The sequence below is a fragment of the Arthrobacter psychrolactophilus genome, assembly GCF_003219795.1.
Taxonomy (GTDB): Bacteria; Actinomycetota; Actinomycetes; order Actinomycetales; family Micrococcaceae; genus Specibacter; species Specibacter psychrolactophilus.
The window spans coordinates 397,665-501,579 of record NZ_QJVC01000001.1; the positions used below are offsets into that span (position 1 = coordinate 397,665).

Consider the following 103,915-nt stretch of genomic DNA (forward strand, 5'->3'; position numbering starts at 1 on the left):
CCGCACGGTGGGCATTGGAGCCGCGGTGGCGCGAGCCCTCGCCGCTGATGGCTGGAACATCGTGCTGAATTATTGGCAGGCCTATGACGCGCGCATGCCCTGGGGCGAGCAGCCGCAGGACATTGGCACGTTGACCGCCGAGCTCGAGGCGGCCGGAGCCACGGTCTGGTCCCTGCCGGCAGATTTGGCGGACCCGGACGCCGTCGAGCGTTTGATGGCCGAGATCGCGACGCAGGCCGGGCCCCTCACGGGCATGGTGCTCTCACATTGTGAGTCGGTCGATTCCGGAGTCCTGGACACCTCCCTGGAAAGTTTCGAGCGCCACTTCGCCGTCAACACGCGCGCCAACTGGCAGTTGATTGCCGCCTTCGCCCGGCAAAAGACGGACGACGGCGGAGCTATCGTCGCGCTGACCAGTGACCACACAGCCTTCAACGTTCCGTACGGGGCGTCGAAGGGTGCGCTGGACCGCATCGTGATTGCCGCGGCACGGGAGCTGGGCGGGCAGGGCATCAGCGCCAATGTCCTCAACCCGGGCCCCGTCGACACCGGCTGGATGGATGCGGATACCCGGGCGTCCCTCACGGCGCTGCAACCGGGCGGGCGGCTCGGCACCCCGGCCGATGTGGCCCCGACCGTCGCCTTCCTGCTTTCCCCGGGCGGGCGCTGGGTCAGCGGCCAGCTCATCAAGGCAGACGGTGGCTTCTCAGCATAAATGGATCAGGCACTGTAAGAATGAACTATGACAGCACGCCAGACACGGCTCACCCCCGACTCATCGTCAACTCCTCACGGGAAGTTGCACGGTAAACGAGTCGTCGCCGGCTTTGTGTTGGCCGTGGTGCTGCCCATCGTGGTGCAGTTGTTCACGGGCCATCTGAGCCTGCAAAACACCATGGTGGTGCAACTCGCGGTCACCGTGGCCGTGGCGCTTCTGGGCGGACTGTGGCCAGCGGTGCTTGCGGCCCTGTGGGCAACCTTGATTTTGAACTTTTACTCGGCCGCACCGGTTGGCACGCTCCACATCCACGACCCCGAGAACCTCGTGACCCTCATCGTGTTCGTGCTCGTGGCGGTTGCCGTAGCGCTCGCCGTGGATCAATCCGCACGGCGTTCACAGGAGGCCATCAGGGCTGGGGCCGAGGCAGCCACACTGAGCGAATTGGCCCGTGGCATCATTGCCTCCGAGGACACCGTGCAGGTGTTCCTGAAACAGGTGCGGGAGCATTTTGGGATGAGCTCCGTGGTGCTCTTTCGCAAGGGTACGGAGCGGTGGTTCGCGGAAGCCTCGGTGGGTGTAAATCCGCCGAAAACCCCCGAAGAGGCCGACGCCCGTGAAGAGATTTCCCGGCAACTCGTGCTGGGACTGTCAGGTCGGGAGCTCTCCTCCCGTGAACGACGTTTGCTCAACGCCTTCGGGGCCCATCTGCTGGCGCTGGAACAACGCGTGGCATTGAATCAGACGCAGCGCGAGAACCGGCAGCTGAGCCAGGACAACAAGATGCGCACCTCCATCTTGCGCGCCGTCTCTCACGACCTCCGCACACCCCTGGCCGGGATCAAGCTCGCCGTTAGCAGCCTGCGGCAAAGCGAGGTGACATTTAGCCCCGAGGACGAGGCCGAGCTCCTGGCCACGATCGAGCACTACTCGGACAAGATGGAGGCGCTCGTGGGCAATCTGCTGGATATGTCCCGGCTCAGCGCCCAGATGGTCCTGCCGGTTGTGGGCCCGGTGTCATGGCAGGAAATTCTGCCCGCCGCCCTGCACGGGGTGCCCGAGGAACGGGTGCGCCGCGAGGTGCCGCCCAATATGCCGGCCATCGAGGCCGATTCTGGTCTCCTGGAACGCGTCATCGCCAACATCGTCGAAAACGCCGTGAAGTACGCGCCAGATTCGGAGATTCTCGTGGTGGGTTCCGTGGGCGGCACGGTCAGCGGACACCCGGCCAGCGAGCTGCGGATCGTGGATCACGGCAAGGGAGTCCCGGCCGCTGAGGTCATGGCCATGTTCCGGCCCTTCCAAAGGCTCGACGACGTCTCCTACGGCCCCCAGGGCGGCAGCGGCGTGGGCCTGGGGTTGGCTGTGGCGAAAGGATTTACCGAGATCATGGGCGGGGTGTTGGAAGCAGAAAAAACACCCGGCGGCGGGCTCACCATGATTATCCGGATGCCACTGTCCACGGGAGTCATGAGGACCCTGTCATGACCACCGTCCTCGTTGTTGACGACGAACCGCAGATCCTGCGCGCCCTCCACATCAATTTGCACGCGCACGGCTACACCGTGGTGCCGGCGCCCAACGGGGCCACAGCGTTAGCCGCCGCTCAGGAACAGGCGATCGACGTCGTCGTTCTTGACCTGGGACTGCCGGATATGGACGGCCTGGAGGTCATTGCGGGGCTGCGGGGCTGGACCGAGGTGCCGATCATTGTGCTCTCGGCGCGGCATGGCTCGCACGACAAGGTGGAGGCGCTCGACGCGGGAGCCGATGACTATGTGACCAAGCCGTTTGGGCTCGATGAGTTGCTCGCGAGGCTGCGGGCGGCGACGCGCAGGGCCGGGCCATTGACGGCCGAACCGCGCGTGGAGACGGCCGAATTCACGGTGGATCTGGCCAATAAACAAGTGTTTCGTGGGGGTGCCGCGGTCCGGATGACGCCCATTGAATGGAACGTTCTGGAGCTGCTGGTGCGCAATCCCGGGAGGCTCGTGAGCCAGCAGCAACTCCTCACGGAAGTGTGGGGGCCGGCTTATGCCAAGGAGAACCATTACCTGCGCGTGTACATGGCGCAGCTGCGGCGCAAACTCGAACGCGACCCCGCCGCGCCCGTGCACCTGCTCACGGAGGCGGGCATGGGATATCGCTTCGCACCCTGAGCGCGCTGAAAAAGGTTGACGGAAATAGGTGGCAGAATTGCTGGGCGCCACCTCTTACCCAATCTTTTGCAAGGAATTCATGAAGACCTCAGCACCACCCGTCGGCAGGGCTCGCACCTTTGCCTTGGTATCCCTGTTCTTGGCATCGTTCATGGAACTGCTCGACGCCACGATCGTCAATGTTGCCCTGCCCGATATTGAACGTGCTTTAGGCGCCCAGAACGCCGAATTGCAGTGGATGGTGGCATCCTACACCTTGGCGCTGGCGATTGGCCTCATCACCGGATCCCGCCTGGGCGATATTTATGGGCGCAAGAAGATCTTCATCATCGGCCTGATCGTATTCACTGTGGCCTCCGTTTTGTGCGGTGCCGCGACGAACCCGGAGATGCTCATCGCCTCCCGCGCGCTGCAGGGCTTCGCCTCGGCGGCCATGATTCCGCAGGTGCTTTCCAGCCTGCAGGTCATGTATAAGCCTTCTGAGCGGGCCGGCGCCATGGCCGGATTCTCCGCCCTGGCCGGTGTTGCCGCCGTGTCGGGTCCCATCCTGGGCGCCGTGCTGACCAACGCCGACCTCTTCGGCTGGGGCTGGCGCACCATCTTCTTCGTCAACATCCCCGTAGGCCTGTTCGCCGTCATCTGCGCCATCAAGTTTGTACCCGAATCCAAGGCTCCCGTCCGTCACAAACTGGACCTGTCCGGCGTCGTCATTCTTGCCGTGGGCATGCTGGCCATCCTCTACCCGCTCACGATGGGCCGTGAGGAAGGCTGGCCGCTCTGGACCTACCTGTCCATGCTGTTTGGTCTGCTGGTGCTGGGCGGTTTCGTCATGCTGCAGCGCCGCGAGGAAAAGAGCGGTGGCGAGCCGCTCGTGGCCGTGTCGCTGTTCAAGAGCCGCCCGTTCGCCGCCGGTATTGTCATGATGTTCTTGTTCTTCATCCCCATGAACGGCTTCTTCCTGATCCAGACCCTGTTCCTGCAGATCGGCCTGGAGTACCCCATCCTCAAGGCCGGACTGACCATGGTGCCCTTCTCGCTCATGGTGCCGATTCTGGCCGGGCTATCCGCCGCAATCCTCGCGAAGAAGATCGGCCGCGTGGTGCTGCAGCTGGGCCCGCTCGTCATCGCTGTGGGCTTCATCGTGCTGATCTTCACGGTTCATTCCGTGGGCGGCGCCGTCACCCCGTGGCACCTGCTGGCCGGTCTGGCCCTCAGCGGCGCCGGCTTCGGCATGGTCGTGGCACCCGTGGGCATCTTCGTGCTCTCCGAGGTCCCCACCAAGTTCGCCGGCAGCGCGTCCGGCCTGTTCAACACCACGAGCCAGCTGGCCGGTGCGCTGGGTGTTGCCATCATCGGCACCATCTACTTCAACTCGCTCGAGGCCAGTACGGGCACGAGCCAGGCCGCGGTCTTCATCGACGGCTTCACCTTCACGATGTGGATCATGGCCGGCGGCATGGTGCTGGCCTCGATCGCCGCGACCTTCCTGCCTCGTTGGGCCTCCGAAAACGATCCCGCCCAGGATTCCGCCCTGATCGAGCTCTAAAAAGTACGACGGCGGGTCCCCGGCTCCGGGGGTTTGTTCGGTTCTGCGTAAAGTTCGCCGTGAACTTGCCGCACAACACTGTTGTGCGGCAAGTTCAACGCCAACTCAACGCAGAACAGTGCACGGCGACGCGATTCTCACCCGCTTCGGCCGTGCTTTAGGGTTTAAACATGACTTTCTCGCTTCCACCGGCCGGATCCCTGCTTGCCATTTGTCGTGTTCACCAGCTGATCACGACCAAAACGGGCTCTGGTGTCACAGCGATCGACAAACGTGCCGTGGAGGGACCGGTCAATCTGCGAAAATTTGGTGTCTTTGGCGATGTTCAGGCCGACTCCGAACATCACGGCGGCCCCGATCAGGCCATCTACGCCTATTCGCAGGAAGACGCCGACTATTGGAGCGCGGAACTAGGGCGCCCCATCGAGGCCGGTTTGTTTGGAGAAAACCTGCGGACGCAAGGAGTCGAGACCACGCACGCCGTGATTGGCACGCGATGGCGCATTGGCAAGGCACTGCTTGAGGTGACCTCGCCGCGTGTTCCGTGCGCAACCTTTGGCGAACGTATGGGGGAGCCGCAGTGGGTCAAGCGATTCACCCAGGCCGCCCGCGTGGGCACCTACCTGCGGGTTGTGGAACACGGCAAGGCTCAGGCGGGTGATGCCGTCGTAGTTGAGCATGTTCCCGAGCATGGAATCACGGTGGGTAAGTTCTTCGCCAACGCCACTGTCGAGGACGTTCATACGCTGCGGGCGCTGCACGATTCGGGAGAGCTGACGCTCGGGAATCACTACTGGCCGTACTTCCGCAGGATCCTAGCCAACGCCTCATAAACGGCTATGTGCCGAACCTCACGGGCTGCCATCGACTTTCTCTATATCGCAGCGGTAAGGTATGGCCTACAATTTAAATATCCCCCACTCCGGTATCTCCTTTTATTTTCTGCCCAATTTTTGAGGCAGGAGCCTGAAGTGTTTGGGGCCCGCGGAAATTGCGCGGGCAAGTAGCGTTCATAGGGGATTGCCGGCAAAGAAACGCCATGTGGTGTTGGTTGTTTACAACATCGCCGGCCGTATCTATTGATACGACAATGGCGCGAGATCCTGCCCGGGATGCCCGGTAGCGGCTGGATTTCTGTTATGCGGCAACCTCGCCGCCAGGCCCTATGAATGAGGACATTTTGACCATGCCCGAAAACTTGACAGATACTTCCGCGGAAACCGTAGAAGAAATCGAAACTACTTTCGCCGACTTGGGTATTGACGGCCGTGTGCTGTCTGCCCTGAGCGACGTTGGCTACGAAAAGCCCTCACCCATCCAGGCTGCAACCATTCCGTTGCTCCTCGAGGGCCGCGACGTTGTTGGCTTGGCCCAGACCGGAACCGGTAAGACGGCAGCATTCGCCGTTCCCGCCCTGTCCCGCATGGCCGAGCTGATGGACCTCAACGGTCCCACCAAGGACACGCAGATCCTGGTTCTGGCTCCGACTCGCGAGCTGGCCCTTCAGGTTGCTGAAGCGTTCACCTCCTACGCCAAGTACATGGACAACTTCTCCGTACTCCCCGTTTACGGTGGATCGGCTTACGGCCCGCAGCTGGCCGGCCTGCGCCGCGGTGCACAGGTTGTTGTCGGTACCCCCGGCCGCGTTATCGATCACCTCTCCAAGGGCTCCTTGGACCTCTCCAACCTCCAGTACCTGGTCTTGGATGAGGCCGATGAGATGCTGCGTATGGGCTTTGCCGAAGACGTAGAGCAGATCCTCGCTCAGACCCCGAAGGAGAAGCAGGTTGCCCTGTTCTCCGCCACGATGCCGGGCCAGATCCGCCGCATCTCCAAGCAGTACCTGAACAACCCGGCCGAGGTCACGGTTAAGTCCAAGACCACCACCGGTGCCAACACCCGCCAGCGTTACTTGCAGGTCATGGGCCCGCACAAGCTGGATGCTTTGACCCGCGTGCTTGAAGTTGAAGAGTTCGAAGGCGTCATCGCGTTCGTTCGCACCAAGATGGCTACCGAAGACCTCGCCGACAAGCTGAAGTCACGTGGCTTCCAGGCTGCCGCCATCAACGGTGACATCCCGCAGCAGCAGCGTGAGCGCACCGTCGAGGCATTGCGCGACGGCAAGATCGACATCCTGGTTGCCACCGACGTTGCCGCTCGTGGCCTTGACGTTGAGCGCATCACGCACGTCATCAACTACGACATCCCGCATGACACCGAGTCCTACGTGCACCGTATTGGCCGTACGGGCCGCGCCGGCCGCTCGGGTGACGCAATCCTGTTCATGACTCCTCGCGAGAAGTACTTGCTTCGTGCCATCGAGAAGGCCACGCGCCAGCCCGTTGAGCAGATGCACCTGCCGTCCGCAGAAACCATTAACTCCCTGCGTTTGGGTAAGTTCGCTGAGAAGATCACCGAAACCCTCGCCAGCAAGGATGTTGCTAAGTTCCGCGACCTGATCGCGTCCTACGAGCAGGAACACGATGTTCCCGCATCGGAGATCGCAGCAGCCTTGGCCGTTATGGCCCAGGGTGGACAGCCGTTGCTCGTCAACGACCTGCCGGCAGCTCCGGAATACCAGAAGAAGGATCGCTCCAAGGATGGCTTCGGCTCACGTGGCCCGACCCGCACCCTGACCGAGGGCAACGCCACCTACCGTATCTCGGTAGGCCGTCGCCAGCGCGTTATGCCCGGTTCCATCGTTGGCGCCATTGCCAACGAAGGTGGCCTGTCCTCCTCGCAGATCGGCGGAATCGACATCCGCTCGGATCACACCTTGGTGGAGCTGCCTGCTGACCTGAGCAAGGACCAGTGGAAGGCACTGAGCCGCACCCGCATCAGCGGCGAGCTCATCAACCTGGAACTCGACAAGGGCCGTCGTCCGGCCGGCGGCGGCGGAACAGGTGCCCCGTACAAGGCCCGCGAAGACCGTGGTGACCGTGGCCAGGGTGGATTCAAGAAGAAGTTCGACGGCGACCGCGGCGGCTTCCGCGGTGGCGACCGCGACCGTGGTGCAGACCGTGGCGAGCGCGGCTTCTCCAGCGATCGCGGCCAGAGCCACACGGGTCACGGTGGTGGCGACCGCCGCCCCCGTCACGAAGGTGGACAGAACTTTAACAGCAAGGGCAAGTGGTAAACACCACGCCCTAAGGCACTAGAAGGCCGGTCATCCGTAAGGATGGCCGGCCTTTTTGGCGTTTAAAACCAAGAAGAAAACCGCCCTCAAGTCGGCATGTGACGCACTTCATGAAAATGACTCTTTCGGGCCAAAGTTCCTTGAATTTTAGGGCTTTTTGCTCGTGGAATGAACGTTTTATGACGAGTGAAAAGCCGCAAAATGGCCACCTGATGGCTTTATTGGGAACCGTCGATTTCACATCTTGCCAAAGCGCTGGTAAAGTATTTTCTCGTTGCCCCCCTAGCTCAGTGGTAGAGCGCGTTCTTGGTAAGAACGAGGTCACCGGATCGATTCCGGTGGGGGGCTCGGAAATGAGAAGGCTCGTGTCAAGACGGTTTTGGCCGGGACACGGGCCAGTCTCATTTATGGCGGCATAGCTCAGTTGGTTAGAGCGCACGACTCATAATCGTGAGGTCCCGAGATCGAGTCTCGGTGCCGCTACCGCAAGAAGAAGCCCGTAATTCCTGGTGACAGGGATTGCGGGTTTTTTTGTTGTGCGCCGCGTCCTCCCAGCTCCCGCCGAGTCTCGTCGCGTAGGCTGCGATTAATCACCTGCAAGGCCAACGCAAAGGATTGACTATGACTAGAGTTCTCATCATTGGTGGACACGGGAAGATCGCGCTGTTGCTGGCGCCGCTCTTGAAGGAAGCCGGCATGGAGGTCACCTCCGTGATCCGTCACGCGCACCAGGCCGAGGCGGTAGCCGCCGCGGGGGCACGTGCTGTGGTGCACGACGTCGAACATGCCTCGGTGGCCGAACTGGCCGAGCTGTTCACGGGACAGGACGCCATCATTTGGTCTGCAGGTGCCGGCGGGGGAGACCCGGAGCGGACGTATGCGGTCGATCGTGATGCGGCGATCGCCTCCATGGACGCGGCCGTAGCAGCTGGCGTGCCGCGTTACATCATGGTCTCCTACCTTGGAGCCCGCCTGGACCACGGTGTGCCGCCTGAGAACAGCTTCTTTGCCTATGCGGAGGCTAAAGCGGCGGCGGACGCCCACCTGCGAGGCATCACGGACCTGGCGTGGACCATTTTGGCTCCGGGCGCACTCACGCTCGGGGAGGCGACGGGCCTGATCGATCCCACACCGGCGCTGGAGCGTGACCCCGCTGATCCAGGCAAAACCTCGCGGGCGAATGTGGCGCTCGTGGCGGCCGCGGTCGTGGACCATCCCAAGACCATCATGCGCACGATTGCCTTCAGCGACGGTGCGCTGTCGATCGGGCAGGTGCTTAGCCCGTAAAATCAGTCAGGTGGAACAGCTCGTATTAGTAATCGGACTCTTATTCGCCACCGTTCTTGCAGTTGGGTTGGGGGACAAACTCCGACTGCCATATCCCGTGCTCATGCTCATCATGGCAGGGGCGCTGACCTTCATTCCCGGCTTCCCGGATCTCCGCATCGATCCAGAGCTCATCCTGCCGATTTTCCTGCCGCCCTTGCTCTTTGCCACGGCGCAAAAGAGCTCCTGGTCGGTCTTTAGAATTCGCTGGCGCACCATCATCATGCTGGCCGTCGCGCTGGTGGTCGCCTCGACCGCTGTCGTGGCCGGCGCCGCCTGGCTCATGATCCCGGGCATCGGTATCCCGGCCGCGATTGCCTTGGGCGCCATGGCCGCCCCGCCGGACCCGGTAGCCGTGGAATCTGTCGCTAGCCGCGTTCATATGCCGCGCCGCCTCATCACGGTGCTCCAAAGCGAGGGGCTCTTTAATGACGCCGCCGCTATTGTCATCTTCCAGGCGGCCGTCGCCTCGGCCATGGATGGCGAACCGTTTGGTTTGGGTGTGGTGGGCAAGTTCGTGCTCAGCGCCATCATCGCCGTCGCCGTCGGTATGCTCATGGGTGTTGTGACGAGCCTGATCACCAAACTCATCGCCTCCTCGGTAGCCCGCAGCGCCGTAACCTTGGTGGTGCCTTTTGCGGCGTACATCTTGGCGGAAGAGGTCCACGCCTCGGGCGTCATCGCCGTTGTGGTGACGGCCCTGGAGATCAAGCGTCACGCCCGTGCCGAGGACGCCACCGAACGTATTACCCGCGCAGCCTTCTGGGACGTTGTGGAGCTTCTCGTGACAGGTCTGGCCTTTGGCCTGGTGGGTCTGGAAGTTCGCGAGGTCATCCGCGAGGAGGGCTCCGCCATTTGGGGGATGCTTCCCATGGCCATCGCGATTAGCGTCCTGGTCATTGTTATGCGGTTCCTCTGGTTCGCCATGATGGCCTTCCTCTCCCGCAAACAAGACGGCGATCTGCCGCCCACAAGCCTCAAGGACGTCATCATCCTGAGCTGGTGTGGCATGCGTGGCCTGGCAACCCTGGCTCTGGCACTGGCGCTTCCCACGGTGCTCCCCACCGGGGAGATGTTCCCGGGACGCCACGAGATCATCGTGGCCGCCTGCGCCGTGCTGTTGACCACGCTGGTGCTTCCGGGACTCACTCTCCCGTGGCTCATGCGATTCCTGAAGGCAACGGACGACGGCGTGGAGGAACGTCAGGCGGCCAAACTTATGGCCCTGCGTGCCCAAGACGCGGCAGTTGCGGCCCTGCGCGACAACGAGGTCATGAAGAATCTGCCGGCGGATAAGGTAGCCCTCGTCAAGGCCAGGATGCAGCGCCTTCAGGTAGAACTCTTGGACAGCAGTCTCCAAAACGAGAGCCAAGCCGAGCGCCGTCGTCGGGGCCGCGAACTGGCCATCGCGGTGCAGACCATTGCCCTCGACGCCGCACGCACCGAGGTCCTCGCGGCCCGGAACGAACCCGGTACGGATCCCGAGATCGCCGACAGGGTGCTGCGCCAGCTGGATCTTCGCACCATGATCATGCCGGACTAACGGCAGCGAATGCGGCAATGCCCTCCCACCGTCAAGAACGGTGGGAGGGCATTGCCGCATTCGGGGTACTTATGGATCAGGCGGAGAGCGCCAGAGTTGCCGCGGGGAGGATTGGCTCCGGCCGGGCCAGACCGTAGTGCTCACGCAAGGTGTGGCCGGTGTATTCGGTGCGGAACAAGCCGCGCTCCTGCAACAGTGGGACCACCTTGTCGATGAAGTCATCTAGTCCGCCCGGGAATGTCGGAGGCATGATGTTGAAACCATCGGCCGCTCCCGTCGTGAACCACAGCTCGATCTCATCGGCCACCTGAGCAGGGGTGCCGATAAAGGTGAAGTGGCCGCGTGCTCCCGCCAGCTTCCTAGTCAGTTCACGGATCGTCAGTGACTCTTTCCGCGCCACATCAACAATCAACTTCTTGCGACTTTGCGTGCCATCCGTGCCTTCGGGAAGTTCCGGAAGCTGCGCATCCAGGGGGTAAGCCGAGAGATCAAAGTCCAGCTGCTGGGAGAGTTGCTGCACCCCGTACTCGGGGTTGGCGAGGGAATTGAGGTAATCGTACTTTTCTTGAGCTTCTTCCTGACTGTCCCCGATGTAGGCGCTGATGCCGGGCAGGATCAGCAGCGCGTCACTGGACCGGCCAAAGGCGCCCAGCCGCCCCTTGAGGTCGGCATAGAACTCCCGCGCAGACTCAACGCTCAGATGCGCCGTAAACACCGCTTCGGCGTGCCGGGCGGCAAACTCCTTGCCGGCCTCGCTGGAACCCGCCTGAACTAGCAAGGGGTGGCCCTGAAGGGGGCGGGGGAGGTTGAGCGGGCCCCGAACCTGAAAGTGCTTACCCTCGTGGTCGATCGGGTGGATCTTGTCCGGATCGCTATAGCGGCCCGTTTCCTGGTTGGCGACAACGGCGTCGTCATCCCAACTGTCCCAGAGTTCCTTGGCTGTCTCGAGGAATTCATGAGCCCGTTCGTACCGTGCCGCGTGAGCCGGGCGGTCGGCCAGATTGAAGTTCTTCGCCTCTCCCTGCCCCGCCGAGGTGACAATGTTCCAGCCCGCGCGTCCCTTGCTGATCCGGTCCACGGACGCTAGGGCCCGGGCCAGCGAGTACGGCTGGTTGTAGCTCGTGGAGGCCGTGGCGATGAGCCCGATCCGCTCGGTTGCCGTCGCGAGCGCCGAGAGCAAGGTGAGGGGTTCAAAGGAGCTGTAGGCGTTGAATTGAATATTGCTGGAGATCGCCAGGCCGTCGGCTAGGAATAAGGAATCGAGCTTGCCGCGTTCGGCCGTTGTGGCGATCTTGAGATAGTGCTCGAGGCTGAGCTCGGCGCGCGGATCGACATCCTTGTGGCGCCACGAGGCCTCGTGGTGACCTGTGCCGTGGATGAAGGCGTTCAGATGGAGTTGTCGCTGTGTCATGGCTAGTTCACCGGCGCAATCACGGAGTAGGAGGTGGAATCGCCCTGCACGGACTGGCTGGGCTGGCCGGTGATGTTCACCGGTACCTCACCGGCAATCGTGACTCGGTTCAGGGTTCGCGGGGAGCCGTCGTAGTTGTCCGGGGCGTAGTGCTGGGTGATGCGGTTGTCGAACAGCACCACCTGGTTGGGTTCCCAATCCACCCGCACGATGTTCTCGGGCCGGGTCACATAGGCCTGCAGCAGCCGGATAATGTCCTTGGATTCGGTGTTGGACAGGCCAACGATGCGCAGCCGTTGGGCGAAGCCGCCAATGAACAATCCACGTTCCCCCGTCAGCGGGTGGACCCGAACGACGGGATGGACGGATTCAAAGATCTGACGTGTGAACTCGGCACGACGTTCAGCGGCGTTAGTGTGCTCCAGATTCTTCGGCACGGAGTAGTCGTAGTCGTTCGTGTGGACGGCCCACAAGGTGTCGGCAAACGCCCGGAGCTCCTCCGGAAGGTCTTGATACGCCGCGGCGGTGGAGGCAATCAACGTTTCCCCGCCGTAGGGCGGCAGCGTGATGCTGCGCAGCGTGGATGCTTGCGGGGGATTGTGCACGAAGGTGACATCTGTGTGCCACGTGTTGGCCGAGCCGTTTTCGCTGTCCACGGGGAGGACATTCGCCGCGCCGTCCACTGAGGCCACCGTTGGGTGGGCCGCGGTCAGCGGGCCGAAGTGGCTGGCAAAGCGAACCTGATCCTCGTCCGTGCCGATGTTGGCTTCCCGGAAGACGAGGGCCTTGTGGGCGTTCAGTGCCGAGCGGATGGCCGCCACGCGGGCCTCACTGAGCGGGCCGCTCAAGTCCAAACCGCGGATTTCGGCTCCGATCCGGCTGCCTAACTTGGTGAACGTCAGGGTTTCGGTGGCGATGGGGGTAACTGTAATGACTGACATGACTGATTCCTTAAAGTTTGTGTCGAGGGCGTTAGGTGTTGATGGAGGTGCGCCACCGGGAAAAGTGACGTTCGGCGGTGACGAGCAGGACGTTCACGAGCAGTCCCAGGAGCGACACCGTGAGGATGCCTGCATACATTTGCGGGATAAGGAAGCTGTTCTGGGCGTTCGTGATGAGATAACCCAGCCCGGCCTTGGCACCCACCATTTCGGCTGCGATGAGCACCAGGATGGCGGAGGTTCCGGCCATCCGAATGCCGGTAAATATGGTCGGAACGGCGGAGGGCAGGATGACCTTGCGGAACAGTGCCGGACTGCGCAGACCCAACGACCGGGCCGCACGCACCAGCAAGGGATCCACGGTGCGCACCCCGGCGATCGTGTTGAGCAGGACGGGGAAGAAAGCCGCGAAGGCCACGATCGTGATCTTGGATTCCTCCCCGATCCCCAGTAGCAGCGTGAAAACCGGGAGTAACGCCAGCGCCGCCGTATTGCGGAACAACTCCAACAAGGGGTTCAGGAAGGAATGCAGCGGCCCATACCAGGCAATGACCAGGCCCAGAGAAATTCCAAGCACGACGGCGATGCTGAAGCCAGCTGCCGAGCGCGTCAGGCTCGCGGCAATATGGCTTTGTAACGCTCCCGTGGCGATGAGATCGGTTCCGGCGATCAAGACCTCGTGGAGGGGAGGGAGGAAGACTCGGGTGGATTCGCTTGCCAGATACCTTGGCCCAAATTCCCACAGGGCCAGGAACAACAAGATTGCCGCCGACTTCCACAGCAAGGTGGCGGCCGTGGTGAGGGACCCGCGCAAGGCGAGTCGCGCCGTCGAACGTTTCTTGTGAAGAGGCGGTGGGAGGGGAAGGTCTCGACGCGGCGGTGTGATGGGCGGCGCGGCGGGTCGTGGTGTGGTCAGGGTGCTCATCAGGCGGCGCTCCTTTGAGCCAAGAGGGGATGGTTGGCGGGGACCTCGTCGGGGGCACTCCCATCGGGGAGAACTTTGCGGTGTCCGGCATTTTGGGCGGCCTGGACCTCGTCGTGGAGCAGGGACCAGACCTTGTGGCGGTGTTCTACGAAGCGGGTGGTGGAGCGGATGTCACTTTCGCCCTCACGCTCGCCCAAGTCGATGTCGACGATGGCCTTGAGCCGGCCGGGGCGCGAACTGAGCACCGCGACACGTTGGCCCAAATACACGGCCTCGTCGATGCCGTGCGTGATGAAGACGACGGTTTTCCCCGTCTCCCTCCAGATCCGCAGCAGCTCATCCTGCAGCTGCTCGCGGGTCTGGGCGTCGAGCGCGGCAAACGGTTCGTCCATCAAGAGGATGTCGGGCTCGTAGGCGAGGCTGCGGGCAATCGCCACGCGCTGCTTCATGCCGCCCGAGAGCTCATGCGGATACCGCTCGGAAAAACCACTCAGGCCTACCAAATCCAGAAATTCGCCGGCTTTCGCCGCACGTTGGCGCCGGTTGAGCCCCGTGCCTTCTAGCCCGATGGAGACATTCCTTGCGGCCGTGCGCCACGGAAACAACGCGTATTGCTGGAAGACGACGGCACGGTCCTGACCCGGGCCGGTCACTTCGTGGCCGTCCACGAGCACCTGGCCCGAGGTCGGCTTAGCCAAGCCGGCCAGCAGATCCAGCAGCGTGGTCTTGCCCGAGCCGCTGGGGCCAACGATGGTCAGGAATTCACCTGGCCGGACATCGAGGTTGAAGTCGTCGAGGACGAGGAGTGAGTTAGGTGCTCCCTTGCTCGCCCGGACGGAGAATTCCTGCCCGACGTGGCGGAGGCTGATTTTCGCGGTCATGATTATCCCTTCGCTGCCGGGGTCCTGGTGCTGGCCAGATCGTTGAAGTCGTTGGTGTAGTACTTGCTGGGGGTCAGCTCACCGGTGATGAGTCCGGCGTCCTTGAGGTAATCGGCCCAGAGCGTGAAGTGCGCATCCTCGATGATTCCCTTGTTGGGGACGCCGACGCTCTTCCAGTACTGCAGAGTCTCGGTGCTTTCCTTGCGGCCCCGGGACTGGATGATCTTCGTGAACCGGGCAATGACGTCTGCTCGAGGTGTGGTGGTTTCCCATTCGATGGCCTTGGCGACGCCCGTCGTGAACGTCCGCACCGTGGTGGGGTTGGCCTTGATGAAGTCGTCGCGGAACACGTATTGGCCGCCCGGGAAAGAGCCAAAGAACTCCACATCCGTGAACAGCGAGCGGAGCCCGCCGGTGGCCAGCGCCCGGTCTTGCAACACCGAGCCGAGGGATCCGGCATCGACCTGTCCACGGCGGATAGCTTGCTCGGTGTCGTTGGGTGGCAGGACCACGAGCTGTACCTGTTTAATCTCAGCTTCGCTCAGCCCGTTGTGCAACAGATAGGTGTGGATCACGGCCTCGGATTGGCCGCCAAGGGTGTTCACGCCAATCTTCTTGCCGATGAGGTCCTTGGCGGTGCGGATGGGGCTGTCCTCGGGGACGTAGAAACCGGTGAAGGTCTTCGTGTCGGAACCGTAGTAGTTCACGACGCCGGTGATCTTGGCTCCGGCATCGGCCAGCTTGACCACGGCTCCTGTGAAGGCGCCGCCAAAGTCCGTTTGCGCTGTTGCTGCGGATTGAATGTCCTGCGGGCCGCTGATGGTGTTGCCGACCCATTCCAGGGTCAGTCCATCGAGGTATCCCAGGTCTGCGGCGAGTTCGGGTAAGGTGACGGAATTTGCCGAGCCTTGGTACTTCAGGGTCGTGACTTCCTCGCCGGCACCGCTGGCCGTTGCAGGACCGCCGCACGCCGAAACCGTCATCGAGAGGATGATGGCGGTCGCAGCGGTGACAAGTGGGAGGAAGCGTTTCATGAGGTCCAGTCCTATGGTTGGCCCTGCCCTCACTCGAGGTATCAGGGGGTTTCGTTGTGGTGCTGAGAACGATGTAAACGGACTTTTGCAACGGCGGCAATCATGTCCGACGTGCTGGGCAACGCTGAGAAATCTGGGGCAAGAAGGGGCAATGCCGCGTCATATTTCGTGTGTGTCGGGGCATGAACTGGCATGACAAAAGCCTTGACGCGAGCCACGCTCAGTGGTCTAGACCAGTACCCGTTTTTCTGGTGTATTCCGCCAGTAAAACTTGTGTCCAGTTGTGGCAGGCCACAAGGAATCTTGGTCTCAGCCCGTATACGGTAGAGATATGTCTAGCTCCGTTGGCGATGAAGCCGCTTCCGCACCTGTCCGCACTCGCAACATTCCTGCAGAAATTGCCCGCTCGTGGCTCCTGGTTCCGGCGACTCGTCCCGAAATGTTTGACGACGCCGCTAACTCCCGTGCCGACGCCGTCGTCCTCGATATCGAAGATGCCGTTGACCCTAAGAAAAAGGATGCGGCCCGCGCCGACGTCATCAACTGGCTCAGCAATGGTGGCCAGGCCTGGGTCCGCATCAATGACGTCCACTCGGACTTCTGGGCTGACGACGTAGCTGGACTGCGTAACGTCCCGGGTCTGCTCGGTGTCATGCTGGCCAAGACCGAAAACGCCGAGCAGGTCAAGGAGACCTACCACCGTCTGGATGGTAAGTCCCGCGTCCTCGCCCTGGTCGAGTCTGCCGTTGGTATTGAAGAAGCCAACAACATCGCCCGCGCCGAGGGTGCCTTCCGCCTGGCCTTCGGCTCCGGCGATTTTCGCCGCGACACCGGCATGTCGGCCGACCGCGAGGCCATGGCCTACCCCCGCGCCAAGCTCGTCGTGGCCAGCCGCGTTGGCAATCTGCCCGGCCCCATCGATGGCCCCACGGTGGGCACCAACCATCCGATCCTGCGCGAGCAGTCAGCCATCACGGTCTCGATGGGTATGACCGGAAAGCTGTGCCTGGCCACGGATCAGACCACCATCATCAACGAGGTCATCAGCCCCACACCGTCCGACGTTGCCTGGGCTACCGACTTCATGAATGACTTCAACGCCCGCGGCGGTGTCATCCGCGACGGTTCCGACCTGCCCCGTCTGGGCCGCGCCGAGAAGATCATGAAGCTGGCTATCGCCTATGGCGTCCAGCCCTCTGCCTAACAGCTAAGGTGATCGAGACTATCGATACCGCACTGGTCCGGGGGATCTCTTGGGGTTCCGCCGGGCCAGTGCTGTCTCTTCAAACGGACGACGGCGCTGCGCGGCTACCTTTGGCGGCGGGGCAGTGGCTCAGGTTTGAGGTACTTTCCGGTGGTGGCATCCCGGTACGGTTCTGCCTTGGATTTACTCGGCTCAAGGAATCGGGGGAGCACGAGCATTTCCCCTGTCCCTCGGCTCAGCCTGCCGAGCGCGGCTTCCACTGTGGTGCCTGCTTCGCCAAAGACCAACTGCGCCTCATGCACGACTTTCACCGCAGCGGACAAGGTTCGGTGGGGTTGAAAGCCTATTTGGCGCAGCAGCACTGGCTGTACATCGCCACCTTTGCCGACGGCACCACCAAGGTCGGCACGGCATCCGAGCGCAGCAAGTGGAGCCGCCTAGCGGATCAAGGCGCGCTCGTGGCGCGTTATGTGGCCCGGGCCCAGGACGGCGCCGTGGTCCGCCATTTGGAAGATGCCGTCTCGAGCAATCTGCCACCTACCCAATTTGTGCGTGGGGCAGCGAAATTTGCCGCACTCCTACAGCCCCGGCCACCCCTGCACCTGGAACAGACGAATAAGGCGATGGCCGACGTCGTGCGGGAATTTGTGTCAGGGATGAGCCTCGAGGGTTTCGAACCGGTCAATGAGCAATGGGAACGCAGCGCGATCGCGGAGGCCGTGGTTCAGCCCAGCCGCCGCACGGCCTATCCGCTGGCGCTGGATTCCGGCACCCACGGGATTCGGCTGGACGCCATGCTGGGGCCGGTCGCGCTGGTGGGCCTAGATGATATCGAGGGCGCATTCCTTGTGGATCTTGGCGGGCTCAAGGGGCGAAAAGTCCGCTTCGGCGAGTTCTCCACTGAGGTGCCGGCGCTGCAGGAATCGCTCTTCTAGCGCCCTCGTCTCCCTCCCCCAACGCCGCACCAGCAAAGTGCGGCTTTTTTCAAACGCGGCATCACTTTATGGCGCGTTACCCACCGCGTTCGACGCCGGGCCCAACCGGGAACGTCTCCCGGTACACTGAAGATGTGATTAATGACTTCTGGGAAACCGCTCCGCCGGCCTACAAATACGCAGTTTTTGGTGGCATGGGGCTGACCTTCATCGGCATCGTCATCATTATTATTGGCGCCGTCACGGCCACAGCGTCCATGACCTATGTCGCCCTGCCGTTTATCGGCGTCGGGCTTCTGACGCATATGGCCTCGCTAGGCCTGCGCGGCCACAATATCCGCAAGGAACTCAAGGCCGCCGAAAAGCGCGCAGCCGAGCGCGACGCCAAGAAATAACGCCGCGCCCGCTGACCCAATAAGGGGACCGGTATTAGTGCTCCACCGGTTCCGGGTTAGCCACTGCGCCACGCAGCGCCCACAGGCACATCATGGCCGCGCCCAGCATGAGCACAACGCTGACCATGGCCACCGTGCCCGAACCGGAGTCAAAGGCGTGCTTGGCTGACTCGAGGAGTGCAGCGCTCTGCTCGGGCGGAAGTGTGGCCGCCGCCTCGATGGCACCGCCTAGGGTCTGCGAGGCGGATTCGCCCAGAGCACCCGAGGCGCCCGCCGGAATCACCACATTCATGCGGTACGACGCCGCCAAAACGCTGCCCAGAATGGCGGTACCCAGAACCGAACCCACCTCGTACGCCGTCTCGGAAATGGCAGACGCCGCGCCAGCCTTGGCCGGGGGAGCGGCCGCCAGAATCAGGTCGTTGGAGATGGTCTCGGCCATGCCAACCCCGGCGCCGAGGACAGCGAAGGCAATGATGATGCCCAAGACGGAGCCGTCAGTGTTCTGCCACACGATCAAGAATGCCGTGGCATTGAGCAACAAGCCTCCGGCCACTAGATATGCCGGCTTGATACGGCCCGCGAGGCTCGCAACGAGGAGCCCCGAGATGATCGTGATGACCAACCCCGGTACTAATACGTAGGCGGCGTGCGTGGGGGACAGTCCCACCACGAGCTGCAGATGCTGGGTCACGAAGTACAAGAAACCCACGAGCGCGAAGATGCTCAACAGATTGGCGCTGACGCTGCCGCTGAAGACGGGGTTCTTGAAGAGCGAGACATCCATCATGGGATTCGTGCGGCGCTGCTGGCGGCGCACAAAGACCACGCCGAGGCCCACGCCGACAACGATCAGGGCCAGGTTGATGACGGAGAGGCCCGACTGAGCGATTTCCTTGATACCGAAGATGGCCGGAATCATGGCGCCAAAGGAGAGCGCAATGCTCCAGAGATCGATCTTGCCCGGATTGGGGTCCTTGGACTCGGGGACAAAGATGGGGGCCAGAATCAGGAACGGCACCAGGACAGGAACCGACATCAGGAAGACCGCGCCCCACCAGAAGTGCTCCAGGATGAAGCCACCCACGATGGGGCCCAGGGCGGCACCGCCGGAGAAGCCCGCGGCCCACACGGCAATCGCGGTCCGTCGCTGTGCCGGATGGAGGAACAAGTTGCGAATCAGGGACAGGGTGGAGGGCATCAGCATGGAGCCAAAGAGACCCAGCAATGCGCGGCAGGCAATGAGCGTCTCGGCATTGGGTGCAAAAGCAGCAAAGACGGACACCACGGCGAAGCCGGTGCTACCGATCAACAGCATCTTGCGGCGACCAAAGCGATCGGCCATGCTGCCCATCGGCACCAAGAGCGCCGCCAAAACGAGCGGATAAACATCAATCATCCACAGCAGTTCCGAGGCAGACGGCGCAAGCGCCAGTGAGATCGACGGGATTGCGAAGCTGAGCACCGTGTTATCGACGGAGACCAGCAAAACCGGCAGCATCAAAACGACCAGGGCAATCCACGTGCGGATTCCTGCTCGTTGTGGGGTGAGGGCCGGAGAAGTGGGGAGAGTTGTTGACGCCATGACCCTAGCCTATACCGTCCAGCCGGTACAGTAAACCGTCTGGACGGTGCACTCCATCACCTCTTGTACTCTGGAGGTATGACTTCTCAGACATCCACGCGCGATCGGATCCTTGGCGCATATGAGGACCTGCTCATTGAGGACGGCCCCCGGGCCGCGACCTTGGATGCTGTTGCGGCGGCGGCTGGCGTTTCAAAAGGCGGTCTGCTCTACCACTTCAAGAGCAAGGAAGCCTTGACGGAGGGCCTGCTCGTGAAACTGCGCGGACACGCCGAACTAGATTTTGCCGCCATGGCCGCAGACCCCGAGGGTTGCGCGAGCTACTACGTGCGTACCAGCGTCTTTGGCGACACGCCTTTTGACCGCTCCATCGTGGCCGCCCACCGCCTCATCCAAAGCGATGACGATGTGGTGCGCCACGTGTTCTCGGAGATTCACTCGCGGTGGTTTGAGCTGATTCAACGCGATATTGCCGATCCCGCCGTGGCCCGCGCCGTCATGTTGCTCGGCGATGGGCTGTACTTCAACGCCACACTTTTCGGTTTCCCGACCGGCGGGACAAACGCCACGAACCCGCAAGAAAAGGTCGATGTCGCATCCCTTCTGGAAGTTGTCGCGAGAATGAAGTCCGGGACTCGGTCTTAGTATGCGCGCGGCCCGGTCCGGGCTATAGGCTTGAAGGTATGAGTATTAATCCCGAACTGCAGGGGCGCAGCTACCAGTTAAACGATGTTTACAGTGTGGGCCGAGAGTCCATCCGTGACTTCGCCCGCGCCGTCAAGGCCAGCCATCTTGCACATTTTGATGTTGCCGCGGCTCAGGCTCTGGGTCACGCCGATCTGATTGCCCCGCCCACGTATGCCATCATCGTGGCTCAGCGTGCCGATGCGCTGCTGATCAACGATCCCGAATCCGGCATCGATTTCTCCCGCGTGGTGCATGCCGAGCAGCGCTTCACACACCACAAGGCCATCGTGGCTGGCGATGAGCTCGTTGCAGAACTGCACGTGGACACTGTCCGCGGCATGGGCGGCGGGGCCATGATCACCACTCGCGCCGAAATTTCAACGGTCGACGGCGTTGCTGTCGCCACCACCGTCTCGGCCATCCTGGTCCGCGGGGAGGGACAGTAATGAACATTGCAGAACTAGCCGTGGGTACCGAAATCGGAACACGCACCATAGAGATCTCCCGCGCGGACCTCATCAAGTACGCCGGGGCCTCGGGAGACTTCAACCCCATACACTGGAATGAACGCTTTGCCCGCGAGGTGGAACTGCCCGGCGTGATTGCCCACGGCATGTTCACCATGGGTGCGGCCGTGCAGTTGGTGACCGACTGGATTGGTGACCCGTCCGCCGTCGTGTCTTATGGCACGCGCTTCACCAAGCCCGTTCCCGTTGCCGACCTCGAGGGTGAGCCGGGCGCCGTCGTCACTGTTGTTGGCGTTGTTGGCGCCCTGGATTCCGACGCCGGGACCGCACGGATTGATTTGACCGTCACCTTGGACGGCCAGAAAGTTTTGGTCAAGGCGCAAGCCACGGTACGCGTGACGTGAATCGAGTCAACGCCTGGCGCAATGGAGTAGTCACCGCGTATGCCGGATCCGGCTTGGTCTTTGCGACCTGGGTTTCCCGTATCCCGGCGATTCGCGATGATCTTGACCTGACCCCCGGTCAGGTCGGGCTCATGCTGCTGTGCATGTCATTGGGATCATTTATCTCGGTGGCGGCGTCAGGGTTGATTGTGTTGCGGCTTGGTTCCAAGCTGACAACGCGGATAGCGAGTGTGGTCCAAGCCCTTGGCGTCATCGTCATGGGGCTGGGCGCCACGGTGTTTTCCGACGCCATCGTGGTGGGTGCCGGGCTGGTCCTTGTGGGGCTGGGCACCGGCTGCTGGAACACCTCATCCAATATTGAGGGCGCCGCGGTGGAACGAGCCTTGGGCCGGCACATCATGCCCCGGCTGCATGGCGCCTTTAGTATTGGCACCGTGGTGGGTGCCGGCGTTGGGGCGCTGGCCGCAGCGGTGCACCTGCCGGTTGCGATTCACCTCTCGGTGGTTGCGATTGCCGTTAGCACCGCCGTCTTCATCGGGGCAGGTCACTACCAGGCGGACAAGCTCGGCTCCAATGGGCTCATGGTGGATGTTATCGAGGCCAGTGCGGTTCCGGGCACGGGCCCCATTCCTGTCGTCGCCCAGAACGGCGACCACGGCCAGGGTGCCAGGACTAATGCCGCCCTGCTTGAGGCGGAACGAGCAGCCAAGGCCGCCAAGCGGGACGGTAAAGCGAAAATTTCTGCGGCCTGGCGTGATCCACGCACGCTCATGCTCGGCGCTCTGGTGCTGGGCTTGGGCCTGGCTGAGGGTGCCGCCGGCGACTGGGTGGCTCTGGCCATGGTGGATGGGCATGATTCCACGGCGGCCCTGGGCGCCTTGGGCTACGGCATTTTTGTGTCCGCCATGACGATTGGGCGCTTCGCCGGCACGGTGGTCCTGGACAAGTTCGGCCGCGTCATTGTGCTCCGGGTGGGCGCCTCGCTGGCCGTGATTGGCTTGGCCCTCTTTGTCTTCGCTCCCACAGCCGAGATTGCCATGGCCTCCTTGATCTTCTGGGGCCTGGGCTCGGCCCTGGGCTTCCCCGTCGCCATGTCGGCGGCCTCCGACGACCCCGAGCACGCCGCGGCTCGTGTCTCCGTGGTCTCCACCGTTGGATACGGCGCCTTCCTCGGTGGCCCGCCACTCCTGGGTCTACTGGCCGAGCATGTTGGGGTGCTGCATTCACTTCTGGCCGTGCTGATCATGCTCGTGATTGCCTTCTTCCTCACCCCGGTTGTGCGCAGGCCCGCGTATCTGGACAGCGATGAGCACGCCCTCAAGGGATAGTCTGGACTGGTGAATGAGCAAAAATTCCTTAGTTCCCTGACAACCCTCGCCGTGGGCGGGCCTGCCCGGAAATTTATTGTGGCCACCACCGAGGCCGAGATCATCGCCGCCGTGCGTGAGGCCGATGCCGCGGGGGAGCCCCTGCTGATCCTTGGCGGCGGCTCGAATTTGATCGTGGCCGACGCGGGATTTGCCGGCACTGTGGTGCAGATTGCCACGCAGGGCTATACGGCGCCCTCGCAAGATAGCTGCGGCGGCGCCTCCGTGGTGGTGCAGGCCGGTCACAACTGGGACGATTTTGTTCACCAAACCGTGTTGCACGCCTGGAGCGGCATCGAGGCGCTCTCGGGTATCCCGGGCAGTGCCGGAGCCACCCCCGTGCAAAATGTTGGCGCCTACGGCTGCGAGGTCTCGCAAACCATCGCCTCCGTGCGCACCTGGGATCGCGAGCACAACGCCATCCGCAGCTTCACAAATTCCGAACTGAAATTTGGCTACCGGGAATCCATCCTCAAGGCCACCACCGTCAACGGTTCACCCCGCTACGTGGTCCTCACGGTGGAATTCCAGCTCTTGTTGGGCCGGATGAGCGCCCCTGTGAAGTACGCCGAGTTGGCCCGACGCCTCGAGGTTGAGCCGGGCCAGCGTGCCAATTCCCTAGAACTGCGCCGCACGGTCTTGGCGCTGCGGGCCTCCAAGGGCATGGTCTTGGACCCCGAAGACCGCGACACCTTCTCCACCGGTTCCTTCTTCACCAACCCGATCGTGACCACCGAGATAGCCGCCGCGCTGCCCGCGGAGGCGCCACGGTACCCGGCCGGAGAGCTGGTCAAGCTCAGCGCGGCCTGGCTCATCGAGCAGGCCGGATTCTCCAAGGGCTTCGGCCTCGCCGGAGAGCTGCAGCACGAGAAGGACGACGCCGGGACCCCGCCTCGGGCGTCCCTGTCCACGAAGCACACCCTCGCCATCACGAACCGTGGCGGGGCTAGCGCCGAAGACGTCTTGACGGTGGCGCGGGAGGTGCGGGACGGCGTCGAACGTGTCTTTGGGATCACGCTGGAACCCGAGCCGGTGCTGGTGGGCTGCGCTCTCTAGGCGTCGACCCCGTACCTGAGTAGGGGGTCAAGACGGCTCCCGGGTGTGATGTGTGCGGCACGCTCCGAACGTAACGTTATGGGTAGATTCAGACTTTTTCGTTACGTGATGATTGGGCATCCGTGAGGCACCAAGAGGAGCACAATGTCATCCGCAACGCTTGATTCCACAGAGCTATTAGACGAGACACCGGCCGAGAAGGTTGCGCGGAAACGTCCGGCTCGTGATCGCCATGTCACGGACTTTATTGCGCTCACCGAGCAGGTTCGTGCCGCGGGGTATATGGAGCGCGACATCAAATGGTACGTGCTGCGGATTATCCGTCAGAGTATCGGCTACCTCGCTGTGCTGGCGTTGTTCCTGACGCTGGGGCAGAGCTGGTGGCAGATGGTCACGGCCGTGCTGTTCGCCTTCATGTGCACGCAGACCGCGTTTATCTCGCACGACGCCGCGCACCGTCAGGTCTTTGCCTCGGCGAAGAAGAACGCCTGGCTGGCCCGCATCTCGGGAAACTTGTTCGTTGGCCTGAGCTACGGCTGGTGGATGAACAAGCACGGCAAGCACCACCTGAACCCGAACAAGATCGGGGTGGATGGCGACATCGATCCCGGCGCGCTCGTGTTTGACCCCGAGAATGCTGCCAAGCGCACCGGTTTTGCAAAGTGGTTCGCCCGCCGTCAGGGTGCCTTCTTCTTCCCACTGCTCACCCTCGCCGCGCTGGATCTGCACATTGCAGCCGTGAAGCGCGTGCTGGATCGCAAGCAGATTGTGCCGGAACGTACGGCCGAGATCGCCTTGCTCGTTGTCCGTCTGGTGCTCCTCCCCGCCTTCACCGTGTGGTTCCTCGGATGGGGCATCGGCCTGACCTTCGTGGCCGTGCAGATCATGGGCCTTGGCCTGTACATGGGTTGCGCGTTCGCCCCGAACCACAAGGGCATGCCCTTGGTGCCCAAGGACGTCAAGATTGACTTCATGCGCCGCCAGACCCTCATGAGCCGCAACATTTCCGGTGGCTGGTGGGTAGATGTTGGTATGGGCGGCTTGAACTACCAGATCGAACATCACTTGTTCCCGACCATGTCCTCCAAGAACCTGAAGGCCGTCCAGCCCATGGTGCGTCAGTACTGCGCGGAGCGGAACATCCGGTACACGGAGACCACGCTGGGCCAGTCGTACATGATCGTCATGCGCTACCTGAACCGCGTGGGCCTGGGCCAGCGCGACCCGTTCGAGTGCCCCATCACGGCCAACATGCGCACGGCCCGCTAGCCTCCCGCCCACCCAACGCGGCATCACTTTCCGGCTCTTTTTGCCAAACGCTGCACCACTTCACGGCGTGGGGTTAGATTTGGGACATGACACATCGCGTTGCCCCGCTGACCTTGGCCAAGCTCCGGCTCGCCGCACAGCTCATCCTTCCAACGTCCACCAGCCCCACACGCGGGCCGGTGGACGTTGTGCGTTGGTTGACGGCGCTGCAGAGTCAGGACCTGCCCGGCGCGTTATGGGCCATTGGCCTGCGCTCGCCCGGCATTGGGCGCAGTGAGGTGGTGGCCGCGTTTAACAGTGGTGAGCTTGTGCGCTCCTGCCCGTTGCGCGGCACCCTGCATGTCACGGCTGCCGAAGACCTGGGCTGGATCCTGTCGCTGACGGCTGGGCGCATGCAAGCGTCTCAGGCTAGCCGCCACAAGCAGCTGGAGATTTCCGCGGCCGACATCGATCTGGTGCGCGACCTTACCCTCGATCTCCTGGAGCAATTGGGTGGCCGGGCTACGCGAGAAGACTTCTTCGCCGCATGTGAGCAGGCAGGCCAAGGCACCAAGGCCCAGCGCGGCTATCACCTGTTGTTCCTGCTGTGTCTGGAGGGAACCCTTGTGCAGGGGCCAATGAATGGCGCCAGCACGGGCACGACCCAGTTCTACGTCAGCTCAAAGGACTGGATCAAGGCACCGCGCATCCTCGGCAAGGAAGAAGCGCTCGGGGAACTGGCTCTGCGCTACTTTCGAAGCCATGGTCCTGCCACGATCAAGGACTTTCAATGGTGGGCCAAGCTGACGCTCAAGGACATCAAGCTTGGCTTGGACCGGGCGCAGGGCAGCCTCGAGTCATATGAGAGCGACGGTGAACGTTATTGGTTAGCCCCGGAGACTGCCGAGCTCCTCGGCGGCCCGGTGTCCGGCGACCGCTCGGTGCTGTTGCTGCCCGGATTTGATGAATATGTGCTCGGCTATACAGATCGCAGCGCCGCACTGGCCCCGGACTATGCGCCCAGGATCGTGCCGGGAAACAACGGCATGTTCAAGGCGACCGTCGTGGCGGGCGGCAGGGTGGTGGGCACTTGGCGCAAGGCCCAAGGTGCGGCGGAGCGGGAAAGGCAACTGGCCGACGTCGTACTTCCGGAGTTTTTTGAGGAGCTGAGCCCCAATCAGCACAAGGCGCTGGAGGTCTCGGCGAGGAAATACGCCACGTTCCTCACCGCTTAAAAATCTGTGTCGCAGTTGCTACCGAAAAAACGCCTTAGAAAGCGTTTTTTGACGTAACAACTGCGACACAGATTCGGGAAGGGACGGGTGGGCTAGAGCGTGCCGACCGCGATCTTCAGCATGCGGCGCAGCGGCTCGGCGGCACCCCAGAGGAGCTGGTCGCCCACGGTGAAGGCGCTGATGTACTCGGGGCCCATCTCCATCTTGCGGATACGGCCCACGGGAACCTCGAGCGTGCCGGAAGCAGCCACGGGGGTTAGGTCAGCCATGGAGGCTTCCTTCGTGTTGGGCACCACCTTGGCCCACTCGTTGTCGTTGGCCAGGAGTGACTCGATCTCGGCCACGGAGAGGTCCTCGCGGAGCTTGAGCGTGAGTGCCTGCGAGTGGGAACGCATGGCGCCGATGCGCACGCACAGGCCGTCCATGATGACGCGGTTGGCGTCGGTGGTGCCGAGGATCTTGTTGGTTTCAACCCCGGCCTTCCACTCTTCCTTGGACTGGCCGTTGCCCAAATCGGCGTCGATCCAGGGGATCAAGGAGCCGGCCAGCGGCACGCCGAACTGCGACGCGTCAACGCCCTCGCGCTGGTGAGCGAGTACCTTGCGGTCAATGTCTAGGATTGCGGAGGCCGGATTGTCCAGTTCCGAAGAAACCTCGGAGTTCAGGGTGCCGAACTGGTTCAGGAGCTCGCGCATGTGGCGCGCGCCGCCGCCGGAGGCAGCCTGGTAGGTCATGGACGTACCCCACTCGACGAGGCCGTTCTTGAAGAGTCCGCCCAGGCCCATGAGCATGCAGGACACGGTGCAGTTGCCGCCTACGTAATCGCGCACGCCGGACGCCAGACCGGCATCGATCACGCCGCGGTTGATGGGGTCCAGCACGATGATGGAATCGTTGTTCATGCGCAACGTGGAGGCCGCATCCATCCAGAGCCCGTCCCAGCCGCGGTTGCGCAGCTCGGTGTGCACGCGGGAGGTGTAATCCCCGCCCTGTGCCGTGACAATAATGGGAAGTTTCGCCAGAGTGTCAATATCAAAGGCGTCTTCGAGTTTGCCGGTGTCGCCGCCGGTAATCGCCGGGGCAGCGCCGCCGGCGTTCGAGGTGGAGAAGAAGACGGGGTTGATATCGCCGAAGTCGCCTTCGTCCTGCATACGCTGCACCAGGACGGAACCGACCATGCCGCGCCAGCCGACAAGGCCGACGGAAGGAACACTGTTATTGGTCATGCCCCAAGTTTACGGTGGAGGGGCAAACCGGCGGCAAATCCGTGTCATCTGATGAACACGTACGACGGCGTGACGCACCACCGCGGGAAGGTACCTCCGCGCGCGGGCATCTTCGACGGCAAAGCTTAACGGGTGTAGTTTCCCGGCCGGGGGTTCTCGGCAAGCATGGGCGTCCCGGACGGCGTGGGCAGGCCCCGCTGATGGCGCAGGAGCGTGGCCTTGGCCTCGATGAGCAGATAGCGACCCACGACCACAAGGATGAGCAGGGAGAGCCCGAACCCGAACCACAGGCCCCCGTGGACGCCTCCGGGATTCTCCCTGGCGCTGCCCACTATGGCGAGGACCATCATGACGTTCAAAAAGAGCAGGGCTGCGGTTGCTACTACCCAGCCCCAAACAGTTCGAATCACCGGCCCCTGTCCACCCCGCCACACGCCGTACTCCTCGGGCAGGTAGCTGACCAGCTCGCCATTGTTGGCGCGTACAAGGTAACGCTTTTGGCCGCTGGCAATTGCCGCATCGTGCCACGCTATAGCTTGGGCGTCGCGCAGTTTCCGCTGGTCGTGCTTCTCGCGTTTCTCGCGCTGCTTCTGGTGCCAGTGCCGGTCACGCTCCGCCTTGGATCTCATCCGGACTACTTATTCTTGCGCGGCACGCGGGCGGCGCTGAGCCACGTCTGCCGGCGGTTGGCAACACTGAAGGTCCAGGGCACTGCCATGACTATTCGGCCTCAAATTCGGTCTCGCCCTTGGCCCACAGCGTGATGCGGTATTCGGTGCCGTTCTTGGCTCTCAGCCACCCCTCGGCCGGGGTCGCGCCACGGAACGCCCAGTCCGGACCCAGCCCCGGCGCCTGCGTATCCCCGGCGACATCGGTGTTGATGACGGTCACGACGGCAACATTGCAGTGCTCCTGTGCCTGCGCGTACACCTGCCCGCCACCAATGACCCACACCTCGTTGCCGCCGGGGGAGAACTGCGCCTCAACGAGCGCCTCCTCCAGTGAGTCAAGCACGACGGCGCCACTAGCCTCGGGCGTCGCGCCCCACCCCTCCTGTCGGGTCACCACGATGTTGGTGCGGTTCGGGAGTGGACGGAACTTGTCCGGGAAGGACTCCCAGGTGCGCCGGCCCATGACCACGGGGTGTCCCTCGGTGACGCGCTTGAAGTGGGCCATGTCCTCGGGCAGCTGCCAGGGCATGCCTCCGTCGGCGCCGATCACTCCGGTGTTGGTCTGTGCCCAGATCATGCCCACAATGGGCTGGCTGAAGCGGTAGCTCTTGGGGGTGCTCATACGGCGATCGGTGCCTTAATCGTCGGGTGGTGCTGGTAATCGACCAGCTCGAAGTCTTCAAAAGTGTAATCGAAGATGGAGTCCGGCTTCCGGGTGAAGCGCAGCTTCGGGTACGGGTACGGCTCACGCGTGAGCTGCTCGGTGACCTGCTGAACGTGGTCGTCGTAAATGTGCACGTCGCCGCCGGTCCAGATGAACTCGCCCGGTTCCATGTCGAGTTGGTGTGCCACCATCATGGTCAGCAGTGCGTACGAGGCGATGTTGAACGGGACGCCCAGGAAGGTGTCGGCCGAGCGCTGGTAGAGCTGGCAGCTGAGCTTGCCGCGGCCATCCTCGGTCGGGGCAACATAGAACTGGAAGAAGGCGTGGCACGGAGGCAGCGCCATGTTCTTCAGCTCACCGACATTCCAGGCCGAGACGATGTGGCGGCGGGAATCCGGGTTGTTCGCCAGCGAGTCCATGACGGCGGCAATCTGGTCGATGTGTTCCCCGTCCGGCGTAGGCCAGGAGCGCCACTGGACGCCATAGATGGGACCCAGCTCGCCGGCGTCGTCTGCCCATTCGTTCCAAATCTTGACGCCATTTTCCTGTAGCCACGCCACGTTCGAATCGCCGCGCAGGAACCACAACAGCTCCATCGCGACCGACTTGAAATGCACGCGCTTCGTGGTGATGAGCGGGAAACTCTCGCTGAGATCAAAGCGCAGCTGGCGGCCAAAAACACTGCGCGTACCAGTGCCGGTGCGGTCCGATTTCGCGGTGCCGGTCGCCAAAACATCGCGGAGCATATCTTCGTACGGGGTCTCAATAGTCACGGGTTTAGTCTACTTCCCTCGTTGGTTGAGTCTTCCCTGCAGCACTGTGACGATGGTTGCGTCGGCCAGCCCTGCCTGTTTCCCCTCCTTGATGAGATGTTCGACGGCGGCCATCACCTCCGCGGGCACGTCGGCGTGGTCGGCGGATTGGGCGACCACGGTTCCCTGCCGGCGATTCGTGGCGACACGTCCGGCGGCTTCGAGCTCCTTATAAGCCCGGGCCACAGTGCCGGCGGCGACGCCAAGGTCGGCGGCGAGGCTGCGGACGGTGGGCAGGCGCGTGCCGGGGCGCAGCTCTCCGATGGAGATGAGCGAGGAGATCTGCTTTTGGACCTGTTCGTACGGCGGGGTGGCCGTGGCCAGATCGATGACGATGCGTGCATCCACGGCAGGCTACCTGCTCACACTATGGTCATGGGCTGCCGTTGGCATGAAGTCGTGCGGGGTGAATCCCTTGATGGGGTAGAAACACAGCACGGCGGCCGTAACGAGGAAGGCTGTTCCCACAATGGCGAGAGAAGAATCTGCCGACGGCCCGCCATAAGTGGGTGCCGTGCCGAGATTGATGAGCACTGCTGCTAAAACGGCGAGCAAGCCTGCGGCCGATGTACGCATGATGCGGAAGAGGGAACGCCGGCGTAGCGTGCGGTCCAGCTGATCGGCTGCGTTGGTGAGACCGGGGCGGCGAATGACAACGCTGCCGGCTCCTGCCGTGACGCCAATGATGACGAGGGCACACAGCAAGGGTATGAGGAACTGGGGTGCGGAACGGCTAAAGCCGGGCCAGTCATACATCCCGCCCTTGTTGATGTTTGTTACGGCGATGAGGGCCGGGATGAGGGCAAGGCAGGCCGTGGTGGCAACGATCGCGAGACCGCGAGGGACTGCGGCCAAGAGCCGGTTGCGGGGGTTTCCGGGTCTGGTGTAGTTGTGTCGCAAGACCAGCTCTAGCCCCCAGTGGGCCAACAAGATAAACACGACGACGAGCGTGAGTGGGCCCAACCAGCCGAACCACTTTGTCGTCAGCAGGCCCACAAACAGGCCCGCTATTCCGAGCAGTGGACTGATGGATGCAAAGCTGTCGCTGAATCTGGCGACAGCGACGCCGTCACCTGCGGCGAGTTTTGTGGAACGAGCCGGGAGATACAGGGCGTTGTATCCGGCGTTTTCCGTGGGGGAGTCGAGGAAGGGAGGCTTCCACAACAACATCGCCACGAGGACCGCGATATTGGCCACGGCTAGCCAATTTGTGTAGGACAAGGTCAGCGAGCCTGGCATGGGCTGGACGAGATAGTTCCCGGCGATCGTCGCCAGACCAGACGCTACCGTGGCGCTCACACGTAAGAGCCGGTTGACGCCGATGATGCGCAAGGTCTTGTTCTGCTCGGGGGTGAGGGCCTCGAGGGATCTGCGAGAGGTAATGAGGCGCATGACCAGCAGGGTACCCGCCGCCAAGAGGAGTAAGGCGAGAGTCAGGGCGAGCGCAAGTGGTCCGCCGCTCATCCGCCCGGCCATATATGGGCTCTCGGCGCCGGGAACCGGGGTGGTGATGGCCGCAATCCCGGGAGTGGTGGCCACAAAGAGCATGACGGCTGCGCTGAAGAGGAACACGCCGAACGCAGTCCAGCCCAGGGCGGTGGGGATGTAGTCGCGCATCTTCCGGAACTCGAGGACGGCGACCCGCTTGGTGGCTTTCGGTGCGGGCCGCGTTGCCTGTCCAATGGCGTGGACGCTGACGACTGCCACTACGGGGGCAAAGATGGCAAACCACGGAACGGCATGCCAGGGAGTGGGGTAAAACATGTGGGGATCGTAGATGCCGGCGCGGTTGGCGCCGGCCAGGCTGCTGAACGCCCACGCGATGAGTCCTGTCCACAGGGCATGCCTGCGAATGTACTCAAGGGACTTTGCCGCAGCCTTGCTCCACACGAACATGCGCAGCGCCAGATAGGCCAGCACGGTGACCGCGACGCCGATCATCCCCATGAAGAAGAGGCGTTCCATCCAGTTGGTACCAAACATGCGTCCCCCAACGACTAACGATTCTTTGTACCGAGCGTACGGTACAAAGAATCGTCAGGGGAAGAGGATTACGCCTTTTGTGACTGCTTGGCTAGGAGGTCCGTGTGGTGAGCCTCCACGACGTTCGGGTGGGCGCGGAAACGGTAGCGAAGAGCGTTATCGCCGTAGGTCTCCAGAATGGGGCTATTGCCCGGGTCGGCAGAAACGCCGCGGGCCTTGGCTTGGAACTCCGGGCTGACGGCGAGCTGGGGCATGGTTGCATCCAGGGCCGGGTTGTAGAAGAACGGCAGGGAGATGCGATCCGTTCCGCGCAAGGGGGAGATGACGCGGTGCAGGGTGGCCTTGAGGTAGCCGTTCGTGGCCAGCTCCAACATTTCACCAATATTGACCACAAAGGTGCCGGGCACCTGAGGGGCGTCAATCCACTTGCCCTGGTATTCCACCTGAAGGCCGCCCTTTTCGGGTTCAACGAGGAGAAGCGTCAGCACGCCTCCGTCACGATGGGAACCCACGCCCTGAACGGGATCGGGGTTGGACTCACCGGGGTAACGGACGATCTTCAACAGGGGGAAGGCATGCTCGGCGAAAGCAGCATCGAAGGTGTCTTCAGGGGCTCCAAGAGAAACCGCAAGCGCTCGCAGGAGGTCCAGGGAGATGGAGCTGAGGCGGTCGGTCCATTCGGAAACAATAGCGCGCATCTCCGGGAGTGCTTCGGGCCAAAGGTTTGGGCCTTCAAGGCGCCAGTAGTCCGGCACGTCATCGCCGGGAGCAATCGTGTCGCGCTCGACGCCGATGTCGATCTGTTCGCGCCAGTCCACGCCGCCATCGGTGATTTCGCCACCCATGCGGGTGTAGCCGCGGAACTGAGGGCTGTACACATTTTCAACCGCGAGCTTGAGGTCTTCGGGGAGATCGAAGAAGCGACGCGAGATTTCCAGCATGGAGTCCGTCAGTTTCTGCGGAATGCCGTGGCCACTTAGGTAGAGGAAGCCAACCTCGTGCATAGCGTCGCGCAGTTCATTGCGGAACGCGGTGGCTTCTTCTGCTCCGGCGCTGAGGCGGGAGAAGTCGAGGATGGGCAGTGAATCTAGTGACGGCATGCTATATATCCTTTGCGGTGGCGTTGGCAAGCTGAACCTCTTATTCATCCCAACATTACGCAGCTTTTGTCCTCTATGACGAAGAACATGTCGAAATACTACGGTGGGCGCATGAAAAAGCCCCGGAACATCGCATTATGCGCTTGTTCCGGGGCTCAAGAGAGAGGATAGCCATCCTCCAAATCAACGCTGGGGACGATTAGTCGTCGAACGGTTTGTGCTGCTCCAGGGCGACGATCCGCCCCTGCTCCGCGTGTGAAACATGGACCAGCAGCACCTCCCCTGGTGTCAAGAAAGGATCCAAGGTTGGCAGGGACCGCGCCAATTCGGGCGTCATATGGTTGGCAAGCGCCGCAAGGATCGTCGGCAAGACGGGTCGGTGGGTACACACGGCCGTGGCGCTGTTCCGAGTCAGGAGCTTTTCAACGACGGCTTCAACCTTGGCCGGGTGCCGATTGTGATCGGCTTCCGTCAGCCACGGCACCACCTTCACCTTGGCCTTCGTGAGCTGGGCATAGGGTGAAATCGTTGAGATGCAGCGCATCCAACCACTCGTAAAGATCCGGCCAGGGTGCCACGACATCATCAAACGCTGGAGATACAAGGCCTGGCGTTTGCCGGTGGCCGCCAGTGGGCGTTCACCTTCCGCGCGGGTCCATGCAGAACGAGGCTTGGCCTTGGCATGCCGGACGATCAGTAGCGGCCACGTGTCCAAGGTTCCGGCCTCATACGCCGTCACCAGGGCTTCCAGCGGTTCCACATCCGAGGGGTTCGAGAGCAGACCGCGTGCCTTGTTGGGGCTGCACCACGCGATGGCGTCTACTTCTTTCCCGTCGGCGATGGCAGGCATGTCGTCGACGGAAGAAGCCCAGTAGTGCACCTGCTTCAGACCCGGCTTTACCACGTAACGAATGGGAGGCAGCGGGATGCCCAGGGTGATGGGTAGCCCCACCTCCTCGAGCACCTCGCGGACAGCGCACTCGGGCAAGGTTTCACCCTTGCCGAGCTTGCCCTTAGGCCAAGACCAGTCGTCGTAGCGCTGGCGGTGAATCAAAAGCACTTCGAGCTTCTTTTTCTTCACCCGCCAGCACAAGGCTCCAGCTGCGTAGACGGCGGCAACAGAGTCGACGTCGATAATTTCCTCTAGGTGTTCAGTCGTGCGCATTACCGGTGCAGTGTTGATCGCGGACGTGAACGGTTGGCGAGCAACCACGACTGGACATCAAGCAGGGGTTTTCCTTCAGCATCTTGGTGGTGGCGCTTCCATTCGCCCTCATTATCAAGGTGCCAGCTAGCGGTCGCCGGATCGAGGTAGCGAGTGAGGAGCGAGTTCACCTCGGAGATATCGTCCTTGTTGGAAAGCCGCACCAGCGCCTCAACACGGCGGTCAAGGTTGCGGTGCATCATATCGGCCGAGCCGATGTAAACCAGCGGATCTCCGCCGTTGGCGAAGGTGAAGACGCGTGAGTGTTCCAGGAAGCGCCCCAGCACGGAGCGGACGGTGATGTTTTCGCTCAAACCGGGAACTCCCGGACGCAGGGAGCAAATGCCACGCACGATCACACCGACCTCCACACCGGCCTGTGAAGCGCGGTACAGGGAGTCGATGATGGCCTCATCAACCATGGAGTTGACCTTGATGCGGACGCTCGCGGGCAGCCCGGCCTTCTTGTTGGCAATTTCGGCGTCGATGCGCTCGATCAAACCGGAGCGTACGGAACGCGGTGCAACCAACAAGCGGTCGAAGGAGGTCTTGGGTGCGTATCCGGAGAGCTGGTTGAACAGCTTCGAGAGATCTTCACCGACTTGGTTATCGGCGGTGAGCAAACCAAGGTCCTCGTAGTACCGTGCCGTACGAGGGTGGTAGTTACCCGTTCCGATGTGGCAGTAGCGGCGCAGGCCGTCCTGTTCTTGACGCACCACCAGAGAGAGCTTGCAGTGCGTCTTGAGGCCCACGATGCCGTACACCACGTGCACGCCGGCCTGCTCTAGCTTGCGAGCCCAAGAGATGTTGGCCTGCTCGTCAAAGCGTGCCTTGATCTCCACAAGTGCCAGGACCTGCTTGCCGGCTTCGGCAGCATCGACGAGTGCATCGACAATGGGGGAGTCGCCCGAGGTGCGGTACAGGGTCTGCTTGATAGCACGGACCTTGGGATCGGCTGCGGCTTGTTCCAGAAAGGCCTGAACCGACGTTGAGAACGCGTCGTAGGGGTGGTGCAGGAGAATGTCACGACGGCGCATGGCAGCAAAGACGTTGGCAGCCTTGGACGTTTCCGAGGCGTTCAGGTCACGGGAGGTATGAGCCACGTGCTTGGGGTAGCGAAGATCCGGACGGTCAATGCCGCCAATGATGGACAAGCCGCGCAGATCCAGGGGAGCGGGGAGGAAGTACACCTCGTCCTCGTCTACATCGAGTTCGCGCACCAACAGCTCGAGAATGCTCGGGTTGATATCGGTGGCGACCTCGAGACGAACCGGCGGGCCAAACTTACGGCGCAACAGTTCTTTTTCGAGGGCCTGCAGGAGGTTCTCGGCGTCGTCCTCTTCTACCTCGAGATCCTCGTTGCGGGTCACGCGGAAGGTGTGGTGCTCCACAATCTCCATGCCGGGGAAGAGCTGGTCCAGGTGCTGGGCGATGACTTCTTCCAAAGGGATGAAGCGGGCAACACGACCAGGGGTCGTGCCGGCTCGCGGGCCATCCAAAGAGACTAGTCGTTCCAACAGATCCGGGACCTTCAAACGTGCAAAGAGTTCCTTGTCGCTGACCGGGTTACGCACCACAACGGCCAGGTTCAGGGAAAGCCCGGAGATGTACGGGAACGGGTGGGCCGGATCCACCGCGAGCGGGGTGAGGATCGGGAAGATCTTCTCGGCAAACATCTTCGAAAGCTGGATCTTGGAGGGATCGTCGAGCTCGTCCCAATGCACTAGGTGGATGTGCTCGTAGGCCAGGGCCGGACGGATCTGGTTGGCGAAAACATGCGCGTGCCGCGACTGCAGATCGTGCGCTGCGTCGCTGATCTGCTCCAGCACCTCCATGGGGCTCAACCCGGCGGGGGACGGCACAGCCAGGCCGGCGGCGATGCGGCGCTTGAGGCCGGCCACGCGAACCATGAAGAACTCGTCAAGGTTGGAGGCAAAGATGGACAGGAAGTTGACCCGTTCCAGCAGCTGCAGATCGGGGTCTTCAGCCAATTCCAGCACGCGGGCGTTGAACGCCAGCCAGCTCAGTTCCCGGTCGAGGAAACGGTCAGGGCTGATATCGCCCTCGGGAATGAGCGTTGGCTCAAAATCCGGGATCTCAATGCGGTCCTGGGTTGCCCGGGAAGCAGGGACTTCGCCGGCGCTAAATCGTTCCCGACCATTAGCCACAGCTAGCGTCGCGGTTCCTTTGTATTCACGCTTCATCAACAAGTCCTCATAGTTGGTAATGCTTTGTATCAAGCCTACAAGCCGCAGCGGCTGAATATTATGCCGACATGGGTCCGTACATAACATCGGAATCCCACTTGGTGAATCCCAGCTTGCGGTAGAGCGCCACAGCAGCCTCGTTGTCCGCGTCAACGTACAGCATAATGGCGCTCAGCCCGGCCTGATGGAGGTAATCAATGCCTTGCCGGGTCAACACCTTGCCCAAGCCCAAACCCTGTGCTGCCGGTGTCACGCCCACGACATACACCTCGCCAATCGCCGCCTGACTGCCCCGCGCCGGGTGGACCTTGGTCCAGTGGAATCCCAGGATCTCATCGGCCTCGTTGACAGCCAGGAAGAATCCCGCGGGATCAAACCAGTCCTCGGCCATGCGGGCCTGCAAATCGGCCAGGGTCATGGCCCCTTGCTCCGGGTGATGCGAGAACGCCGCGGCATTGGCCGCCAACCAGGCCTGCTCGTCCTGGTGCGGGACAAATGTCCGCAAGGTCACGCCGTCGGCCGTTAATTGGTGAGAGACAGACTCTCCAGCGGACGACGGCGTCTGCCGGACTAAGCGCATGCGCCACAGTTCCCGGACGGCACGGTATCCGTAGCTGGCTGCCAGATCGGCGGCGGCCTCGTGATCGCCATGGGACCAGGCCTTGATACCTTGCAAGCCGCGAACCTCGACAAGCTTGTTGGCCAGAATGGCGCCGACTCCCTCGTTCCGGTAGGAGGGGTGCACGGCGATCTCGAGTACCCCTTCGCTGCCGTTGCCGACCACAACCGCGACGCCGGCCAAATCCTCACCCATCGAGGGGGAAGCGTTTTCGGGGGCGTAGGTCAAGAGGGTGAGCACCGAATGCGGGCCGGCCGTGGTGGCCTTGAGCTCCACCAGGGTTTGCTCGGAAAAGGGCGGATTGCCATCGGCACTCTCGGCCGCGTCGATCACGGTCTGGATCTCACGCAGGAGCTCGGCTCCGGGTGCGCCAGATACCACGGTCACTGGCCAGTTGTCAGTCTTTGCGGGGCTCATGATGACAGCCTAACGGGGGTAACTGCGCGAAGGCGAGACTCGATGTTCACAGACCGTGTCGCCGACGGGTGCGAGCGAGGCAATTTGCGTGCTGCGGCATGGGTGGCATAGAGTTTGGGAGCAGCATGGCTCGGTTTCATATCGGCTTCTGCCATCGAGGGGGATGCACCAGTGGGGTGTGCTCGATACGTTCGACCCGTATGTCCTCCACCAAAGAGTAAGGCCCGATTCCATCAAGGAATCGGGCCTTACTTGTTGTCCGCCCCAGAGTGGTGCCGCTTAGGCGTCGGTGAGGGCGTCGTCGGTGATCTGCGAAACGGTGAGTCGGTAGCCCACATTGCGGACGGTGCTGATTAAGTTCTCGTTTTCGGAACCGAGCTTGGCCCGCAGGCGACGGACGTGCACGTCAACCGTTCGGGTGCCTCCGTAGTAGTCGTATCCCCAGACTTCGTTGAGTAGCTGCGCCCTCGTGAAAACGCGGCCCGGGTGCTGGGCGAGGTATTTCAGAAGTTCAAATTCTTTGTACGTCAGGTTCAAGACGGTGCCATGGACGCGGGCCGTGTAGCTATCTTCGTCGATAACGATGCCGGAGGCGTGAATTTCTTGATTCGAGTCATCGTCACTGTTCGCGGCACGGGTGACGGCAAGCCGGATGCGGGCCTCAACCTCGGCGGGGCCGGCAGAATCGAGAATGACATCATCGGCGGCCCACGAGGCCGTAACGGCGGCCATACCACCCTCGGTGAGGACCAGTACCAGGGGAACGTTGATCCCGGTCGCCCGCAGCAACTGCGTCAAGGAACGGGCGCCGGCCAGGTCCTTGCGCGCATCAACCATGATCAGATCTGAGGGCTTGGCATCCAGCAGGGCAGTGGGGACCGCGGGGAGGATGTGGACGGTGTGGCTCAAAAGTTCAAGGGCAGGCAGAACATCCACGGAGCTTCCGTGGTTGTTGGTCAGCATTAAGATCTGCGACATGACTTCCTAACAAAGTGCTTATTACGCGCATCTTTGAGCGACGAAACAACTGCATATCCTGCATGAGTGGGGTCGCCCAAAAACATCCGACGCCTCGCCCGTAGGGTTGTTCCACAGTGTACCGGCAGAACTAAGGCAGGATTGATCTGTGAAGTCATCTGCAGCCGGAGTTGTTGGAATCGTCGCCCTTGCACTAGTAGTGCAGGGGCACCATGTGGGAATCGGATATGTGGTGGGTGTCAGTGCTGCCCTTTCGGTCATCTTTGGCTTCGGTTGGCCCCATTATTTGGGGATCCCTGCGAAGAAAACACTCGGCACCATCATTGCCCTCACCGGGGTGGGTGCGTCGTTGAGTGTGGGTCTGGCCGTAGGCCCTGACTATTTGATGTGGACGCCGATCTACATTGCCCTAGGATTTGGCGCCATCATGGTCGTCCAGATCATCCGCGGCACGGGACAAAAGCATCGTTTGGAATCCACTCTTGGTGCTGGCGCCGGTGTCATCATCGCGGGGTTCGCCTGCGGTTGGGTCGCTTCGCTGCGTTATCTGGGGGAACCCGGGCTGACCCTCATTGTGGGAATTAGTGCCGCCGTTGCCCTGCTGGCGGGGATGCTGCCGTGGCCTGAACGAATCGTTGCCCCTTTGACCATTGCTCTCGCGGGGTTGGCTGGCCCGCTGGCTGCCTTGATCTTTTCCGATGTGCGGATTCTTCCGGCCATGGCTCTGGGTGTCCTGGCCGGCGCTGTCATTGCGGCCTTCCATCGCCTCCGAACACTATCCCAGCCGACGGGCAACTGGTTGAGTCTTATCTCCGCCGCGCTCGCCCCGCTTTTGCCCTTAGGCTCGCTGTTGTACTTCGTGGAAAAGCTACTTCTGCGCTAGACCTTCGAGGTAATCCTCTCCGATCCGTGAAAAACGCGGCCAGAACATTGTTAGGATGGCACCATGAGCGTACTTGCCTTCGAAATTTTCTTTATCTGCCTCTTGGCTGTGGCCGGCGTGACCATGGCATGGTTTGCTGGACTGGTGGTGTGGCGTCTCTTCAAGGGTCAGCAGTAATCTGCCGTGGCCATTGAGATTCCCACAGACCTAACGCCGGAACTGGTCCCGCTGTCATGGCTGCTTGGTACCTGGACGGGTGCTGGCCGCCTTGGTGCCGGTGAAGACGATTCTGAACACTTCACCCAAACAGTCACCTTTGCCTCCAACGGTCTGCCCTACCTGCAGTACAAGGCCGAGTCCTGGCTGACGGACGAGGCTGGCACTGTCTTGCGTCCACTCTCGGTTGAGACTGGATTCTGGCAACTGGATCGGCCATTAAACGAGTCCGACGGCGGACCCGGCCTGATCCCGGCCGATATCGTCCCAGCCCTGCGCACCGCCGATGATGTTGAAGCCCTGCGCAATGCTGACGGCGGATTCGACATCATGGTCAATATTGTTCACCCCGGCGGTATCTCCGAGTTGTACTACGGGGCCATCAAGGGGCCGCAGATTCAGCTATCCACCGACGCCGTCATGCGCGGAGCCGGAGCGAAGGCCTACACGGCCGCAACCCGCATCTTCGGGCTCGTCAATGGCGATCTTTACTGGCGCTGGGATGTTGCCGCACACGGCAAGTCCCTTGCGGCTCACGCCTCCGCTGCACTTCGTAAGGCAGCTTCCTAAATTTCATACATCCGTTGACTTGTCAGATAAGGCCGCTTTGAAGCATTCAAAGCGGCCTTATCTGACAAGTCAACGCTGCATAGTGACCTCGCTGGCCGGAATAGCCCGCGAGAAGAAGGCGTTGGAATCGTTATGAGCTATTTGAGTCCCCTTTTGAACCGATCAGGCGCCGTGCAAGCAGGTGGCCTCGATGCCGGAGTTGCTGCCCACTACGGCGACCCCAACCGTGAGCAGCGCCTACTGGCCGGTTACCTCGGGAAGCCGGGGTCCGCCGTGGTGGATCTTTCCCATCGTGGCGTCATCACCGTCACCGGGCCGGACCGACTGAGCTGGCTCAATACCTTGTCCTCGCAATCGTTGACCCAGCTACCGGCCGGCGTCAGCACCGAGCTGTTGCTGCTGACGATCCAGGGCCGAATCGAGTTTGATGCCCGGGTGATTGACGATGGTGAAACCACGTGGCTCATCGTGGAAACCGCCGAAGCGGAGCCGCTCGCAACCTGGCTCAACTCCATGAAGTTCATGCTGCGCGTGGAGATCGCCGATGTTTCCGCGGATTGGGCTGTGCTGGGCTCCGTCACGGACGTTCCCGAGTGGAACGAGCTGCTCGTGTGGGTTGATCCGTGGCCTCAGGTTGGTGCCGGTGGATACAGCTATGCGGCGATCGACGAGGCCGAACACCCGGGCCTGGAACGTCCCTGGCGTGAGTACCTGGTTCCTGCTGCCACGCTGGAAGAGACGTTGGGTGGCCGGTCGCTGGCTGGCGTATGGGCCGCCGAGGCACTGCGTGTGGCCGCCTGGCGTCCGCGCCGTGGTGCCGAGACAGACGAGAAGACCATCCCGCATGAACTAGACCTCTTGCGGACGGCCGTTCACCTGGTCAAGGGTTGCTATAAGGGCCAGGAAACCATCGCCCGCGTTCATAACCTCGGGCATCCGCCGCGCCGTCTGGTGTTCTTGCAGCTCGATGGATCGCTCCACACCTTGCCCGCACCCGGTAGCCAGGTGCTCTTGGAAGACCGTGTGGTGGGAACTGTCACCTCGGTGGCGCAGCACTACGAAATGGGTCCGATCGCCTTGGCGCTCGTGAAGCGTTCCCTCGATCCAGATGCCGTGCTGAGCGTCAACGACGACGGCGAGCTGTACCCTGCCAATCAGGAACTCATCGTTGCAACCGATGCCGGTCAGGTCGTGGGTCGGCAGTCAGGATTCTTGCGCACTCCGCGCTAGCGCCTGCGCATTCATTGCGTTTCACCTCTCACCTCGGATTCCTTGCGCTCCATTATTCCGCATGGAATAATTCTTGTGGAATAGGATGAGGGGAATCGCAAGAATGGCACAAATTAAGCCGCTGACGCCATTGGGTATTTCGGCGTTGGGACTTCTCATCGAACGGCCCATGCATCCGTATGAGATGTATCAGGTCCTCATGCAACGTCATGAGGACCGGATCGTCAAGGTCCGCCCCGGCACGCTGTATCACGCGGTAGCTCGGCTGGCAGTTGACGGTTTGGTGGAACCGGTGAGTACGGAACGCGATGGTAATCGTCCAGAACGCACCACCTATGCCATCCTTCCGGCAGGCAGGGTTGCACTCCGAGCCCGCATCGAAGATTTGTTATCGACGCCCATCAATGAGTATCCGTGTTTTCCCCAGGCTTTGGACGAGGCGCACAACCTGCCGGCTGACTCCGTTGTCGAACTTCTCGAACATCGTCTGGCCCTCTTGCAAGAGCAACTGAGTGAGCTGGAAATGGGTGTTGCGAAGGCTTTGGCTAAAGGTATTGAGCCACGATTCTTGGTCGACGCCGATTATCAACAAGTCTTGCTGAACGCCGAAATTCGGTGGCTTGGCCAGCTGTGTGGCGACATTAGCTCCGGGGCTTTGCCCTGGTGAAAATGCTGCTCCCACGTACGAATCTAGATTAAGGAACTCCATGGAAACCGTGGAAAAACCGTGGCCCGCGCTATGGGCACTCGTACTGGGATTCTTCATGATCCTGGTAGATTCAACTATCGTCTCGGTGGCCAATCCCAAGATCATGGAGGGCCTGAATACCGACATTAACTCGGTCATTTGGGTGACCAGTGCTTACCTCCTGGCCTATGCGGTGCCGTTGCTCGTGACCGGCCGCCTCGGGGATAAGTATGGTCCCAAGAATTTGTACCTCATCGGCCTGTTGGTCTTCACCCTCGCATCCCTGTGGTGCGGTCTCTCGGGCGATATCAGCACGCTGATCATTGCCCGTGTGGTGCAAGGGCTCGGGGCTTCCATGATGACCCCGCAGACCATGGCCATCATCACGCGTATCTTCGCCCCGGACAAGCGTGGACCGGCCATGGGCCTCTGGGGTGCCACTGCCGGTGTCGCCATGCTGGTGGGCCCCATTGCCGGTGGCCTTCTCGTGGATGGCATGGGCTGGGAATGGATCTTCATTGTCAACGTGCCGGTGGGTATTGTCGCATTTGTGCTCGCATGGAAGCTTGTGCCCAAGCTGCAAACGCACGAGCATAAATTTGACCTGCTCGGCGTGGCCCTGAGTTCTATTGGTTTGTTCCTGCTGGTCTTTGGTATTCAAGACGGCGAGAAGTACAACTGGGGCACCATCGCCGGGCCGCTCTCGGTTTGGAGCATGATCATCGCCGGAATCGTGTTCCTCGGGGCCTTCATCTGGTGGCAGGCAGTCAATAAGGGGGAGCCACTGATCCCCCTGTCACTGTTCAAGGTTCGCAATTTCTCCTTGGCCAATATCGCCATCACCACCATGGGCTTCAGCGTGACCGCCATGAGCCTTCCGCTGTTCTTTTACTACCAATTGGTCCGCGGAATGACACCCACCGAGTCGGCCCTCATGATGGTTCCCATGGCCGTGTTCTCGCTGATCTTGGCACCCGTCGTCGGGAAGCTGGTCGACAAGGTGAATCCGCGCTATGTCGCCTGCACGGGCTTCATCTTGATGTCCATCTCCTTGTTGTGGACGGCCTCGCTCATGAGCCCCGACACCGCGATCTGGCTGTTCCTGCTTCCGAGCGGCCTTTTGGGTATTGCCAGTTCGGGCATTTGGGCCCCACTGTCGACGACGGCGACTCGCAACCTTGCGCCGCGTGAGGCCGGCGCTGGCTCCGGAATTTACAACACGACTCGCCAGATTGGCTCGGTTTTGGGCAGTGCTGCCATTGCCGCTTTGATCGCCGGTCGTCTGGCCGCGGAACTACCAGCTGGTGCCGCCGGTGGAGCCTCCGGCGCGGCAGGTCAGATCCCCGAATTCCTGCGGGCCGGCTATTCCACGGCCATGGCACAGTCGACGCTGCTGCCTGCGGCCGCGGTGATCTTGGGTGCCGCGGCAGCCATCATGTTCGCCAAGCCGCGTTCAGTGGATGCTATCTATTCGGACTTTGAAGGGAAATCCGAGTCTGCAGCCCGGCAACGCTAAGCCCCAGTGAGGCTGCCAGGGCATGAGCGGGTGCGTTGTTGATATCGGCCTGCCATTGCACGATGAGTCCGGCGGCTAAAGCTTCATGCGCCGCGATACTGGTGGCCAAACGGCCAAGGCCTTGCCGCCGGGACTCTGGGGCTACCAGAGTCCCGAGGCGAGCCAGCAATCCTTGGTACTCCCCGTAGGCACTACAGGCGAGGGGTTCGGCGTCGGACTCTCCTGAATCCATAATGGTAAAGCTATGAGCCAGCCGGACTAGGCCCACCTCGTTGACATCGTCCGGCGGGCAGAGTGCCTCCAGCGCACTGATTGGCTCCAATCCGGTGGAGACATGGACGGTGTCCTCGGGCTGATGCAGCTCTAAATCATCGGCGTAGTAGAGCGCCTCGGTGCCAAAGCCCTTGCCGCTATAGTCCCTCGTCAGGCGCATCATGGTCGCATGATCACTGAGTTCGTCGTCGCTAAGAGCCTCCGCCGCGGCCAGCAACTCGGCAGGTCCAGTGAGGACAGCTTTGTCCCACAAGCGCAGGAACGTGAGTGTTGGGGCATCTGTGGCATGGGTGATCCGCGACCCGTCGGCCGCGACAAGGAGCGAATCTGCGGGCAGTTGCAGACCGCGTTCCCAAGCCAAGAAAACGATGGGCGCGGACGAAAGGTCAAAGGTCATGGCTTCAACGGTAGCGCCTGAAGAAAACTTGTGTGAATGCTGCGGGTCACCGGCCGCACACTCTATGACCTGAATCACTAAACGAGTGACTAACTCTCAAAATAGAGTGGTGGAACTCAAAAAGTAGAGTGATTACCACTCGAGTTTTCCTCTCACGCTTCTCCCTACGATGGTTGCGCGCACCTTGCGCCGACAATTATCTCTCTGGGGGAGTGACATGCTTTTTAATTCGTTTGCCCAACGCCGGTCCGACGGCCGGCATTATTCTGGGCCTGCGAAATCGGGGTCTCAAACAGTCGCTAAGCGGATTTCCGCGGGCATCCTTGGGCTCGCCCTGCTGGCCAGCATCGGAGCTGGTGCGGTTGTCTCAGACCCAGCACAAGCAAACACACCCGATGCCACGGCATCGGCCACTCCCGGTGTGGCTCAGACGGTGGAGAGTAATGAAGCTCCTGTGATGGCTACGACGACGGAAGCTGCTGTCGAGTCGCCCCTGACGGCGACGGCAACTGTGACCCCGGAGGAAGAAATTCCCCAGGCCGACGACAGTGAAGCCGCTGCTGCGGCCAGTGCCGAAGCGATCGTTGTTGAAACTCCCAAGACTCCCGTGCGTGCCGCCAAGGAAGCGCCGCTAGCGCAGCTTTTAGCTGCTCCTGCCGTGAGGTTGAGCTGTGCTTCTGGAATTGTCTACACGACAGATACCAGTGGAGTTATCCGCCGGGTCAACACCGCCACTGGTGCGCAGACCACGGTAGATACCATTCAGGCTTCAGGGCAACTCCTTAACGGTTTGGCGCTCACGAAGAATGCCAATTTTGCTTACGCAGTCGGCACACAAGCAATCCGGGGAAACAGGGATCCCGAGAACGTTGGTGACGTGACTGTGTACCAGTATGAATCGTCAACGGGAAATACTACGGCCCTCAATGGTGCCCAAAATGTAGCCATTACCTTTCAGAACTTCGTGATGGGTGGAATTAATCCGAAGACTGATATTTATTACTACGGCCGTGTTGTTGGTGCGACGCTCGAACTCTACGCTTTCAATACTCAGAGCGGCACGAATATTGGCAAAGTAGGATCTTTCAACGTACCCGCCGACTCCCGTGGAACGAACCGGGTCAATGGTGACTTGGTTTTCAGCTCCGAGGGCATCATGTATTTCGTTGCCAGCGCAGAGTCAACGGCAACTGATTCAAACATTCTGATGCGGGTGAATCAAACACTTCCAACAACGGCAGGCAATACTGCATTAACTGCTTCGAAGATTACGAACCTGAACATCAACAACCAAGCGAAGCAGTTCAACGGGATTGCTTTCGACGGAGGCCATCTTTTCCTTGATACCTCTGCCGGAGAGCTGTTCAAGGTAGATCCCAGCAGCGGCAACGTTGTAACATCTCGTTCGAATGTCTTGAGCGCTCCTGTTGATATGGCTTCATGCCAGTACAACAACACGCTTCTGGTGCAGAAGAACATTGTTGACCGGGTCGTCAGTGCCGATCAATTCATCATGAAAGCAGCAGTTGGCGGCACGTTGATCGGCACTGACGGAACCACAACAGGATCCACCGCCGGTCTCCAGACAGCCGACGGTACCTTCGGATCAAGCGTTCCGATCAGTGGAAGTGTCATCACAATCAGCGAGACTGGGACGGTCGGAACTAATCTATCCAACTATTCCTCGACCTGGAGCTGCACCGACCAGGGTGGTGCTGCAGTGGGCTCCGGAACGGGTACTTCGGGTTCATTTACTTTTCCTCCCCAGGAAACCAGTGGCGTGAACGTCAAGTGCATCTTCACGAACTCGCCGAAGAGCTCTCAGGTCACGGTCACGAAGACCTGGGTTAATGCTGTGACTGGCGACACCGCAGGCTTCACCGCCAATACCGCGACAGGCACGTCCGTGGCATCCACTAGCGGCAATGTCATCACGGCCAATTTCTACCAGGGAACCATGGTTAACGTGGCCGAGGTTCTCGGCGCGGCTAACAAGGGTATCTATGCCACCACTCTCAAGTGCACGAATGCCGAGGGTGCACCAGTGACGCAAGGGACCCTGACGGGCTCCTTTAGGCTCGGCGCCAGCAACGTCACCTGTGCTTATGTGAATACGAATACGCCAGCCTCGATCGTCGTCGACAAGAAGTGGATCGTTGACGGGGTTGCCTATGACAACGGCAAGCAGCCTTCCGGTATCTCCGCAGCGCTGACGCTGACCGGTCCCGGCGCTGCCGGTGCCACGGCACAGGGATGGGCCACCGCACGCACGGGGTACTTTGCGGGCGATAACGTCTCTATCGCCGAGACCATGAGTATTGACCCGCAGATGCGGTGCACGCTGACCAAGTCAGCACTGACGCTCGCCAACGGAACAACAGTCTCGAACACGCTTCCTTCAAACGTGGTGTTGGCTGCCGGGTCCAATAGCTATCTCGTCACTAACACGGTGGATTGCCGCACGGAGCTGACCTTGCTGAAGTTCATCGACGGTAGCAACGGCACCAAGCTGTCCCCGAGCGACTTCACCTTGACGGCTACTCCCAGTAGCGGAACAGCCTTACAGGTTCCCGGTGCAAATACTGTGACGGCGGCGAATACGAAGGTTGTTCCTGCTGGAACTGCATACACCTTGAGCGAGTCAAGCCCCACCCAGTTCGCTTATCAGCAACTGAGTTTGCAGCGGTACACCGGAGTGGTGAATGCCAACGGCACGCTCGCCGACCCCACTGCGTGGGTAGACGCCGCGGCGACAAATGTCTCTGTTCCGCGCGGACACCACGAGATTTACCGCTTCGTGAACGCCAGCGTCCCTGCTTTCACTCTTCCGCTAACTGGCGGTTCGGGATCTTCGCCTTACCTGCTGGTGGGAGGTGGCCTGCTGGTTTTGGCCGTCCTGGCTGCCGCATGGGTCATCGCGAGAAGGGTTAGGTCTAATCGATCATGACTCGCTGTGGCATAGCCACCCTCTGAACTTTCCATATTTTTCAAAGCTTTACTCACACCTTGATTAGGAAACCTCTCATGTCAAAAGCACTCAATCCCTTCACCCGGCGGCTTACCGCTGGTATCGGCATCGCCGCCATTGCGGCCGCAACAATGTTTGGCAGCATGCTCCCAGCCAGCGCAGCCGATACGACTCCGGGCCCCGGAAATATCGACAATGCGATTAGCAAGTCACTGACAATCCACAAGTTCGCGCAGCCCGCGACTGTGGGAACCGCGCCTGACGGAACGGAGCTCCCGAGCTCCGCGACGAGCGGCCTAGACGCCTTGAATGGTGTGAAGTTCAAGGTTGAGAAGGTCAATAATATTGACTTGAGCACCAATGAGGGCTGGGCTCAGACGGTTGGTTTGACCCCCGGTGCCGTAGCCGCAGCGGATCTTACGTTCGTTGCCGAAGCCGCGACCGTCAACGGTGTTGTCACTTTCCCGAACCTCGCTAAGGCGGTGTACCTGGTGACCGAAACCGACCCGGGTGCCAACAACATTGCCTTTGCCGCCAAGCCGTTCTTGGTGACCTTGCCGCTTCCCAACAAGAGTGACAGCTCCTGGATCTACGATGTTCATGTTTACCCCAAGAACTCCATCACCGAGTTGTCGAAGACTGTAGATGACTCCACTGGAACTGGCCTTGGAACTGACGTGAAGTGGTCCATCGCTGCCAAGGTTCCCGCCAAGTCCGAGGGCAATGCCCTTGAATCCTTTGCCATCTCCGATACCCTCGATTCACGCTTGAGCTACAAGAGCGCCACCGTCACCTTGGATCCGGCAAGCTCGGCTTTGGTTCTGGACACTGACTACACGATTGATACGACGACGACTCCCGGCACGGTACTCATCAACTTCACGCCTGCCGGCCTTGCCAAGCTCGTTCCCGGCGCAACGGTCAACGTCTCCTTGGTCACCACCGTTGTCTCGCTGGGCGGCGTCTCGGGTGTCATCGAAAACAAGGCCGTTAGCTTCATCAACGACAGCAGCTTCACCTCCAACACGGTCAAGACCGTGTGGGGTAACGTCATCATCCACAAGGTAGCTGCCAACGATGAAAGCAAGTCCCTGACTGGCGCTGAATTCCAGGTCTACACAAGCGAAGCCGATGCCAAGGCAGGTACCAACCCGGTAGTTGTCTCCGGTACCTCCACCTTTACCTCAAACGCTAGCGGAATCGTTCAGATCGACGGCTTGCGAGCCACCGTGAACGGCACCGACACCGTAGTTGACTACTGGCTCGTTGAGACCAAGGCTCCGGCCGGTTACACGGTTGCCGGCGATGCCAGCAAGAGCAACCCGAAGAAGTTCTTCGTTGCTCAGGGCAAGGTCGCAACGACCATCGACATCACGGTTGCTAACCCGCAGACCCCGCCGTTCATGCTTCCCCTCACGGGTGGCCCGGGAACCGTGGCCTTCATGATCGTAGGACTGGGCCTGTTGTCCATCGCCGGTGGCGTGGCACTTCGCAAGCGCAGCACCCGCAGCGTTTCGCAGATCTAGTAACTCCCGCTGTACCCGGGGAGAGCCGCTGACAGTGTCTCTCCCCGGGGCCTTGACCTAGGAGTTTCGCCCACTATGGGACGACATGCCATGCAGGAATATCTCACCCCGGTGAGCAACTCTCGAGCTAGGGTTCCTGGTTCGATAGTTCTCATCACCGTGTTCTTCTTCCTTGGCGTCAGCGTTCTCCTCTACCCCAGCGCAGCAAGCTGGTTTTCTACTCTGCAGCAATCCCGGGATGTAAATTCCTACGGCAACAGCGTTGAGATCTTAGGGCCTGTCGGACGCAGCGAGGCACTTGCCTCAGCGCATGATTACAACAGCACGCTGACGGGAGGGGCGCTCCTTGACCCCTTCAGCCATGCTGCCGCAGACGCCCCAGTGGAAGCCGAGCAGCTCTATCAGAAACAGCTTGCGCTGAACCCAGATGGAGTCATGGCCCGCTTACGGGTTCCCAGCATCAATGTTGACCTACCGGTTCTCCACGGCACCAGCGACGAGGTTCTCAAACGCGGCGTGGGGCACCTCTTCGGAACAGCTCTCCCGGTGGGCGGGCAAGGAAGTCACACCGTGCTCACCGGACATGCCGGAATTCCCGAGGCGACACTCTTTACCCATCTCGAGGACGTTGTTCTCGGCGACAGTGTTGACGTGGAGGTGTACGGGGAAGTCTTGAGCTATCAGGTCAATAACATCCAGGTCATCCTCCCCACCGAGACAGAGTCGCTGCGTCCGTTCCCTGGCCAGGATTTGATCACGCTCATTACATGCACCCCGACAGGCATCAATACCCACCGTTTGGTCGTCACCGCCGTACGCGTCCCCACACCGGAGCAAGCAGTTGCGGACGGAGGACATGCCGTGGAGATTGCGTTCCCTTGGTGGGCTGTGGGGTTGGGCTTGGCAGCGGCAGGATCCACCACAATTTTGTTGCTTTCCGCCAAACGCGGACGGCAACGCGAAGAATCCTAGAACTTCCCCCAGGGTTCTAGGGTCATCCGGGCACCGCCGTGATGGTGCTCCGGATGCAGTACCGAGAGGGACCTCGACTTCCCCCGTAGAGGTCCCTCTTGGCATGAACAGACCAGATGTGCACCACCGCAACGGTGCAGAAAACACGAATGCCCCTCAGCTCAAAGCTGAGGGGCATTTAGTGTTTCCGTCAAGAAAATTTAGCCGAACAAGATGGCGGCTTCCTCGTAACGGTGCTGCGGAACGGTCTTGAGGTTACCCAAGGCTGCCTCGAAGGGAACGTGCTCGATTTCGGTGCCCTTGAGTGCCACCATGGTGCCCCAGCGTTCCTCAACAACAGAGTCGACGGCGGCCATGCCCAGTCGGGTGGCCAGGACGCGGTCAAAGCTGGAGGGGACGCCGCCACGCTGGATGTGGCCGAGAATGGTCGCACGGGTTTCAATACCGGTGCGGGCCTCGATCTCGGGGGCAAGCTGCTCGCCAATGCCACCCAGACGCGGGCGGCCGAAGGTATCCAATCCGCGCTCGGAGTGAGCGGAATCCTGGTGATCGGGTACGAAGCCTTCCGCGACAACAACCAAGGGTGCGCGGCCGCGGTCGTGAGCTTCCTTGACCCATTCAACGATCTGATCCATGCTGGTTTTCTGTTCCGGGATCAGGACCGCGTGAGCGCCTGTGGCCATGCCAGCGTGCAAGGCAATCCAACCAACGTGGCGGCCCATGACTTCTGCAATCATGCAGCGGTGATGCGATTCACCGGTGGTCCGCAGGCGGTCGATGGCCTCGGTGGCGATCTGCACAGCCGTATCAAAACCAAAGGTGTAGTCGGTGGCGTCAAGGTCGTTATCAACGGTCTTGGGAACACCAACAATCTTCAGGCCAGCATCCGTCAGGCGACGAGCTGCGGCCAGGGTGCCTTCTCCACCAATGGCGATGAGGGCGTCAACGCCGAGTCGCTCCATATTGGCCTTGATGACCTCGGGGCCACCATTGCCTTCAAAGGGGTTGGTGCGGGAGGTGCCCAAAATGGTACCGCCCTGCTTGGAGATACCGCGAACCATCTGGCGGGGGAGGTCCATGACATCGCCCTCCACAACGCCGCGCCAGCCGTCACGGAAGCCGACAAATTCGTGGCCGTAGCTCTTGATGCCTTTGAGCACGATTCCACGGATCACAGCGTTGAGGCCTGGGCAGTCTCCACCGCTGGTGAGAATTCCAATTTTCATGGTTATCTTAGGTCCTTCGAGGGGTATGTCTTAATGGGGGTTGAGCGCGCCATTGAGCTCCTCTCTTGAACATTCTAGACGGTCATGTGATCCCGGCAACTTTCCGCCCAAGCAATGGACACTTTCCCTACGATTTTTTCCGGCTCAGGATCTTGACGACACCGCCGGAAACCATGGCCACACCGGCACCGAGCAGGAACCACATGGCCGTCTGTCCGGCGTCCAGATCGAGCCCCAACTGGCTGCTGAGAATTATCAAGATACCTAGGGCAAGTACGACGGCGCCCCAGACTATGGTGCCGACGCGGACCGGGTGGGTGGTTGTTTCAGTGGCGGGGGTGCTCATGGTGTGCTCCGTAGCGGGTGAAATGGGGTGATGGCTGGATGAGGTACTCATGCTGGCGTGGCCTACGGGGCGGTGACGATGTCGATGGAACTCGCGGCGCCCTGTAAGACGATGATGAGGCCGTTGCCGCTGGCCGTGGGGTTGAGCTCGGTCGTGGACTCCTCGGCGAGGACCTGGCCGTCGTTCTCGCCGTCAACGGTCAACGATGCTGCGGCGAGTTCACTCTGGATCCGAACAGGGATGGAGGATGGAACCTTGACCGTGATATTAGCGGCAACCACGTTCAAGGGAACCCGGACATCGCTGGTGAGGGGAGTTCCGTCGTCGAACTTTGTCAGGTCGATCATGGAGTTGCCCAAAACAACCGTCCTGCCGGCTTCGGCGACGCTGATGCTGCCGGGTTGCCAGCTGGACTCATTGAACGTGTCGAGGTTGCTGGTGTGGACGGGGAGACTGAACAAGGAGGCGAGCACCAGCGCGATGACTGCAAAGGTGCCCAAGCCGCCGGCTGCACGCCCGCGAATGCCAGAGAAGATGATGCCCGCACCGGCCGTTAAGGCGGCGGCGGCCATGGCAACTCCGGCTTGGTAGCCGTGAAGGTCCCACACATTGGCCGAATCAAGCAGCAGCACCGCGGAGCCAACAATGGCGGCTAAGCCCAAGGTCAAGAGCGTGGCCGCGGCGCCAAATCGCGGAATGACGACGACGGGCGTTTGCTTGACGTACATCCGGGGGTCGGGGGTAAACGGCGGTGGCGTCGCGAAAGCAGCCGGTGCGGGGCCAGCCTCTGCAGGAGCCTGCTGAGAAGCTTGGCTGACTTTTCCGCGATTCATGGCCCGGTAGATGATCCAGCCGACGATGGCTAAGCCGAGCAGCGGCCAGGGGAACCCGTCGTGATCAACACCAAAGACGAATCCTCGCCCCGGGCCGACCATGCCCAGGAGAGTCACGATCGCTGCACCGGTCATGCCACTGGTCCACCGACCGCGTCCCACCTCTTCAACGTGGATGCGTCCGTCGGGTTCGGGCAGGAGTGCCCAGGCCACGCCGTAAGCGAGAAGCCCCACACCGAAAAACAAGGTCAGGACCACGGCCAGGCCGCGCACAATGATGGGGTCGATGCCCCATTTATTGCCCAGGCCGCTGCACACGCCACCAACCCATCGTTCGCTTCCGCGCTGGATGCCCAGGCCACGGATCCACTGGAAGAAGCGAGCAGATTCTGTGGTGGGAGGCAGCGGCGGTGGCGGTGCGGTTGGGGCATGCTGCTCGGTCGGATCGGTTGCGGGGCCAGTCGGTTGGTCCGAGGCGTCATGGGAAATGTTCATAGTTCAATCCTGCCGTTCGTGGGGAGCCGGCGACCATCGGGGGTGACCCTGAAAGAACCCTGAAGGAACCCCGGGAAGCGCTACGGGAGAGCCCTTATCGTGTTTGGATGGGATCATGAGCGCAAAGATGTACCGATCTCAGGAGCGAATTCTCGCCGGGGTATGTGGGGGACTAGCCGAACACCTCGGCATCAAGGTGGGACTGGTGCGTGCCATCATGATCGGCACGACCTTCTTCTTCGGAGCCGGCCCCGTGTTTTACGGCTGGCTGTGGCTTCTGGTGCCCATGGCCGGTGAGCAGTCCGCCAAGGATAAAAAGCTGCTCGACGCCGATGGGAACCCCCGGCTCAAGCTCTTCCGTCCCGGAGCGGCTGCCGCGGTGGATGCGGCAGCCGCAGATAGCCCGCAACGCTCGAGACCAACCCTGGCGTTCAGAGACGTGCTCATCGGAGGCGTCCTGCTGATTGCCGCCGTGATTGTTTTCAGCGTTCAAACGGGACTGGATCTGCAGCTCAGCACCGTGATCCCTTTGCTGGTCATTATTCTGGGCGCCTTCTTGGCCTGGATGCAGCTGGACAGCACGCGCCGGATTGGCCTGCTCAATGCCACCAAGATGAATACGCCCATGGCATTGCTGCGCCTTGGTGGCGGCATTGCCTTGGTGATTACCGGTGTCATTGTCATTGTTGCCGGATCCGGCTCATGGCAGCTCATGTGGGCCTCGGTCGTTGCCTCGCTGGCAGTTCTGGCCGGTGTTGCCCTCGTGCTGGCGCCGTGGGTGCTGAAGTTCTGGCGTGAGTTCCAAGACGAGCGGGCCGGACGTATTCGTGAATCGGAGCGGGCCGAAATTGCTGCACATCTGCACGACTCGGTGCTGCAAACGCTGGCGCTCATTCAAAAGAACGCCCACTCGGCAACTGATGTCACGCGTCTGGCGCGTGCCCAGGAACGCGAGCTGCGGGAGTGGATCTACCAAGACACCGAGCGCAACTCCGGGGCGCTCGTGGAACGGGTCAAGGCAGTGTGTGCCGAGGCCGAGGACCTTTATGGGCAGGTCGTGGAGGTTGTGGCCGTGGGCGACGCCGAACTGACGGAGCAGGGCAACGCCTTGGTCCAGGCCGTTCGTGAGGCCGTCATGAACGGTGTGCGGCACGGGGGCACCACGGTGTCGGTCTACCTTGAGGCTGGGCCCAAGGGTGTGGACGTGTTCGTCAAAGACCGGGGCCCGGGCTTTGATATCACAGCGGTTCCGGTCGACAGGCTGGGAGTCCGGGAGTCCGTCGTCGGACGAATGCAACGCAATGGAGGCACGGCTGAGATCATTAGTTCAGCCGAGGGAACCGAAGTTCGGCTCCACCTGCCCATCGATTCATCTGTGACCGAGGAAGCAAAATGAGCGTGCCGCCAAAAACTATCCGGGTCGTCATCGTCGACGATCACGCCATCTTCCGCTCCGGGCTCAAGGCGGATCTGGCACCAGACATCATGGTGTTGGCCGAGGCTGCCACGGTGGAGGAAGCCATTACGGCGGTCACGGCACAGCAACCGGATGTGGTCCTGCTGGATGTGCACCTGCCGGGCGGTCGCGGCCAGGGCGGGCGTGAGGTCATTGCCGGCTGTGGGTCGATGCTGGGGACCACGAAGTTCCTGGCGCTGAGTGTTTCGGACTCGGCCGAGGACGTGGTGTCTGTCATCAGGGCTGGCGCCCGTGGATACGTCACGAAATCTATTTCAGGGGCCGAAATCTCCGACGCCGTACGCCGTGTGGCAGGAGGAGATGCCGTTTTCTCGCCCCGCTTGGCAGGGTTCGTGCTGGATGCCTTCGGCACGGCCGAGGTGGCCGTCGAGGACGAGCTCGACAAGCTCTCGGCCCGCGAGCTGGAGGTCATGCGGTTGATCGCACGCGGCTACTCCTACAAGGAAGTCGCGAAGGCGCTCTTTATCTCCATCAAGACCGTGGAGACCCATGTTTCGGCCGTGCTGCGTAAATTGCAGCTCTCCTCGCGCCACGAGCTGACCCGGTGGGCGGCGGATCGGCGCCTGCTGTAGGTGCAAAAAGGGGCGAATTCCGCCCAGCAGGCCCGAAATGCCGCCGCTGGACCCCATTTCGCGGCCCGGTACGAAAAATGCCATAGTTGGGCATTCTCGCTATAGGCCGAGCTATAGCGAGAATGCCCAACTATGGCATTTCTGCGTCGTGGTACTGAAACGCGCTGCTACGCCTTCGCGGTGCCCAGGAATTCCTGCAGGCGGGCCACGCCGACGGCCAGGTCATCATCGCCGAGCGCGTAGGACAGGCGCAGGTAGCCGCTGGGGCCAAAGGCTTCGCCCGGAACAACAGCAACCTCCGCCTTTTCCAGGATTAGGGTGGCAAGCTCCGCCGAGGTGGCGGGACGGATGCCAGCGATCTCCCGTCCCAGCAGGCCGCGGACATCGGCGTATGCATAGAAAGCGCCGTGCGGGGTAGGGCATTCCACGCCGTCGATCGAGTTCAGTGCGGCGACCATGGCCTTGCGACGACGGTCGAAGGCCACCTTCATCTCATCCACCGCGGTCAAGGGTCCTGCGACGGCGGCGAGAGCAGCGATCTGCGAGACATTCGACACATTGGATGTTGCGTGAGATTGCAGGTTTGTTGCGGCCTTTGTGACATCCAAGGGGGCAATCATCCATCCCACGCGCCATCCGGTCATGGCGTAGGTCTTAGCCACACCGTTCAAGATGACGACCTTATCGCCGAGTTCCGGGGCGGCCGTGGCGATCGAGGTGAAGGGCACTCCGTCGTAGGTCAGGTGTTCGTAGATCTCATCCGTGATGACCCAGAGGCCCTTGGATGCGGCCCACAAACCAATCTCGCGTGTCTGCTCGGCGGAGTAGACGGCACCCGTGGGGTTTGACGGTGAAACAAACAACAGCACCTTGGTGCGCGGCGTCACGGCGGCTTCGAGCTGCTCAATCGTGACCATGTAGCCCTGCTCGGGACCGGCAAAGACCTCAACAGGAACGCCGCCGGCCAAGCGGATGGCCTCCGGGTAGGTGGTCCAGTAGGGGGCCGGGACAATAACTTCATCTCCCGGATCCAGGAGGGTTGCGAAAGATTCGTACACGGCCTGCTTGCCACCGTTAGTCACCAGAACCTGGGAAGGGTCGACGGCGTAACCGGAGTCCCGCAGGGTCTTGGCGGCAATTGCGCTGCGCAGCTCGGGCAACCCAGCCGCGGGGGAGTAGCGGTGGAACTTGGGCTGGCGGGCCGCGGTAATGGCCGCCTCGACAATGTAGTCGGGGGTGGGGAAGTCCGGTTCGCCGGCACCGAAACCAATGACCGGGCGTCCGGCAGCCTTTAAGGCTTTAGCTTTAGCATCAACGGCAAGGGTTGCGGACTCTGCAATAGCGGAGATCCGTGCGGAAACGCGGCGCCCGGAGGCTTGGTCAACTGTCAAGTCGGCAGACATCAGGAATCTTTCTTTGGTGGGAGGCCCAAACTACTTTCATCGTCATCATCTACTTTAGGCGCATCCGGTGCTCGGTTCGACTAACGGGCCCTTGGGGCGTAGAATGGTTTACCGGTGTTCAAACACCATGATGGTTCACGCCTTCGAGCCGGTTTGGAATCACGGCCTCGAGACTGTAAGTTATTCATGGTTACAAACACATGAGCGAATCTTCCCAAGGGATGCTTGCTCCATGTGAATGAACACGAAGGGTAGTGGCGCAATTGGTAGCGCAGCGGTCTCCAAAACCGCAGGTTGCAGGTTCGAGTCCTGTCTGCCCTGCGCATAAGCACAGCAATTTGCACGGTGATTTGTGCAGTCAATACAGCTTGCTTAAGCGAATAGTTTGCACATCGCACGGTCTGAATCCACAGATCTGCGCGGATTCCAACTAATGATGAGTGAGGCACTGGTGACTGAAACTGCTGCAAGCAGCTCCAAGGGACCGGCCAAGAAGGCGACTAAGCCCGGCAAGCCCGGTATTTTTAGCCGGATAGCACTCTTCCTTCGTCAAGTGATTGGCGAACTGAAGAAGGTTGTCACCCCCACTCGCAAAGAACTGGTCAACTACACCGCCGTTGTGCTGGTATTCGTCGTCATCATGATGGGCATTGTGACTGTCCTGGATCTGGGCTTCGGTAACGCCGTCCTCTGGATCTTCGGTGGGAACATCAACATCGAGCAGTAAAACGCTCAACTTGGCCGACCTCGCCGAATTTTTCGGCATGGGGTCGGTTTGAGCCATTTAAGAACGTACAAGGAAAGCAGGAAATTCGTGTCTGAGCTGGAGCCCGAGGCTACATACAGTGAGCAGGACCAGGACACTGTGGTTGCTGACGCTGCCGTCAATGCCGACCTTGTTGCATCCGATGACAACGTCGACAGCGAAGAGGCCGTAGTAGCCGCCGATGTCGAAGAAGCTGACGCTGTCGAGGAAACTGTCGCGACCGAAGCTGAGTTGGCCGAAGAGTTCAAGGCTAAGCTGCGCCGCCAGGAGGGTGACTGGTACGTCATTCACTCCTACGCCGGTTACGAAAACCGCGTCAAGGTCAACCTTGAGTCACGCAGCCAGACGCTGAACATGGAAGATTACATCTTCGAAATTCAGGTCCCCATGGAAGAAGTCGTGGAGATCAAGAATGCAACGCGCAAGGTTGTTAGCCGCGTTCGTATTCCCGGCTACGTTCTTGTTCGCATGGACCTGACGGACGCTTCCTGGGGCGTTGTGCGCCACACTCCCGGCGTTACCGGCTTCGTGGGCAACGCCCACAACCCGGTCCCGTTGCGTTTGGAAGAAGTCTTCTCCATGCTCGCCCCGGTCTTCGAGGTCGCCAAGGCTGAAGAAACCGGCGTTCCGCTGCGTCACGATCCCCTCGACGCCGAGATCGACTTCGAGGTCGGCGAAGCCGTCATCGTCAAGGACGGTCCATTCGAGGGTCTGTCCGCATCGATCTCCGAGATCAAGGCAGAATCCGCTCACTTGGTGGTTTTGGTTTCCATCTTCGAGCGCGAAACTCCCGTCACCCTCGCATTCAACCAGGTCTCCAAGATCTAGTTGCCCCTAATTTTCGTTTCACGAGAGTGTGCTTCACTCCTGTGAAACGTTCGGTCGGACGCCATTCGACCACCCACCTTGGACGCGCTCCGTCGTCTTAGGAAAGATATTGAGAGAAGGACCCTACATTGGCTCCCAAGAAAAAGGTCACCGGCCTTATCAAGCTGCAGATCCAGGCAGGCGCCGCTAACCCGGCACCGCCCATCGGTCCGGCACTTGGTCAGCACGGCGTCAACATCATGGAATTCTGCAAGGCGTACAACGCTGCAACGGAATCCCAGCGCGGAAACGTTATCCCGGTTGAAATCACGGTTTACGAAGACCGTTCATTCACCTTCATCACCAAGACCCCTCCGGCTGCCGAGCTCATCAAGAAGGCTGCCGGCATCGCCAAGGGTTCAGGTACCCCGCACACCGTCAAGGTCGCCCAGCTGACCAAGGCTCAGGTTACCGAGATTGCAACCCAGAAGATGGTTGACCTCAACGCCACGAGCATCGAAGGCGCAGAGAAGATCATCGCCGGCACCGCCCGTTCCATGGGTGTCACCGTCGAAGCCTAAGTCTTTTTAGACTTTCGCTTTACGCCCATTTGGGCACTTACAAACATAAAGAACGACGTCGGACAACTCACCTTGGGTGGGTTGCGGCGTACGTAGTGGCAGGGCCCGCGCGGTCCTAACGACCACAACTGCACAAGGAGAAACGCAGCATGGCAAAGCGCAGTAAAGCATATGAGGCAGCTCAGGCCAAGATCGATGCGGAGAACGTATACGCACCCTTCGAAGCTATCAAGCTCGCCAAGGACACCAACCCGTCCAAGTTCGACGCTACCGTTGAGGTTGCCTTCCGCTTGGGTGTAGACCCTCGCAAGGCTGACCAGATGATCCGCGGAACGGTTAACCTGCCTCACGGTACCGGTAAGACCGCTCGCGTCCTCGTTTTCGCAACGGGTGAGCGTGCCGAGGCTGCTATCGCAGCCGGCGCCGACTTCGTTGGCACCGACGACCTGATCGAAAAGATCCAGGGCGGCTGGACCGACTTCGACGCAGCCGTAGCTACCCCTGACCTCATGGGTAAGGTTGGCCGCTTGGGTAAGGTTCTTGGTCCTCGTAACCTCATGCCTAACCCGAAGACCGGTACCGTCACCAACGACGTTGCCAAGGCTGTTAATGACATCAAGGGTGGAAAGGTTGACTTCCGCGTCGACAAGCACGCCAACCTTCACTTCATCATCGGCAAGGTTTCCTTCGACGCCGTCAAGCTCGCTGAGAACTACGCAGCTGTCCTGGAAGAAGTACTTCGCCTGAAGCCGTCTTCCTCCAAGGGCCGTTACCTGCAGAAGGCCACCGTCTCCACGACGTTCGGCCCGGGTATCGCAGTAGACTCCGCAGCAACCAAGGTTGTTATCGAGGCATAGTCCTTTAGGACTAATTCGGGAGGGTCGTTGCAGCAAACGCTGCAGCGGCCCTCCCTTTTTTGTAAGCTGAGCAGTAACACCCCCACCTATATAGGCTCGGGCCGCATTTTTCAAGGAGTTACGCCATGAACATCAGTATTCGCCAGGCACAGGCCAGTGACGCCTCGGCGTTGGCTGACTTGGCGGCTCTGACGTTCCCGTTGGCGTGCCCGCCCGCGAGTCCTGCCGCCGAGGTGTCGGCGTTTGTTGAGCAGAATCTCGGGACCGGATCATTCGCTAAGTACCTCGCCGATCCGCAGCGGGTGCTCTTTGTCGCCGAAGAAACGGGTGGGGAGGAGGCTGGCCGGCTGCTGGCCTACACGATGCTCGTTGATGCGCCGCCATTAGACAGCGATGTTGCCGCGGTCGTTACGGATCCGGCTGCCGTAGAGCTGAGCAAATGCTATGCGCATCCCGATAGCCACGGCAGCGGTGTCGCGGCCCGCATCGTGGGAACGAGTTTGGACTGGGTGGCCGAGCGCGGCCCCCGCGACACCTGGCTTGGTGTCAATAGTGAAAATGTGCGGGCACAGACGTTTTATGCCAAGCAGGGCTTTAGCGTCGCAGGAACGAGAAGTTTTCAATTGGGAACGCGGATTGAGCATGACTACGTCATGGTGCGGACTCCCGGAAAGTCAATTACGGGGTAATGAGAGTCATGACTGAAGGTATCATCGAACAATTGCGGATCCCGGAGTCCCTCGAGGGCGACGAGGCCAAGGATTTCCTGGCCGCCGTAGAGGTGTCCCGGCAGGTGCGCGTTCATACGTGGGGCAATGACAAACTCGCGTACACGGCGGAGGAACTCTTTGCCCAATGCCACGACCCCTATGAATGGAATGTTGTTCTCGTGGCTCGCAGCGGCGACACCATTGTCGGCCGCGCTGGCATTGTAATGCCCCTGGATGACAACACCGAGCTGGCCCATGTGACCCTCGATGTGCTGCCGTCCGCCTCAGGGATGGGATTGGGACGCAAGCTACTGGAAGCCGCCGAGGTCTTCGTCAGGGGCGAAAACCGCAAGATTGTCATGGTTGAAACCAACCACCCGGCGGCCACGCTCGCGGACCCCTCGAGCGAACTCATCCTCGCCTCCCAGGGCACGGGAAGCCTGCCGCTGAGTAGCAGGGAGGCCCGCTTCGCCTACAGTGCCAGCTACGATCTGGAACGCGTCGAACGATTCAGCGCCTGTGCACTCCCGCTGGCCCCGGAGCTTGTCACGGAACTCAACGACCATGCCGCGGCGACGCATAGTTCCTCCTACGTTGTGCACCAATGGATGGACAGCTGCCCCGAGAAGTGGGAAAAGGACTTTGTTCGGCTCGAGCAAGATCTCGTGTCCGGCGAAGACACGGAGGATTACGAGCCGTGGGATGTGGCCCAGCTGCGTGAAACTGAAGAACTCTCGGCACTGACGGGGCGCCGAACCCTCGTGAGCGCGGCTGAATGCCTGGAAAGTGGGAAGTTAGTAGGATTCACCTCCATCTCGGTTCTGGGCAGCCGCGACGATGTCGCGTTCCAGGATGACACCGTGGTGGAACAAGCGCACAAGGGAAGAGATGTGGGGCTGCTGATCAAGGTGGCCAACATGGGCCAATTGATGCGGGTGTTCCCGGAAGTCGAATCGATCTTTACGTGGAATGCGCCGGAAAATTCCTACATGCTCTCCGTCAATGCCCAGTTGGGTTACGTCAACGCGGGAATGACAGGACAGTGGCGTAAGGACTTCAACGCGCTGTAGTACGGATTACAGCTTGTCGATTTGGAATCCATAGCCGCTCTCCTGTAGTCTTAAAGAACCAAAGACCGTCGGTCGATGTCTACCTCCCCCAACGAAGCAAATGCAGCATGCGTTTTCTTGCATTGGAACCGGGCCGGTTTTCATCCGAAAAGTCCTTATAGGGACGACCAGCGCAGGTGCACAAAGCTTATGAGCAGTGTTGAACCGGGAGTAATCCCATGGATCCGCTGTGAAAAACGCCCCGTACATCTGTGCGGGGCGTTTTTATTTGTCTGAAACCAGCTTGCTGGGGCAAGGCAAGGACCAGGAAAGATCGGCAACTATTCCCGGAAGGAGTGTTATGGCAACGCCAACAAAGGTGGCTGCAGTTGCAGAAATCAAGCAAGATTTCACTGAATCAACTGCCGCAGTCCTAACCGAATACCGTGGGCTCACCGTAGCTCAGCTCAAGGAGCTGCGCGTTTCTCTCGGCCAGGACACCAAGTTCTCGGTTGTAAAGAACACTCTGACTGCCATTGCGGCCAAGGAAGCTGGTGTTGACGCTTTCGAAGGTCAGCTGTCCGGTCCTACCGCTATTGCTTTCATCAAGGGTGACGCTGTTGCAGCAGCAAAGAGCCTGACGGATTTTGCAAAGGCCAACAAGCAGCTGGTCATCAAGACCGGTATCTTCGAAGGCAAGGCTCTCGATGCTAGCGGAGTTGCCGCACTGGCTGCTCTCGAGTCTCGTGAACTGCAGCTGGCACGCATTGCTGCCGTCCTCAAGGCTCCGATGGCCGCCGCTGCGCGTACCCTCGAAGCCCTGCGTTTGAAGCTGGCCGAAGGTGCACCCGTTGAGGAAGCACCCGCCGCTGAAGAAGCTCCGGTAGCTGAAGAAGCTCCCGTTGCAGAAGCTGAGACCACCGAGGCCTAGTCCTCATCGGGGATTTATCCCTGTTAGTTTTCCCCTAAATCCATGAGGACTTAGGTTTTAGATTTGGCCCTTTTGGGCCAGTAAACACGAAGGAGCGCCTCTCATGGCTAAGCTCACCAACGACGAGCTCATTGCAGCTTTCAAGGAACTGACCATCATCGAGCTCTCCGAGTTCGTTACCCTCTTCGAAGAGACCTTCGAAGTAACCGCTGCTGCTGTTGCAGTTGCTGGTCCTGCTGGCGGTGCCGCAGAAGACGCTGCTGAGCAGACTGAATTCGACGTTATCCTCGAAGCAGCCGGCGACAAGAAGATCGCAGTTATCAAGGAAGTTCGCGCGATCACTTCCTTGGGTCTGAAGGAAGCCAAGGAGGTCGTTGACTCGGCTCCTAAGGCTGTTCTTGAGGGTGCAACGAAGGAAGCCGCTGAGAAGGCTAAGGAAGCTCTCGAAGCTGCCGGCGCCACGGTTACCCTCAAGTAATCATCTCGCTTTCCTAAAGAAGCCCCGCACCGATTGGTGTGGGGCTTCTTTGCGTCCGGGGCACGAGCCTGCAGGGCACGCGAGCAACGGGAGCGTTGGGCGTTTATTCCGGGGCAGAAATATCTGCCACGGTTGCCTGAAATGCCGCGATGAGCTCATCGCTGGAGACAAACATGCTGTAGCCATGCTCTCCCGCGCCCATGGCGACCCGACGCCCGCGGATCTCCTCGTCGGCGAACACGGGCCACGCCGTCGTGCTTCCGAGGGGAGTGATGGTGCCACGCTCATACCCGGTGGCTTCCAGTGCGATGTCGGGGGTTGGTAGCTTGAGCTTATTGACGCCCACCACGGCACGCAGTTTTGGCCAAGAGATGGAGCGACCGCCTGGGACCAAGGCGAATAGGAAAGTTCCGTCGCTGCGTTTGACCACCAAAGACTTCACAATGTCCGACGGCGTGATCCCCAGGAGTGCCGCGGCCTCAGCTAAGGATTCTGCCGGCGGTCGGGGAAAGATCTCCACCTCCAGCCCACGCGCCGCGGCGTCTGCCGCCACGCGGGCATGACCGCTGGGCTGCGTGCCGGCGCTCACTGGGCGTCCAAGGACAAGAGCAGGGCCTCGCCCTGACCGCCGCCGCCGCACAGCGCGACGGCGGCCTTGCCGGTTCCGCGTCGCTGCAACTCCATCGCGGCATGCAGGGCCAGGCGCGCTCCCGAGGCTCCGATGGGGTGCCCCAGGGCGATGGCACCGCCGTGGATATTGCATTTCTCTAAGGGCAAGGCAAGATCGGAGAGGGACTGCACCGCCACGGAACCAAACGCCTCGTTGATCTCGATGAAGTCCAAGTCCTCGACGCTCCAGCCGGCCGTGGCGAGGGCCTTGTTGATGGCGTTGGATGGCTGAGAATGCAAGGAGTTATCCGGGCCGGCTACCTGGCCGGGAGCCCCAACAACGGCAAGCCAGGCCAGACCCTTCTCCTCGGCATAGGCGCGGGAGCACACAATGACAGCACTGGCGCCGTCGGAGAGGGGAGAGGAGTTACCTGCCGTGATGGCGCCGTCGGCCGTGAATGCGGGACGGAGGCCGGCCAGGGTCTCTAGGCTCGTGGCGGGGCGGATGCCCTCATCCTCGGTCAGCACGAGCGGCTCGCCTTTGCGCTGGGGGACCGTGACGGGCACGATTTCATCCGCAAGGATCCCGGCACTGGCAGCCTCGGCGGCCCTGCGGTGGGAGGCCACGGCAATCTCGTCCTGTGCAGTCCTGGAAATGTTCAGGCGGATGTTTCCGCGTTCGGTCGACAGGCCCATGGAATCGCCGTCGAAGGCGTCGGTGAGTCCATCGTGGGCTGCGACGTCGAGGGCCTGGATGGCCCCGTAAGCCCATCCCTGCCGCGATCCGGGCAGAATATGCGGGGCGCGGCTCATGGACTCCTGGCCGCCGGCTACAACCACGGTGGCCTCCCCGCTGCGGATGAGTCGCGCGGCGTCGATGATGGCTGTCAGGCCCGACAAACACACCTTGTTGATGGTCAGGGCAGGAACATTCCAGCCGATGCCCGCTCCGACAGCGCTCTGCCGTGCCGGGTTTTGCCCCGCTCCTGCCTGAAGCACCTGACCCATGATGACGTAGTCGATGTCGGCGGCGTCTATCCCGGATTTGGCGATGGCTCCGGTGATGGCCTTGGCACCGAGTTCGACGGCGGCAAAACCAGCCAGCTGCCCATTGAGTCGGCCCTGCGGGGTCCGCGCCCCTGCGAGAAGAACCACATCGTTTGCCTGTGTCGCCATGGTGTCCATGCTCCTAAAACTTCTGTTGTGCGGTTCCTCATTGAGCCGTACATCTTATGTCATAAAATCTAACAGCTTGGGCCACTCGGAAACTTCTTGGCGCTCCCTAGAGTCTTAAATGGTCTATGTGACACGCGCTATAGGAGAAAATTATTCCGCGAGGATTCAACGTTTTTGAGCCCTGAAACCTTGATATTTGCAGTTTCTTGCTCCGTGGGGTAGACGCGTAGCGGCATTGTGCTGTAACGTAGATCTTTGCGTATCCCTCTTAACCTTCAGCCTTCATATAGCGGTGGGCTTTGTTTCGGTCAAGAGTTACGGAAAGTATGACTCAGAGGGCGGTTTCACCGTCTTATTGAAGCACTCTTTTCGAACTTCTTGGCCAGCGTTCGTCCGGGTTTGATGACCAGGAGTGAATCGGGTGAGGGTTCGTAAGAACAAGCCTGCAGGTCTGTGGAAGGATCCCTCTTGGTCGCCTCGAGCACCTCTAATGTAAATAACGCTGCAACCGCTATCGATTCAAACAGCACCGACGGTGCAAAGAGTCGCCTCTCATTCGCAAAGATTCACGAGCCGCTTGACGTGCCGAATCTGCTTGCACTCCAGACCGAGAGCTTTGACTGGCTCGTAGGTAACGAGCGTTGGCAGAACCGCATGCAGACTGCTGTGGATGCTGGCGATGACAGTGTGGCCGTCACGTCCGGTCTGTCCGACATTTTCGAAGAGATCTCCCCGATTGAGGACTTCCAGGGCACCATGTCCCTGTCCTTCACGGAACCGGAATTCTCTGACCCCAAGTTCACCGTTGACGAATGCAAGGACCGCGACGCAACTTACGCCGCACCGCTGTACGTCAAGGCCGAGTTCATGAACAACTTGACCGGTGAAATCAAGCAGCAGACTGTCTTCATGGGCGATTTCCCGCTCATGACCGATAAGGGCACCTTCGTCATCAACGGCACCGAGCGTGTTGTTGTGTCGCAGTTGGTTCGTTCACCGGGTGCTTACTTTGAGCGCACCGCTGACAAGACCAGCGACAAGGAAATCTTCACCGCCAAGATCATCCCCTCACGTGGTGCATGGTTCGAGCTGGAGATTGACAAGCGCGACCAGGTTGGCGTTCGTCTCGACCGCAAGCGCAAGCAGTCAGTCACCGTACTGCTGAAGGCCTTGGGCTGGACCGAAGGTCAGATCCTGGAGGAGTTCGGCGAGTTCGACTCCATCCGTGCCACCTTGGAAAAGGATGCCACGACCGGCCGCGAAGATGCCCTGCTGGACATCTACCGCAAGCTGCGTCCGGGCGAGCCGCCCACAGTTGACGCTGCTGACGCGTTGCTGAACAACCTGTACTTCAACGCCAAGCGTTACGACCTGGCCAAGGTTGGTCGTTACAAGATCAACCGCAAGCTGGGCATCGATCTGCCGTTGAGCGATGAGAAGGCTTCGGTCTTGAGCGTTGACGACATCGTCGCCATGATCAAGTACCTCGTTGCCTTGCACGCTGGTCACAAGACCACCAAGGGCATGCGCGATGGCGCCGAAGTTGACCTTCGCGTCGACGTCGATGACATCGACCACTTCGGTAACCGTCGTATCCGCGCCGTAGGCGAGCTCATCGAGAACCAGGTCCGCACGGGTCTTTCTCGCATGGAGCGCGTTGTTCGCGAGCGTATGACCACTCAGGACGTCGAAGCCATCACGCCGCAGACCCTGATCAACATCCGTCCCGTTGTGGCAGCTATCAAGGAGTTCTTCGGAACCTCTCAGCTCTCACAGTTCATGGATCAGAACAACCCGCTGGCCGGTCTGACGCACAAGCGTCGTCTGTCCGCACTGGGCCCGGGCGGTTTGTCCCGTGACCGTGCAGGCATGGAAGTTCGAGACGTTCACCCGTCACACTACGGCCGTATGTGCCCCATTGAAACTCCTGAAGGCCCCAACATTGGTCTGATCGGTTCCTTGGCATCCTACGGACGCATCAACCCGTTCGGTTTCATCGAGACTCCGTACCGTCGCGTCAAGAACGGCTTCGTCTCTGACGAGGTTGATTACCTGACAGCTGATGACGAGATGGACGTTGTTATCGCACAGGCCAACGCGCCTCTCGATGCCAACAGCCACTTCTCCGAAGAGTCCGTTCTGGTTCGCCAGCGCGGTGGTGGCGGCGAGCCCGTTCTGATCCCGGCGAACGACGTCGAGTACATGGACGTTTCCCCGCGCCAGATGGTGTCTGTGGCTACGGCCCTGATCCCGTTCTTGGAGCACGATGATGCTAACCGCGCACTCATGGGTGCCAACATGCAGCGTCAGGCAGTGCCGCTGGTTCAGTCCGAGGCCCCGTTCGTGGGAACCGGTATGGAGCGCGCCACCGCTGTTGACGCCGGTGACGTTGTTATCGCCAAGAAGGCCGGTGTGGTCTCCGAGGTTTCCGCTGACGTAGTTGTCATGCTGAACGACGACGGCTCGGAGATCAGCTACCCGATCGCCAAGTACCAGCGTTCCAACCAGGGAACGGCCTACAACCAGCGCGTTCTGGCCTCTGAAGGTCAGCGCCTGGAAGTTGGCGGCATCATCGCTGATGGTCCGGCAACGGACATGGGTGAGCTTGCCTTGGGTAAGAACCTCTTGGTTGCCTTCATGTCCTGGGAAGGTCACAACTACGAGGATGCCATCATCCTTTCGCAGCGCATTGTTGCCGAAGATGTACTCTCCTCCATCCACATCGAAGAGCATGAGATCGATGCTCGCGACACCAAGCTCGGTGCCGAAGAAATCACTCGGGATATCCCGAACGTTTCCGAGGAAATCCTTGCTGGTCTCGACGAGCGCGGCATCATCCACATCGGTGCTGAAGTTGAAGCCGGCGACATCCTGGTTGGAAAGGTAACGCCCAAGGGCGAGACCGAGCTGACCCCGGAAGAGCGTCTGCTGCGCGCCATCTTCGGTGAGAAGAGCCGCGAAGTTCGCGACACTTCCCTGAAGGTTCCCCACGGTGAATCAGGAACCGTCATCGGTGTTCGCGTCTTCGACCGCGACTCCGAAGATGACCTGCCTCCCGGAGTGAACCAGCTGGTTCGCGTTTACGTCGCCAACAAGCGCAAGATCACCGATGGTGACAAGCTTGCAGGCCGTCACGGTAACAAGGGTGTTATTTCCAAGATCCTCCCGATCGAAGATATGCCCTTCCTCGCCGACGGTACCCCGGTCGACATCGTCCTGAACCCCTTGGGTGTTCCGGGTCGAATGAACGTTGGACAGGTCCTGGAAATCCACCTCGGTTGGGTTGCCAAGACCGGTTGGAAGGTTGAAGGCGAGCCTGACTGGATCAAGAACCTGCCGAACCTGCCGCGTGAAATCGGTCAGACGAAGGTTGCTACCCCGGTCTTCGACGGTGCCCGTGATTCTGAAATCACTGGTCTGCTCGATTCCACCAATGTGACTCGTGACGGCGTACGCCTGATCGATTCCTCGGGTAAGACTCGTCTGTTCGACGGCCGCTCCGGCGAGCCGTTCCCGGACCCGATCTCCGTTGGTTACATGTACATCTTGAAGCTCCACCACTTGGTGGACGACAAGATCCACGCCCGCTCCACGGGTCCCTACTCCATGATCACCCAGCAGCCCTTGGGTGGTAAGGCCCAGTTCGGTGGCCAGCGCTTCGGTGAAATGGAAGTTTGGGCCCTGGAGGCTTACGGTGCGGCGTACACGCTGCAGGAACTGCTGACCATCAAGTCCGATGACATCCATGGCCGCGTGAAGGTTTACGAAGCCATCGTCAAGGGCGAGAACATCCCGGAACCGGGTATCCCGGAATCCTTCAAGGTTCTCATCAAGGAAATGCAGTCACTGTGCCTGAACGTGGAAGTACTTTCCACCGACGGAACAACGATTGAAATGCGTGACTCGGATGAAGAAGTCTTCCGGGCCGCGGAGGAGCTGGGCATCGACCTGTCACGGGCCGAGCCGAACTCTGTCGAAGAAGTTTAGTGACTTTGACGGCGGTGGCCAGCCCACCGCCGTCGCACTTCTTCCCGTACCCGACACAGACTTTCAGACTTTAGAGAATTAGAGAGAACAGGACCCATATGTCCAGCGAATCCTCCTTCGGCCTCATGCAGATTGGCCTGGCCACCGCGCAAGATATCCGCGACTGGTCACACGGCGAAGTCAAGAAGCCGGAAACAATTAACTACCGTACGCTCAAGCCGGAAAAAGACGGCCTCTTCTGCGAGAAGATCTTCGGACCTTCCCGCGACTGGGAATGCTACTGCGGTAAGTACAAGCGCGTGCGCTTCAAGGGCATCATTTGTGAGCGTTGTGGCGTTGAGGTCACTCGCGCCAAGGTGCGCCGTGAGCGCATGGGCCACATTGAGCTTGCAGCTCCCGTAACCCACATCTGGTACTTCAAGGGCGTCCCCTCGCGCTTGGGTTACCTCTTGGATCTGGCTCCGAAGGACCTTGAAAAGGTCATTTACTTCGCTGCCTACATGATCACCAGCGTTGACGACGAAGCACGTCACGCCGAACTGCCGAACCTCCAGATCGAGCATGACCTGGAAAAGAAGCGCATGGTCGACACCCGTGACAGCGACATCGCCACGATCGCTCGCGATCTTGAGGGTGAAATTGCGCGCCTCGAAGGTGAAGGCGCCAAGGCTGCCGATAAGAAGAAGGCCCGCGACTCTGCGGACCGTCAGATGGCTAACGTGCGTAAGCGCGCCGACGCCGATATCGACCGCCTCGAGCAGGTTTGGGACCGTTTCAAGGCTCTCAAGGTTGCCGACCTCGAAGGTGACGAAGCCCTGTACCGCGAATTGCGTGACCGTTACGGCATGTTCTTCGAAGGTGCCATGGGTGCCGAAGCTATCAAGAGCCGTCTTGAGACCTTCGACATGGCTGGTGAAGCGGAGATCCTTCGCGACATCATCGCCAACGGTAAGGGACAGCGTAAGACCCGTGCCCTCAAGCGCCTGAAGGTTGTCAACGCATTCTTGACCACCGACAACAGCCCGCTTGGCATGGTTCTGGACGCCGTACCGGTGATCCCGCCGGAACTGCGCCCCATGGTTCAGCTCGATGGTGGCCGTTTCGCTACCTCGGACTTGAACGATCTGTACCGTCGCGTGATCAACCGCAACAACCGCCTCAAGCGCCTGCTTGATTTGGGTGCTCCGGAGATCATCGTCAACAACGAAAAGCGCATGCTGCAGGAAGCTGTTGACTCGCTCTTCGATAACGGTCGTCGTGGCCGCCCCGTCACCGGTCCGGGTAACCGTCCGTTGAAGTCCCTGAGCGACATGCTCAAGGGTAAGCAGGGTCGTTTCCGTCAGAACCTCTTGGGTAAGCGCGTTGACTACTCGGGTCGTTCCGTTATTGTTGTTGGTCCGCAGCTGAAGCTGCACCAGTGTGGTCTGCCAAAGCAGATGGCTCTGGAGCTCTTCAAGCCGTTCGTGATGAAGCGCCTGGTTGACCTTAACCACGCACAGAACATCAAGAGCGCCAAGCGCATGGTTGAGCGTTTCCGCCCCCAGGTCTGGGATGTTCTCGAAGAGATCATCACCGAGCACCCGGTACTGCTGAACCGCGCACCAACCCTGCACCGCTTGGGTATCCAGGCGTTCGAGCCTCAGCTTGTTGAAGGTAAGGCAATCCAGCTTCACCCGCTGGTTTGTGGCGCCTTCAATGCTGACTTCGACGGTGACCAGATGGCAGTTCACCTGCCGCTGAGCCCCGAAGCTCAGGCTGAAGCCCGCATCTTGATGTTGTCCTCGAACAACATTTTGAAGCCCTCTGATGGCCGCCCCGTGACCTTGCCGTCACAGGATATGATCATCGGTCTGTACCACTTGACCACCAAGCGTGAAGGTTCCGTTGGCGAAGGCCGCGTATTCTCCACCTCGGCTGAGGCCATCATGGCTCACGACGCCGGTCAGTTGCACCTGAACTCGCAGGTGAAGATCCGTTTGGAAAACTTCATCCCGGGCGCAGACCGCAAGGGTCCGGAAGGCTTCGTTGCTGGCGACACCGCCATCATCGACACCTCCTTGGGTCAGGTCATCTTCAACGAGACGCTGCCTGCGGATTACCCGTGGGTAGAGGCTGTCGCCGATAAGGGTCAGCTCTCCGAGATCGTCAACGATCTTGCCGAGCGCTACCCGAAGGTCGTTGTTGCCGCAACACTGGATAACCTGAAGGATGCCGGTTTCTACTGGGCCACACGATCAGGCGTCACCGTTGCTATCTCCGACATTAAGGTGCCCGACGCTAAGCCGGCCATCCTTGAAAGCTACGAAATCAAGGCTGCCAAGGTTCAGGCTCAGTACGACAAGGGTCTTATCGCTGACGAAGAGCGCCGCCAGGAGCTCATCGACATCTGGAACCAGGCAACCAACGAGATCGCTGATGTCATGCGTGCGTCCTTCGCCGCATCCAACACGATTAACCGTATGGTTTCCTCCGGTGCTCGTGGTAACTGGATGCAGGTTCGCCAGATTGCCGGTATCCGTGGCTTGGTAGCTAACCCGAAGGGTGAAATTATTCCTCGCCCGATCAAGTCCTCCTACCGTGAGGGCCTGTCGGTTTTGGAGTACTTCATTGCTACTCACGGTGCCCGTAAGGGTCTGGCCGATACCGCTCTGCGTACCGCTAACTCCGGTTACCTGACACGTCGTCTCGTTGACGTTTCACAGGATGTCATCGTTCGCGAAGACGACTGTGGCACCGAGCGCGGTTTGACGCTGCCGATCGCCGTGGTTGATGCAAACGGTGCGATCGTACTGCACGAGGAAGTCGAGAACAGCGTTTACGCTCGTACCTTGGCTGCCGAGGTAGTCGACTCCGCAGGAACCGTTCTGGCTGAAGCCGGAGAAGACGTTGGAGATGTCCTCATTGCCAAGCTGTTCGCAGCCGGCATTGAAGAGATCAAGGTCCGCTCCGTACTCACCTGTGAGTCCACCGTTGGAACCTGTGCACTGTGCTACGGCCGCTCCTTGGCTACGGGTAAGACCGTAGACATTGGTGAGGCTGTCGGTATTATCGCCGCTCAGTCCATTGGTGAGCCCGGTACTCAGCTGACCATGCGTACCTTCCACACCGGTGGTGCTGTTTCCGCCAGCCGTGGCGAGGACATCACCCAGGGTCTGCCCCGTATTCAGGAGCTCTTCGAAGCACGTACCCCCAAGGGTGTTGCTCCGATCGCAGAAGCTGCCGGCCGCATCAACATTGATGAGTCCGAAAAGACCATGCGTTTGATCCTGACTCCGGACGACGGCACGGAAGAGATCGCTTACCCGGTCTTGCGTCGTGCACGTTTGACGGTTGCCGATGGCGAGCATGTTGAGGTTGGACAGAAGCTCATCGTGGGTGCTGTTGACCCCAAGCAGGTTCTGCGTATCCTCGGCCCGCGTGCCGCTCAGAAGCACCTCGTTGAGGAAGTTCAGGGCGTTTACCGCAGCCAGGGTGTAGGTATCCACGATAAGCACGTCGAGGTTATCGTCCGCCAGATGCTCCGTCGCGTGACGGTCATCGAATCCGGCGATTCCAACCTGCTGCCCGGCGAGCTTGCCGAGCGCGGTCGCTTCGAGACGGAAAACCGTCGCGTTGTGTCCGAGGGTAAGAAGCCGGCTTCGGGTCGTAACGAGCTCATGGGTATCACCAAGGCCTCCTTGGCTACCGAATCATGGCTCTCCGCTGCTTCCTTCCAGGAAACCACCCGCGTTCTGACGCAGGCGGCCATGGAAGGCAAGTCTGACCCGCTGTTGGGTCTGAAGGAGAATGTCATTATCGGTAAGTTGATCCCTGCCGGTACGGGTCTTCCGCGCTACACCGACGTTACGGTGGAGCCCACGGAAGAAGCCAAGGCCAATCTGTTCACCGGTCCGAGCGCATTCAGCGACTTTGACTACGTGGGCGGCGTTGGGGACTTGGGCGCCGAGTTCCGTGCCATCCCCTTGGATGACTACGATCTGGGCACCAACTTCTCCGGCTAGCATTTAGCCTGCTGTTGGTCCGACGGCGGTGACTCACCCACTCTGGGTGAGTCACCGCCGTCGTGCTTTAACTAAGCATTGCCTGGAGCCTCAGACTCAGGGTTTCATCGTGTAGTCGCCTGACTTTCACTTGTCCCAATCCCAGCTCGTCAGGAATTTCCTGCCCCTGCCAGGCCTAGTCGCGGATGGTGACCTAGCCAGAGAGTTTCACGCCGAGGGTTGGCCACCGGGCCGGCCTGCCGTCGTGCCGATCGAAGATGGACATGGAGAAATTGGAAAGAATCCCGCCATCGCAACACACGATGTAGTTATGCCCAATGACCGCAGGACTCGTGGGCATGATCCAGGGACGGAAGAAGAACGAGATAGAGACGCAGGCCCTGATGGCGTCGGCCACGGATGCGGTATTTGGATCCCTGCCCAGCAACGCCTCGTAGTCCCACGGCAGTCGTAGCAGCAATCCGCGCGACACATCGGAAACAATCACCACCAATTTGTATCGTTGGGAAGGAAGCGGCGCGCTGTGGGGATCGTCCTCTTTGAGATCGGCCCAGATATGCACTCCCTGCCCGGCCAATATCTTCTTGAATCACTGAGTTAGGGCATCACCGGCGTAGAGCCCTTGATGCAGCAGCAAGCCGGAGAGCGGGCCTAAGACTGGAACATGGGCGAGAAATCCAGCCACGATGGCACCGGCCGACGTGCTGGCCACCCGGTGAAAGGCATAAGGATCCTTCAACTTTTCCAGTGCGGCAACGGCGCCCACCATGGCGGATCCCTTGACGCCGCCGCCTTCTAGCACCAAGTCTGCATGAGCCATGACGAGCCTCCACTCCACCGATACTTCTGAGGGTGAGCCACACCCGTCGCACTGTCAAGGGGAGGATGGGCCGGGGATCGGGGCTGATTTCAGAACTGGGCTTAACCCGTGGTAATGTAATAAGTAATTGTTAGTGTGGCAGTGGATAAGAGCATCAGTTTTCCTCGTTTTGTCGAAGAAAGCAGATGCGGGTCCGGGTTGTACGGTTCTTGTACAGCGAATGCCACATTTTTGCATGCCTAGGCGCTGTGAAGTCGCCGAGTCTGCGACTACCAGTAAACGGCTTACCCTCATCGGCTGAATCATTCCGGCCGGCGGGGCAAGCAACACGATAAAACAACGGAGAACACGAAAGTGCCTACGATTAACCAGCTGGTCCGAAAGGGCCGGACACCCAAGGTCACCAAGACCAAGGCTCCCGCACTTAAGGGCAGCCCCATGCGACGCGGCGTTTGCACGCGCGTTTACACGACCACCCCGAAGAAGCCGAACTCGGCTCTGCGTAAGGTTGCACGTGTGCGCCTTAACGGTGGCGTGGAAGTTACCGCTTACATCCCCGGTGTAGGCCACAACCTCCAGGAGCACTCCATCGTGCTCGTTCGTGGAGGCCGTGTTAAGGACCTTCCCGGTGTTCGTTACAAGATCGTCCGCGGCGCATTGGATACCCAGGGCGTTAAGAACCGCAAGCAGGCTCGCAGCCGCTACGGTGCAAAGATGGAGAAGAAGTAATATGCCTCGCAAGGGTCCGGCCCCCAAGCGGCCGCTAGTTGTAGATCCCGTATACGGTTCCCCCTTGGTCACTCAGCTGATCAACAAGGTGCTCGTTGACGGTAAGAAGTCCACCGCAGAGCGCATCGTATACGGCGCACTCGAAGGTGTACGCGAGAAGACCGGTGCTGATCCCGTTGTTGCCTTGAAGAAGGCCATGGAGAACATCAAGCCCAGCCTCGAAGTAAAGTCCCGCCGTGTTGGTGGCGCTACCTACCAGGTTCCCGTTGAAGTCAAGCCGGGTCGTCAGACCGCACTTGCTCTTCGCTGGTTGGTTGGTTACTCGAAGGCTCGCCGCGAGAAGACCATGACTGAGCGCTTGCGCAACGAAGTTTTGGATGCCTCCAATGGTCTTGGTGCCGCTGTAAAGCGTCGCGAAGATACCCACAAGATGGCAGAGTCCAACAAGGCCTTCGCTCACTACCGCTGGTAACTAGAGCAACGAGTTTGCCGGCGGTAACCCCGCCGGCAAACTTCCAGCTCATCTCTAGACAAGGGAGACACCGTGGCACAGGACGTGCTTACAGACCTTAACCAGGTCCGCAACATTGGCATCATGGCCCACATTGATGCTGGCAAGACCACTACGACTGAGCGCATCCTGTTCTACACAGGTGTGAACCACAAGATCGGCGAAACGCACGACGGCGCTTCGACGACTGACTGGATGGAACAGGAAAAGGAACGCGGCATCACCATCACGTCTGCCGCCGTGACCTGCTACTGGAACAAGAACCAGATCAACATCATTGACACTCCGGGTCACGTTGACTTCACGGTGGAAGTTGAGCGCTCCTTGCGAGTTCTCGATGGCGCCGTTGCTGTCTTCGATGGCAAGGAAGGCGTTGAGCCGCAGTCCGAGACCGTTTGGCGTCAGGCTGACAAGTACAACGTTCCGCGTATCTGCTTTGTCAACAAGATGGACAAGCTCGGTGCTGACTTCTACTTCACCGTAGACACCATCATCAACCGCTTGGGCGCCAAGCCGTTGGTTATGCAGCTGCCGATCGGCGCCGAGAGCGAATTCATCGGTGTTGTCGACCTCATGACGATGAAGGCATTCGTCTGGGCCGGCGACTCCAAGGGTGATGTCACCATGGGTGCCGCTTACGAAGTCCAGGAGATCCCCGCTGATCTTCAGGAAAAGGCTGTCGAATACCGTGCAGCCCTCGTAGAGGCCGTTGCTGAGTCTTCCGAAGAACTCATGGAGAAGTACCTCGAAGGCGAAGAGCCTTCCATCGAGGAACTCAAGGCTGGCATCCGCAAGATGACCGTCAACTCCGAGATCTACCCGGTCTTCTGTGGTTCTGCTTTCAAGAACCGCGGCGTTCAGCCGATGCTCGATGCTGTCATCGACTACCTGCCGAACCCGATCGACGTTGGCGCTATGATCGGTCACGATCCTCGCGACGAGTCCATCGAGATCAAGCGCGAACCGAACGAGTCTGAGCCGTTCTCGGCTCTGGCCTTCAAGATCGCAACGCACCCGTTCTTCGGCCAGTTGAACTTCATCCGCGTCTACTCCGGCAAGGTAACTTCCGGTACGCAGCTGATGAACTCGACCAAGGGTAAGAAGGAACGTATTGGCAAGCTCTTCCAGATGCACGCCAATAAGGAAATGCCCGTAGATGAGATCCACGCAGGTCACATCTACGCAGTGATCGGCCTCAAGGACACCACCACCGGTGACACCTTGTGCGATCCGGCTAACCCGATCGTTCTCGAGTCGATGACCTTCCCCGCTCCCGTGATCTTCGTTGCCATTGAGCCGAAGACCAAGGGTGACCAGGAGAAGCTCTCCACGGCTATCCAGAAGCTCTCCGCTGAGGACCCGACGTTCACCGTCAACCTCAACGAAGACACCGGCCAGACCGAAATTGGCGGCATGGGCGAGCTCCACTTGGACATCCTTGTGGACCGCATGCGTCGCGAATTCAACGTTGAGGCCAACGTTGGCAAGCCGCAGGTTGCATACCGCGAAACCATCAAGCGCGCCGTTGCCAAGCACGACTACACTCACAAGAAGCAGACCGGTGGTTCCGGCCAGTTCGCAAAGATCCAGATTGCCATTGAGCCGCTGGATACTGCCGAAGGTGAAATGTACGAGTTCGACAACAAGGTCACCGGTGGCCGTGTTCCTCGTGAATACATCCCCAGCGTTGACCAGGGCATCCAGTCCGCACTGCCTGACGGCGTGCTGGCCGGTTACCCGATGGTTGGCATCAAGGCTACGCTGCTTGACGGTGCTTCCCACGATGTTGACTCCTCCGAAATGGCCTTCAAGATCGCCGGTCGTATGGCGTTCAAGGAAGCTGCTCGGATGGCCAACCCGGTTCTGCTTGAACCGCTGATGGAAGTTGAAGTCCGCACCCCTGAGGAATACATGGGTGAAGTTATCGGTGACATCAACTCTCGTCGTGGCCAGATGCAGTCCATGGAGGACGCAAGCGGTGTCAAGGTCATCAAGGCTCTTGTTCCCTTGTCCGGCATGTTCGGTTACATCGGTGACCTGCGGTCCAAGACCCAGGGTCGTGCCGTGTACTCGATGAAGTTCGACAGCTACTCTGAGGTTCCGAAGGCTGTTGCCGACGAAATCATCCAGAAGGCTCGCGGCGAGTAATCGCCCCCTTAGATTGGGTCGCATCTTTTACGCATGTTTTAGATGCGACCCAATCTGAACCAATTTCTTAAATATCAAAAGCCCCCAGTAGACTTATTTTGATTTCAGAGGCGAACAGCGTCACTGAGAGTAAGTTTTCTAAATGTTTCTAGGAGGAACCTGTGGCAAAGGCAAAGTTCGAGCGGACCAAGCCGCACGTTAACATCGGCACCATCGGTCACGTTGACCATGGTAAGACCACGTTGACTGCTGCCATTTCCAAGGTACTGTACGACAAGTACCCGGATCTCAACGAGCAGCGTGATTTCGGTTCCATCGACTCGGCGCCGGAAGAGCGCCAGCGTGGTATCACGATCAACATCTCCCACGTTGAGTACCAGACCGAGAAGCGCCACTACGCACACGTAGACGCCCCCGGTCACGCTGACTACATCAAGAACATGATCACCGGTGCTGCTCAGATGGACGGCGCTATCTTGGTAGTTGCTGCAACTGACGGCCCGATGGCTCAGACTCGCGAGCACGTTCTGTTGGCTCGCCAGGTTGGCGTTCCCTACCTGCTGGTCGCACTGAACAAGTCCGACATGGTTGATGACGAAGAACTCCTCGACTTGGTCGAAATGGAAGTTCGCGAACTGCTCTCCTCACAGGGCTTCGACGGCGACGAGGCACCTGTTGTCCGCGTTTCCGGCCTGAAGGCTCTGGAAGGCGACCCCGTATGGGTCAAGTCCGTTGAGGACCTGATGGACGCTGTTGATAACAACGTTCCGGACCCGATCCGCGACAAGGACAAGCCGTTCTTGATGCCGGTTGAAGATGTCTTCACCATCACCGGTCGTGGAACCGTTGTTACGGGCCGCGCCGAGCGTGGAACGCTTCAGATCAACTCTGAAGTTGAAATCGTTGGTATCCGCCCGGTCCAGAAGACCACGGTTACCGGTATCGAAATGTTCCACAAGCAGCTCGACGAGGCTTGGGCCGGCGAGAACTGTGGTCTGCTGCTCCGCGGTATCAAGCGCGAAGACGTAGAGCGTGGCCAGGTTATCGTCAAGCCGGGTTCCATTACCCCGCACACCGATTTCGAAGCCAACGTCTACATCTTGGCCAAGGATGAGGGCGGTCGTCACAACCCGTTCTACTCCAACTACCGCCCGCAGTTCTACTTCCGAACCACGGATGTTACCGGCGTTATCACCTTGCCTGAGGGCACGGAAATGGTTATGCCTGGCGACAACACCGAAATGTCAGTCGTGCTGATCCAGCCGATCGCCATGGAAGAGGGCCTCGGCTTCGCTATCCGCGAAGGCGGCCGCACCGTTGGTTCAGGTCGTGTCACCAAGATCCTCAAGTAATTAATTACTTAGATCTTTAGGAAGGGCTCCAGCTTCGGCTGGGGCCCTTTCTGTTTAAGGTTTAGCTGAACATCTGACATGTCGGTTGCGCGGCTCTGGCAACGAGCTGGCGAGAGGCCTTACCCGCGGTGCTGCAGCCGCCGCACGATCGGCTGGGACGCTGGCCGCCATCAAGCACCGAGTTCCAGTGGGGACCCTCCGAACCGGATCCATCATCTTGGCGTCGGTGTGGCAGCTGGTGGAACCGTGAGCCTCGTGCGCGCCAAGCGCCGAATTCAGGAGGGCTGAGCCGTGCCTGCGGTCATTGCCGAACGGACAGTTCAGCTCGACCCTGTCACCGCGTTCGAACTCTCCCAGACCACGGGCGAGCTCCGGCTGCAGTGGGACCCGTTCATCCGCTCACAACATTTTGAGGGCGGTGCCACACATGCGGGTAAGGGGTGCGCACCGGACACGGTAGTGAGTACGTTTCATATGTGCCTGGCCGGAACGTCGGCATGAAGATGATTACTGGGCCGTGGTTCTTCGAGCAGTTTGGCGGTGGCTGGCTTATCCCGTTGGCGAATGGTTGCTAGGGCGCGAGATTGAGCGACGTATTTCGGCCTTCGCCTCGGCCTGCGGGAACGAGGCCCTGATAGCGCGCATGCGGTGATTGCAGATCCCGAATAGTGCTCTTGACGTGAGATCGGCCTGGCTGAGTGCAGATGTCCCTCTGGCGGGGCCGTGCGGTGCTTATCGGACGCCCTTGACCCGGCTGACAGCCCATGCGCCAGCCAACGCGGTGACTCCGGAAACAAGGAACAACAGCGTGAAGCCGCCAACGGCGCTGACAAGCAGTGCACCCAGCATGGGGGCGAAGGCCTGGGGCACGGTCAGGGCAATGTTCATGATGCCCAGGTCTTTGCCTCGTGAAAGTTGGTCAGGCAGCACCTGCGTGGCCAGAGCCTGGTCCACGGACAAGAAGCAGCCATAGCCCAGACCCAGAAGAGCCGCTGCGAAGGTGGCCGCGCCCATGCTAGGCACGAAAGCAAGAATCAGCGCTGCGGCCGCTTGGAGGATCGATGAAGCAAAAACAAAGGCCCGGCGCCTGCCCCACTTGTCGGAGAGCCGGCCCAGCCACAGCGAGGCAATAATCACGAAGATCATGTAGACGAGTGTCAGTACTATCAGCGAACCTTCGGCGTCCGCTACTTCGAGCCCGTACATCAAGAAATAGAGCAGGAGACTGGTGCCAAAGGCATTACCGAGGTTAACCAGGACGCGGCTCAGAAGCGTCCAGCCAAAGTCCGGATGGCTTCGGGGGCTGACCCACATCCCCTCAAGGAGATTTCTGACCGTCAGAGGTGGCATGACTCCGGCAGCTAAGACCTGATCGGGCACCAGCAGCAGAAACGGTAGCCCGAGCGCCACGAGCAGGGCGGCCAGGAGGGCGTAGCTGCCAACGGTACTCAGTCCCAAGGCCGTGACCAGCACCAGACCGGCGATGATGCCGATGGCCTGCGGGGCTGAAATCCAGCCGGAAACATAACCACGCTGATTCACAGGTACCTGATCGGAAATGGCAGCCGTCAAAGCTGCGGTCAAAACACAAAAGAAGGTGCTGGCCGTAACCCAGCAGATTCCGATGCCCCAGAGCGATGTCTGTGCACCAAGGGCCGCCAGGGACAATGCAAAGCCGGCTGTGCCAGCGGCTATCCAGGGACGGCGGCGACCAAAGCGGGAGCGGGTGCGATCCGAAAGTGCACCCGTGAGCGGGTAGGCAACGATCGCGAAGGCACCGGCGACACCGGAGATAACGCCAAATCAAAGCACATTTTGAACCCAGTCAGTGGCGCTGAGAAATTGCTCGACCTGCAGCGGAAGCAGTAGCTGCACGGGCGTTAGTTGCGCAATCCAGACTCCAAACCAACTCAGCGCAAACCAAGTGATCCACCGCCCGCTGACTCTGCGGGACGGAAGCGAGGCTAGGGAAAGCGTCGCCGGGGGAGTGGACACCCCATCACTATTTGAGACTTTGCTCACCCTTGAAGCTTCTCACGAGCGTCAAGAGGGCAGTGTTTAACCCAATTTTTGCCGGTGGTAACGAAGCCCACACCACCCCCGATTGGCGTTCTGGCGCGGAATCCGGCATACTTATTGAGTTGTTCAAGTGCTTTTTCGAGTCCCGATCGAGATAATGCTCGATGCAGGGTCCAAGTTAAAGCCCAAACATAACCTTCCTTCGCATCATAGGTGTGGGTACGTGCGTGATTTGATCGCGACACGCCCGACCGCGGGGGTCGGAGCTTCGATGGATTGAGGAACCCGGAATTATCCGGATTCAGTTCGTTGGAAGCGTGGCTGTGAGTGCCACATATGAACCGGAAAAGTAAACAGCGTTTACGTCAACAGCATCGCTCCTACAGGATGCTTCGTTACAGGAAAGAGAGTCACGACGCCATGGCGGGACAAAAAATCCGCATCCGGCTGAAGTCATATGACCACGAGGTTATTGATGTTTCAGCCCGGAAGATCGTTGAGACGGTCACGCGCGCAGGCGCAACGGTAGTAGGCCCCGTGCCGCTGCCCACCGAGAAGAACATTTACTGCGTAATTCGTTCGCCTCACAAGTACAAGGACAGCCGCGAGCACTTTGAAATGCGCACGCACAAGCGTCTGATCGACATCATTGATCCCACGCCCAAGGCAGTTGATTCGCTCATGCGTCTCGACCTGCCGGCCGACGTGAACATCGAAATCAAACTGTAGGGAGGTGCTGAGAAACTATGACCGCGACCCGAAACACTAAGGGCATCCTGGGCACGAAGCTCGGCATGACCCAGGTCTGGGACGAGAACAACTTGCTTGTTCCTGTAACTGTCGTCCAGGCCGACTCCAACGTCATCACCCAGCTGCGTAACGCAGAGGTTGATGGCTACGTAGCGATCCAGATCGGCTACGGCCAGATCGATCCTCGCAAGGTAACCAAGCCTTTGGCTGGTCACTTCGCCAAGGCAGGCGTCACGCCTCGCCGCCACGTCGTCGAGCTGCGCACCGCAGACGCTGACACCTACACCCTCGGCCAGGAGCTCTCCGTTGAGATCTTCGAAGCCGGCCAGAAGGTCGACGTCGTCGGCACTTCAAAGGGTAAGGGCTTTGCCGGTGTCATGAAGCGTCACGGCTTCCACGGTGCTCCGGCCTCGCACGGTGCACACAAGAACCACCGCAAGCCCGGTTCCATCGGTGGCGCGTCCACTCCTGGCCGCGTTTTCAAGGGTATGCGCATGGCAGGCCGTATGGGTGCCGAGCGCGTAACCACCATGAACCTCACGGTTCACGGTGTTGACGCCGAGAAGTCGCTGCTGCTGATCAAGGGTGCCGTTCCCGGCGCCCGCGGCCAGGTCGTATTCGTACGCACCGCCGTGAAGGGAGCATAAGTAAATGGCTACTGTAAAGGTTGATCTGCCTGCAGAGATCTTCGACGTACAGACCAACGTGCCGCTGTTGCACCAGGTTGTCGTAGCTCAGCTCGCTGCTGCCCGCCAGGGTACCCACAAGACCAAGACCCGCGCCGAAGTATCCGGTGCAGGCCGTAAGCCGCATGCACAGAAGGGTACCGGCCGCGCCCGTCAGGGTTCAATCCGTGCTCCTCACATGACCGGTGGTGGCGTTGTCCACGGTCCGACCCCTCGCGATTACAGCCAGCGTACGCCCAAGAAGATGAAGGCTGCAGCTCTCCGCGGCGCCCTCTCTGACCGCGCACGCAACGGCCGTATCCACGTTGTCGCTGAATTGGTAGCCGGCACCACGCCGTCCACCAAGGCTGCAAAGGCTACTTTGGCCTCAATCACGACGCGCAAGAACTTGCTCGTTGTTATTGAGCGCGCCAACGACGCTGCTGCACTGAGCGTACGCAACATCACCGACCTTCACGTTCTGTACGTTGACCAGCTCAATACCTACGACGTGCTCGTCTCTGATGACATCGTATTCACCAAGGCTGCCTTCGACGTTTTCGTCTCAGGCCGTGCCGCTGCTGAAGCTTTCGCTTCCAGCATGCTGTTGGTTGAAGACCTCGTTGCTGACGATGCTGCCGAAGGCACCATCAAGGGCAACAAGGACTCCATGAAGTACCACGTGCCTGGTTCACGCTGGTACGACGCCACTGTGGCCGAGGTTTGGTTCTCCACGGTTGAGGAAGCCAAGGCCGCTGGCTTTGTTCCCGCCGGTGGCGAAGCTGCCCAGACTATTGAGGAGGACGCCAAGTGAGCGCCGTCACCATCAAGGATCCGCGCGACGTAGTGCTTGCACCCGTCGTCTCGGAAAAGAGCTACGGCTTGATCGACGAAGGTAAGTACACCTTCTTGGTCGACCCTCGCTCAAACAAGACCGAGATCAAGTTGGCTGTGGAGAAGATTTTCTCCGTCAAGGTCGACACGATCAACACCATCAACCGTGCCGGTAAGCGCAAGCGCACCAAGTTCGGATGGGGACAGCGTAAGAGCACCAAGCGCGCAATTGTCTCCCTTCGCGAAGGCACGATCGACATCTTCGGCGGTCCGCTTTCATAAGCGGAGACCACTTTAACGAGGAAATAAACTATGGGAATCCGTAAATACAAGCCGACAACCCCGGGCCGTCGTGGCTCGAGCGTTGCCGACTTCACAGAAATCACGCGGTCGACTCCGGAGAAGTCTCTGGTTCGTCCCCTGCCCAAAAAGGGTGGCCGTAACAACACCGGTCGTATCACGACTCGTCACAAGGGTGGTGGCCACAAGCGCCAGTACCGCCTGATTGACTTCCGTCGTCACGACAAGGATGGCGTCAACGCACGCGTTGCTGAGATCGAATACGATCCCAACCGCACCGCACGCATCGCTCTCCTGCACTACGTTGATGGCACCAAGCGTTACATCATCGCCCCGAACAAGCTCAGCCAGGGAGACTTCGTAGAAGCCGGCCCCGAAGCTGACATCAAGCCTGGCAACAACCTTCCGTTGCGCAACATCCCCGTGGGTACTGTTATCCACGCTGTGGAGCTGCGTCCCGGTGGCGGTGCCAAGATGGCTCGTTCGGCTGGTGCCTCGGTTCAGCTCGTCGCCAAGGAAGGCAAGTTCGCCCAGCTGCGTCTGCCCTCCGGCGAAATCCGCAACGTTGATGCGCGCTGCCGCGCGACCATCGGCGAAGTTGGCAACGCTGAGCAGTCCAACATCAACTGGGGTAAGGCTGGCCGTATGCGCTGGAAGGGCGTACGCCCGACCGTCCGCGGTGTTGTCATGAACCCGGTCGATCACCCTCATGGTGGTGGTGAAGGTAAGACTTCCGGTGGACGTCACCCGGTTAACCCGAACGGTAAGCGTGAAGGCCGTACCCGCCGTCCCAACAAAGAGAGCGACAAGCTGATTGTTCGTCGCCGCCGTACTGGCAAGAACAAGCGATAGGAGCCTGGAGACATGCCACGTAGCCTGAAGAAGGGTCCTTTCGTTGACCAGCACCTCTTTGTGAAGGTAGCTCGGGAGAACGAAAATGGAACCAAGAACGTAATTAAGACCTGGTCCCGCCGCTCGATGATCGTCCCCGATATGTTGGGTCACACGATCGCCGTGCACGATGGTCGCAAGCACATCCCCGTGTTTGTAACCGAGTCGATGGTCGGGCACAAGCTCGGCGAATTCGCCCTCACGCGGACATTCCGCGGCCATGTTAAGGACGACCGTAAGGGCAAGCGCCGCTAGGCGCCTGCATTTACGGCTAAGACGAGAGAGAGATAGCAATGGAAGCCAAGGCAAGTGCGCGTCATCTGCGCGTAACGCCTATGAAGGCCCGGCGCGTCGTCAACCTGATTCGTGGCAAGCAGGCGAATGAGGCATTGGCGATTTTGAAGTTTGCCCCCCAGGCAGCTTCGGAGCCGGTATTCAAGGTAGTCCAGTCCGCAGTGGCTAACGCCCGCGTTCTGGCAGATCGCGACAGTATCGCGTTCAACGAAAATGATCTGTACATCAGCGAGATCTTCGTTGATGAAGGCCCGACCATGAAGCGGTTCCAGCCGCGAGCACAGGGTCGTGCATTCCAGATCAAGAAGCGCACCAGCCACGTCACCGTGGTTGTCGCTACCCCCGTGAAAGAGGAGGCTCGCTAAGTGGGACAGAAAGTAAACCCGCACGGGTTCCGTCTCGGGATCACCACGGACCACCGTTCACACTGGTTCGCGGACAGCAACAAGCCCGGTCAGCGCTACAAGGACTTCGTAAAAGAAGACATCCAGATCCGCGCACTCATGTCTACGGGCATGGACCGAGCTGGTATTTCCAAGGTTGAGATCGAGCGCACCCGTGACCGTGTACGTGTGGATATCCACACCGCACGCCCCGGTATTGTCATCGGTCGTCGTGGAGCAGAAGCAGACCGCATCCGCGGCGAGCTTGAAAAGCTCACCGGCAAGCAGGTTCAGCTGAACATCTTGGAAGTCAAGAACCCGGAAGCTGACGCTCAGCTCGTTGCCCAGGGCATCGCAGAGCAGCTCACTTCTCGCGTGGCTTTCCGCCGTGCGATGAAGAAGGCTATGCAGTCCGCACAGCGCACCGGCAGCGTCAAGGGCATCCGTGTCGCTTGTGCTGGTCGCTTGGGTGGCGCTGAAATGTCACGCACCGAGTTCTACCGCGAAGGTCGTGTGCCCCTGCACACCCTGCGTGCCAACATCGATTACGGCTTCTTCGAAGCTAAGACCGTGTTCGGCCGCATTGGTGTCAAGGTCTGGATCTACAAGGGCGATGTTACGAGCAAGGAACTGGCTGCTCAGGCAGCTGCTGCTCCTGCACGTGGCCGTGGCCCGCGCCGCGACGGCGATGACCGCGGAAACCGCGGCCCTCGCGCCGGTGGCGACCGTCGTCGTAACGACCGTCCTGAGCGCACCGAGGCTGCTGCCCCGGTTGAGGCTCCTGTAGCTGCTGCTCCCGCAGTAGAAGGAGGAGAGGCTTAAATGCTTATCCCACGTCGAGTAAAGCACCGCAAGCAGCACCACCCGGGTCGTTCCGGGCAGGCTACTGGCGGCACCACGGTTTCGTTTGGTGAGTGGGGCATTCAGGCTCTTACGCCGGCATACGTAACCAACCGTCAGATCGAGTCCGCTCGTATCGCAATGACCCGTCACATCAAGCGTGGTGGAAAGGTGTGGATCAACATCTACCCTGACCGTCCCTTGACGAAGAAGCCTGCTGAAACCCGCATGGGTTCCGGTAAGGGTTCGCCTGAGTGGTGGATCGCAAACGTCAAGCCGGGCCGTGTTCTCTTCGAACTCTCCGGTGTATCAGAAGAGGTAGCACGCGAGGCATTGCGCCTGGCAATCCACAAGCTGCCGTTGAAAGCACGCATTGTGCGTCGCGAAGGTGGTGAGTAAAGATGTCAGTTGGTTCTAAGGAACTCGCCCCTGCACAGCTTGATGGGTTCGACAATGCACGTCTTGTTGAAGAACTCCGTAAGGCTAAGGAAGAACTGTTCAACCTGCGCTTCCAGTCGGCTACCGGCCAGCTGGAAGGCCACGGTCGCTTGCGCGTTGTAAAGCGCGACATCGCCCGTATCTACACAGTCATGCGTGAGCGCGAGCTGGGCATTCGCCCGGACGTCGTTGCTGCAGCACCTGTGGAGAAGGCCTCCAAGAAGGCTGACAAGGAAGCCAAGAAGGCCTCCAAGAAGGCTGAAACATCTGAGGAGGACGCCAAGTGAGCGATTCTGTAAACAACACCGAAACTGGTGCGGAGACTGTAGTCCGTAACGAGCGCAAGAAACTACGCGGTTACGTTGTTTCCGACAAGATGGATAAGACCATCGTTGTTGAGGTTGAAGACCGCGTAAAGCACGCTCTTTACGGCAAGGTTCTTCGCCGCAACAAGAAGATCAAGGCTCACGATGAAGAGAACAGCGCCGGCATCGGCGACCTGGTCGTCATCAGCGAGACTCGCCCGCTCTCCGCAACCAAGCGTTTCCGCCTGGTTGAGATCGTAGAGAAGGCTAAGTAAACATTTTCAACCTCGTGTTGAGTTTGTGAACTAACAGTGGGGCCCGTTGCCAGTCATGGCAACGGGCCCCACTGCTTTAACACGGTCGGCAACCGTGCAACTAGACGTGGGGAAGGTAACGCCCAGCGCCCGCCAGAGCGGTGGTTCGAGTTCTTCATACGTGCTAAAGTTATTTATTGCTGCGCTTTTTCTGTGCAACCGTTTACGGTCGCGGCAGTTGAGTGCGCAATTTACTCGTAAATGTCTCGTGCCACTTCAAACTGCCTTCCAGAGCGTGATCTCTCACGCACATAACTGGAGTGGAAAGTGCAGTTGGCATGAAACGTTTAGGCGTGTTTTGGCAAAATCCAGGCACGTCGAGAGACATCCCGAACAATACGTTCCGCAAGGCTTATCCATAGATAGCTTATGGCCAAGAACCGGCGCGACGAACAGGAGATACTAGTGATTCAGCAGGAGTCGCGGCTTAAGGTCGCCGACAACACGGGGGCCAAGGAAATCTTGACCATCCGCGTTCTCGGTGGATCTGGGCGCCGCTACGCAGGCATCGGTGACACCATTGTCGCCACCGTCAAGGATGCAATTCCCGGCGGTAACGTAAAGAAGGGTGACGTCGTCAAGGCTGTCATCGTTCGCACCAAGAAGGAACGCCGCCGTGCGGATGGTTCCTACATCAAGTTCGATGAGAATGCAGCTGTCATTCTCAAAGCTGACGGGGACCCCCGCGGTACCCGTATCTTCGGCCCGGTTGGCCGTGAACTTCGTGACAAGAAGTTCATGAAGATCATCTCGTTGGCTCCGGAGGTGCTGTAACTTATGGCAAAGATCAAGAAGGGTGACCTGGTTCAGGTCATCACAGGCGCCAAGGCTGAACGTGGCGGCGACCGTGGCAAGCAGGGCACCGTCCTGAAGGTCTACACCGAAACCAACCGCGTGTTGGTTGAGGGCGTAAACCGCGTCACCAAGCACACCAAGGCCGGTCAGACGGAACGTGGCACCAACACTGGTGGCATTGAAATCGTCGAAGCACCTATTCACATCTCCAACGTTGCAGTAGTGGACCCGTCCACGAAGAAGCCGACCCGCGTTGGCTACCGCATCGAAACCGTTGAGCGCGATGGCCGCGAGCGTCAGGTACGCATTCGCTTCGCCAAGACCTCGGGGAAGGATCTGGCATGAGCGCCGTAGCTACAGAGAACGCACCCAAGATCACACCTCGCCTGAAGACCCGCTACGCAGCGGAAATCAAGGCTGGTTTGGTTGAGGAGTTCAAGTACTCAAACGTCAACCAGGTTCCGCGCTTGGTCAAGGTCGTTGTCAACATGGGTGTTGGAGATGCCGCTAAGGACTCCAAGCTCATTGACCACGCCGTCCGTGACCTCACCGCCATCACCGGTCAGAAGCCTCAGGTAACTAAGGCTCGCAAGTCGATCGCTCAGTTCAAGCTGCGCGAAGGCATGCCGATCGGTTGCCACGCAACTCTGCGTGGAGATCGCATGTGGGAATTCCTGGACCGCTTGGTCACGCTGGCTCTGCCCCGTATCCGCGACTTCCGCGGCCTCAGTGGCAAGCAGTTTGACGGCAACGGTAACTACACCTTCGGTCTGACCGAACAGGTTATGTTCCACGAGATCGATCAGGATTCCATTGACCGCCCCCGCGGTATGGACATCACTGTCGTGACCACAGCCAAGACCGATGACGAAGGCCGCGCGCTGCTTAAGGCGCTTGGCTTCCCGTTCAAATCCGAAGATAAATAATCTACGTAAAAGGTCCGTTCTGCGGGTACCCGGCGTTGAAATCTAATTTTCACGCTGTGGAGCCACGCGAAGGAAACCGTTACGAGGAAGGGCAAGCGCCCAAATGACAATGACAGATCCTGTCGCAGACATGCTTACGCGTCTGCGCAACGCAAACTCGGCACACCACGAAACCGTGTCCATGCCGTTTAGCAAGCTTAAGGGCCACATCGCCGACATCCTCAAGGCACAGGGTTACATCTCTGCCTGGAAGGTTGAAGACGCTGAGGTTGGCAAGAAGCTGACCATCGACTTGAAGTACGGCCCCGCACGTGAGCGTTCAATCGCTGGCCTGCGCCGTATCTCCAAGCCCGGACTGCGCGTTTACGCAAAGTCCACGAACCTCCCCAACGTTTTGGGTGGGTTGGGTGTCGCTATCCTGTCGACGTCTTCAGGTCTGCTGACCGACCGTCAGGCTGCCAAGAAGGGCGTGGGTGGGGAAGTCCTCGCCTACGTCTGGTAGTAGAGAGAGAAGGGAAAGAACTTATGTCACGTATTGGACGTCTCCCCATCTCCGTGCCTGCCGGCGTAGAGGTTAAGATTGAAGACAGCCTTGTTTCCGTCAAGGGCCCGAAGGGAACGCTGGAACTCACCATCGCCAGCCCCATCACGGCAGTCCTCGAAGAAAACATCATCACGGTTAGCCGCCCCAACGATGAGCGCGCCTCGCGTTCACTCCACGGCCTGACTCGTACCCTCATTGAGAACCTGATCATCGGTGTCACTGCGGGCTACGAGAAGAAGCTGGAAATCGTTGGTACCGGTTACCGCGTAGTAGCCAAGGGCAAGGACCTTGAGTTCGCTCTCGGCTTCAGCCACCCGGTCCTCATTGAGGCCCCTGAGGGCATCACACTGACCGTAGAGAGCCCCACAAAGCTCTCCGTGTCAGGTAATAGCAAGCAGCAGGTGGGCGAAGTTGCTGCCAACATCCGCAAGCTGCGCAAGCCCGACCCGTACAAGGGTAAGGGCGTTCGCTACGCTGGCGAGATCATCCGCCGCAAGGTCGGAAAGGCTGGTAAGTAACCATGGCACTATCCGTACGAGGAAAGTCCAAGTCCGCAGCACGCGGCCGTCGTCACCTGCGTGTACGTAAGCGCGTTAGCGGAACGACTGTGCGCCCGCGCCTTGTCGTTAACCGTTCAGCACGCCACGTATTCGTTCAGGTCATTGATGACACTCAGGGTCTGACCCTGGTATCTGCATCGACCCTGGAAGCAGACATGCGCGCATTTGACGGTGACAAGACCGCCAAGGCAAAGCGTATTGGTGAGCTCGTTGCCGAGCGCGCCAAGGCTGCAGGCATCGAAGCTGTTGTCTTCGACCGCGGCGGTAACCGCTACCACGGCCGTGTTGCAGCTATCGCTGACGGCGCACGTGAAGGCGGTCTGGCACTGTGACCGAAAACATCAACAAGGAGAACACTGTGTCAGAAGCAACTGCAGCTGACGGTGCAACCGCGAAGACTGAAACTGCTGCAGGCGCCGATAACGCCCGTGGCCGTGGCGGTCGCGACGGTGCTCGTGGAGGCCGCGAAGGCGGTCGCGACGGCGGCCGTGGCCGTGGCGGTCGTGACGGTGGACGCGAGGCTGAGAAGAGCCAGTTCATCGAGCGCGTTGTCAACATCAACCGCGTTGCCAAGGTTGTCAAGGGTGGTCGTCGCTTCAGCTTCACCGCTCTGGTAATCGTCGGTGACGGCAACGGTCTCGTTGGCGTTGGCTACGGCAAGGCTAAGGAAGTTCCTGCCGCTATCGCTAAGGGTGTAGAAGAAGCTAAGAAGTCCTTCTTCCGCGTTCCGCTGATCGGCAAGACCATCCCGCACCGCGTCCAGGGTGAGGCTGCTGCAGGCGTTGTTCTGCTGCGTCCGGCTGCCGCTGGTACCGGAGTTATCGCCGGTGGCCCGGTTCGCGCAATCCTGGAATGCGTTGGCATCCACGATGTGCTGTCCAAGTCACTCGGTTCCTCAAACGCCATCAACATTGTTCACGCAACCGTTGCTGCATTGAAGGGCCTGGAAGATCCTAAGGCTGTTGCGGCTCGCCGTGGCCTGCCTTTGGACGAAGTTGCTCCGGACGTGCTGTTGCGCAATATGCAAAAGGCAGGTCTGTAATGACTACACCGAAGAATGTTCAGGTTTCCGAAAAAAATCTGGAAATCACTCAGGTTAGGGGCGTCGTCGGCGCCAAGCAGTTCCAGAAGGACACCCTTCGTTCACTCGGCCTCAAGCGCATCGGTCACACCGTTGTTCGCTCGGCTGACGCTGTGACCGTTGGTATGGTCAACAAGGTTCCGCACCTGATCAAGGTTGAGGAGACGAAGTAAAGTGGCTGAGAAGACTACTGAAACTGTTGAAAAGCAGAATGCACTGAAGGTCCACCACTTGCGTCCCGCACCCGGCGCCAAGACGGCTAAAACCCGTGTTGGCCGTGGTGAAGGTTCTAAGGGTAAGACCGCCGGTCGCGGTACCAAGGGTACCAAGGCTCGCTACCAGGTTAAGGCTGGCTTTGCCGGCGGCCAGTTGCCGCTGCACATGCGCTTGCCGAAGCTGCGTGGCTTCAAGAACCCGTTCCGCGTTGAGTTCCAGGTTGTAAACCTGGACAAGCTGAACGAGCTCTTCCCCGAGGGTGGCGTTGTCACCGTCGAGACACTCGTTGAAAAGGGCGCCGTTCGCAAGAACCAGCCCGTGAAGGTGCTGGGCACCGGCGACTTGACCGTCAAGGTTGATGTTACCGCCCACGCATTCTCCTCCAGCGCAGTTGCCAAGATTGCTGCCGCAGGTGGAAGCACCGTCGAACTCTAAACGGTTCATAAATGCGCGCATTTAGCGACTAGACTCTTGGTGAGTGGAGCTCCGGTTCCGCTCACCAGGGGTCTTTCGTTTTATCCGGATGTTTCGGAAAGCTTGGATAATCCAAGATTGTTATCCGTCACAGTACCATTGCGAGCTAGATCACCCACTAGAATTATTCCTTGTGCTTCACATGAGAAGCCAACTTCATTACTAGACATCAGGAGGACGCTTGCTTACCGCATTTGGCCGCGCCTTTCGCACGCCTGATCTGCGACGCAAGTTGTTGTTCACGCTGGGAATTATTGCCATCTTCCGCATGGGTGCATTCATCCCATCGCCCGGAATTGATTACCGAAATGTCCAACAGTGCGTGAACGCCGCTGACACGAGCCAGGGTATCTACCAGCTGGTTAACTTGTTCAGTGGTGGCGCCTTGCTTCAGGTTTCCATTTTCGCGTTGGGAATCATGCCGTATATTACGGCCAGCATCATCGTCCAGCTTCTGCGTGTAGTGATTCCCCGTTTCCAGGAACTGCACCTCGAAGGAGCTCAGGGCCAGGCCAAGCTGACGCAGTACACGCGTTATTTGACCATCGCCCTGGGTCTGCTCAATGCCACCACCTTGGTGACTCTTGCTCGTTCAGGCCAACTCTTCGCTGGTTGTGGCGCCGCAGGTTCACCCGGCGCATTGATTCCGAACGACAGCATCATCACGATTCTGCTCCTGATCATCACATTGACGGCCGGTTCCGGTCTGATCATGTGGATGGGCGAGCTCGTCACGGAAAAGGGTGTCGGCAACGGCATGTCCTTGCTGATCTTCACGGCTATCGCCGCACAGTTCCCGACGTCCCTCGGAGCCATCTTGAAGACTCAGGGCTGGGGTACCTTCCTGACAGTCCTCGTGATCGGCTTGGTTGTCGTTGCTCTGGTTGTCTTCGTTGAGCAGTCACAACGCCGTGTTCCTGTTCAGTACGCCAAGCGTATGGTCGGTCGCCGCACCATGGGTGGCACCAGCACCTACATCCCGATCAAGGTGAATATGGCCGGTGTTATCCCGGTTATCTTCGCTTCCTCGATGCTGTACCTGCCGGCCTTGCTGGCACAGTTCGCCACACCGGCAAACAGCACCGATATCCCTGGCTGGGTCGAATGGATCAACAACTACCTCACGCGTGGAGATCACCCGATCTACATGCTGATGTATTTCCTCTTGGTCATTGGATTCACCTACTTCTACGTCGCGATCACCTTCAACCCTGAAGAGGTCTCCGACAACATGAAGAAGTACGGCGGCTTCATTCCCGGTATCCGTGCCGGCCGCCCCACCCAGGATTACTTGCAGTACGTTATTTCGCGCATCACCCTGCCGGGTGCTCTCTACCTGGCGTTTGTCGCCTTGATTCCGCTCATCGCCTTGGTCGTGGTTGGCGCCAACCAGAACTTCCCATTCGGTGGCACCTCGATCTTGATCATTGTTGGTGTTGGTTTGGAGACCGTCAAGCAGATTGATGCGCAACTCCAGCAGCGCCACTATGAAGGGTTATTGCGATGACAAGAATGCTGATCATTGGACCTCCCGGTTCGGGTAAAGGTACACAGGCAGAACGAATCGTTGGAGAGCTTGGGATCATTGCCATCTCCACCGGCGATATCTTCCGTGCCAACGTTAAGGGCGAAACCCCCTTGGGTCTGGAAGCAAAGAAGTACATGGACAACGGTGACTTCGTTCCGGACAGCGTCACGAACCGCATGGTTCGCGATCGCCTCGCCCAGAGCGATGTAGCCGAGGGCTTCCTCTTGGACGGGTACCCGCGTACCTCCTCCCAAGTTGACGAGCTGGACGATATCCTGGGCAGCGCTGGCGTGAGCTTGGACATCGTCTTGCAGCTGACGGCCGACGACGAAGAACTCGTCAAGCGCTTGTTGGGCCGCGCACTCGAGACAGGTCGCAGCGATGACACGGAAACCGTCATCCGCCACCGCCTGGATCTCTACCGTGAACAAACCGAGGTTGTAGTGTCCCGCTATGCGGAGCGCGGCATTTTGGCCAAGGTTGACGGTCTCGGTGAGATGGACGCTGTTACGGCACGCATCATGGACGCCATCAAAGGCGCCTAGACCGCCTAGCTAGTCATAAGTAGTATCAACGGCACCGCATGGTGCCGGGTTGTGAAGGAGGGCTCCTTCCCGCAGTATCGGGGAGGAGCCCTCTATCATTTTTGAGGAAAAGGACTCGTCATGGCATTTGGCCAGCAGAAAATTGAATACAAAACCATCGACCAAATGCGCATCATGCGCCGCAGCGGCCTGATCCTGGATGCTGCCCTGAACGCGACAGTTGCCGCCGTCGCACCCGGAGTGACTACAGCCGAGCTGGATGCAGTCTTCGCCGCCGAGATCAAGAAGGCCGGAGCCACCTCCAACTTCCTCGGCTACTATGATTTCCCCGCCACGATTTGCACCTCCGTCAATGAGGAAGTTGTGCACGGCATCCCCGGCTCACGCGTCCTGAAGCCCGGAGACCTCGTCTCGATCGACGGCGGCGCCATTGTCGAAGGCTGGCACTCCGACTCCGCCCGCAGCGTGATCGTTGGCGGAGCCGAGCATGAGGATCCGGCAGACCGTCGACTCAGCGACATCACCGAGGAATGCATGTGGGCCGGTATCGCCGCCATGGCCAATGGCAAGTACGTTGGCGATATTGGTGACGCCATCGACGAGTACGTGACCTCACAGCCCGGCCAGGAGCTCGGCATCCTCGAGGACTATGTTGGCCACGGCATCGGGTCGTCCATGCACATGGCTCCGGACGTCTTGAACTACGCCTCCAAGCACCGCGGCCCCAAGCTGAAGGCCGGCATGTGCCTCGCGATCGAACCCATGCTGGTTCGCGGCGGGCTCGACACCATCACGCTGCAGGACAACTGGACCGTTGTCACGGCCGACAAGGCCCGCGCCGCACACTGGGAACACTCCGTGGCCTTCCACGCTAACGGCATTATCGTCCTCACCGCGGCCGACGGCGGAGCGGCGCGACTTGCGCCGTATGGCGTCACTCCCGTGGAGCTCTAAAGCTTCTCTCATATAGCCCGCAGTTCGCGGCCGAGATCAATGATTTCGGCCGCGGAGTGCGGGCTATTTGTGTTTCGGAGCAACTATTTAAGCGGTGTTTGCCTGCCGTCCATCTTGCCGCCACCAGAACACGAAGTGCGATCCGTAGCTTTGTTCTTGAAACCGATGGGCCCACGCCAAGACGCGTAGCGCCCCTTTCGAGAACAATCCCTGAGGATCGCACCATGCACATTTATGCCCATCGCGGAGCATCTGCCCACCTGCCGGAGAACACCCTTGTCGCGTTCTCTCGCGCCATCGAATTAGGTGTGAGCGGCATTGAATTAGACGTCCATCTCTCCGCCGATCAGATTCCTGTTGTGATTCACGACGAGACCGCTGACCGGACCACCAACGGCACCGGCAGCATCTCAGAGTTCACGGCTCGGCAGCTGGGTCTTTTGGACGCCGGCAGCGGCCAGTATGTGCCGACACTCGCCCAGGTGCTGACCCTCGCCGCGGGGAAAGTCCGGGTCAACATTGAACTCAAGGACGCGGCGGCGGTGGCCCCCGTGGCCGACGTCGTCGCCAGCATCCCCGGGCTGGATTGGTTCGCCTCCTCGGCCGACTGGAACGCTCTGGCCGAACTGGGCCAGAGGGTTCCCGGCGCCAAGGTCTACCCCCTGTGCATCGGCGCCATCGAAAAGGTCCGGAGCCTCTTGCCGGATGATTCCGACGGCGGATCCTTCGCCGGGCGCGGTCTGGCCGACGCCATTGCTTTTGCCCTCAGCAACGGCGGCGAAGGCGTCTCCATCTGGGAAGGCGGCCTGGACGAGGCTGACATCCAAACCATTCACGACGCCGGACTCCAGGCTTGGGTATGGACCGTCAACGATGCGGAGCGCACCTGCGAACTTCGCGCCATGGGTGCCGACGGCATCTGCACCGACGATCCCGCCCTCATCCAGGAATCTGAGCGTGAGGCTGCAGCCTCGAGCTTGGTGGGACGCTAAACCATGTCGACAATGACACCTCCGGTGGTGATGCGAAAGCGTCGGACACCGTGGAAGTCGTGGCTGCTGTTCCTCTTGTTCGCCGGCCCCAACGTGGCCCTGTTGATTATCTTCACCTACAAGCCGCTCATCCAGTCACTGCAGTATTCGCTGCTGCAGTGGAACATCGGTTCGGCGACGGCCCGTTTTGTGGGCTTGAGCAACTACAGCAACTGGTTCACCGATCCCACCACCGCCAACGTCGTCAAGGTGACCGTCATCTTCACCCTCGTCACCGTGGCGGGCGGCATGGTGCTGGGTCTATCGTTGGCGCTGCTGCTGAATCGAAAGTTGCGCGGCACAGGCATGGCCCGCACGGTCGTTGTCGCGCCCTATGTTTTGTCCGGAGTCGCCGTCGGACTTTTATGGCTCTTTGTCTTCGACCCGAACTTTGGGGTGTTGGGCGCCGTCCTGAAGGGGATCGGGCTCGGCTCACCGGATTGGTACAACGACCCAAGCTGGGCGCTGCCCATGATCATCATCGTGTACTTGTGGAAAAACGTGGGCTACGTGGCCCTGATTTACTTAGCCGCGCTCCAAGCAGTGCCGAAGGATCTGCTCGAGGCTGCCACGCTCGACGGCGCCGGCCCCTTTGCCTCATTCCGTAATGTGATGCTGCCCCTGCTGGGCCCCACCACCTTCTTCCTCTCGGTCACAACGCTATTGAGCTCCCTGCAGTCCTTCGACATCATCCAGGCCATGACCAAGGGCGGACCGCTCGAGGGCACCACCACCATGATGTACCAGATCTATCAAGAGGGCTTCGCTACCGGGCGGGCCGGATACTCTTCCGCGATCGCCACGATCCTGTTCCTCGTGCTTCTGGTGATCACCGCGGTCCAGATGCTGTTCATTCAAAAGAAGGTCCACTACTAATGAGCGTCGATGTGAGAGAGAAAATCGCTGTGACGCCACCAGCGGTGCCCATGACAACGGGGAAGAAGCACGGCAGGCCCCGGCTTGGTGGCTACCTCATGATGGCGGTCGCCGTCGCTGTCATGATCCTGCCCCTTGTCTGGATGATGCTGGCCAGCTTCAAACAGCGCGATGAGATTTACACGGTTCCCATCCAATGGCTGCCCGAGTCCTTCGAACTGTCCAACTACTTTGCCGCCCTGGCCGCCGTGCCTTTTGGGAACTTCTTCATCAACTCCCTGATCACGACGGTCGTTGGGGCCACGCTGAAAATCTCCCTGGGCCTGACGACCGCCTACGCCGTGGTCTTTCTGGAATTTCCCTTCAAGAAGTTCATTTTTGGCCTAGTGGTCTTTGCCCTGCTCGTCCCTCAGCAGATCGTCATCATCCCCAACTACACGCTGGTGTCTGACCTTGGCTGGATCAATAGTTACCAGGGGCTGATCCTCCCGGGGCTCGCCAGCGCCTTCGGCACCTTCTTGTTCCGCCAGCACTTCCTGACCCTGCCGATCTCCATTTTGGAGGCGGCAGCGCTCGACGGCGCGAGCCACTGGACCCGCTTGTGGAAATTCGTGGTCCCCATCTCGGCGCCCACGATCGCCGCGGTGGCCCTCGTCTCGATCGTCTCGGAATGGAACGAGTACCTATGGCCCCTGTTGGTCGTGGACAAGGCCGAGATGATGACCCTCCCCGTGGGCCTGACACTTCTGCAAAACAACGACGGCGTGACTAACTGGGGCGTGCTCATGGCAGGCACCGTGTTGATCACCGTTCCCGTCCTGATTGTCTTCTTCCTGCTCCAGCGCCGCATCGTCACCGGGCTCACCTCCGGTGCCGTGACCGGCTAATACACCATCCTTAACTGCTCAACCCTTCACCTCTTCAAGGAGCTACGTATGTCTACTTCACCGTTTGCCAACCTCAGCCGCCGACAGATTCTCCAGCTGGCCGCCCTCATGGGTGGCGCGGCGACCCTCGCCGCGTGTGGGGGACCAGCCGTCGGCGAGGCTGGGGGAGCAGCAAGTGAGCAGGCCACCGACTGGGCCTCCGTCACCCCCGCCAAGGAGATCACGTGGTGGTCCAACCACCCCGGCACGAGCAAAGATCTGGAAAGCAAGATCATCGAGGACTTTGCCAAGGAGACCGGCATCAAGGTCAACCTCGTCACGGCCGGCGCGAACTATGACGAGGTCGCCCAGAAGTTCCAGGCCGCAGCGGGCTCCAGCAATGTGCCGGACCTGGTCATTGCCAGCGATGTGTGGTGGTTCCGCTACATGATCAATGGCCAAATTCTGCCTCTTGACAAGCTGGCCGCGCACCTGGACTTCGGCACGGATGACTTCAATAAGACGCTGTACAACGACTACGAATTCTCCAACTCGCACTGGGCCGTTCCGTATGCGCGCTCCACCCCGTTGTTTTACTACAACAAGGCTGTGTGGGAGAAGGCTGGCCTGCCGGATCGTGCGCCCAAGACGTGGACCGAATTTGATGAGTGGGCTCCCAAGATCCAGGCCGCCGGGGGCGTCACGCCCTTGGGCCTGGGCAAGGGCAACTCCTGGACCGCCTGGTGGTTCTGCAATATGTTGTGGGGCGCCGGCGGCGCCTACTCCAAGGACTGGACCATGACACTGGATACGCCCGAGGCAATCGAGGCGGCCAAGTACCTGCAGAAGATCATTTACGACGACAAGAGCGCTGTCGTCACGGCCAAGGATCAGGTGGCCGATTTCGGTGCCGGCCTCACGGGCTGCACGATTGCCTCGACGGGTTCCCTCACGGGCATCATCGCTGCCGCCAAGTTCGGCATCGGCACCGGCTTCCTGCCGGAAGGTGCCAAGGGTGCTGCCTGCCCCACTGGCGGTACCGGCCTGGCCATCCCGGCCAGCAAGAGCCCCGAGCAGCAGCTGGCCGCCGGCATGTTCCTGAAGTTCCTCACGAACGCAAAGAACACGGCCTACTTCTCCTCTAACACCGGGTACATGCCGGTACGCACCTCGGCGCTGGAGGGCGAGACCATGCAGGCCGTCTACGCCAAGACGCCGCAGTTCCGTACGGCTGTGGACCAGCTAGCCGGAACCCGGGTGCAGGACTGGGGTCGGGTCTTCGTGCCCAACGGCGACAAGGACCTGACCACGGCACTGGAGAAGATCATGCTGCAGAAGGGCGACCCGGCCGAGGCTTTCGCCACGGCGTCGACCTCCATCGCCAAGTCCTACGAGGAAAACGTCAAGCCCTACCTCAAGGCATAGCGAAGACCGGGGGAGCCGGACATAATCGAGGGAGTAGCTACCTCGTGACCTGTCCGTTGACCCTAGGAGTCCCACCATGGCGCAGCAACACCCTGTCCCGCCCCAGTCCACACCGCACGGTTCCATCACGGACGTGCCGGGGATTCGGGTGGGACAGGCGCAGCGCAGGGGCAACGGCTGGCTGAGCGGGGTCACGGTGGTGGTGCCGCCGCCGGGGACGATCGGATCTGTCGACGTCCGCGGCGGCGGCCCCGGCACACACGAGACCGACGCGCTGGATCCCACAACACTCGTCCCCACGGTGGACGCCGTGGTACTCACGGGCGGTAGCGCTTATGGCCTAGCATCCGCGAGTGGGGTGCAGCGGTGGTGTGAGGAAAACTCTCGTGGATTCCCTGTCCCGGGTGGCGTGGTCCCGATCGTGCCAGCCGCGGCGATCTTTGATCTGGGCCGCGGCGGGGACTTTGCCGCCAGACCCGACGCCGATCTGGGGTACGAGGCGGCCCTGGCCGCTGCCGCCACCACCGAGGGGTCCGCCGTCGAACGAGGAAACGTGGGGGCAGGCACCGGGGCTGCCATCGGCGGCGGGAGATTCAAGGGTGGTCTGGGAACCGCATCGCTGAAGCTGAGCGGGGCAAATGCCGGGATCGTGGTGGGTGCCCTCGCGGTGGTCAACGCGGCCGGGATTCCGTGGCGTCCGGGTATCCAGGCGCCGACACCGGGGGAGGGGCTGAACACGACGCTCGTGGTTCTCGCGACGAATGCCGTTCTCACGGTGGCCGAGGCGAAGCGCACCTCCACGGCCGCCCACGCCGGCATGGCCCGGGCGCTGAACCCCGTGCACACCCTGGCCGACGGCGACACGATCTTTACACTCTCGACCGGCGCCGAGAATCTGGTGCGAGATCCAAAGATGCCCGTGGGGGCCATGATCGAGCTGCAAAGCGCCGCCGCAGAGGCCGTGCGACTGGCGATCGAGGACGGCATTGGTGCAGCCACCGCCGTGAGCACACCGGCAGGAAGCTGGCTGCCTTTTCCGGGCGTCGAGGAGTCGATTTAACTTATTTGCCGAATTGCACTAGAGTAGGTTGTTGGTTGTCTGTGCCTGCCCATTCGGCGGGATCATGCGGACAAACAATAATCAGTAGCAAATCGAACGCCGATCTGAATCGGTCCCTCAAGGGGCTGCCTACGTCGGCGCAACAAAGTTAGCGGAGGATATGGCCAAGAAAGACGGGGTCATTGAGATCGAGGGCGTTGTGACTGAAGCGCTGCCCAACGCGATGTTTCGTGTTGAGCTGACGAACAAGCACATCGTTCTTGCCCATATCTCAGGAAAAATGCGCCAGCACTACATTCGTATCCTTCCTGAGGACCGAGTTGTGGTGGAGCTGAGCCCGTACGACCTTACCCGTGGTCGTATCGTCTACCGCTACAAATAACCACAACTGCAATCACGCAAAGGAATGCCATGAAGGTCAAGCCGAGCGTCAAGCAGATCTGCGATAAGTGCAAGGTGATTCGCCGTAACGGTCGAGTCATGGTGATCTGCGAGAACCCGCGCCACAAGCAGCGTCAGGGCTAATTCTTCCTCATTTGAGGTAGGACCCCGGGCAGTTGCTCACGCAAGTAAATTAATAAGGCAGCACAAGTTGGACGAAGGCGGAGCAATCCGCAACCGAGCCAATGGACCCCTGGTCGGAGGCCAGGGCCGCATCTATAAAATATGCGGGTGTACTGTCTACGACCTCCGGTTTACACATAGGAGAAGCCAAATATGGCACGTCTCGCTGGCGTAGACCTTCCCCGCGAAAAGCGGTTGGAAGTAGCGCTTACATACATCTACGGCGTGGGCAAGACCCGTGCAAAGAATGTCCTGGCCGAAACGGGTATTTCCCCGGACGTCCGTGTCAAGGACCTTTCTGACGCTGAACTCGTTCAGTTGCGTGACAACATCGAGGGTAACTACAAGGTTGAGGGTGACCTTCGCCGCGAGGTTGCAGCCGACATTCGCCGCAAGGTTGAAATCGGTAGCTACCAGGGTATCCGCCACCGTCGTGGCATGCCCGTGCATGGCCAGCGCACGAAGACCAACGCACGTACCCGCAAGGGTCCGAAGCGTACCGTCGCAGGCAAGAAGAAGGCCGGCAAGTAAAAAACCCGCTAGCCGGATTGAAAACAGCTTTAGAGCTATTTTCGACACTCTGGCACGCGTGGGTTTTGAGCTTATGCCGACCCCTCATTAAAACTTTCGTAGGAGAATAAAATGCCCCCAAAGACTCGGGGCGCGGTTCGTAAGCCGCGTCGCAAGGATAAAAAGAATATTGCGCTGGGCCAGGCGCACATTAAGAGCACCTTTAACAACACCATCGTTTCCATCACGGATCCGAACGGTGCTGTCATCTCATGGGCTTCTGCCGGTGAAGTTGGCTTCAAGGGCTCGCGTAAGTCAACTCCGTACGCTGCACAGATGGCTGCTGAAGCAGCTGCCAAGCGCGCACAGGAGCATGGCCTTCGCAAGGTTGACGTTTTCGTAAAGGGTCCGGGCTCGGGCCGCGAAACGGCTATCCGTTCGCTGCAGGCTGCTGGTCTTGAGGTTGGGTCCATCTCGGACGTAACCCCCAGCGCCCACAACGGTTGCCGTCCGCCCAAGCGCCGTCGCGTATAACGAGAATTACTGCTTGAGAGTTGGCCTCTACCAAAGGTGGGGGCCAACTCCGACGCCGTTAACTCTCGTCAGCCGTCATTTCCACTACCTGTGTTGCGTCATATAGCGGATGCTCGCTGAAAGGAAAACCCAGTGCTCATTGCACAGCGCCCCACCCTATCTGAAGAAGTAGTTTCCGAAAACCGTTCACGGTTCGTTATCGAACCGCTGGAACCGGGCTTTGGTTACACCCTGGGAAATTCCCTGCGTCGGACCTTGCTGTCCTCCATTCCTGGCGCTGCTGTCACCAGCATCCGCCTCGATGGTGTCCTGCATGAGTTCACCACGGTTCCCGGTGTTAAGGAAGATGTCACTGAGATCATCCTGAACATCAAGGGCCTCTCCGTGTCTTCGGAGCATGACGAGCCTGTCGTCGCCTACCTGCGCAAGCAGGGCCCTGGCGTTGTTACGGCTGCTGACATCGCTCCTCCGGCCGGTGTGGAATTCCACAACCCTGACATGCACATTGCCACGCTGAACTCGAAGGGCAAGTTCGAACTCGAACTGACCATCGAGCGCGGTCGCGGCTATGTGTCGGCTGCTCAGAACAAGAACGTAGAACAGGAAATTGGCCGTATCCCGGTTGACTCCATCTACTCACCCGTTCTGAAGGTGACCTTCCGCGTGGAAGCAACCCGTGTTGAACAGCGCACCGACTTTGACAAGCTCATCGTTGATGTTGAGACGAAGCAGGCTATCTCCCCGCGAGATGCCATCGCCTCCGCCGGCACCACGCTGGTTGAACTGTTCGGATTGGCCCGCGAGCTGAACACCGCGGCTGAAGGTATTGAGATTGGCCCGTCCCCGACGGATGCCGCTCTTGCCGCAGACATGGCACTGCCGATCGAGGATCTGGACCTGACGGTTCGTTCCTACAACTGCCTCAAGCGTGAGGGCATCCACTCCGTGGGTGAACTCGTTGCTCGCTCCGAGGCTGACCTGATGGACATTCGTAACTTCGGTGCGAAGTCCATTGACGAGGTAAAGGCAAAGCTGGTTGAACTAGGTCTTGCCCTGAAGGATTCCCCTCCAGGATTCGATCTGGCCGCTCGCGCCGCAGCCCTTGACGAGAACGACGACGCATACAGCGACGACGAACTCTAAGTTCGAACAACAATTTTTTTAGCCGGCTCCGCGGACACAAGTGATGTGTCCGCAGGGTTCGGCTGACACTTGAGGAGAAACACCATGCCTACACCCGCCAAGGGTCCCCGCCTCGGAGGCGGAGCGGCTCACGAGCGTTTGATGCTCGCGAACCTTTCCGCATCGCTCTTTGAGCACAAGCGGATCACCACCACCTTCACCAAGGCAAAGCGCCTGAGCCCCTACGCAGAGCGACTGGTAACTTTCGCAAAGCGTGGCGACTTGGCTTCACGCCGCCGCGTCCTCGGCCTGATCGCCGACAAGGGCATCGTTCACGAGCTGTTCACCGACATTGCCAAGGCAATGGAGAACCGCGACGGTGGCTACACGCGTATCACCAAGATCGGCAACCGTAAGGGCGACAACGCTCCTATGGCTGTTATCGAACTCGTTCTGGAACCGGTTAGCCCCAAGCAGGCCGTTGTGAAGGAAGCTACCGAAGCTGCTGTCAAGGCTGCTCCGGTTGAAGAAGTTCAGGTTGAAGAAGTAGTAGCTGAAGAAGCTGCTGCAGAAGAGACCAAGTAAGGCTTAAGCGAAAGCTTTAGTTTTGCCAAGAAGGACCCGTCGCCCCTTGTGGGAGGCGGGTCCTTCTGCATGCCCGGCCCCTGTGCGCCCGGTAGAATTGAGGTTATGCACAACCCCACGATGACCCCTGAATACCGCGGTCTGATCCGTGCCCGTCTGGACGTAGCGTACGACGGCGGACCCTACAGTGGGTGGGGAATCCAGCCAGTCGAGCGGACCGTCCAGGGAGTGATCGAACAGGCCCTGGCCGTCATCGTGCGGCGCCCCGTCAGGCTCACAGTCGCCGGGCGCACGGATGCCGGAGTCCATGCCCGCGGCCAGGTGGCCCACTTTGACCTCACCCCTGAAGAGTGGGACGGGCTGCGGCGCGGCCATGACGAGGTCCCCGAGGATTCCCTCAAGAGACGCCTCAACGGCGCTCTTGGCATGGTTTTACGCGAGCTGCGGGGCACCGTGCAGATCGTGGACGCCTCGAGGGCACCCCTGGGCTTTGACGCCCGATTCTCGGCCCTGTGGCGGCGCTATAGCTACCGCATCGCAGACGGCTCCACCTATAAGGATCCATTGCAGCGGGCCATCACCCTGTGGCACGAGCGCGATCTGGATGTAGCGCTCATGAACCAGGCGGCCACGCCCCTGCTCGGACTGCAGGATTTCCAGGCTTTTGCGAAGCCGCGGGAGGGTTCCACCACGGTGCGCACCCTGCAACGCTTTGAGTTTTTGCAGGACTCCGACGGTGTGATTAAGCTCAATATTCAGGCCGATGCGTTCTGCCACAATATGGTTCGAGCCTTGCTCGGAGCCTCCCTGCGAGTAGGGGAGGGGCAGGAGCGTCCCGAGTGGATGCACGAGCGATTAATCGCGGGAATCCGGGACGCCAAGTCTGTTTTGGCGGCTCCCCACCCACTCATTTTGGAGGAAGTTCACTATCCTCACGAGACCGAAATGCATGAGCGGGCCGTCCTGACCCGGACGCGCAGAGCCGTCCCGGCCGCCGTTTTAGATTAATTTTCTGTGCAAAGTGGATCCTCGCTTTGACCCGGCGGCAGTATTAAAGGTATCGTTGATAGTCGTTGTGCGTGTCCTATCTCGATACCACGCGCCCGCTTCAGGTCCGGTTGCAGGACTACCACTGAGCAGGCGTCATCGGGAAGTGTAAGGATGACTGGTGTTAGAGCCCTCACCTCTGTTCCGGTAAACGCATAGATAGCAGGTGTCAACCATCTGTGACACCACCTAAGAACAAGAAACGAAGGCAAAAACCGTGCGTACGTATACCCCGAAGCCCGGCGATATCAACCGTCAGTGGCACATCATTGATGCCAACGACGTTGTCTTGGGCCGTCTTGCCAGCCAGACCGCAACACTGCTGCGTGGAAAGCACAAGCCGACCTTCGCTCCCCATATGGATATGGGCGATTTCGTCATCATCATCAACGCCGAGAAGGTTGCCCTGACCGGCGCCAAGCTCGAACAGAAGCGCGCTTACCGCCACTCGGGTTTCCCGGGCGGTCTGTCCAGCGTGAACTATGCAGAACTGCTGGAGAAGAACCCGGTTCGCGCAGTGGAGAAGGCCGTAGCCGGCATGCTCCCCAAGACCAAGCTGGGCAACGCCCAGATCAGCAAGCTGAAGGTCTACCGCGGTGCTGAGCACCCGCACGCCGCTCAGCAGCCGCAGACGTTCGAAATCACCCAGGTCGCCCAGTAGTCCTGGCCACCAACCCAATATTTATCAAGGAGAATCGTGGCTCAGAATACTGAAGAGCTGAACACCGAAGCCGTTGTGGCTGAGGAAGAAGTTTTGACTAGCTACACGAGCGAAAGCTCAGCTGCTGAAGCAGCACCCAAGAAGGAACGCCCGGCACTGACCGTTTCAGGCGCTGCTGTTGGCCGTCGCAAGCAGGCAATTGCCCGCGTTCGCGTCGTACCCGGCACCGGTAAGTGGATCGTTAACGGCCGCGAACTGTCCAACTACTTCCCGAACAAGCTGCACCAGCAGGAAGTAAACGACCCGTTCCGCCTCCTCGACCTGGACGGCGCTTACGACGTTTGGGCCCGCATCCACGGTGGTGGCCCCTCCGGCCAGGCCGGTGCATTGCGTCTCGGTGTTGCTCGTTCCTTGAACGAGATCGATGCTGAGAACAACCGCGCCATCTTGAAGAAGGCAGGCTTCCTGACTCGTGACGCTCGCGTCATCGAGCGTAAGAAGGCTGGTCTTAAGAAGGCTCGTAAGGCTTCGCAGTACTCCAAGCGTTAATTTCTACGCTGTCAAAAACCCCGGTCGCTTGCGGCCGGGGTTTTTTGTGCCCTTTTCACGGTGCCGTCGCCGCCCGCAGCGGGCGCCGACGTGGTGTCTCTGAGGAGCGCAGGATGGGCAAAGCGCGTGGGGGAGTGGTTTGTGCATCGGATGATTTAGACTTGGTCTGATGTCAAGATTATTTGGAACAGACGGTGTCCGTGGTTTGGCTAATGGCCTGCTGACGGCTGAATTGGCTTTAT

The 103,915-nt window shown here is 60.2% G+C and carries 107 protein-coding genes and 3 tRNA genes (1 of these 110 running past the window's edge); 83 read left to right on the forward strand and 27 right to left on the reverse strand.

Annotated elements, in window-relative coordinates:
* The 10 genes from CVS30_RS01850 to CVS30_RS01895 all read left to right on the forward strand — a co-directional run.
* Nucleotides 1–715, forward strand: the 3' portion of a protein-coding gene (locus CVS30_RS01850; protein ID WP_110483608.1) for an SDR family oxidoreductase. Its footprint begins 35 nt before the window's first position; 715 of the gene's 750 nt are visible here — the last part of the coding sequence; its start codon lies beyond the left edge, outside the window; the stop codon is at nucleotides 713–715.
* 27 nt (nucleotides 716–742) lie between these two features.
* Entirely contained in the window at nucleotides 743–2,206 is a 1,464-nt protein-coding gene (locus tag CVS30_RS01855; RefSeq protein ID WP_110483609.1) for a sensor histidine kinase, read from the forward strand.
* Nucleotides 2,203–2,877, forward strand: a complete 675-nt coding sequence (locus tag CVS30_RS01860; protein WP_110483610.1) for a response regulator — start codon at nucleotides 2,203–2,205, stop codon at nucleotides 2,875–2,877. The genes CVS30_RS01855 and CVS30_RS01860 overlap by 4 nt, the downstream gene beginning before the upstream one ends.
* Nucleotides 2,878–2,956: 79 nt before the next feature.
* A complete protein-coding gene (locus CVS30_RS01865; protein ID WP_146233292.1) occupies nucleotides 2,957–4,423 on the forward strand; it encodes an MFS transporter in 1,467 nt (488 codons plus the stop codon).
* A gap of 170 nt (nucleotides 4,424–4,593) precedes the next feature.
* Complete coding sequence (locus CVS30_RS01870; protein WP_110483612.1) at nucleotides 4,594–5,256, forward strand: MOSC domain-containing protein; 663 nt, start codon at nucleotides 4,594–4,596, stop codon at nucleotides 5,254–5,256.
* A gap of 353 nt (nucleotides 5,257–5,609) precedes the next feature.
* Nucleotides 5,610–7,559, forward strand: coding sequence for a DEAD/DEAH box helicase (locus CVS30_RS01875; protein WP_245934382.1), 1,950 nt, complete (start codon nucleotides 5,610–5,612; stop codon nucleotides 7,557–7,559).
* Between the two features lie 276 nt (nucleotides 7,560–7,835).
* Nucleotides 7,836–7,907: transfer RNA gene (locus tag CVS30_RS01880), tRNA-Thr, on the forward strand.
* 61 nt (nucleotides 7,908–7,968) lie between these two features.
* A tRNA-Met gene (locus CVS30_RS01885) sits at nucleotides 7,969–8,042 on the forward strand.
* A 138-nt stretch (nucleotides 8,043–8,180) separates the two neighbouring features.
* The gene (locus CVS30_RS01890) at nucleotides 8,181–8,846 is read left to right on the forward strand and encodes an NAD(P)H-binding protein (RefSeq protein ID WP_110483614.1); all 666 of its coding nucleotides are present in this window, start codon (nucleotides 8,181–8,183) and stop codon (nucleotides 8,844–8,846) included.
* A gap of 10 nt (nucleotides 8,847–8,856) precedes the next feature.
* The gene (locus tag CVS30_RS01895; RefSeq protein ID WP_110483615.1) at nucleotides 8,857–10,428 is read left to right on the forward strand and encodes a Na+/H+ antiporter; all 1,572 of its coding nucleotides are present in this window, start codon (nucleotides 8,857–8,859) and stop codon (nucleotides 10,426–10,428) included.
* Nucleotides 10,429–10,504: 76 nt separating this feature from the next.
* Here the strand turns inward: CVS30_RS01895 and CVS30_RS01900 are convergent, their stop codons facing one another.
* From CVS30_RS01900 to CVS30_RS01920, 5 genes are read right to left on the reverse strand one after another with little or no spacing between them, the layout of a single operon-like run.
* Nucleotides 10,505–11,839 carry an LLM class flavin-dependent oxidoreductase gene (locus CVS30_RS01900; RefSeq protein WP_110483616.1) on the reverse strand — a complete coding sequence of 445 codons (1,335 nt, stop codon included), beginning with the start codon at nucleotides 11,837–11,839 and terminating at the stop codon, nucleotides 10,505–10,507.
* A 2-nt stretch (nucleotides 11,840–11,841) separates the two neighbouring features.
* A complete protein-coding gene (locus CVS30_RS01905; RefSeq protein ID WP_110483617.1) occupies nucleotides 11,842–12,780 on the reverse strand; it encodes a TauD/TfdA dioxygenase family protein in 939 nt (312 codons plus the stop codon).
* 31 nt (nucleotides 12,781–12,811) lie between these two features.
* On the reverse strand, nucleotides 12,812–13,705 hold the full coding sequence (locus CVS30_RS01910) for an ABC transporter permease (RefSeq protein WP_110483618.1): 894 nt from the start codon (nucleotides 13,703–13,705) through the stop codon (nucleotides 12,812–12,814).
* Nucleotides 13,705–14,586, reverse strand: a complete 882-nt coding sequence (locus tag CVS30_RS01915; RefSeq protein WP_110483619.1) for an ABC transporter ATP-binding protein — start codon at nucleotides 14,584–14,586, stop codon at nucleotides 13,705–13,707. Before CVS30_RS01915 ends, CVS30_RS01910 begins: the two co-directional genes overlap by 1 nt.
* Before the next feature lie 2 nt (nucleotides 14,587–14,588).
* Nucleotides 14,589–15,620 (reverse strand): ABC transporter substrate-binding protein, encoded by a 1,032-nt coding sequence (locus tag CVS30_RS01920; RefSeq protein ID WP_110483620.1) that lies wholly within the window; start codon nucleotides 15,618–15,620, stop codon nucleotides 14,589–14,591.
* 331 nt (nucleotides 15,621–15,951) lie between these two features.
* Between CVS30_RS01920 and CVS30_RS01925 the strand changes: the two genes are divergently transcribed.
* From CVS30_RS01925 to CVS30_RS01935, 3 genes are all read left to right on the forward strand, one after another.
* Entirely contained in the window at nucleotides 15,952–16,824 is an 873-nt protein-coding gene (locus CVS30_RS01925; RefSeq protein WP_110483621.1) for an HpcH/HpaI aldolase/citrate lyase family protein, read from the forward strand.
* A gap of 8 nt (nucleotides 16,825–16,832) precedes the next feature.
* The gene (locus CVS30_RS01930) at nucleotides 16,833–17,759 is read left to right on the forward strand and encodes a DUF2797 domain-containing protein (RefSeq protein WP_245934383.1); all 927 of its coding nucleotides are present in this window, start codon (nucleotides 16,833–16,835) and stop codon (nucleotides 17,757–17,759) included.
* A gap of 134 nt (nucleotides 17,760–17,893) precedes the next feature.
* Nucleotides 17,894–18,154, forward strand: a complete 261-nt coding sequence (locus CVS30_RS01935) for a DUF3188 domain-containing protein (RefSeq protein WP_110483622.1) — start codon at nucleotides 17,894–17,896, stop codon at nucleotides 18,152–18,154.
* Between the two features lie 34 nt (nucleotides 18,155–18,188).
* Here the strand turns inward: CVS30_RS01935 and CVS30_RS01940 are convergent, their stop codons facing one another.
* The gene (locus CVS30_RS01940) at nucleotides 18,189–19,739 is read right to left on the reverse strand and encodes an MFS transporter (RefSeq protein WP_110483623.1); all 1,551 of its coding nucleotides are present in this window, start codon (nucleotides 19,737–19,739) and stop codon (nucleotides 18,189–18,191) included.
* A 78-nt stretch (nucleotides 19,740–19,817) separates the two neighbouring features.
* On the opposite strand from CVS30_RS01940, the gene CVS30_RS01945 reads away from it, so the two are divergent.
* From CVS30_RS01945 to CVS30_RS01975, 7 genes are all read left to right on the forward strand, one after another.
* Entirely contained in the window at nucleotides 19,818–20,384 is a 567-nt protein-coding gene (locus CVS30_RS01945) for a TetR/AcrR family transcriptional regulator (protein ID WP_110483624.1), read from the forward strand.
* Between the two features lie 38 nt (nucleotides 20,385–20,422).
* The gene (locus CVS30_RS01950) at nucleotides 20,423–20,872 is read left to right on the forward strand and encodes an FAS1-like dehydratase domain-containing protein (RefSeq protein ID WP_110483625.1); all 450 of its coding nucleotides are present in this window, start codon (nucleotides 20,423–20,425) and stop codon (nucleotides 20,870–20,872) included.
* A complete protein-coding gene (locus CVS30_RS01955; RefSeq protein WP_110483626.1) occupies nucleotides 20,872–21,297 on the forward strand; it encodes a MaoC family dehydratase in 426 nt (141 codons plus the stop codon). The genes CVS30_RS01950 and CVS30_RS01955 overlap by 1 nt, the downstream gene beginning before the upstream one ends.
* The gene (locus CVS30_RS01960; RefSeq protein WP_110483627.1) at nucleotides 21,294–22,625 is read left to right on the forward strand and encodes an MFS transporter; all 1,332 of its coding nucleotides are present in this window, start codon (nucleotides 21,294–21,296) and stop codon (nucleotides 22,623–22,625) included. The genes CVS30_RS01955 and CVS30_RS01960 overlap by 4 nt, the downstream gene beginning before the upstream one ends.
* Nucleotides 22,626–22,634: 9 nt before the next feature.
* Complete coding sequence (locus CVS30_RS01965) at nucleotides 22,635–23,720, forward strand: UDP-N-acetylmuramate dehydrogenase (protein WP_110483628.1); 1,086 nt, start codon at nucleotides 22,635–22,637, stop codon at nucleotides 23,718–23,720.
* 144 nt (nucleotides 23,721–23,864) lie between these two features.
* Nucleotides 23,865–24,989, forward strand: coding sequence for a fatty acid desaturase family protein (locus CVS30_RS01970; protein WP_110483629.1), 1,125 nt, complete (start codon nucleotides 23,865–23,867; stop codon nucleotides 24,987–24,989).
* 86 nt (nucleotides 24,990–25,075) lie between these two features.
* Nucleotides 25,076–26,203, forward strand: a complete 1,128-nt coding sequence (locus tag CVS30_RS01975) for a winged helix DNA-binding domain-containing protein (RefSeq protein WP_110483630.1) — start codon at nucleotides 25,076–25,078, stop codon at nucleotides 26,201–26,203.
* Nucleotides 26,204–26,295: 92 nt separating this feature from the next.
* Here CVS30_RS01975 and asd read toward each other — a convergent pair whose 3' ends face one another.
* The 11 genes from asd to CVS30_RS02030 form a co-directional block, all read right to left on the reverse strand.
* Complete coding sequence (gene asd / locus CVS30_RS01980) at nucleotides 26,296–27,429, reverse strand: aspartate-semialdehyde dehydrogenase (RefSeq protein ID WP_110483631.1); 1,134 nt, start codon at nucleotides 27,427–27,429, stop codon at nucleotides 26,296–26,298.
* 125 nt (nucleotides 27,430–27,554) lie between these two features.
* The gene (locus tag CVS30_RS01985; protein WP_110483632.1) at nucleotides 27,555–28,058 is read right to left on the reverse strand and encodes a hypothetical protein; all 504 of its coding nucleotides are present in this window, start codon (nucleotides 28,056–28,058) and stop codon (nucleotides 27,555–27,557) included.
* 91 nt (nucleotides 28,059–28,149) lie between these two features.
* Complete coding sequence (locus CVS30_RS01990; RefSeq protein WP_110483633.1) at nucleotides 28,150–28,722, reverse strand: dihydrofolate reductase; 573 nt, start codon at nucleotides 28,720–28,722, stop codon at nucleotides 28,150–28,152.
* Nucleotides 28,719–29,537, reverse strand: a complete 819-nt coding sequence (locus tag CVS30_RS01995; RefSeq protein WP_110483634.1) for a thymidylate synthase — start codon at nucleotides 29,535–29,537, stop codon at nucleotides 28,719–28,721. The genes CVS30_RS01990 and CVS30_RS01995 overlap by 4 nt, the downstream gene beginning before the upstream one ends.
* A gap of 9 nt (nucleotides 29,538–29,546) precedes the next feature.
* Nucleotides 29,547–29,924 (reverse strand): GntR family transcriptional regulator, encoded by a 378-nt coding sequence (locus CVS30_RS02000; protein ID WP_110483635.1) that lies wholly within the window; start codon nucleotides 29,922–29,924, stop codon nucleotides 29,547–29,549.
* A gap of 6 nt (nucleotides 29,925–29,930) precedes the next feature.
* Nucleotides 29,931–31,559, reverse strand: a complete 1,629-nt coding sequence (locus CVS30_RS02005) for a hypothetical protein (RefSeq protein ID WP_110483636.1) — start codon at nucleotides 31,557–31,559, stop codon at nucleotides 29,931–29,933.
* A gap of 68 nt (nucleotides 31,560–31,627) precedes the next feature.
* Nucleotides 31,628–32,659 (reverse strand): isopenicillin N synthase family dioxygenase, encoded by a 1,032-nt coding sequence (locus tag CVS30_RS02010; RefSeq protein WP_110483637.1) that lies wholly within the window; start codon nucleotides 32,657–32,659, stop codon nucleotides 31,628–31,630.
* Between the two features lie 199 nt (nucleotides 32,660–32,858).
* Nucleotides 32,859–33,824 (reverse strand): NUDIX hydrolase, encoded by a 966-nt coding sequence (locus CVS30_RS02015; protein ID WP_110483735.1) that lies wholly within the window; start codon nucleotides 33,822–33,824, stop codon nucleotides 32,859–32,861.
* Complete coding sequence (locus CVS30_RS02020; protein WP_110483638.1) at nucleotides 33,824–36,067, reverse strand: RNA degradosome polyphosphate kinase; 2,244 nt, start codon at nucleotides 36,065–36,067, stop codon at nucleotides 33,824–33,826. Before CVS30_RS02020 ends, CVS30_RS02015 begins: the two co-directional genes overlap by 1 nt.
* 61 nt (nucleotides 36,068–36,128) lie before the next feature.
* Nucleotides 36,129–37,106, reverse strand: a complete 978-nt coding sequence (gene mshD, locus CVS30_RS02025; protein WP_110483639.1) for a mycothiol synthase — start codon at nucleotides 37,104–37,106, stop codon at nucleotides 36,129–36,131.
* Nucleotides 37,107–37,385: 279 nt separating this feature from the next.
* Nucleotides 37,386–38,084: a winged helix-turn-helix transcriptional regulator gene (locus CVS30_RS02030; RefSeq protein WP_110483640.1), complete on the reverse strand. Its 699-nt coding sequence runs from the start codon at nucleotides 38,082–38,084 to the stop codon at nucleotides 37,386–37,388.
* Between the two features lie 148 nt (nucleotides 38,085–38,232).
* Here CVS30_RS02030 and CVS30_RS02035 point away from each other — a divergent pair, with 148 nt between their 5' ends.
* The 5 genes from CVS30_RS02035 (at nucleotide 38,233) to CVS30_RS02055 (ending at nucleotide 43,187) form a co-directional block, all read left to right on the forward strand.
* The gene (locus CVS30_RS02035) at nucleotides 38,233–38,967 is read left to right on the forward strand and encodes a permease (RefSeq protein WP_110483641.1); all 735 of its coding nucleotides are present in this window, start codon (nucleotides 38,233–38,235) and stop codon (nucleotides 38,965–38,967) included.
* Nucleotides 38,968–39,150: 183 nt separating this feature from the next.
* Nucleotides 39,151–39,753: a heme-binding beta-barrel domain-containing protein gene (locus CVS30_RS02040; protein ID WP_110483642.1), complete on the forward strand. Its 603-nt coding sequence runs from the start codon at nucleotides 39,151–39,153 to the stop codon at nucleotides 39,751–39,753.
* A 132-nt stretch (nucleotides 39,754–39,885) separates the two neighbouring features.
* Complete coding sequence (ygfZ, locus tag CVS30_RS02045) at nucleotides 39,886–40,983, forward strand: CAF17-like 4Fe-4S cluster assembly/insertion protein YgfZ (protein ID WP_110483643.1); 1,098 nt, start codon at nucleotides 39,886–39,888, stop codon at nucleotides 40,981–40,983.
* Nucleotides 40,984–41,086: 103 nt separating this feature from the next.
* A complete protein-coding gene (locus CVS30_RS02050; protein WP_110483644.1) occupies nucleotides 41,087–41,650 on the forward strand; it encodes a PadR family transcriptional regulator in 564 nt (187 codons plus the stop codon).
* Nucleotides 41,651–41,690: 40 nt separating this feature from the next.
* The gene (locus CVS30_RS02055) at nucleotides 41,691–43,187 is read left to right on the forward strand and encodes a DHA2 family efflux MFS transporter permease subunit (RefSeq protein WP_110483645.1); all 1,497 of its coding nucleotides are present in this window, start codon (nucleotides 41,691–41,693) and stop codon (nucleotides 43,185–43,187) included.
* Here CVS30_RS02055 and CVS30_RS02060 read toward each other — a convergent pair.
* The gene (locus CVS30_RS02060) at nucleotides 43,135–43,857 is read right to left on the reverse strand and encodes a GNAT family N-acetyltransferase (RefSeq protein WP_110483646.1); all 723 of its coding nucleotides are present in this window, start codon (nucleotides 43,855–43,857) and stop codon (nucleotides 43,135–43,137) included. The genes CVS30_RS02055 and CVS30_RS02060 overlap by 53 nt on opposite strands.
* A gap of 217 nt (nucleotides 43,858–44,074) precedes the next feature.
* Here CVS30_RS02060 and CVS30_RS02065 point away from each other — a divergent pair, with 217 nt between their 5' ends.
* The 3 genes from CVS30_RS02065 to CVS30_RS02075 all read left to right on the forward strand — a co-directional run bounded on the left by CVS30_RS02065 (nucleotide 44,075) and on the right by CVS30_RS02075 (nucleotide 49,323).
* Nucleotides 44,075–46,804: an LPXTG cell wall anchor domain-containing protein gene (locus tag CVS30_RS02065; RefSeq protein WP_181419655.1), complete on the forward strand. Its 2,730-nt coding sequence runs from the start codon at nucleotides 44,075–44,077 to the stop codon at nucleotides 46,802–46,804.
* A 77-nt stretch (nucleotides 46,805–46,881) separates the two neighbouring features.
* Complete coding sequence (locus CVS30_RS02070; RefSeq protein WP_110483648.1) at nucleotides 46,882–48,351, forward strand: SpaH/EbpB family LPXTG-anchored major pilin; 1,470 nt, start codon at nucleotides 46,882–46,884, stop codon at nucleotides 48,349–48,351.
* A gap of 75 nt (nucleotides 48,352–48,426) precedes the next feature.
* Nucleotides 48,427–49,323 (forward strand): class C sortase, encoded by an 897-nt coding sequence (locus CVS30_RS02075; RefSeq protein WP_110483649.1) that lies wholly within the window; start codon nucleotides 48,427–48,429, stop codon nucleotides 49,321–49,323.
* 200 nt (nucleotides 49,324–49,523) lie between these two features.
* Here the strand turns inward: CVS30_RS02075 and CVS30_RS02080 are convergent, their stop codons facing one another.
* The 3 genes from CVS30_RS02080 to CVS30_RS02090 form a co-directional block, all read right to left on the reverse strand.
* Nucleotides 49,524–50,549 (reverse strand): 6-phosphofructokinase, encoded by a 1,026-nt coding sequence (locus tag CVS30_RS02080; protein ID WP_110483650.1) that lies wholly within the window; start codon nucleotides 50,547–50,549, stop codon nucleotides 49,524–49,526.
* Between the two features lie 127 nt (nucleotides 50,550–50,676).
* Complete coding sequence (locus CVS30_RS02085) at nucleotides 50,677–50,895, reverse strand: hypothetical protein (RefSeq protein WP_110483651.1); 219 nt, start codon at nucleotides 50,893–50,895, stop codon at nucleotides 50,677–50,679.
* Nucleotides 50,896–50,957: 62 nt separating this feature from the next.
* Nucleotides 50,958–52,223 (reverse strand): PspC domain-containing protein, encoded by a 1,266-nt coding sequence (locus CVS30_RS02090; RefSeq protein ID WP_110483652.1) that lies wholly within the window; start codon nucleotides 52,221–52,223, stop codon nucleotides 50,958–50,960.
* A gap of 115 nt (nucleotides 52,224–52,338) precedes the next feature.
* On the opposite strand from CVS30_RS02090, the gene CVS30_RS02095 reads away from it, so the two are divergent.
* Nucleotides 52,339–53,619, forward strand: a complete 1,281-nt coding sequence (locus tag CVS30_RS02095; RefSeq protein WP_110483653.1) for an ATP-binding protein — start codon at nucleotides 52,339–52,341, stop codon at nucleotides 53,617–53,619.
* The gene (locus CVS30_RS02100) at nucleotides 53,616–54,272 is read left to right on the forward strand and encodes a LuxR C-terminal-related transcriptional regulator (protein ID WP_110483654.1); all 657 of its coding nucleotides are present in this window, start codon (nucleotides 53,616–53,618) and stop codon (nucleotides 54,270–54,272) included. Before CVS30_RS02095 ends, CVS30_RS02100 begins: the two co-directional genes overlap by 4 nt.
* A gap of 167 nt (nucleotides 54,273–54,439) precedes the next feature.
* Here CVS30_RS02100 and CVS30_RS02105 read toward each other — a convergent pair whose 3' ends face one another.
* A complete protein-coding gene (locus tag CVS30_RS02105; RefSeq protein WP_110483655.1) occupies nucleotides 54,440–55,675 on the reverse strand; it encodes a pyridoxal phosphate-dependent aminotransferase in 1,236 nt (411 codons plus the stop codon).
* Nucleotides 55,676–55,923: 248 nt separating this feature from the next.
* Here CVS30_RS02105 and CVS30_RS02110 point away from each other — a divergent pair.
* From CVS30_RS02110 to rplL, 9 genes are all read left to right on the forward strand, one after another.
* Nucleotides 55,924–55,996 (forward strand) — tRNA-Trp (locus tag CVS30_RS02110).
* A gap of 115 nt (nucleotides 55,997–56,111) precedes the next feature.
* The gene (secE, locus tag CVS30_RS02115) at nucleotides 56,112–56,402 is read left to right on the forward strand and encodes a preprotein translocase subunit SecE (protein WP_110483736.1); all 291 of its coding nucleotides are present in this window, start codon (nucleotides 56,112–56,114) and stop codon (nucleotides 56,400–56,402) included.
* An 87-nt stretch (nucleotides 56,403–56,489) separates the two neighbouring features.
* On the forward strand, nucleotides 56,490–57,269 hold the full coding sequence (gene nusG / locus CVS30_RS02120) for a transcription termination/antitermination protein NusG (protein WP_110483656.1): 780 nt from the start codon (nucleotides 56,490–56,492) through the stop codon (nucleotides 57,267–57,269).
* Between the two features lie 128 nt (nucleotides 57,270–57,397).
* Nucleotides 57,398–57,829 (forward strand): 50S ribosomal protein L11, encoded by a 432-nt coding sequence (rplK, locus tag CVS30_RS02125; protein WP_062286616.1) that lies wholly within the window; start codon nucleotides 57,398–57,400, stop codon nucleotides 57,827–57,829.
* A gap of 149 nt (nucleotides 57,830–57,978) precedes the next feature.
* Nucleotides 57,979–58,686, forward strand: a complete 708-nt coding sequence (gene rplA / locus CVS30_RS02130; protein WP_110483657.1) for a 50S ribosomal protein L1 — start codon at nucleotides 57,979–57,981, stop codon at nucleotides 58,684–58,686.
* A 125-nt stretch (nucleotides 58,687–58,811) separates the two neighbouring features.
* Nucleotides 58,812–59,375, forward strand: a complete 564-nt coding sequence (locus tag CVS30_RS02135; RefSeq protein WP_110483658.1) for a GNAT family N-acetyltransferase — start codon at nucleotides 58,812–58,814, stop codon at nucleotides 59,373–59,375.
* A gap of 8 nt (nucleotides 59,376–59,383) precedes the next feature.
* Entirely contained in the window at nucleotides 59,384–60,466 is a 1,083-nt protein-coding gene (locus CVS30_RS02140) for a GNAT family N-acetyltransferase (protein WP_110483659.1), read from the forward strand.
* 340 nt (nucleotides 60,467–60,806) lie between these two features.
* A complete protein-coding gene (rplJ, locus tag CVS30_RS02145) occupies nucleotides 60,807–61,376 on the forward strand; it encodes a 50S ribosomal protein L10 (RefSeq protein ID WP_110483660.1) in 570 nt (189 codons plus the stop codon).
* A 103-nt stretch (nucleotides 61,377–61,479) separates the two neighbouring features.
* Complete coding sequence (rplL, locus tag CVS30_RS02150; RefSeq protein WP_110483661.1) at nucleotides 61,480–61,854, forward strand: 50S ribosomal protein L7/L12; 375 nt, start codon at nucleotides 61,480–61,482, stop codon at nucleotides 61,852–61,854.
* A gap of 103 nt (nucleotides 61,855–61,957) precedes the next feature.
* Here rplL and CVS30_RS02155 read toward each other — a convergent pair whose 3' ends face one another.
* Together CVS30_RS02155 and CVS30_RS02160 are read right to left on the reverse strand one after the other, a co-directional pair.
* Entirely contained in the window at nucleotides 61,958–62,443 is a 486-nt protein-coding gene (locus tag CVS30_RS02155; RefSeq protein ID WP_245934384.1) for an aminoacyl-tRNA deacylase, read from the reverse strand.
* Nucleotides 62,440–63,639 carry an acetyl-CoA C-acetyltransferase gene (locus CVS30_RS02160; RefSeq protein WP_110483738.1) on the reverse strand — a complete coding sequence of 400 codons (1,200 nt, stop codon included), beginning with the start codon at nucleotides 63,637–63,639 and terminating at the stop codon, nucleotides 62,440–62,442. Before CVS30_RS02160 ends, CVS30_RS02155 begins: the two co-directional genes overlap by 4 nt.
* Before the next feature lie 468 nt (nucleotides 63,640–64,107).
* On the opposite strand from CVS30_RS02160, the gene rpoB reads away from it, so the two are divergent.
* Both rpoB and CVS30_RS02170 read left to right on the forward strand, forming a co-directional pair.
* On the forward strand, nucleotides 64,108–67,626 hold the full coding sequence (gene rpoB, locus CVS30_RS02165; RefSeq protein WP_110483662.1) for a DNA-directed RNA polymerase subunit beta: 3,519 nt from the start codon (nucleotides 64,108–64,110) through the stop codon (nucleotides 67,624–67,626).
* 98 nt (nucleotides 67,627–67,724) lie between these two features.
* Complete coding sequence (locus CVS30_RS02170) at nucleotides 67,725–71,627, forward strand: DNA-directed RNA polymerase subunit beta' (RefSeq protein ID WP_110483663.1); 3,903 nt, start codon at nucleotides 67,725–67,727, stop codon at nucleotides 71,625–71,627.
* Nucleotides 71,628–71,820: 193 nt separating this feature from the next.
* On the opposite strand, the gene CVS30_RS02175 is transcribed toward CVS30_RS02170, so the two are convergent.
* Nucleotides 71,821–72,114 (reverse strand): patatin-like phospholipase domain-containing protein, encoded by a 294-nt coding sequence (locus CVS30_RS02175; RefSeq protein WP_181419656.1) that lies wholly within the window; start codon nucleotides 72,112–72,114, stop codon nucleotides 71,821–71,823.
* A gap of 102 nt (nucleotides 72,115–72,216) precedes the next feature.
* Nucleotides 72,217–72,447: a patatin-like phospholipase family protein gene (locus CVS30_RS02180; protein WP_110483665.1), complete on the reverse strand. Its 231-nt coding sequence runs from the start codon at nucleotides 72,445–72,447 to the stop codon at nucleotides 72,217–72,219.
* A 354-nt stretch (nucleotides 72,448–72,801) separates the two neighbouring features.
* Here CVS30_RS02180 and rpsL point away from each other — a divergent pair, with 354 nt between their 5' ends.
* From rpsL to CVS30_RS18450, 5 genes are all read left to right on the forward strand, one after another.
* The gene (rpsL, locus tag CVS30_RS02185; RefSeq protein WP_038464715.1) at nucleotides 72,802–73,176 is read left to right on the forward strand and encodes a 30S ribosomal protein S12; all 375 of its coding nucleotides are present in this window, start codon (nucleotides 72,802–72,804) and stop codon (nucleotides 73,174–73,176) included.
* 1 nt (nucleotide 73,177) lies between these two features.
* Nucleotides 73,178–73,648 carry a 30S ribosomal protein S7 gene (rpsG, locus tag CVS30_RS02190; RefSeq protein ID WP_038464713.1) on the forward strand — a complete coding sequence of 157 codons (471 nt, stop codon included), beginning with the start codon at nucleotides 73,178–73,180 and terminating at the stop codon, nucleotides 73,646–73,648.
* 72 nt (nucleotides 73,649–73,720) lie between these two features.
* Nucleotides 73,721–75,835, forward strand: a complete 2,115-nt coding sequence (fusA, locus tag CVS30_RS02195; RefSeq protein ID WP_110483666.1) for an elongation factor G — start codon at nucleotides 73,721–73,723, stop codon at nucleotides 75,833–75,835.
* Nucleotides 75,836–75,996: 161 nt separating this feature from the next.
* Nucleotides 75,997–77,187 carry an elongation factor Tu gene (gene tuf / locus CVS30_RS02200; RefSeq protein ID WP_110483667.1) on the forward strand — a complete coding sequence of 397 codons (1,191 nt, stop codon included), beginning with the start codon at nucleotides 75,997–75,999 and terminating at the stop codon, nucleotides 77,185–77,187.
* 291 nt (nucleotides 77,188–77,478) lie between these two features.
* Nucleotides 77,479–77,688 carry a hypothetical protein gene (locus CVS30_RS18450; RefSeq protein ID WP_306418752.1) on the forward strand — a complete coding sequence of 70 codons (210 nt, stop codon included), beginning with the start codon at nucleotides 77,479–77,481 and terminating at the stop codon, nucleotides 77,686–77,688.
* A 231-nt stretch (nucleotides 77,689–77,919) separates the two neighbouring features.
* On the opposite strand, the gene CVS30_RS02210 is transcribed toward CVS30_RS18450, so the two are convergent.
* On the reverse strand, nucleotides 77,920–78,981 hold the full coding sequence (locus CVS30_RS02210; RefSeq protein ID WP_281268061.1) for an MFS transporter: 1,062 nt from the start codon (nucleotides 78,979–78,981) through the stop codon (nucleotides 77,920–77,922).
* A 645-nt stretch (nucleotides 78,982–79,626) separates the two neighbouring features.
* Here CVS30_RS02210 and rpsJ point away from each other — a divergent pair.
* From rpsJ to rpsI, 37 genes are all read left to right on the forward strand, one after another.
* The gene (rpsJ, locus tag CVS30_RS02215; RefSeq protein WP_038464699.1) at nucleotides 79,627–79,935 is read left to right on the forward strand and encodes a 30S ribosomal protein S10; all 309 of its coding nucleotides are present in this window, start codon (nucleotides 79,627–79,629) and stop codon (nucleotides 79,933–79,935) included.
* Between the two features lie 17 nt (nucleotides 79,936–79,952).
* On the forward strand, nucleotides 79,953–80,603 hold the full coding sequence (rplC, locus tag CVS30_RS02220; RefSeq protein ID WP_110105556.1) for a 50S ribosomal protein L3: 651 nt from the start codon (nucleotides 79,953–79,955) through the stop codon (nucleotides 80,601–80,603).
* Nucleotides 80,604–80,607: 4 nt separating this feature from the next.
* Nucleotides 80,608–81,435: a 50S ribosomal protein L4, sunset domain variant gene (gene rplD, locus CVS30_RS02225; RefSeq protein ID WP_110483668.1), complete on the forward strand. Its 828-nt coding sequence runs from the start codon at nucleotides 80,608–80,610 to the stop codon at nucleotides 81,433–81,435.
* On the forward strand, nucleotides 81,432–81,737 hold the full coding sequence (rplW, locus tag CVS30_RS02230) for a 50S ribosomal protein L23 (RefSeq protein ID WP_044576426.1): 306 nt from the start codon (nucleotides 81,432–81,434) through the stop codon (nucleotides 81,735–81,737). Before rplD ends, rplW begins: the two co-directional genes overlap by 4 nt.
* Nucleotides 81,738–81,767: 30 nt before the next feature.
* Nucleotides 81,768–82,607: a 50S ribosomal protein L2 gene (gene rplB, locus CVS30_RS02235; RefSeq protein WP_110483669.1), complete on the forward strand. Its 840-nt coding sequence runs from the start codon at nucleotides 81,768–81,770 to the stop codon at nucleotides 82,605–82,607.
* Between the two features lie 12 nt (nucleotides 82,608–82,619).
* Nucleotides 82,620–82,901 (forward strand): 30S ribosomal protein S19, encoded by a 282-nt coding sequence (gene rpsS / locus CVS30_RS02240; RefSeq protein WP_038464689.1) that lies wholly within the window; start codon nucleotides 82,620–82,622, stop codon nucleotides 82,899–82,901.
* Between the two features lie 38 nt (nucleotides 82,902–82,939).
* A complete protein-coding gene (rplV, locus tag CVS30_RS02245) occupies nucleotides 82,940–83,305 on the forward strand; it encodes a 50S ribosomal protein L22 (protein WP_110483670.1) in 366 nt (121 codons plus the stop codon).
* A complete protein-coding gene (rpsC, locus tag CVS30_RS02250; protein WP_110483671.1) occupies nucleotides 83,306–84,145 on the forward strand; it encodes a 30S ribosomal protein S3 in 840 nt (279 codons plus the stop codon).
* Complete coding sequence (rplP, locus tag CVS30_RS02255; RefSeq protein ID WP_110483672.1) at nucleotides 84,146–84,562, forward strand: 50S ribosomal protein L16; 417 nt, start codon at nucleotides 84,146–84,148, stop codon at nucleotides 84,560–84,562.
* Nucleotides 84,563–84,564: 2 nt separating this feature from the next.
* Complete coding sequence (gene rpmC, locus CVS30_RS02260; RefSeq protein WP_110483673.1) at nucleotides 84,565–84,888, forward strand: 50S ribosomal protein L29; 324 nt, start codon at nucleotides 84,565–84,567, stop codon at nucleotides 84,886–84,888.
* Complete coding sequence (rpsQ, locus tag CVS30_RS02265) at nucleotides 84,885–85,181, forward strand: 30S ribosomal protein S17 (protein WP_044576439.1); 297 nt, start codon at nucleotides 84,885–84,887, stop codon at nucleotides 85,179–85,181. The genes rpmC and rpsQ overlap by 4 nt, the downstream gene beginning before the upstream one ends.
* 444 nt (nucleotides 85,182–85,625) lie before the next feature.
* Nucleotides 85,626–85,994 (forward strand): 50S ribosomal protein L14, encoded by a 369-nt coding sequence (rplN, locus tag CVS30_RS02270; protein ID WP_062286641.1) that lies wholly within the window; start codon nucleotides 85,626–85,628, stop codon nucleotides 85,992–85,994.
* 3 nt (nucleotides 85,995–85,997) lie between these two features.
* Nucleotides 85,998–86,360 carry a 50S ribosomal protein L24 gene (gene rplX, locus CVS30_RS02275; protein WP_110483674.1) on the forward strand — a complete coding sequence of 121 codons (363 nt, stop codon included), beginning with the start codon at nucleotides 85,998–86,000 and terminating at the stop codon, nucleotides 86,358–86,360.
* Entirely contained in the window at nucleotides 86,357–86,941 is a 585-nt protein-coding gene (gene rplE, locus CVS30_RS02280; RefSeq protein ID WP_110483675.1) for a 50S ribosomal protein L5, read from the forward strand. The genes rplX and rplE overlap by 4 nt, the downstream gene beginning before the upstream one ends.
* Before the next feature lie 103 nt (nucleotides 86,942–87,044).
* Entirely contained in the window at nucleotides 87,045–87,443 is a 399-nt protein-coding gene (gene rpsH, locus CVS30_RS02285) for a 30S ribosomal protein S8 (protein WP_110483676.1), read from the forward strand.
* Nucleotides 87,444–87,466: 23 nt separating this feature from the next.
* A complete protein-coding gene (rplF, locus tag CVS30_RS02290) occupies nucleotides 87,467–88,003 on the forward strand; it encodes a 50S ribosomal protein L6 (protein WP_110483677.1) in 537 nt (178 codons plus the stop codon).
* Nucleotides 88,004–88,005: 2 nt separating this feature from the next.
* The gene (rplR, locus tag CVS30_RS02295; protein WP_110483678.1) at nucleotides 88,006–88,377 is read left to right on the forward strand and encodes a 50S ribosomal protein L18; all 372 of its coding nucleotides are present in this window, start codon (nucleotides 88,006–88,008) and stop codon (nucleotides 88,375–88,377) included.
* A gap of 26 nt (nucleotides 88,378–88,403) precedes the next feature.
* Nucleotides 88,404–89,087, forward strand: a complete 684-nt coding sequence (gene rpsE / locus CVS30_RS02300; protein ID WP_181419657.1) for a 30S ribosomal protein S5 — start codon at nucleotides 88,404–88,406, stop codon at nucleotides 89,085–89,087.
* The gene (gene rpmD, locus CVS30_RS02305) at nucleotides 89,087–89,299 is read left to right on the forward strand and encodes a 50S ribosomal protein L30 (RefSeq protein ID WP_110483680.1); all 213 of its coding nucleotides are present in this window, start codon (nucleotides 89,087–89,089) and stop codon (nucleotides 89,297–89,299) included. The genes rpsE and rpmD overlap by 1 nt, the downstream gene beginning before the upstream one ends.
* A gap of 1 nt (nucleotide 89,300) precedes the next feature.
* Complete coding sequence (rplO, locus tag CVS30_RS02310; protein ID WP_110483681.1) at nucleotides 89,301–89,777, forward strand: 50S ribosomal protein L15; 477 nt, start codon at nucleotides 89,301–89,303, stop codon at nucleotides 89,775–89,777.
* Between the two features lie 220 nt (nucleotides 89,778–89,997).
* Nucleotides 89,998–91,323 (forward strand): preprotein translocase subunit SecY, encoded by a 1,326-nt coding sequence (secY, locus tag CVS30_RS02315; protein ID WP_110483682.1) that lies wholly within the window; start codon nucleotides 89,998–90,000, stop codon nucleotides 91,321–91,323.
* Nucleotides 91,324–91,328: 5 nt separating this feature from the next.
* On the forward strand, nucleotides 91,329–91,889 hold the full coding sequence (locus CVS30_RS02320; RefSeq protein ID WP_181419665.1) for an adenylate kinase: 561 nt from the start codon (nucleotides 91,329–91,331) through the stop codon (nucleotides 91,887–91,889).
* Nucleotides 91,890–92,009: 120 nt separating this feature from the next.
* Nucleotides 92,010–92,843 carry a type I methionyl aminopeptidase gene (gene map, locus CVS30_RS02325; RefSeq protein WP_110483684.1) on the forward strand — a complete coding sequence of 278 codons (834 nt, stop codon included), beginning with the start codon at nucleotides 92,010–92,012 and terminating at the stop codon, nucleotides 92,841–92,843.
* A gap of 224 nt (nucleotides 92,844–93,067) precedes the next feature.
* A complete protein-coding gene (locus CVS30_RS02330) occupies nucleotides 93,068–93,835 on the forward strand; it encodes a glycerophosphodiester phosphodiesterase (protein WP_110483685.1) in 768 nt (255 codons plus the stop codon).
* A 3-nt stretch (nucleotides 93,836–93,838) separates the two neighbouring features.
* Complete coding sequence (locus tag CVS30_RS02335; RefSeq protein ID WP_110483686.1) at nucleotides 93,839–94,750, forward strand: carbohydrate ABC transporter permease; 912 nt, start codon at nucleotides 93,839–93,841, stop codon at nucleotides 94,748–94,750.
* Nucleotides 94,750–95,637, forward strand: coding sequence for a carbohydrate ABC transporter permease (locus CVS30_RS02340; protein WP_110483687.1), 888 nt, complete (start codon nucleotides 94,750–94,752; stop codon nucleotides 95,635–95,637). The genes CVS30_RS02335 and CVS30_RS02340 overlap by 1 nt, the downstream gene beginning before the upstream one ends.
* A 48-nt stretch (nucleotides 95,638–95,685) precedes the next feature.
* The gene (locus CVS30_RS02345; RefSeq protein WP_110483688.1) at nucleotides 95,686–97,041 is read left to right on the forward strand and encodes an ABC transporter substrate-binding protein; all 1,356 of its coding nucleotides are present in this window, start codon (nucleotides 95,686–95,688) and stop codon (nucleotides 97,039–97,041) included.
* Between the two features lie 76 nt (nucleotides 97,042–97,117).
* Nucleotides 97,118–98,101, forward strand: a complete 984-nt coding sequence (locus CVS30_RS02350) for a P1 family peptidase (protein ID WP_110483689.1) — start codon at nucleotides 97,118–97,120, stop codon at nucleotides 98,099–98,101.
* Between the two features lie 160 nt (nucleotides 98,102–98,261).
* Nucleotides 98,262–98,483, forward strand: a complete 222-nt coding sequence (gene infA / locus CVS30_RS02355; RefSeq protein WP_009358723.1) for a translation initiation factor IF-1 — start codon at nucleotides 98,262–98,264, stop codon at nucleotides 98,481–98,483.
* Nucleotides 98,484–98,512: 29 nt separating this feature from the next.
* Nucleotides 98,513–98,626, forward strand: a complete 114-nt coding sequence (rpmJ, locus tag CVS30_RS02360; protein ID WP_011775570.1) for a 50S ribosomal protein L36 — start codon at nucleotides 98,513–98,515, stop codon at nucleotides 98,624–98,626.
* 192 nt (nucleotides 98,627–98,818) lie between these two features.
* Entirely contained in the window at nucleotides 98,819–99,196 is a 378-nt protein-coding gene (gene rpsM, locus CVS30_RS02365) for a 30S ribosomal protein S13 (RefSeq protein WP_044576485.1), read from the forward strand.
* Nucleotides 99,197–99,307: 111 nt separating this feature from the next.
* On the forward strand, nucleotides 99,308–99,709 hold the full coding sequence (gene rpsK / locus CVS30_RS02370; protein ID WP_038464649.1) for a 30S ribosomal protein S11: 402 nt from the start codon (nucleotides 99,308–99,310) through the stop codon (nucleotides 99,707–99,709).
* A 132-nt stretch (nucleotides 99,710–99,841) separates the two neighbouring features.
* The gene (locus CVS30_RS02375; protein WP_110483690.1) at nucleotides 99,842–100,852 is read left to right on the forward strand and encodes a DNA-directed RNA polymerase subunit alpha; all 1,011 of its coding nucleotides are present in this window, start codon (nucleotides 99,842–99,844) and stop codon (nucleotides 100,850–100,852) included.
* Nucleotides 100,853–100,936: 84 nt separating this feature from the next.
* Nucleotides 100,937–101,416, forward strand: a complete 480-nt coding sequence (rplQ, locus tag CVS30_RS02380) for a 50S ribosomal protein L17 (RefSeq protein WP_110483691.1) — start codon at nucleotides 100,937–100,939, stop codon at nucleotides 101,414–101,416.
* 105 nt (nucleotides 101,417–101,521) lie between these two features.
* Complete coding sequence (gene truA / locus CVS30_RS02385; protein ID WP_181419658.1) at nucleotides 101,522–102,424, forward strand: tRNA pseudouridine(38-40) synthase TruA; 903 nt, start codon at nucleotides 101,522–101,524, stop codon at nucleotides 102,422–102,424.
* Nucleotides 102,425–102,680: 256 nt separating this feature from the next.
* Nucleotides 102,681–103,124, forward strand: coding sequence for a 50S ribosomal protein L13 (rplM, locus tag CVS30_RS02390; RefSeq protein WP_110483692.1), 444 nt, complete (start codon nucleotides 102,681–102,683; stop codon nucleotides 103,122–103,124).
* Nucleotides 103,125–103,160: 36 nt separating this feature from the next.
* Nucleotides 103,161–103,673: a 30S ribosomal protein S9 gene (gene rpsI / locus CVS30_RS02395; protein WP_110483693.1), complete on the forward strand. Its 513-nt coding sequence runs from the start codon at nucleotides 103,161–103,163 to the stop codon at nucleotides 103,671–103,673.
* Nucleotides 103,674–103,915: the final 242 nt, after the last annotated feature.

Excerpts from the sequence above, each read along its gene's own strand:
- map (WP_110483684.1), top strand. The coding sequence starts at position 92,010 with ATGGCATTTGGCCAGCAGAAAATTGAATACAAAACCATCGACCAAATG.
- rpmD (WP_110483680.1), top strand. The coding sequence starts at position 89,087 with ATGACTACACCGAAGAATGTTCAGGTTTCCGAAAAAAATCTGGAAATC.
- rpsH (WP_110483676.1), top strand. The coding sequence starts at position 87,045 with ATGACAATGACAGATCCTGTCGCAGACATGCTTACGCGTCTGCGCAAC.
- secE (WP_110483736.1), top strand. The coding sequence starts at position 56,112 with ATGAGTGAGGCACTGGTGACTGAAACTGCTGCAAGCAGCTCCAAGGGA.
- CVS30_RS01865 (WP_146233292.1), top strand. The coding sequence starts at position 2,957 with ATGAAGACCTCAGCACCACCCGTCGGCAGGGCTCGCACCTTTGCCTTG.
- CVS30_RS02140 (WP_110483659.1), top strand. The coding sequence starts at position 59,384 with ATGACTGAAGGTATCATCGAACAATTGCGGATCCCGGAGTCCCTCGAG.
- CVS30_RS02335 (WP_110483686.1), top strand. The coding sequence starts at position 93,839 with ATGTCGACAATGACACCTCCGGTGGTGATGCGAAAGCGTCGGACACCG.
- ygfZ (WP_110483643.1), top strand. The coding sequence starts at position 39,886 with ATGAGCTATTTGAGTCCCCTTTTGAACCGATCAGGCGCCGTGCAAGCA.
- CVS30_RS02345 (WP_110483688.1), top strand. The coding sequence starts at position 95,686 with ATGTCTACTTCACCGTTTGCCAACCTCAGCCGCCGACAGATTCTCCAG.
- rplQ (WP_110483691.1), top strand. The coding sequence starts at position 100,937 with ATGCCTACACCCGCCAAGGGTCCCCGCCTCGGAGGCGGAGCGGCTCAC.
- rpmJ (WP_011775570.1), top strand. The coding sequence starts at position 98,513 with ATGAAGGTCAAGCCGAGCGTCAAGCAGATCTGCGATAAGTGCAAGGTG.
- CVS30_RS01870 (WP_110483612.1), top strand. The coding sequence starts at position 4,594 with ATGACTTTCTCGCTTCCACCGGCCGGATCCCTGCTTGCCATTTGTCGT.
- rplD (WP_110483668.1), top strand. The coding sequence starts at position 80,608 with ATGGCTACTGTAAAGGTTGATCTGCCTGCAGAGATCTTCGACGTACAG.
- rpsK (WP_038464649.1), top strand. The coding sequence starts at position 99,308 with ATGCCCCCAAAGACTCGGGGCGCGGTTCGTAAGCCGCGTCGCAAGGAT.
- CVS30_RS02350 (WP_110483689.1), top strand. The coding sequence starts at position 97,118 with ATGGCGCAGCAACACCCTGTCCCGCCCCAGTCCACACCGCACGGTTCC.
- CVS30_RS02170 (WP_110483663.1), top strand. The coding sequence starts at position 67,725 with ATGTCCAGCGAATCCTCCTTCGGCCTCATGCAGATTGGCCTGGCCACC.
- rpsS (WP_038464689.1), top strand. The coding sequence starts at position 82,620 with ATGCCACGTAGCCTGAAGAAGGGTCCTTTCGTTGACCAGCACCTCTTT.
- CVS30_RS02005 (WP_110483636.1), bottom strand. The coding sequence starts at position 31,559 with ATGTTTGGTACCAACTGGATGGAACGCCTCTTCTTCATGGGGATGATC.
- CVS30_RS02060 (WP_110483646.1), bottom strand. The coding sequence starts at position 43,857 with ATGACCTTTGACCTTTCGTCCGCGCCCATCGTTTTCTTGGCTTGGGAA.
- rpmC (WP_110483673.1), top strand. The coding sequence starts at position 84,565 with ATGTCAGTTGGTTCTAAGGAACTCGCCCCTGCACAGCTTGATGGGTTC.
- CVS30_RS02080 (WP_110483650.1), bottom strand. The coding sequence starts at position 50,549 with ATGAAAATTGGAATTCTCACCAGCGGTGGAGACTGCCCAGGCCTCAAC.
- CVS30_RS01985 (WP_110483632.1), bottom strand. The coding sequence starts at position 28,058 with ATGAGATCCAAGGCGGAGCGTGACCGGCACTGGCACCAGAAGCAGCGC.
- CVS30_RS02160 (WP_110483738.1), bottom strand. The coding sequence starts at position 63,639 with ATGGCGACACAGGCAAACGATGTGGTTCTTCTCGCAGGGGCGCGGACC.
- CVS30_RS02330 (WP_110483685.1), top strand. The coding sequence starts at position 93,068 with ATGCACATTTATGCCCATCGCGGAGCATCTGCCCACCTGCCGGAGAAC.
- truA (WP_181419658.1), top strand. The coding sequence starts at position 101,522 with ATGCACAACCCCACGATGACCCCTGAATACCGCGGTCTGATCCGTGCC.
- CVS30_RS02065 (WP_181419655.1), top strand. The coding sequence starts at position 44,075 with ATGCTTTTTAATTCGTTTGCCCAACGCCGGTCCGACGGCCGGCATTAT.
- rplV (WP_110483670.1), top strand. The coding sequence starts at position 82,940 with ATGGAAGCCAAGGCAAGTGCGCGTCATCTGCGCGTAACGCCTATGAAG.
- rplA (WP_110483657.1), top strand. The coding sequence starts at position 57,979 with ATGGCAAAGCGCAGTAAAGCATATGAGGCAGCTCAGGCCAAGATCGAT.
- CVS30_RS02180 (WP_110483665.1), bottom strand. The coding sequence starts at position 72,447 with ATGGCTCATGCAGACTTGGTGCTAGAAGGCGGCGGCGTCAAGGGATCC.
- rplX (WP_110483674.1), top strand. The coding sequence starts at position 85,998 with ATGGCAAAGATCAAGAAGGGTGACCTGGTTCAGGTCATCACAGGCGCC.
- CVS30_RS02105 (WP_110483655.1), bottom strand. The coding sequence starts at position 55,675 with ATGTCTGCCGACTTGACAGTTGACCAAGCCTCCGGGCGCCGCGTTTCC.
- CVS30_RS02090 (WP_110483652.1), bottom strand. The coding sequence starts at position 52,223 with ATGAACATTTCCCATGACGCCTCGGACCAACCGACTGGCCCCGCAACC.
- rplF (WP_110483677.1), top strand. The coding sequence starts at position 87,467 with ATGTCACGTATTGGACGTCTCCCCATCTCCGTGCCTGCCGGCGTAGAG.
- CVS30_RS01910 (WP_110483618.1), bottom strand. The coding sequence starts at position 13,705 with ATGAGCACCCTGACCACACCACGACCCGCCGCGCCGCCCATCACACCG.
- CVS30_RS01860 (WP_110483610.1), top strand. The coding sequence starts at position 2,203 with ATGACCACCGTCCTCGTTGTTGACGACGAACCGCAGATCCTGCGCGCC.
- CVS30_RS02095 (WP_110483653.1), top strand. The coding sequence starts at position 52,339 with ATGAGCGCAAAGATGTACCGATCTCAGGAGCGAATTCTCGCCGGGGTA.
- CVS30_RS01900 (WP_110483616.1), bottom strand. The coding sequence starts at position 11,839 with ATGACACAGCGACAACTCCATCTGAACGCCTTCATCCACGGCACAGGT.
- CVS30_RS01905 (WP_110483617.1), bottom strand. The coding sequence starts at position 12,780 with ATGTCAGTCATTACAGTTACCCCCATCGCCACCGAAACCCTGACGTTC.
- asd (WP_110483631.1), bottom strand. The coding sequence starts at position 27,429 with ATGACCAATAACAGTGTTCCTTCCGTCGGCCTTGTCGGCTGGCGCGGC.
- CVS30_RS02320 (WP_181419665.1), top strand. The coding sequence starts at position 91,329 with ATGCTGATCATTGGACCTCCCGGTTCGGGTAAAGGTACACAGGCAGAA.
- CVS30_RS01890 (WP_110483614.1), top strand. The coding sequence starts at position 8,181 with ATGACTAGAGTTCTCATCATTGGTGGACACGGGAAGATCGCGCTGTTG.
- CVS30_RS01915 (WP_110483619.1), bottom strand. The coding sequence starts at position 14,586 with ATGACCGCGAAAATCAGCCTCCGCCACGTCGGGCAGGAATTCTCCGTC.
- CVS30_RS01940 (WP_110483623.1), bottom strand. The coding sequence starts at position 19,739 with ATGGCGTCAACAACTCTCCCCACTTCTCCGGCCCTCACCCCACAACGA.
- rplJ (WP_110483660.1), top strand. The coding sequence starts at position 60,807 with ATGGCAACGCCAACAAAGGTGGCTGCAGTTGCAGAAATCAAGCAAGAT.
- rpsG (WP_038464713.1), top strand. The coding sequence starts at position 73,178 with ATGCCTCGCAAGGGTCCGGCCCCCAAGCGGCCGCTAGTTGTAGATCCC.
- CVS30_RS01875 (WP_245934382.1), top strand. The coding sequence starts at position 5,610 with ATGCCCGAAAACTTGACAGATACTTCCGCGGAAACCGTAGAAGAAATC.
- CVS30_RS01920 (WP_110483620.1), bottom strand. The coding sequence starts at position 15,620 with ATGAAACGCTTCCTCCCACTTGTCACCGCTGCGACCGCCATCATCCTC.
- CVS30_RS02085 (WP_110483651.1), bottom strand. The coding sequence starts at position 50,895 with ATGAGCACCCCCGCCACTGAAACAACCACCCACCCGGTCCGCGTCGGC.
- CVS30_RS01945 (WP_110483624.1), top strand. The coding sequence starts at position 19,818 with ATGACTTCTCAGACATCCACGCGCGATCGGATCCTTGGCGCATATGAG.
- rplP (WP_110483672.1), top strand. The coding sequence starts at position 84,146 with ATGCTTATCCCACGTCGAGTAAAGCACCGCAAGCAGCACCACCCGGGT.
- CVS30_RS02050 (WP_110483644.1), top strand. The coding sequence starts at position 41,087 with ATGGCACAAATTAAGCCGCTGACGCCATTGGGTATTTCGGCGTTGGGA.
- rplE (WP_110483675.1), top strand. The coding sequence starts at position 86,357 with ATGAGCGCCGTAGCTACAGAGAACGCACCCAAGATCACACCTCGCCTG.
- infA (WP_009358723.1), top strand. The coding sequence starts at position 98,262 with ATGGCCAAGAAAGACGGGGTCATTGAGATCGAGGGCGTTGTGACTGAA.
- CVS30_RS02015 (WP_110483735.1), bottom strand. The coding sequence starts at position 33,824 with ATGCGCACGACTGAACACCTAGAGGAAATTATCGACGTCGACTCTGTT.
- rplR (WP_110483678.1), top strand. The coding sequence starts at position 88,006 with ATGGCACTATCCGTACGAGGAAAGTCCAAGTCCGCAGCACGCGGCCGT.
- rplC (WP_110105556.1), top strand. The coding sequence starts at position 79,953 with ATGACCGCGACCCGAAACACTAAGGGCATCCTGGGCACGAAGCTCGGC.
- CVS30_RS02075 (WP_110483649.1), top strand. The coding sequence starts at position 48,427 with ATGGGACGACATGCCATGCAGGAATATCTCACCCCGGTGAGCAACTCT.
- CVS30_RS02100 (WP_110483654.1), top strand. The coding sequence starts at position 53,616 with ATGAGCGTGCCGCCAAAAACTATCCGGGTCGTCATCGTCGACGATCAC.
- CVS30_RS02340 (WP_110483687.1), top strand. The coding sequence starts at position 94,750 with ATGAGCGTCGATGTGAGAGAGAAAATCGCTGTGACGCCACCAGCGGTG.
- rpsM (WP_044576485.1), top strand. The coding sequence starts at position 98,819 with ATGGCACGTCTCGCTGGCGTAGACCTTCCCCGCGAAAAGCGGTTGGAA.
- CVS30_RS01925 (WP_110483621.1), top strand. The coding sequence starts at position 15,952 with ATGTCTAGCTCCGTTGGCGATGAAGCCGCTTCCGCACCTGTCCGCACT.
- CVS30_RS02055 (WP_110483645.1), top strand. The coding sequence starts at position 41,691 with ATGGAAACCGTGGAAAAACCGTGGCCCGCGCTATGGGCACTCGTACTG.
- CVS30_RS02020 (WP_110483638.1), bottom strand. The coding sequence starts at position 36,067 with ATGAAGCGTGAATACAAAGGAACCGCGACGCTAGCTGTGGCTAATGGT.
- CVS30_RS02070 (WP_110483648.1), top strand. The coding sequence starts at position 46,882 with ATGTCAAAAGCACTCAATCCCTTCACCCGGCGGCTTACCGCTGGTATC.
- mshD (WP_110483639.1), bottom strand. The coding sequence starts at position 37,106 with ATGAGCCCCGCAAAGACTGACAACTGGCCAGTGACCGTGGTATCTGGC.
- rpsJ (WP_038464699.1), top strand. The coding sequence starts at position 79,627 with ATGGCGGGACAAAAAATCCGCATCCGGCTGAAGTCATATGACCACGAG.
- rplB (WP_110483669.1), top strand. The coding sequence starts at position 81,768 with ATGGGAATCCGTAAATACAAGCCGACAACCCCGGGCCGTCGTGGCTCG.
- CVS30_RS02135 (WP_110483658.1), top strand. The coding sequence starts at position 58,812 with ATGAACATCAGTATTCGCCAGGCACAGGCCAGTGACGCCTCGGCGTTG.
- CVS30_RS02010 (WP_110483637.1), bottom strand. The coding sequence starts at position 32,659 with ATGCCGTCACTAGATTCACTGCCCATCCTCGACTTCTCCCGCCTCAGC.
- CVS30_RS01975 (WP_110483630.1), top strand. The coding sequence starts at position 25,076 with ATGACACATCGCGTTGCCCCGCTGACCTTGGCCAAGCTCCGGCTCGCC.
- CVS30_RS01990 (WP_110483633.1), bottom strand. The coding sequence starts at position 28,722 with ATGAGCACCCCCAAGAGCTACCGCTTCAGCCAGCCCATTGTGGGCATG.
- CVS30_RS01855 (WP_110483609.1), top strand. The coding sequence starts at position 743 with ATGACAGCACGCCAGACACGGCTCACCCCCGACTCATCGTCAACTCCT.
- CVS30_RS01970 (WP_110483629.1), top strand. The coding sequence starts at position 23,865 with ATGTCATCCGCAACGCTTGATTCCACAGAGCTATTAGACGAGACACCG.
- CVS30_RS02030 (WP_110483640.1), bottom strand. The coding sequence starts at position 38,084 with ATGTCGCAGATCTTAATGCTGACCAACAACCACGGAAGCTCCGTGGAT.
- rplL (WP_110483661.1), top strand. The coding sequence starts at position 61,480 with ATGGCTAAGCTCACCAACGACGAGCTCATTGCAGCTTTCAAGGAACTG.
- CVS30_RS01955 (WP_110483626.1), top strand. The coding sequence starts at position 20,872 with ATGAACATTGCAGAACTAGCCGTGGGTACCGAAATCGGAACACGCACC.
- CVS30_RS01950 (WP_110483625.1), top strand. The coding sequence starts at position 20,423 with ATGAGTATTAATCCCGAACTGCAGGGGCGCAGCTACCAGTTAAACGAT.